Source organism: Streptomyces sp. NPDC041200 (genome assembly GCF_055591805.1).
Map to the genome: position 1 here is coordinate 167,565 of NZ_JBVIZF010000008.1, position 115,343 is coordinate 282,907.

At 69.8% G+C, this 115,343-nt stretch carries 97 protein-coding genes and 4 pseudogenes (1 of these 101 only partly in view); 50 read left to right on the forward strand and 51 right to left on the reverse strand.

Translation table 11 applies throughout. The features are described 5' to 3' along the window. The first annotated feature begins 148 nt into the window (after nucleotides 1-148). The gene (locus ACZ6CL_RS20490; protein WP_468937538.1) at nucleotides 149-718 is read left to right on the forward strand and encodes a TetR/AcrR family transcriptional regulator; all 570 of its coding nucleotides are present in this window, start codon (nucleotides 149-151) and stop codon (nucleotides 716-718) included. A 372-nt stretch (nucleotides 719-1,090) separates the two neighbouring features. Continuing rightward, nucleotides 1,091-1,906, forward strand: coding sequence for an oxidoreductase (locus ACZ6CL_RS20495; protein ID WP_468937651.1), 816 nt, complete (start codon nucleotides 1,091-1,093; stop codon nucleotides 1,904-1,906). A 384-nt stretch (nucleotides 1,907-2,290) separates the two neighbouring features. Here the strand turns inward: ACZ6CL_RS20495 and ACZ6CL_RS20500 are convergent, their stop codons facing one another. From ACZ6CL_RS20500 to ACZ6CL_RS20510, 3 genes are all read right to left on the reverse strand, one after another. Beyond that, nucleotides 2,291-2,998: a nitroreductase gene (locus ACZ6CL_RS20500; protein WP_468937539.1), complete on the reverse strand. Its 708-nt coding sequence runs from the start codon at nucleotides 2,996-2,998 to the stop codon at nucleotides 2,291-2,293. Between the two features lie 89 nt (nucleotides 2,999-3,087). Next, a complete protein-coding gene (locus ACZ6CL_RS20505) occupies nucleotides 3,088-3,822 on the reverse strand; it encodes an NADPH-dependent F420 reductase (protein WP_468937540.1) in 735 nt (244 codons plus the stop codon). 122 nt (nucleotides 3,823-3,944) lie between these two features. Then, a complete protein-coding gene (locus ACZ6CL_RS20510; protein WP_468937541.1) occupies nucleotides 3,945-4,541 on the reverse strand; it encodes a TetR/AcrR family transcriptional regulator in 597 nt (198 codons plus the stop codon). A 251-nt stretch (nucleotides 4,542-4,792) separates the two neighbouring features. Here ACZ6CL_RS20510 and ACZ6CL_RS20515 point away from each other — a divergent pair, with 251 nt between their 5' ends. From ACZ6CL_RS20515 to ACZ6CL_RS20530, 4 genes are all read left to right on the forward strand, one after another. Further along, entirely contained in the window at nucleotides 4,793-5,494 is a 702-nt protein-coding gene (locus tag ACZ6CL_RS20515) for an SDR family oxidoreductase (protein WP_468937542.1), read from the forward strand. A 121-nt stretch (nucleotides 5,495-5,615) separates the two neighbouring features. Further along, entirely contained in the window at nucleotides 5,616-5,876 is a 261-nt protein-coding gene (locus ACZ6CL_RS20520) for an alpha/beta fold hydrolase (protein ID WP_468937652.1), read from the forward strand. Next, nucleotides 5,776-6,015, forward strand: a complete 240-nt coding sequence (locus ACZ6CL_RS20525) for a hypothetical protein (RefSeq protein WP_468937543.1) — start codon at nucleotides 5,776-5,778, stop codon at nucleotides 6,013-6,015. Before ACZ6CL_RS20520 ends, ACZ6CL_RS20525 begins: the two co-directional genes overlap by 101 nt. Before the next feature lie 195 nt (nucleotides 6,016-6,210). Beyond that, complete coding sequence (locus ACZ6CL_RS20530; protein WP_468937544.1) at nucleotides 6,211-6,573, forward strand: hypothetical protein; 363 nt, start codon at nucleotides 6,211-6,213, stop codon at nucleotides 6,571-6,573. A gap of 263 nt (nucleotides 6,574-6,836) precedes the next feature. On the opposite strand, the gene ACZ6CL_RS20535 is transcribed toward ACZ6CL_RS20530, so the two are convergent. After that, complete coding sequence (locus ACZ6CL_RS20535; protein WP_468937545.1) at nucleotides 6,837-7,475, reverse strand: TetR/AcrR family transcriptional regulator; 639 nt, start codon at nucleotides 7,473-7,475, stop codon at nucleotides 6,837-6,839. Between the two features lie 125 nt (nucleotides 7,476-7,600). On the opposite strand from ACZ6CL_RS20535, the gene ACZ6CL_RS20540 reads away from it, so the two are divergent. The 3 genes from ACZ6CL_RS20540 (at nucleotide 7,601) to ACZ6CL_RS20550 (ending at nucleotide 12,139) form a co-directional block, all read left to right on the forward strand. Next, nucleotides 7,601-9,955, forward strand: coding sequence for an MMPL family transporter (locus ACZ6CL_RS20540; RefSeq protein WP_468937546.1), 2,355 nt, complete (start codon nucleotides 7,601-7,603; stop codon nucleotides 9,953-9,955). A gap of 273 nt (nucleotides 9,956-10,228) precedes the next feature. Continuing rightward, nucleotides 10,229-11,116: a helix-turn-helix transcriptional regulator gene (locus tag ACZ6CL_RS20545; protein WP_468937547.1), complete on the forward strand. Its 888-nt coding sequence runs from the start codon at nucleotides 10,229-10,231 to the stop codon at nucleotides 11,114-11,116. A gap of 222 nt (nucleotides 11,117-11,338) precedes the next feature. Beyond that, nucleotides 11,339-12,139 carry an inositol monophosphatase family protein gene (locus tag ACZ6CL_RS20550; RefSeq protein ID WP_468937548.1) on the forward strand — a complete coding sequence of 267 codons (801 nt, stop codon included), beginning with the start codon at nucleotides 11,339-11,341 and terminating at the stop codon, nucleotides 12,137-12,139. Between the two features lie 469 nt (nucleotides 12,140-12,608). On the opposite strand, the gene ACZ6CL_RS20555 is transcribed toward ACZ6CL_RS20550, so the two are convergent. Continuing rightward, nucleotides 12,609-12,902: a hypothetical protein gene (locus ACZ6CL_RS20555; RefSeq protein WP_468937549.1), complete on the reverse strand. Its 294-nt coding sequence runs from the start codon at nucleotides 12,900-12,902 to the stop codon at nucleotides 12,609-12,611. Nucleotides 12,903-12,990: 88 nt separating this feature from the next. Between ACZ6CL_RS20555 and ACZ6CL_RS20560 the strand changes: the two genes are divergently transcribed. From ACZ6CL_RS20560 to ACZ6CL_RS20570, 3 genes are all read left to right on the forward strand, one after another. Next, nucleotides 12,991-13,596 (forward strand): dihydrofolate reductase family protein, encoded by a 606-nt coding sequence (locus ACZ6CL_RS20560; protein WP_468937550.1) that lies wholly within the window; start codon nucleotides 12,991-12,993, stop codon nucleotides 13,594-13,596. A 110-nt stretch (nucleotides 13,597-13,706) separates the two neighbouring features. Further along, complete coding sequence (locus ACZ6CL_RS20565) at nucleotides 13,707-14,963, forward strand: ISAs1 family transposase (RefSeq protein WP_468937551.1); 1,257 nt, start codon at nucleotides 13,707-13,709, stop codon at nucleotides 14,961-14,963. Nucleotides 14,964-15,313: 350 nt separating this feature from the next. After that, nucleotides 15,314-16,114, forward strand: a complete 801-nt coding sequence (locus ACZ6CL_RS20570) for an IS5 family transposase (protein ID WP_468937552.1) — start codon at nucleotides 15,314-15,316, stop codon at nucleotides 16,112-16,114. Here ACZ6CL_RS20570 and ACZ6CL_RS20575 read toward each other — a convergent pair. Continuing rightward, nucleotides 16,041-16,400, reverse strand: coding sequence for a hypothetical protein (locus ACZ6CL_RS20575; protein WP_468937553.1), 360 nt, complete (start codon nucleotides 16,398-16,400; stop codon nucleotides 16,041-16,043). The two genes, ACZ6CL_RS20570 and ACZ6CL_RS20575, sit on opposite strands and share 74 nt — an antisense overlap. A 134-nt stretch (nucleotides 16,401-16,534) precedes the next feature. Next, complete coding sequence (locus ACZ6CL_RS20580) at nucleotides 16,535-16,759, reverse strand: hypothetical protein (RefSeq protein WP_468937554.1); 225 nt, start codon at nucleotides 16,757-16,759, stop codon at nucleotides 16,535-16,537. Nucleotides 16,760-16,853: 94 nt separating this feature from the next. Here ACZ6CL_RS20580 and ACZ6CL_RS20585 point away from each other — a divergent pair, with 94 nt between their 5' ends. The 3 genes from ACZ6CL_RS20585 (at nucleotide 16,854) to ACZ6CL_RS20595 (ending at nucleotide 18,447) form a co-directional block, all read left to right on the forward strand. Next, entirely contained in the window at nucleotides 16,854-17,306 is a 453-nt protein-coding gene (locus ACZ6CL_RS20585) for a hypothetical protein (protein WP_468937555.1), read from the forward strand. 270 nt (nucleotides 17,307-17,576) lie between these two features. Further along, a complete protein-coding gene (locus tag ACZ6CL_RS20590; RefSeq protein WP_468937556.1) occupies nucleotides 17,577-17,900 on the forward strand; it encodes a transposase in 324 nt (107 codons plus the stop codon). Beyond that, nucleotides 17,809-18,447, forward strand: a complete 639-nt coding sequence (locus ACZ6CL_RS20595; RefSeq protein WP_468937557.1) for an IS5 family transposase — start codon at nucleotides 17,809-17,811, stop codon at nucleotides 18,445-18,447. Before ACZ6CL_RS20590 ends, ACZ6CL_RS20595 begins: the two co-directional genes overlap by 92 nt. On the opposite strand, the gene ACZ6CL_RS20600 is transcribed toward ACZ6CL_RS20595, so the two are convergent. After that, complete coding sequence (locus ACZ6CL_RS20600; protein ID WP_468937558.1) at nucleotides 18,413-18,907, reverse strand: hypothetical protein; 495 nt, start codon at nucleotides 18,905-18,907, stop codon at nucleotides 18,413-18,415. The genes ACZ6CL_RS20595 and ACZ6CL_RS20600 overlap by 35 nt on opposite strands. A 155-nt stretch (nucleotides 18,908-19,062) precedes the next feature. Next, entirely contained in the window at nucleotides 19,063-20,349 is a 1,287-nt protein-coding gene (locus ACZ6CL_RS20605; RefSeq protein WP_468937559.1) for a PAS domain-containing protein, read from the reverse strand. Between the two features lie 354 nt (nucleotides 20,350-20,703). Here ACZ6CL_RS20605 and ACZ6CL_RS20610 point away from each other — a divergent pair, with 354 nt between their 5' ends. The 4 genes from ACZ6CL_RS20610 to ACZ6CL_RS20625 all read left to right on the forward strand — a co-directional run bounded on the left by ACZ6CL_RS20610 (nucleotide 20,704) and on the right by ACZ6CL_RS20625 (nucleotide 25,863). After that, entirely contained in the window at nucleotides 20,704-22,086 is a 1,383-nt protein-coding gene (locus ACZ6CL_RS20610; RefSeq protein ID WP_468937560.1) for an ATP-grasp domain-containing protein, read from the forward strand. Further along, nucleotides 22,086-24,092 carry a PEP/pyruvate-binding domain-containing protein gene (locus ACZ6CL_RS20615; RefSeq protein ID WP_468937561.1) on the forward strand — a complete coding sequence of 669 codons (2,007 nt, stop codon included), beginning with the start codon at nucleotides 22,086-22,088 and terminating at the stop codon, nucleotides 24,090-24,092. The genes ACZ6CL_RS20610 and ACZ6CL_RS20615 overlap by 1 nt, the downstream gene beginning before the upstream one ends. Further along, nucleotides 24,089-25,390, forward strand: a complete 1,302-nt coding sequence (locus ACZ6CL_RS20620; protein WP_468937562.1) for an MFS transporter — start codon at nucleotides 24,089-24,091, stop codon at nucleotides 25,388-25,390. Before ACZ6CL_RS20615 ends, ACZ6CL_RS20620 begins: the two co-directional genes overlap by 4 nt. A gap of 287 nt (nucleotides 25,391-25,677) precedes the next feature. Beyond that, nucleotides 25,678-25,863, forward strand: coding sequence for a DUF1330 domain-containing protein (locus tag ACZ6CL_RS20625; protein ID WP_468937563.1), 186 nt, complete (start codon nucleotides 25,678-25,680; stop codon nucleotides 25,861-25,863). Nucleotides 25,864-25,973: 110 nt separating this feature from the next. Here the strand turns inward: ACZ6CL_RS20625 and ACZ6CL_RS20630 are convergent, their stop codons facing one another. Further along, nucleotides 25,974-26,102, reverse strand: coding sequence for a hypothetical protein (locus ACZ6CL_RS20630; RefSeq protein ID WP_468937564.1), 129 nt, complete (start codon nucleotides 26,100-26,102; stop codon nucleotides 25,974-25,976). A 97-nt stretch (nucleotides 26,103-26,199) separates the two neighbouring features. Here ACZ6CL_RS20630 and ACZ6CL_RS20635 point away from each other — a divergent pair, with 97 nt between their 5' ends. Continuing rightward, a complete protein-coding gene (locus ACZ6CL_RS20635) occupies nucleotides 26,200-27,300 on the forward strand; it encodes a molybdopterin dinucleotide binding domain-containing protein (RefSeq protein ID WP_468937565.1) in 1,101 nt (366 codons plus the stop codon). Between the two features lie 180 nt (nucleotides 27,301-27,480). Next, nucleotides 27,481-27,746: pseudogene (locus tag ACZ6CL_RS20640) on the forward strand (PaaI family thioesterase); the annotation flags it as partial. 954 nt (nucleotides 27,747-28,700) lie between these two features. On the opposite strand, the pseudogene ACZ6CL_RS20645 reads toward ACZ6CL_RS20640, so the two are convergent. Beyond that, nucleotides 28,701-28,838: pseudogene (locus ACZ6CL_RS20645) on the reverse strand (IS630 family transposase); the annotation flags it as partial. A 439-nt stretch (nucleotides 28,839-29,277) separates the two neighbouring features. Between ACZ6CL_RS20645 and ACZ6CL_RS20650 the strand changes: the two are divergent. The 3 genes from ACZ6CL_RS20650 (at nucleotide 29,278) to ACZ6CL_RS20660 (ending at nucleotide 32,330) form a co-directional block, all read left to right on the forward strand. Further along, on the forward strand, nucleotides 29,278-29,706 hold the full coding sequence (locus ACZ6CL_RS20650; RefSeq protein WP_468937653.1) for an FAD-binding protein: 429 nt from the start codon (nucleotides 29,278-29,280) through the stop codon (nucleotides 29,704-29,706). After that, nucleotides 29,663-30,250: a BBE domain-containing protein gene (locus tag ACZ6CL_RS20655; protein WP_468937566.1), complete on the forward strand. Its 588-nt coding sequence runs from the start codon at nucleotides 29,663-29,665 to the stop codon at nucleotides 30,248-30,250. The genes ACZ6CL_RS20650 and ACZ6CL_RS20655 overlap by 44 nt, the downstream gene beginning before the upstream one ends. A 484-nt stretch (nucleotides 30,251-30,734) precedes the next feature. Beyond that, nucleotides 30,735-32,330: a class I adenylate-forming enzyme family protein gene (locus tag ACZ6CL_RS20660; protein WP_468937567.1), complete on the forward strand. Its 1,596-nt coding sequence runs from the start codon at nucleotides 30,735-30,737 to the stop codon at nucleotides 32,328-32,330. 106 nt (nucleotides 32,331-32,436) lie between these two features. Here the strand turns inward: ACZ6CL_RS20660 and ACZ6CL_RS20665 are convergent, their stop codons facing one another. Further along, the gene (locus ACZ6CL_RS20665; protein ID WP_468937568.1) at nucleotides 32,437-33,945 is read right to left on the reverse strand and encodes an AMP-binding protein; all 1,509 of its coding nucleotides are present in this window, start codon (nucleotides 33,943-33,945) and stop codon (nucleotides 32,437-32,439) included. Next, nucleotides 33,942-35,174, reverse strand: coding sequence for a 5-aminolevulinate synthase (gene hemA / locus ACZ6CL_RS20670; RefSeq protein ID WP_468937569.1), 1,233 nt, complete (start codon nucleotides 35,172-35,174; stop codon nucleotides 33,942-33,944). The genes ACZ6CL_RS20665 and hemA overlap by 4 nt, the downstream gene beginning before the upstream one ends. A 685-nt stretch (nucleotides 35,175-35,859) precedes the next feature. Here hemA and ACZ6CL_RS20675 point away from each other — a divergent pair. Then, complete coding sequence (locus ACZ6CL_RS20675; RefSeq protein ID WP_468937654.1) at nucleotides 35,860-36,570, forward strand: GNAT family N-acetyltransferase; 711 nt, start codon at nucleotides 35,860-35,862, stop codon at nucleotides 36,568-36,570. Here the strand turns inward: ACZ6CL_RS20675 and ACZ6CL_RS20680 are convergent. Next, a complete protein-coding gene (locus ACZ6CL_RS20680; protein WP_468937570.1) occupies nucleotides 36,524-37,153 on the reverse strand; it encodes an FAD-dependent oxidoreductase in 630 nt (209 codons plus the stop codon). The two genes, ACZ6CL_RS20675 and ACZ6CL_RS20680, sit on opposite strands and share 47 nt — an antisense overlap. On the opposite strand from ACZ6CL_RS20680, the gene ACZ6CL_RS20685 reads away from it, so the two are divergent. Continuing rightward, a complete protein-coding gene (locus ACZ6CL_RS20685) occupies nucleotides 37,114-37,398 on the forward strand; it encodes an SDR family oxidoreductase (protein WP_468937655.1) in 285 nt (94 codons plus the stop codon). The genes ACZ6CL_RS20680 and ACZ6CL_RS20685 overlap by 40 nt on opposite strands. Nucleotides 37,399-37,518: 120 nt before the next feature. On the opposite strand, the gene ACZ6CL_RS20690 is transcribed toward ACZ6CL_RS20685, so the two are convergent. From ACZ6CL_RS20690 to ACZ6CL_RS20705, 4 genes and pseudogenes are all read right to left on the reverse strand, one after another. Further along, complete coding sequence (locus tag ACZ6CL_RS20690; protein ID WP_468937571.1) at nucleotides 37,519-37,995, reverse strand: tautomerase family protein; 477 nt, start codon at nucleotides 37,993-37,995, stop codon at nucleotides 37,519-37,521. A 147-nt stretch (nucleotides 37,996-38,142) separates the two neighbouring features. Then, nucleotides 38,143-38,733: pseudogene (locus ACZ6CL_RS20695) on the reverse strand (formylglycine-generating enzyme family protein). Nucleotides 38,734-38,798: 65 nt separating this feature from the next. Next, the gene (locus ACZ6CL_RS20700; RefSeq protein WP_468937572.1) at nucleotides 38,799-38,999 is read right to left on the reverse strand and encodes a hypothetical protein; all 201 of its coding nucleotides are present in this window, start codon (nucleotides 38,997-38,999) and stop codon (nucleotides 38,799-38,801) included. A gap of 110 nt (nucleotides 39,000-39,109) precedes the next feature. Beyond that, nucleotides 39,110-39,499, reverse strand: a complete 390-nt coding sequence (locus ACZ6CL_RS20705; RefSeq protein WP_468937573.1) for a YidH family protein — start codon at nucleotides 39,497-39,499, stop codon at nucleotides 39,110-39,112. 711 nt (nucleotides 39,500-40,210) lie between these two features. On the opposite strand from ACZ6CL_RS20705, the gene ACZ6CL_RS20710 reads away from it, so the two are divergent. Both ACZ6CL_RS20710 and ACZ6CL_RS20715 read left to right on the forward strand, forming a co-directional pair. Then, the gene (locus ACZ6CL_RS20710) at nucleotides 40,211-40,660 is read left to right on the forward strand and encodes a cupin domain-containing protein (RefSeq protein ID WP_468937574.1); all 450 of its coding nucleotides are present in this window, start codon (nucleotides 40,211-40,213) and stop codon (nucleotides 40,658-40,660) included. Between the two features lie 174 nt (nucleotides 40,661-40,834). Further along, on the forward strand, nucleotides 40,835-41,500 hold the full coding sequence (locus tag ACZ6CL_RS20715) for a phosphatase PAP2 family protein (protein ID WP_468937575.1): 666 nt from the start codon (nucleotides 40,835-40,837) through the stop codon (nucleotides 41,498-41,500). A 7-nt stretch (nucleotides 41,501-41,507) separates the two neighbouring features. Here ACZ6CL_RS20715 and ACZ6CL_RS20720 read toward each other — a convergent pair whose 3' ends face one another. The 22 genes from ACZ6CL_RS20720 to ACZ6CL_RS20825 all read right to left on the reverse strand — a co-directional run bounded on the left by ACZ6CL_RS20720 (nucleotide 41,508) and on the right by ACZ6CL_RS20825 (nucleotide 71,113). Beyond that, nucleotides 41,508-42,833: a glutamate-1-semialdehyde 2,1-aminomutase gene (locus tag ACZ6CL_RS20720; protein ID WP_468937576.1), complete on the reverse strand. Its 1,326-nt coding sequence runs from the start codon at nucleotides 42,831-42,833 to the stop codon at nucleotides 41,508-41,510. Between the two features lie 7 nt (nucleotides 42,834-42,840). Then, entirely contained in the window at nucleotides 42,841-43,392 is a 552-nt protein-coding gene (locus ACZ6CL_RS20725) for a dTDP-4-dehydrorhamnose 3,5-epimerase family protein (protein ID WP_468937656.1), read from the reverse strand. 5 nt (nucleotides 43,393-43,397) lie between these two features. Continuing rightward, on the reverse strand, nucleotides 43,398-44,630 hold the full coding sequence (locus ACZ6CL_RS20730; protein ID WP_468937577.1) for a polysaccharide pyruvyl transferase family protein: 1,233 nt from the start codon (nucleotides 44,628-44,630) through the stop codon (nucleotides 43,398-43,400). After that, the gene (locus ACZ6CL_RS20735; protein WP_468937578.1) at nucleotides 44,627-45,574 is read right to left on the reverse strand and encodes a glycosyltransferase family 2 protein; all 948 of its coding nucleotides are present in this window, start codon (nucleotides 45,572-45,574) and stop codon (nucleotides 44,627-44,629) included. Before ACZ6CL_RS20735 ends, ACZ6CL_RS20730 begins: the two co-directional genes overlap by 4 nt. Beyond that, nucleotides 45,571-46,869 carry a hypothetical protein gene (locus tag ACZ6CL_RS20740; protein ID WP_468937657.1) on the reverse strand — a complete coding sequence of 433 codons (1,299 nt, stop codon included), beginning with the start codon at nucleotides 46,867-46,869 and terminating at the stop codon, nucleotides 45,571-45,573. The genes ACZ6CL_RS20735 and ACZ6CL_RS20740 overlap by 4 nt, the downstream gene beginning before the upstream one ends. Before the next feature lie 5 nt (nucleotides 46,870-46,874). Further along, complete coding sequence (locus ACZ6CL_RS20745; RefSeq protein WP_468937579.1) at nucleotides 46,875-48,197, reverse strand: DUF4910 domain-containing protein; 1,323 nt, start codon at nucleotides 48,195-48,197, stop codon at nucleotides 46,875-46,877. Next, a complete protein-coding gene (locus ACZ6CL_RS20750) occupies nucleotides 48,185-49,210 on the reverse strand; it encodes an NAD-dependent epimerase/dehydratase family protein (protein WP_468937580.1) in 1,026 nt (341 codons plus the stop codon). Before ACZ6CL_RS20750 ends, ACZ6CL_RS20745 begins: the two co-directional genes overlap by 13 nt. 3 nt (nucleotides 49,211-49,213) lie before the next feature. Continuing rightward, entirely contained in the window at nucleotides 49,214-49,861 is a 648-nt protein-coding gene (locus tag ACZ6CL_RS20755) for a PIG-L deacetylase family protein (protein ID WP_468937581.1), read from the reverse strand. Beyond that, the gene (locus ACZ6CL_RS20760; protein ID WP_468937582.1) at nucleotides 49,858-50,652 is read right to left on the reverse strand and encodes a glycosyltransferase family protein; all 795 of its coding nucleotides are present in this window, start codon (nucleotides 50,650-50,652) and stop codon (nucleotides 49,858-49,860) included. The genes ACZ6CL_RS20755 and ACZ6CL_RS20760 overlap by 4 nt, the downstream gene beginning before the upstream one ends. Further along, nucleotides 50,649-51,899: a class I SAM-dependent methyltransferase gene (locus ACZ6CL_RS20765; protein ID WP_468937583.1), complete on the reverse strand. Its 1,251-nt coding sequence runs from the start codon at nucleotides 51,897-51,899 to the stop codon at nucleotides 50,649-50,651. Before ACZ6CL_RS20765 ends, ACZ6CL_RS20760 begins: the two co-directional genes overlap by 4 nt. Then, nucleotides 51,896-53,107: a glycosyltransferase gene (locus ACZ6CL_RS20770; protein WP_468937584.1), complete on the reverse strand. Its 1,212-nt coding sequence runs from the start codon at nucleotides 53,105-53,107 to the stop codon at nucleotides 51,896-51,898. Before ACZ6CL_RS20770 ends, ACZ6CL_RS20765 begins: the two co-directional genes overlap by 4 nt. Nucleotides 53,108-53,115: 8 nt before the next feature. Beyond that, on the reverse strand, nucleotides 53,116-54,366 hold the full coding sequence (locus ACZ6CL_RS20775) for an O-antigen ligase domain-containing protein (protein WP_468937585.1): 1,251 nt from the start codon (nucleotides 54,364-54,366) through the stop codon (nucleotides 53,116-53,118). Nucleotide 54,367: 1 nt separating this feature from the next. Next, complete coding sequence (locus ACZ6CL_RS20780) at nucleotides 54,368-55,906, reverse strand: right-handed parallel beta-helix repeat-containing protein (RefSeq protein ID WP_468937586.1); 1,539 nt, start codon at nucleotides 55,904-55,906, stop codon at nucleotides 54,368-54,370. A gap of 13 nt (nucleotides 55,907-55,919) precedes the next feature. Next, nucleotides 55,920-57,863 carry an alginate lyase family protein gene (locus ACZ6CL_RS20785; RefSeq protein WP_468937587.1) on the reverse strand — a complete coding sequence of 648 codons (1,944 nt, stop codon included), beginning with the start codon at nucleotides 57,861-57,863 and terminating at the stop codon, nucleotides 55,920-55,922. After that, nucleotides 57,860-60,046: a bi-domain-containing oxidoreductase gene (locus tag ACZ6CL_RS20790; RefSeq protein ID WP_468937588.1), complete on the reverse strand. Its 2,187-nt coding sequence runs from the start codon at nucleotides 60,044-60,046 to the stop codon at nucleotides 57,860-57,862. The genes ACZ6CL_RS20785 and ACZ6CL_RS20790 overlap by 4 nt, the downstream gene beginning before the upstream one ends. 28 nt (nucleotides 60,047-60,074) lie before the next feature. Continuing rightward, nucleotides 60,075-62,009, reverse strand: coding sequence for an asparagine synthase (glutamine-hydrolyzing) (asnB, locus tag ACZ6CL_RS20795; RefSeq protein ID WP_468937589.1), 1,935 nt, complete (start codon nucleotides 62,007-62,009; stop codon nucleotides 60,075-60,077). Between the two features lie 4 nt (nucleotides 62,010-62,013). Further along, nucleotides 62,014-63,531 carry a Wzz/FepE/Etk N-terminal domain-containing protein gene (locus tag ACZ6CL_RS20800; protein ID WP_468937590.1) on the reverse strand — a complete coding sequence of 506 codons (1,518 nt, stop codon included), beginning with the start codon at nucleotides 63,529-63,531 and terminating at the stop codon, nucleotides 62,014-62,016. Further along, nucleotides 63,528-64,928: a Wzz/FepE/Etk N-terminal domain-containing protein gene (locus ACZ6CL_RS20805; RefSeq protein WP_468937591.1), complete on the reverse strand. Its 1,401-nt coding sequence runs from the start codon at nucleotides 64,926-64,928 to the stop codon at nucleotides 63,528-63,530. The genes ACZ6CL_RS20800 and ACZ6CL_RS20805 overlap by 4 nt, the downstream gene beginning before the upstream one ends. Beyond that, nucleotides 64,925-66,220: a glycosyltransferase family 4 protein gene (locus ACZ6CL_RS20810; RefSeq protein ID WP_468937592.1), complete on the reverse strand. Its 1,296-nt coding sequence runs from the start codon at nucleotides 66,218-66,220 to the stop codon at nucleotides 64,925-64,927. The genes ACZ6CL_RS20805 and ACZ6CL_RS20810 overlap by 4 nt, the downstream gene beginning before the upstream one ends. Further along, nucleotides 66,210-67,535 (reverse strand): nucleotide sugar dehydrogenase, encoded by a 1,326-nt coding sequence (locus ACZ6CL_RS20815; protein ID WP_468937593.1) that lies wholly within the window; start codon nucleotides 67,533-67,535, stop codon nucleotides 66,210-66,212. Before ACZ6CL_RS20815 ends, ACZ6CL_RS20810 begins: the two co-directional genes overlap by 11 nt. Before the next feature lie 70 nt (nucleotides 67,536-67,605). Continuing rightward, nucleotides 67,606-69,084 carry a sugar transferase gene (locus tag ACZ6CL_RS20820; RefSeq protein WP_468937594.1) on the reverse strand — a complete coding sequence of 493 codons (1,479 nt, stop codon included), beginning with the start codon at nucleotides 69,082-69,084 and terminating at the stop codon, nucleotides 67,606-67,608. A gap of 463 nt (nucleotides 69,085-69,547) precedes the next feature. Then, nucleotides 69,548-71,113 carry a purine-cytosine permease family protein gene (locus tag ACZ6CL_RS20825; protein WP_468937595.1) on the reverse strand — a complete coding sequence of 522 codons (1,566 nt, stop codon included), beginning with the start codon at nucleotides 71,111-71,113 and terminating at the stop codon, nucleotides 69,548-69,550. Between the two features lie 495 nt (nucleotides 71,114-71,608). On the opposite strand from ACZ6CL_RS20825, the gene ACZ6CL_RS20830 reads away from it, so the two are divergent. From ACZ6CL_RS20830 to ACZ6CL_RS20875, 10 genes are all read left to right on the forward strand, one after another. Beyond that, nucleotides 71,609-73,210, forward strand: coding sequence for a sensor histidine kinase (locus ACZ6CL_RS20830; protein ID WP_468937596.1), 1,602 nt, complete (start codon nucleotides 71,609-71,611; stop codon nucleotides 73,208-73,210). Nucleotides 73,211-73,213: 3 nt separating this feature from the next. Next, the gene (locus ACZ6CL_RS20835) at nucleotides 73,214-73,618 is read left to right on the forward strand and encodes a roadblock/LC7 domain-containing protein (protein ID WP_468937597.1); all 405 of its coding nucleotides are present in this window, start codon (nucleotides 73,214-73,216) and stop codon (nucleotides 73,616-73,618) included. Beyond that, on the forward strand, nucleotides 73,615-73,968 hold the full coding sequence (locus ACZ6CL_RS20840) for a DUF742 domain-containing protein (RefSeq protein ID WP_468937598.1): 354 nt from the start codon (nucleotides 73,615-73,617) through the stop codon (nucleotides 73,966-73,968). Before ACZ6CL_RS20835 ends, ACZ6CL_RS20840 begins: the two co-directional genes overlap by 4 nt. Further along, a complete protein-coding gene (locus ACZ6CL_RS20845; protein WP_468937599.1) occupies nucleotides 73,949-74,569 on the forward strand; it encodes a GTP-binding protein in 621 nt (206 codons plus the stop codon). Before ACZ6CL_RS20840 ends, ACZ6CL_RS20845 begins: the two co-directional genes overlap by 20 nt. Beyond that, the gene (locus ACZ6CL_RS20850; RefSeq protein ID WP_468937600.1) at nucleotides 74,566-76,002 is read left to right on the forward strand and encodes a cytochrome P450; all 1,437 of its coding nucleotides are present in this window, start codon (nucleotides 74,566-74,568) and stop codon (nucleotides 76,000-76,002) included. Before ACZ6CL_RS20845 ends, ACZ6CL_RS20850 begins: the two co-directional genes overlap by 4 nt. A 236-nt stretch (nucleotides 76,003-76,238) precedes the next feature. Beyond that, nucleotides 76,239-79,313, forward strand: coding sequence for a non-ribosomal peptide synthetase (locus tag ACZ6CL_RS20855; RefSeq protein ID WP_468937601.1), 3,075 nt, complete (start codon nucleotides 76,239-76,241; stop codon nucleotides 79,311-79,313). A gap of 224 nt (nucleotides 79,314-79,537) precedes the next feature. Next, entirely contained in the window at nucleotides 79,538-81,019 is a 1,482-nt protein-coding gene (locus ACZ6CL_RS20860; protein ID WP_468937602.1) for an NCS1 family nucleobase:cation symporter-1, read from the forward strand. A gap of 23 nt (nucleotides 81,020-81,042) precedes the next feature. Beyond that, on the forward strand, nucleotides 81,043-81,765 hold the full coding sequence (locus tag ACZ6CL_RS20865; protein WP_468937603.1) for an aspartate/glutamate racemase family protein: 723 nt from the start codon (nucleotides 81,043-81,045) through the stop codon (nucleotides 81,763-81,765). Between the two features lie 116 nt (nucleotides 81,766-81,881). Continuing rightward, nucleotides 81,882-82,931, forward strand: coding sequence for a hypothetical protein (locus tag ACZ6CL_RS20870; RefSeq protein WP_468937604.1), 1,050 nt, complete (start codon nucleotides 81,882-81,884; stop codon nucleotides 82,929-82,931). 2 nt (nucleotides 82,932-82,933) lie between these two features. Beyond that, a complete protein-coding gene (locus ACZ6CL_RS20875) occupies nucleotides 82,934-84,043 on the forward strand; it encodes a hypothetical protein (protein WP_468937605.1) in 1,110 nt (369 codons plus the stop codon). 45 nt (nucleotides 84,044-84,088) lie between these two features. On the opposite strand, the gene ACZ6CL_RS20880 is transcribed toward ACZ6CL_RS20875, so the two are convergent. The 5 genes from ACZ6CL_RS20880 to ACZ6CL_RS20900 form a co-directional block, all read right to left on the reverse strand. Beyond that, nucleotides 84,089-84,886 carry a MerR family transcriptional regulator gene (locus tag ACZ6CL_RS20880; RefSeq protein ID WP_468937606.1) on the reverse strand — a complete coding sequence of 266 codons (798 nt, stop codon included), beginning with the start codon at nucleotides 84,884-84,886 and terminating at the stop codon, nucleotides 84,089-84,091. 15 nt (nucleotides 84,887-84,901) lie between these two features. After that, nucleotides 84,902-85,663: an ABC transporter permease gene (locus ACZ6CL_RS20885; RefSeq protein ID WP_468937607.1), complete on the reverse strand. Its 762-nt coding sequence runs from the start codon at nucleotides 85,661-85,663 to the stop codon at nucleotides 84,902-84,904. Next, a complete protein-coding gene (locus tag ACZ6CL_RS20890; protein WP_468937608.1) occupies nucleotides 85,660-86,469 on the reverse strand; it encodes an ABC transporter ATP-binding protein in 810 nt (269 codons plus the stop codon). Before ACZ6CL_RS20890 ends, ACZ6CL_RS20885 begins: the two co-directional genes overlap by 4 nt. An 85-nt stretch (nucleotides 86,470-86,554) precedes the next feature. Continuing rightward, the gene (locus ACZ6CL_RS20895; RefSeq protein ID WP_468937660.1) at nucleotides 86,555-86,797 is read right to left on the reverse strand and encodes a hypothetical protein; all 243 of its coding nucleotides are present in this window, start codon (nucleotides 86,795-86,797) and stop codon (nucleotides 86,555-86,557) included. Between the two features lie 83 nt (nucleotides 86,798-86,880). Further along, nucleotides 86,881-87,744 carry a helix-turn-helix domain-containing protein gene (locus ACZ6CL_RS20900; RefSeq protein ID WP_468937609.1) on the reverse strand — a complete coding sequence of 288 codons (864 nt, stop codon included), beginning with the start codon at nucleotides 87,742-87,744 and terminating at the stop codon, nucleotides 86,881-86,883. Between the two features lie 88 nt (nucleotides 87,745-87,832). Between ACZ6CL_RS20900 and ACZ6CL_RS20905 the strand changes: the two genes are divergently transcribed. Next, on the forward strand, nucleotides 87,833-88,738 hold the full coding sequence (locus tag ACZ6CL_RS20905) for an alpha/beta hydrolase (RefSeq protein ID WP_468937610.1): 906 nt from the start codon (nucleotides 87,833-87,835) through the stop codon (nucleotides 88,736-88,738). 140 nt (nucleotides 88,739-88,878) lie between these two features. On the opposite strand, the gene ACZ6CL_RS20910 is transcribed toward ACZ6CL_RS20905, so the two are convergent. Continuing rightward, complete coding sequence (locus ACZ6CL_RS20910) at nucleotides 88,879-89,535, reverse strand: hypothetical protein (RefSeq protein WP_468937611.1); 657 nt, start codon at nucleotides 89,533-89,535, stop codon at nucleotides 88,879-88,881. 11 nt (nucleotides 89,536-89,546) lie between these two features. Beyond that, a complete protein-coding gene (locus ACZ6CL_RS20915) occupies nucleotides 89,547-93,638 on the reverse strand; it encodes a phage tail protein (RefSeq protein WP_468937612.1) in 4,092 nt (1,363 codons plus the stop codon). Between the two features lie 614 nt (nucleotides 93,639-94,252). On the opposite strand from ACZ6CL_RS20915, the gene ACZ6CL_RS20920 reads away from it, so the two are divergent. The 7 genes and pseudogenes from ACZ6CL_RS20920 to ACZ6CL_RS20950 all read left to right on the forward strand — a co-directional run bounded on the left by ACZ6CL_RS20920 (nucleotide 94,253) and on the right by ACZ6CL_RS20950 (nucleotide 104,004). Further along, nucleotides 94,253-96,040 (forward strand): stealth family protein, encoded by a 1,788-nt coding sequence (locus ACZ6CL_RS20920; RefSeq protein ID WP_468937613.1) that lies wholly within the window; start codon nucleotides 94,253-94,255, stop codon nucleotides 96,038-96,040. 81 nt (nucleotides 96,041-96,121) lie between these two features. Next, entirely contained in the window at nucleotides 96,122-97,222 is a 1,101-nt protein-coding gene (locus tag ACZ6CL_RS20925) for a LacI family DNA-binding transcriptional regulator (protein ID WP_468937614.1), read from the forward strand. A gap of 122 nt (nucleotides 97,223-97,344) precedes the next feature. Beyond that, a pseudogene (locus ACZ6CL_RS20930) lies at nucleotides 97,345-98,073 on the forward strand (FAD-dependent oxidoreductase); the annotation flags it as partial. A 231-nt stretch (nucleotides 98,074-98,304) separates the two neighbouring features. Beyond that, a complete protein-coding gene (locus ACZ6CL_RS20935) occupies nucleotides 98,305-101,328 on the forward strand; it encodes a 3-keto-alpha-glucoside-1,2-lyase-like domain-containing protein (RefSeq protein WP_468937615.1) in 3,024 nt (1,007 codons plus the stop codon). A gap of 141 nt (nucleotides 101,329-101,469) precedes the next feature. Next, the gene (locus tag ACZ6CL_RS20940) at nucleotides 101,470-101,739 is read left to right on the forward strand and encodes a polyprenyl synthetase (RefSeq protein WP_468937616.1); all 270 of its coding nucleotides are present in this window, start codon (nucleotides 101,470-101,472) and stop codon (nucleotides 101,737-101,739) included. Beyond that, nucleotides 101,729-102,793 carry a polyprenyl synthetase family protein gene (locus ACZ6CL_RS20945; RefSeq protein ID WP_468937617.1) on the forward strand — a complete coding sequence of 355 codons (1,065 nt, stop codon included), beginning with the start codon at nucleotides 101,729-101,731 and terminating at the stop codon, nucleotides 102,791-102,793. The genes ACZ6CL_RS20940 and ACZ6CL_RS20945 overlap by 11 nt, the downstream gene beginning before the upstream one ends. A gap of 50 nt (nucleotides 102,794-102,843) precedes the next feature. Then, the gene (locus ACZ6CL_RS20950; RefSeq protein ID WP_468937618.1) at nucleotides 102,844-104,004 is read left to right on the forward strand and encodes an oxygenase MpaB family protein; all 1,161 of its coding nucleotides are present in this window, start codon (nucleotides 102,844-102,846) and stop codon (nucleotides 104,002-104,004) included. A 15-nt stretch (nucleotides 104,005-104,019) separates the two neighbouring features. Here ACZ6CL_RS20950 and ACZ6CL_RS20955 read toward each other — a convergent pair whose 3' ends face one another. Beyond that, a complete protein-coding gene (locus ACZ6CL_RS20955; protein ID WP_468937619.1) occupies nucleotides 104,020-104,949 on the reverse strand; it encodes an anti-sigma factor RsbA family regulatory protein in 930 nt (309 codons plus the stop codon). A 233-nt stretch (nucleotides 104,950-105,182) separates the two neighbouring features. Between ACZ6CL_RS20955 and ACZ6CL_RS20960 the strand changes: the two genes are divergently transcribed. Further along, a complete protein-coding gene (locus tag ACZ6CL_RS20960; protein ID WP_468937620.1) occupies nucleotides 105,183-105,689 on the forward strand; it encodes a MarR family winged helix-turn-helix transcriptional regulator in 507 nt (168 codons plus the stop codon). A 123-nt stretch (nucleotides 105,690-105,812) separates the two neighbouring features. Here ACZ6CL_RS20960 and ACZ6CL_RS20965 read toward each other — a convergent pair whose 3' ends face one another. Then, on the reverse strand, nucleotides 105,813-106,994 hold the full coding sequence (locus tag ACZ6CL_RS20965; protein WP_468937621.1) for a PP2C family protein-serine/threonine phosphatase: 1,182 nt from the start codon (nucleotides 106,992-106,994) through the stop codon (nucleotides 105,813-105,815). A gap of 206 nt (nucleotides 106,995-107,200) precedes the next feature. Here ACZ6CL_RS20965 and ACZ6CL_RS20970 point away from each other — a divergent pair, with 206 nt between their 5' ends. Next, complete coding sequence (locus tag ACZ6CL_RS20970) at nucleotides 107,201-111,478, forward strand: HAMP domain-containing protein (protein WP_468937622.1); 4,278 nt, start codon at nucleotides 107,201-107,203, stop codon at nucleotides 111,476-111,478. Then, on the forward strand, nucleotides 111,475-113,796 hold the full coding sequence (locus ACZ6CL_RS20975; protein WP_468937623.1) for a SpoIIE family protein phosphatase: 2,322 nt from the start codon (nucleotides 111,475-111,477) through the stop codon (nucleotides 113,794-113,796). Before ACZ6CL_RS20970 ends, ACZ6CL_RS20975 begins: the two co-directional genes overlap by 4 nt. A 2-nt stretch (nucleotides 113,797-113,798) precedes the next feature. On the opposite strand, the gene ACZ6CL_RS20980 is transcribed toward ACZ6CL_RS20975, so the two are convergent. Then, nucleotides 113,799-114,362: a TetR/AcrR family transcriptional regulator gene (locus ACZ6CL_RS20980; protein WP_468937624.1), complete on the reverse strand. Its 564-nt coding sequence runs from the start codon at nucleotides 114,360-114,362 to the stop codon at nucleotides 113,799-113,801. A gap of 112 nt (nucleotides 114,363-114,474) precedes the next feature. On the opposite strand from ACZ6CL_RS20980, the gene ACZ6CL_RS20985 reads away from it, so the two are divergent. Then, nucleotides 114,475-115,296 (forward strand): NADP-dependent oxidoreductase, encoded by an 822-nt coding sequence (locus ACZ6CL_RS20985; RefSeq protein WP_468937625.1) that lies wholly within the window; start codon nucleotides 114,475-114,477, stop codon nucleotides 115,294-115,296. Nucleotides 115,297-115,302: 6 nt separating this feature from the next. Here the strand turns inward: ACZ6CL_RS20985 and ACZ6CL_RS20990 are convergent, their stop codons facing one another. Continuing rightward, nucleotides 115,303-115,343 carry the 3' portion of an AfsR/SARP family transcriptional regulator gene (locus ACZ6CL_RS20990; RefSeq protein WP_468937626.1) on the reverse strand. Its footprint extends 2,137 nt past the window's final position, so only the last 41 of its 2,178 coding nucleotides appear in the window; the start codon falls outside the window, past its right edge; the stop codon is at nucleotides 115,303-115,305.

Genomic DNA, 115,343 nt, shown 5'->3' on the forward strand with positions numbered 1-115,343 from the left:
ACGTCACGGCGGGGCTGGGTCCTCGTGTCGCGCGGGGCCCTGGCACAGTTCAGGTGTCCGATCGACTGTGCGCGGCGCCGGATATCGCCCGAGACACCCTGGAAACCGATCGGTTTTTATTTCGCTGAAATCGAGTTATCCTGCTCTTATGAGCACCGAGGTGAAGCCCAGTTCCCGAGAGCGGCTGCTGGAGGCGGCGGCCACGCTCACCTACCGAGACGGTGTCGGCATCGGTGTCGAGGCGCTGTGCAAGGCGGCGGGGGTTTCGAAGCGCTCGATGTACATGCTGTTCGACAGCAAGGAGGAGCTGCTGGCGGCGAGCCTGGAGGAGCGCGCTTCTGCCTTCGTGGCGAGGCTCCTGCCTGCGGCGGACGATGGCCGCTCACCCCGCGAGCGGATCCTGCGCGTCTTCGAGAACGTGGAATCGCAGGCGGGGGCTCCCGAGTTCCGGGGCTGTCGGTACCTGGCGGTGCAGATCGAGCTCAAGGATCGGAGCCACCCTGCGAGTCAGGTGGCGCACCGGATCAAGGGAAATCTCACGGCCTTTTTCCGGGCCGAGGCCGAACAGGGTGGCGCGAGCGATCCGGACCTGCTGGCCCGGCAGCTCAGCCTGGTCTTCGACGGCGCCAGTGCTCGCGCGGGGATCGGAGCCGACAACCTCACAGGGCTCATCGCGCCCACTGTGGTCACCCTGCTCGATGCTGCAGACGTGCGCTGAGGCAGCCACTCTTCGAGCGGCTCGGTGACTGATGTGCTCTACGAGTGCATGGCGGTCTCCGGCGCGGCGGCCAGAGCAGCTCGCACGGCGTCATTCCTCTCGGCGCTCGGGATGAACCCGAGGGGCGTAACGGTGAAGTCCCAGCTGCCCTGCGCCAGGAAGGTCGTGGTCTGGTTGGCATCCGCGCCCAGTGACACAGGCGCACGGTTTCACAGAGTCTGATCCAGTCAGCCCATAAGAGCTCGCTGATCTGGTCGGACATAGTCGGCAACGCGGTTCGTGATGAGTTCCCTCCTTGGGCTTGCACATGAAAACCGATCGGTTTACCGTGGCGGAAACCGATCGGTTTCTCAGTGGCTTCGGGAGTCCATGATGACGACAAATCGGCCGATCGCACTCGTGACGGGTGCGTCATCCGGTATCGGGAAGGCGGCCGCGCTCGCGCTGGTCGAAGCGGGTTTCGACGTGGTCGGCACAAGCCGCGACACCTCGCGCGTCGCCCCGGTCGACAAAGTGGCCTTCCTCGACCTCGACGTGGCCAGTGACACGTCGGTCAGTGCGACGGTCCAGCAGGTGGTCGACCGGTTCGGACGGATTGACGTCCTGGTCAACAACGCCGGTATCGGCTTGACGGGCGCGGCCGAGGAAAACTCCGTCGCGCAGGCCCAGGGTGTCTTCGACATCAACGTCTTCGGCGTCATGCGCATGGTGAAGGAGGTGCTGCCGCACATGCGAGCCCGGGGAGGCGGACGCATCATCAACCTTTCCTCCATCTTCGGGCTCATCCCGGCGCCGTACCTGGCTGCCTATGCCGCGTCCAAGCACGCGGTCGAGGGGTACTCCGAGTCCTTGGACCACGAGGTCCGGGAACACGGCGTGCGGGTCCTTCTCGTCGAGCCCGGCGGGACCAACACGGGGTTCGAGGCGAACAGCACGCAGCCCGACACGCCCCTGCACGTCTACGACAAGCAGCGTCGCGTCGCCGATCAGGTGATCGCCACAGCCGTCAGGGACGGCGACGACCCGGCCACCGTCGCCAAGGCGATCGTGGCGGCAGCGACAGATACCCATCCGAAGGTGCGGTACACCGCCGGCCCGATGGCCGGGCGAATCAGCACGCTGCGCCGCATCGTTCCCTCCCGGATCTTCTACAGCCAGATCCGCAAGTACAACCGGCTGGCCGGCTGACGCCCGCCCACGCCCAAGCACGCCCACGAGCAAAGAGGCACAGGGAGCGGCGCATCGCCGAGATCCGGATCGAGGCCGATGTTCCGACGGAGATGCGTGAGGGCAGGTGCTGCTGAGCCAGCTACCGTACGGCAAGCAGACCCCATGATGGCCGTCATGAGCGCGACCACGGCCCGAGAGGCCCGGCATCAGGTCTTCCACGAGGCCGCCCGACCATCCCGTATCGTCCTGCCGGTGGTTCCCCGGCCCGATAGGCGGGCAGCGAAGGACACAGCGGCTGGGCAGGGAAACCCGACTGGTTCAGCCGATCGCTGAAGCCGCACAGTTGACTGACACTACTCATGGGTGGAGTCCGGGACTGGGTCTCTCGTCGGTGGAGAACTGCTACGCGTCGAGAACGCCGGGGGTGTCGTGGAGGACGACGCTGCGCTCAAGCGGGACTCGTCCCATGCGGAAGCTGTTCGCCGGTGCGGCCTCGTTGGCGGTGCCGAAGGAGATGCCGAACAGGAGCTTGAGCTCCTCGGGGACACCCAGGAACTCGCGGATGGTGTCGGCGTAGAACCCGAGCATGGTCTGTGGAATGCCGTCGAAGCCCCGGGCCGTCAGTGAGAGCAGGAAGTTCTGCGCGTACATGCCGATATCACCCGCCGCCCGCACCCCGTCTCCGAACACCGGCACGAACAGAAGGGCGACATGGGGCGCGCCGAAGAAATTCAGGTTCTCCCGGGCCGCTGCCTTCCGGGCTGTTCGGTCCGAGCGCGGTATCCCCAGAGCCTGGTAAAGGGTCGCGGCATGGTTGTGCGCCCGGTCGAGGTAGGTGCCCTGGCCGAAGTCGGCGTAGTCGAAGGTGAAATCGTAGGAGAACCGCTCCTCCTCATCGGCGTGGAGCAGTTCCTTGCTCAGGGCGTCCCGCGCCGCGCCAGAGACGACATGCACCGTCCACGGCTGGGTGTTGCAGTTCGACGGGGCGGTTTGAGCGTCTTCCAGCACGCCGCGAATGTCCGACGGCGACAGCGGGGCGGGCAGGAACTTCCGAACGGAGCGCCGGGACCGCACGAGGTCGGTGAAGGGCGAAGCCGTGGTGGGCAGCAAAACGATTCCTCTCAAGTGGGCTCAGTTCGCGTGATCGCGGCTGTGCCTCATGGGGGTGGTGGTGGCAAGGGGTGGCAGTGCCGGGTGTGTCAGCGGTGGAGGGAGCGGTTGAGTTCGACGACCTCCTCCAGCGTGGGTGTGGAGGTGAGGGTGGTGAAGCGCTCCATCTGGCGGTCGCGGGTGCGCGGGGCCTCGGTCCGGCCGGCCGCCTCCAGGGCCGGCCCCAGGTCCTCAAGGCCCAGCTCGGTGCAGTAGGCGGGAGTCATCGGCTGCTGCCGCCAGGAGTCGGCCAGCACGCCCGCGTCGAACGGGTCGAAGCCGCTCTCGTCGACGAGGCGCATGCCCACGTGCCGTGCCTCGTCGGAGTCGGCGGCGACCGGGAGCGCGATGCGGCCCGGGGTGCCAGCCGGAACGCCCTTGGTCTGCAAGGTGCCTGCCAGGGCGGCGTTCCATGCCTTGACCACGGGGCGCCCCAGCTGCTCGGCGACCCACAGGCTCTCCACCTGGCCGGCCTCGACCGCGTTGACGGGGCCGCCCAGGTGAGGGAAGTAGTTGGAGGTGTCGATGACCACGGTCTCGCTGGGCACGGAGGCGAAGAGGCCCGCCACGTCCGGGATGCGGGCGAAGGGGACGGACAGGATGACCACGTCCTTGCTCTGGACGGCATCGGCCGCGGTCACCGCGTGCGCCCCGAATTCCAGCGCAGCGGCATCGATCGTCTCCGGCCCTCGGGAGTTCGCCACCTCGACGTCGTGTCCGCCCGCGCTGAACGTGCGCGTCAGGGCCGTCCCGATCGCTCCCGTACCGATAACGCCAATTCTCATGATTTGTCCCTCTTGAGGTCGCGCCACTCCTGGGTAAGGAGATGGCGAGGTGTGATGACTGTGCGGCGAGACACCGCCGTGAGGTGCCCCGGCAGCCCGCCGTGTGGTGAGTGGCTGGTGGCCTACTCCTCGTTGTCCCGCTCGCGGTATCCGCTTTCGATGAGTGCGCGCAGGCGGTCGAGCGATTCCTCGTCAGTGGCGCCGGTGCCCTTGATCCAGGCAACGGAGACGGCCGCCAGGAACAGGTCGTACCCCTGCACCGACGGGCGCGCGTGCCCCGTGAGCTGTGCGGCCCGCACGTACTCGTCGGTGGTGGCGATCAGGTAGTCGCAGGGCAGGGTGAGCGGGTTGTCCGGCTCCTGCTCCCTGGCCGCGGCCATGAGCGGTTCCGGCAGTCCACTGAAGGCACTGAAGTACTCCTCCATGGCCCGCAGCCACTGCCGCAGCGCCTCGGAAGCATCGCCGAGCTGCGCTATGTCCGCCCGGCGGGCCACCAGTTCCTCGGAGCGCGTCTGCAACACCGCTGCCAGCAGTGCCTCCCGGGTGGGGAAGTGCCGGTACAGCGTGCCCGGACCGACGCCCGCCTCCTTGGCCACCGCCTCCAGTGAGGCGCCAACCCCGGACCTCAGAAAATGGCGCTGCGCCGCTTCCAGGAGGGCCGCGCGGTTGCGCTGGACGTCCGCCCGGGGCCTGTGCCCCCGCTGCCCGTTGACGCTCATCCGTCTTCCTGCCTCACGTGATGTTGCGGTCCCGATAAAACGGAGGCTGCCTCCGTGCAGGGTCGAGCGTAAAACGGAGGCAGTGTCCGGTCAACTCGACCCCCACTTCACTGGCGCCCGGATCGCAGTCAGGTCCTGTCGATTGGCGTCGCGCGCGACGGTCGTCGCGATGCGGCTCGGCCGCCTTGCGTGATGAAACCGATCGGTTTACGGTGGAGGAAACCGGTTGGTTTCTCGCTTGGGAGGCAATCGTGACAGCAGTCGAAGGCGCCACCGTTCTCGTCACCGGAGGCGCCCGCGGCATCGGCAAGGAGCTGGTCGGGGAGCTGTACGCGCGCGGTGCCGGCAAGGTCTACGCCACGGCCCGTGACCCGCGCACGGTGAGGCATCCCCATGCCGTTCCGGTAGCGCTGGAGGTCACCGACCCGGCATCGGTGGCAGCGGCCGCCGAGCAGGCCCCGGATGTCACCATCCTGATCAACAACGCCGGCGCATCGGCCGGCGCTTCGTACCTCGACTCCGCGATGGAGGACGTGCGCCGGGACCTGGAGACCAACTTCTACGGGCCGCTGCTGGTCACCCGGGCCTTCGCGCCGATCATCGAGCGCAACGGAGGGGGCCACATCCTCAACGTCCACTCCGCCCTGTCCTGGCTGGCTGACGGCACGCCCTACAGCGCGTCCAAGGCCGCGCTGTGGTCGCAGACCAATTCTCTGCGCCTGGAGTTGCAGCCTCGCGGTATCGCGGTGACCGGGCTCCACGTGGCCTATGTGAACACGGACATGACGTCGGCCATCGACGCGCCCAAGGCCGACCCCCGCGACGTCGCCGTGGCCGCGCTCGACGGTATCGCGGCGGGGGCACACGAGGTGCTGGCCGACGACACCACTCGCTGGGTCAAGTTGCAGCTGGCCGCTGAACTGGAAGCCATGTACACGCAGTTGACCCAGTAGTACGCACCTACCGATTCAAAGGAAATTCTTGTGGAACGTCCGCTCACCCACCGCTTCGTCGACGTGAACGGGGTCAGGCTGCACATCGCCGAGCAGGGGGCAGGGACCGCTGGTCCTGCTGCTGCACGGCTGGCCGGAGAGCTGGTACTCCTGGCGTCACCAGTTCGGGGCGCTCGCGGCGGCCGGATACCGGGTCGTCGCCCCCGACCAGCGCGGCTACGCCCGTAGTGAGCAGCCGCCGGACGTCACGTCGTACACCGCTCGGCAGGGAGCCACGCCCGTTGGTCATACCCGACGGTCTGGGCCTCCTGGACACCATGCCGGAGTCGCCCGCTCTACCGGCCTGGCTGACGGAGGAGGACATCCAGGTTTACGCGGATGACTTCGCCGCGCACGGCGATCAGGCGTTCACCGGAGCCTTCAACTGGTACCGGAACATCGAACGCAACAACGAACTGCTTGCGCCTTTTTGGGGGGTGCGGCATCGACGTCCCCGCGCTGTACGTGGTGGGAGACCGTGACATGGTCACCGCATTGCGTGACCCGGAGGGAGACAGCCCGCTGAGCGATCTTTTGCGCGGTCCGGGCGGGTCTGGCAACCCGCTGAGCGCTCTCGCGCCACGACTGCACGGCCCCGTGGTGCTGCCGGGGTGCGGGCATTGGACGCAGCAGGAGCGTCCCGCCGAGGTCAACGCCGCGCTCCTCGACTTCCTCGCGTGGCGGAGGCGTGCGCGAAGATCCTGGCCGACCCGGCGCCGCACATCTCGAAGTCCTACGAGCTCAACGGTCCGGACCTGAAGGACATGCACGGGTTCGCGGAGGACTTCGGGGCTGTGCTGGGACGTCAAGTCACGTACGTTCCCGAAGAGGTCGAAACCTGGAACGAGAACTACGTGGACACTGCCCTTGCCGGGCTTCCGCACACCGCGGAGCACATGAAGACCCTGACCCGGCTGATCGGCGGCGGGGGGTACCGCGGCGTCACCGACCAGCTGGAAACCCTGCTCGGGCGTCGGCCGAAGACCGTGCGGTGGGCGCTGGAGAACCATCCGCGCGTCCAGAAGCTGGCGTCTGCCTGATCCGCGGTCCCTCACGCCGCCGGACGTGGCGCGGTCGCGGCCCTGAACGCCGAGCCCGATCGGCGGGAAGCCGGGTGGTCTTTTCCCCGATGCCGAACAGGCGCATCAGCTTCAGCGCATCGCCTGGCTCATCGGCGGTGTCCGGGCGGTCGCGCGGATCTCTGGGACCAGCGAGACCACGATCCGCAGGGGGTATTCGAGCTGAACTGCCGCAGGAAGTCCTGTATCGGCTCCAGGTGCCGCCGAGGGTCAGGGCGGACGGATTACGCGCGTGCGACGTTGCTGACCGCGGTACGCAGGTCGTCCTCCCCGGCAAGCAGCGGGGGGAGGGGGGTTGCGTTCGCGGGGTTGAGCGAGTCGAAGAGCAGGGCGATGAAGCGTGCGCGCAGAGAGGGCGCGGTGCCGGGGAGGGCGAGACCGGCCACCGCCATGACCAGGAAACGCGGAATGTCTTCCGCGGTGAGGTCGGAGCGGATCTCCCCCTGCTGCTGCGCGCGCAGCAACAAGGGGTGGAGGGAGTGGCTGAGGCGCTGGAGGGCCTCCACGGCCACGTCGGTGAAGTTGCTGGCGAAGCTGACCAGTCCCCGCTCCTCGGTGATCAGGTCGAGCAAGTGCGTGGCGATGTCCTGGAGGGACCGGCGCGGGTCGGGAGCATCGGCGGCGCGGTCGATGCGGGGCAGCAGGTCCGTCTCGAGGATGTCGTCGAGGACGGCCCGGACGATCGCCTCCCGATTGGGGAAGTGGCGGTAGAGGGTGGCGATGCCCACGCCGGCCTCGGCTGCGATCTGTTCCAGGGATGCCTCGCCGGTGGCGAGGACGGTCCGCCCGGCAGCGGTGATGCGCTCGACACTGGCGCGTGCGTCGACCCTGCGCCGGTGAGCGCGGTCCTTCGTGGTTGCCATCGACGGCTCCTCCCTGCTCTGCGGTGAAGGCTACCTTCCTCGTGTGATAGTACTCTATCGCTTTGATAGTGGACTATCGCTTCGTGTCTTGGCGTGGTCTCGACGCACGGAAGAGGGAGAGAGCTGTGTCCGTTCTGCTGTACCGGTTGGGAAGGTTCGCCTACGGCAAACCCTGGTACGTCATCGGGGGCTGGCTGGCCGTGGTGGCGGCCGTGGTGGGCCTCCTCCTGGCCAACCCGGTCAAGCTCAGCAACGAGGTCCGTATCGACGGCACCCCGTCCCAGAAGGTCATCGACGAACTGGCCAGGTCCCTGCCGGAGGCGTCCGGCGGGCAGGGCATGCTGGCCTTCAAAGCGCCGGACGGTGCCCAGATCGACGACGGGAAGGTCCAGGCCGCCCTGGTCGCGGCAGTGGATGCCGTCTACCGCCACGACCACGTGATCGACGCCCGGAAGGTCATGGCTCAGCAAGTCGCCCAGGGGGAGAACAGCCCTCTGATACGGGGCCAGGCGGCGGTGGCTCAGGCTGCCGGACAGCCGTCCTCCGGCAAGACGCCCGTCCCGTTACAGGTGGACGGCCGGCCGGTGCCGGGAGTCACTGTCTCCGCCGATGGCTCGACAGCACTGATGCAGTTCCAGTTCGATGAACAGACCTACGAGCTGCCCTCCGGGACGATCGACAGCACCATCAAGGCCGCCGAGCGGCAAGCCGCACATGGCCGCCTCGAAGTCCTGCCGTCCGCGTCCATGATGGAGATCCCCGAGATCATCGGCATCGGAGAGATCGTCGGTGTCGTCGTCGCGGCCATTGTCCTGCTGGTCACGCTGGGGTCGGTCGTGGCGGCGGGGCTACCCCTGGTCATCGCCCTGGTCGGGGTCACGGTGGGGGTGGGGGGAGCCTTCACTCTCTCCGCCGTCTTTGAAATCCACTCGCTCACCGCGGTCCTGGCTCTGATGCTGGGGCTGGCCGTCGGTATCGACTACGCCCTGTTCATCGTCAACCGGGAACGCCGGCTGATCCTGGAGGACGGCTTGGACGCGCACGAAGCGACCAGCCGTGCCGTCGGCACAGCCGGGAGCGCGGTCTTCTTCGCCGGCTGCACCGTCATCATCGCCTTGATGGGGCTCTTGGTCGTCAGGATCACCCTGCTCAGCACCATGGCCATCGTGGCGGCTGCCACGATCGCCCTGGCTGTCCTGCTCGCCCTGACCTTGCTGCCGGCGCTGCTGGGGCTGGTCCAGGAACGCGTCTGTCCCACCCGGAACCGGAACAGGGTGCGGCAACCGAAGGCTTCCGCCGACCACGCGCGGGCAAGTCGCTGGGGAGCACGCCTGATCCGCCACAAATACCCGGCCCTCGCGTCCGCGCTCCTGATCCCGGTGATCCTGGCCGTGCCTGCCGCCGACATGAAGATGGGCCTGCCCTCCGGGGCCAGCTACAACACCGACACCGCACAGCGGCAGAGCTACGAGGTGGTCAGCGACGTCTACGGGCCCGGCTACAACGGACCGCTCATGGTCGCCGTCACCTCTGCCGCCAAAGGGCAGTCCCTCACCCCGGCAACTCTCGCCGCGGTCACCTCCGCCATCGAGGGCATCAAGGGCTCGACCTCGGTGTCCCTGGCCGGAATGAACAGCACCGGCACCACGGCCATCCTCAGCCTCATCCCCGGCAGCGGCCCGAACGACGACGCCACCAAGGACCTCGTCACCGCCGTACGGGACAAGAGCGCACAGATCGGCGAAGCCCACGGCGCCACCGTCGGTATCACCGGCTTCACCGCCCTCGCGATCGATGTCTCCGACCGGCTCGCCGATGTCCTGCCCCTCTACGTGGCAACCGTGCTCGCACTCTCCCTGATCGTCCTGCTCCTGGTCTTCCGCTCCTTTATGATCCCGGTGATGGCCACCCTCGGCTTCCTGCTCTCCATCGGCGCCACCTTCGGCCTGACCACGGCTGTCTTCCAGTGGGGCTGGCTCCAGGACCTGATCGGACTCGACGCCAGGGCCCCTGTGGTGAGCCTGCTGCCCATCATCATCACCGGCGTCCTGTACGGACTCGCCATGGACTACCAGATGTTCCTGGTCACCTCCATGCGGGAAGCCCACGTCCACGGCGCCACTCCGCTCAACGCCACTGTCACGGGATTCGCACGTGCCAGCTCCGTCGTCGTCGCGGCGGCCACCATCATGGTCTCCGTCTTCGCCGGATTCATCTTCAACCCTGAGCCCATGATCAAACAGGCCGGCTTCGCGCTGGCCGCCGGCATCCTCATCGACGCCTTCGTCATCCGCATGACCCTCATCCCCGCCACCATGGCACTCGCGCAGGAGAAAGCCTGGTGGCTGCCCGCCCGGCTGGAGCGCCTGCTGCCCGACCTCGACGTCGAAGGCGACAAGCTCACGCAGAAGATCCCGCTGCCCCGCCCTGCGCCCCACAAGCCGCACGTCACCGCCCCCAAGGCCGAGACCCCCAGCTGACCTGCCAGCGGCGGGTTCGGGCAGTCCGGCGAAGGGCTATCCGGCCGGGCGGCCTCGCGGAAGATGCGCCACGGCAGTGTGATGGGTGCGGCGCTGACCTTCGCAGCGCTGCCTAGGAAAAATCTTTCCCATTGTCCGTTTCTACGGCAAGGCGGACTCTCGTGGTGTCGCTGCGCACAGCGGCATCGTTCGCCAGAGCAGACACGCAACCGTGAAGCGCAAGATCAACTTCGATAGCGCGTCTCTGCGCAGGCGTGACAATGAGAGGTGACCGTGACCGCGAAGAACCCGCACCTGGAGGAGTTGGGCCAGTTCTTGAAGGCCCGCCGTAGCGAACTCAGCCCGACCGCGCTCGGTCTGCCCTCAGGGGGCCCTGGAGCGCGTCGCGTGAGCGGCCTGCGGCGGGAAGAAGCCGCCGCGCACGCCGCGATCAGCCACGACTACAGCCGCATCGAGCAGGGACGCCTCGCACCCTCCCCACCGGTACTCGACGCCCTCGCACACACGCTGCGCCTCACACCGGTTCAGCGCACCTACGTCGAAGGGCTCGCCCGACAAGTCGATCGACGCACGTCACCCAGGCGTCGGCCGGCGCCGGCGCGGCCGCAGATCCAGCGCCTCCTGGACCAGCTGACGCTCACTCCTGCGTTCGTGGTGGGGAAGTACCTCGACTTCACCGCCTGGAACCCCCTCGCCGCGGCGTTCCTCATCGACATCGACAAGATGGCCCCGCACGAGCGCAACTACGTCCGCATGCTGTTCGCCGACCCGCGCATGAAGGACTTCTACGACGACTGGGAGGGCATGGCCCGTACCGGCGTCGCACTCCTCCGCATGCAGGCCGTCGACAACCCCGAGGACCCACGGCTCACGAACCTGGTCGGCGAACTCTCGGTCGGCTATCCCCTCTTCCGGCAATGGTGGGCAAGCCGCCATGTCGCGAGTCAGAACTTCGGTAGCAAGACCATCAATCACCCTGACCTTGGCGATCTCACCTTCGACTGGGACAGCTTCTGCTGGAGCGGAGACCCCGACCAGCACCTCACCATCTGGTCACCCGCCCCCGGTTCCCCGAGCGAGGAGAAGCTCCGGATCCTCGGCTCGTGGATCCAACAATCCGGCACCGCCGAAAACGTAACCGCAAGACGGAACGAGCCGTGACAAATGCCATCACTCTCTCGCGAAATGGTGTGTTGCCCGGTTGGGACCGCCCACGTTTTACTGGTGAAGAGGCAGTGTTCTCAGTGTTCTGGCCGTTGGCTGTTTACGTGATGATCGGGGGCGGCCATGCCGAACAGGGTCACGCCCCTAACGGACAACCTCTAGTGCTGTGACCGGGAAGGTTCGCCGGGGCGGTAGCGTCGCCTCGATAGTCTGCGCGGCGTGATCAACTCATACGCGAGCTCTGACGATGCCGCAGTCGCGATAGCCGGGGCCCGGGCTGGCGCGGACGTGGTCCGCGACATGTACGGCCAGCGGCTCAACCGCATCGACAAAGGTGCTGGGGACTTTGCCACCGCCGCCGATGTGGAGGCCGAGAAAACGATCCTCGGCCTCATCCGTGCCGCACGGCCTGATGACGCGGTGCTCGGCGAGGAAAGCGGCCGACAGGGCGCCGCCGACGCTGTGCGCCAATGGTTGGTGGATCCTCTGTGCGGCACGCTGAACTACGCCGTCGGCAGCATGCTGGTGGCCGTCAACGTGGCACTGCGCGATGGGGCGGCAGCGGTGGCCGACCCGTTCAGCGGCGAGGTTTTCTTCACCGACGGAAAGACCGCCTGGGTGCGGCATGACGGGGCCGACGACGCACTACTGACGCCCACCCCCGCCACCCGATTGGTGGACGTCAACCTGGATCCGCCGTTCCCGAGTGCGCCCGGATTCCGGACCGTGGATCTGCTGGCCCACCCTGAGTTCGTCACACGTTTCCGGCCGCGCGTCGTATCCACGACGCTGGCGCTGGCCTGGGTCGCTGCCGGCAAGCGCGCCGCGTATGTCACCGATGGCGGCGACCTCTCCAGGAGCGTGCATTTCGCGGCCGGCATCGCTTTGTGCCGGGCCGCTGGCTGTGTTGTCACCGGGATCGACGGTGCCCCGATCGGTGAGGCGGGTCGTGGGCTTGTGGTCGCCGCCGACGAGGAGACCCACGGGCTGCTGATGTCGATGATGCGCAGCCCAAGCTAATGCTGTGACGCATGCGGTGCGTGCGCGCGCCGCCTTGAGGTACTCTGCGTGATTTTCCTTGTACAGGGCCGCGTTGCGCTGTTCCATCCCCATGCGGGCCAGCAGTGCGTCGACGAGGCCCCGCTCGTAACGGCTCAGTTTGTCGCCGCCACCGGGAATGTTCTGGTAGGCCGATGGGAGCGCTGCTCCGGCTGCGGCAATCAGGTACAGCTGAGCGGCGGAGGGGTTCCGTCCATCGGGTGAGGGCGTTGCGGGCGGGGAGGTCGTTGAAGCCGAATGACGAGGAGATACCGGGGACCCCGAGCCTGTCGTGCGCGAACTGCAGCGGATCGGCGTACTTCTCTTCGGGGTTGTGCCAGTCGGCCCAGAACGTCATCAGGTCACCGGCCCAGCCACCGACGTCCCCTCCGCTGGCGGCCTTCTTGTTGCCCGGCTGGTCGGTCAGGAGGTGCGCGTTTGGCCGTGGCCATCATGTGCTCGGCGCCGAGTTGGTAGCCGGTGAAGGGGTCGGTAAACGATCCATCACGAGCTGGCTGCGCTTCTGGCCGCTGGCTCCGTACAAGCCGGCCAGGTCGTACAGCTGCTGGACGTAGGTGATGAAACTGTCCGCGGGTCCACCTGCGTCACCCACCGTGGAGACGCCGCGGTCGACTCCGGAGACGACGTCACGGTCGAGGTCGAACGAGTCGGAGCCGTTGGTGACCCCGGCCTCCGGCCCTCCGAAGCAGTGCCGCTCCGCCGACCTGATCGGCCGCAGCGTCATGGGTTTTCTCGTTACTCCACAGCGCGGCCGATGAGTTTGTGGCTCCCGGCCGGTCCAAGCTCGTGACACCCTAGGAAAGGACACCGCCATGTCGGAGCTTCTCGTCGACTTCATCACCTCCCTCGACGGCTACGCATCGGGAGAGGGATGGCCTGGGTTCTGGGGCCTCGAGGGCCCGGAGTACCTCGCATGGCTCGGCGAGCAGCCCGAGGCCACCTACCTGATGGGAGCGAACACCTACCGCCTGATGTCGGGCTTCGCCGCAGGCGAGGTCCCGAATGGCCAAGACGAGTTCAGGCCCGAGGAAGAGGCATCCGTCGACGAGCTCACGCAAGCGTCCAAGGTGGTGTTCTCCTCCTCACTCGAAAAGCCACTGACATGGGCCAACTCCACGCTCGTCCGCGACGACGCCGTCGAGGCGGTCCGCGCCATGAAGTCGAGTGGCTCAGGGCTCCTCAGCACGATCGGCAGCCTCAGCCTGTGCCGGTCCCTGCTACGAGCCGGACTCGTCGACCGCTTCCGGGTCGTGATGTTCCCGGTGATCACCGGGGCCACGGGCGAAGAACGCATCTACGACGGCTATCCGGACGTTGCCCTCGAGATGATCGAGCACCGCACCTTCGACGGCCGCATCCAGCTGGTCGAGTACAAGCCCCGCGTGCTCGAGCACCCGCCGCTCGGCGTCCCTGCGTGAGGTCGCCCCGTCCGCCGGTCTGGACGGCCGCCAGGCCGGCGCCGGCGGGCGCGGAGCAAGGCCTCATAGGGGGCGAACGGCCAACGTCAGGACGCCCGGGCCTGGTCAGCGTGGTGCTGATCTGCTCGTGCGCGGTGGTCTCCGGCGCGCGGACCATCGAGGAGATCGCCGAGTGGGGCCAGCGCGCCGCCGTCCGGCCTGCTGGCACGGATGATGGGGGTGCGCCGCCACCTGCCCGGCCGCTACCGTGCCCCTCTCACCCCGCCCCCACCCGGATCCTGGCCGCCGTCGAAGGCGACGCCCTGGACACGGCCGTGGGCGCCTACCTGGCCGAACACGACCGCGGCGACGTGCGGGCCGCGGCCGCGCCCGGGCGGGCGATCGCGGTGGATGGCAAGGCGCTGGCCGGCTCCGCGCACCTGGTCCATCGCCACCGGCACCTGCTGTCGGCCGTCAGCCATGCCCCTGCCACGATCACCCTCGCCCAGCGGGAGGTCGGTGCCAAGACGAACGAGACGGCCGCGTTCCGCCCGCTGCTTGAGTCGCTGGACCTGGCCGGGGCCGTGATCACCTTCGATGCGATGCACAGCGTCAAGGACCAGGTCCGCTGGCTGGTACAGGACAAGGACGCCCACTACCTCGCGGTCATCAAGGGCAACCAGCCGACCGCGTTCGCGCAGCTGACCAACCTGCCGTGGGACGAGGCGCCCGTTGCACACCGCCTCGCAGTCCGGACACGGCCGACGGGAATCCCGCTCGCCCAAGACGCTCACCCTCGCCGCGTCCACGGGCGGGCTGGCCTTCCCCTACGGCCGGCAGGCGCTGCGGGTGCACCGCCGCCAGGAGACCGGGCGCAAACAGTCACCTACCTGCGCTTCCGCGACACGGTGGAAAAGGACTTCGCCCGCACCCGCCGGGTCGAGGACTACGCCGACGCACGCGGCTACTCGGCCCGCCCCCTCTCCCGCGCCACCCTTGCCTCCGCCGGACTCGGTGCCAAGGAGTTCATCGACCGCCGCGTCGTCCTCGAAGCCAAGCGCCTCCTGGCTCACAGCGATCAGTCAGCCGCCCGAATCGCCGACCGCCTCGGCTTCTCCAGCGCCACTCACTTCAGCAAGTACTTCCACCAGCGCACCGGACAGACCCCGATTGCCTTCCGCGACACGGTCCGCGGGCACACCCCGAGGGGAGCGAACGACACCTGCGTACGGTCCTTGACCAGCGTGCCGAGCACTACAACGCGGGACGGGCCCACCGCGGCCTCGGCCTGCGAGCACCCGACGAGGACCCGACGAGGACCCGAACGTCATCCCCCTGCCCGCTGTCGCGGTCAGGCGCCGCCGGGTACTTGGCGGACTGCTCAATGAGTACTACCCGAGGCCACCCCGGCTGCCTCACCGTCTGCAGGAAACGCCCAGCTCAGCAGCCTGATCGGAATATTGAGAAGCCGTATCTCTATCGATCATGCGGACGGTTCTGATCGAACACGGTCCTTGGTCGGGTGATCTCGGCCGGGTGGATGCATGAGTACAGGGCCCCTTGGTAGCTCGGGTTTGCGACCACTCGAGTGCCAGGAGGCCCTGTTGTTCCAGTCTTGCGTGACGGTCCCCGTCTCGTCCAACTCCCGCGTGTCGCCGTGCGATTGCCTCGCGCGCAGGTTCGGGAACGCGGCCGACTGCCGATGTATCCGTCGGACATGACGGACGCGGAGTGGGCAGTGGTGCGGGACGCGATGCCGGTGCCGGCCTGGCTGGAGGGCCGCGGCGGGCAGCCGGAGGGCTACTGCCACCGCGTGATGCTGGATGCGATCCGGTATGTCACCGACAACGGCATCAAGTGGCGCTCTACGCCCGCCGACTTCCCTGCCTGGGACCGGGTGTATGCCTTCTTCCGCAGGTGGCGGGAGCACGGCCTGGTCAAGGAGTTCCACGACCGGCTGCGCGGCCGAGCCCGCGAGGCCGAGGGCCGGGATCAGGAGCCGACCGCGGCGGTAATCGATTCGCAGTCGGTCAAGGGCGCCGCCTCGGTGCCCGCCGCCACGCGCGGCTATGACGGCGGCAAGAAGATCAATGGCAGGCGCCGGCACGTCATCACGGACGGCCTGGGCCTGTTGCTGATAGTGCTGGTGTGTGGCGCCGACGTCACCGACCGCCAGGCCGCCCGCATCATGCTGCCCCGTCTGCGGGCACGGTTCCGCACGATCACGCTGGTGTGGGCCGACGGCGGCTACACCGGCCGCCTGGTCACCTGGGCGAAGGAGAAACTCCAGCTCACGCTGGAGATCATCAAACGCAGCGATGACATGAAGGGGTTCGTGGTGCTGCCGAGAAGGTGGGTGGTGGAGCGCACGCTGGGGTGGCTGATGCGCTCGCCCCTTCTGGTGCGGGACTTCGAGACACTGCCCGCAAGCAGCGAGGCGTTCATCTACTTCTCGCAGGCCATGCTCATGAGCCGTCGCCTCGCCCGCCCGGCTTCCCGGCGGCGGCAGGAACAGTCACGGTGGGCTGCCGCGGCGTGAACCGTCCGGACGGCGGCACGGTCAGCCAGCCCTGTTCGGCCAGGCGCCTCGCCTTGGACAGCACCCCCTCGATCTTCGCCGGCACCAACGCCAGCCCCAGCCCGGACGCGATCTCCTCCGCCGACACCCCCTCACCGCCTTTCGGGCCGGACGCCACGAGCTCCACGATCCGCCGGTAATCCGGCGCGAGCGACTCCACCGTCATCCCCTCCAACAGCTGGGCGTTGAGCAGTGCGGTGATCCGCAGGTGCGCGGTCGACGGGTCCGTTGCGGTGGCCGCGGCCACCAGGTCGGTAGTGAACGTGACCCCGGGGACGAGCCCGAGTGCCCGGAAGCAGTCGGCCGTGGCGTCCGGTAGCCGGCCTAGGGAAGCCCGTACCCCCCCCCGCGGTCCGCGTTGGCCGGGTACGTCAGGCGTTCCTAGTCCTCCAAGCGCCGCACCAGGGCGCTCAGCGGCTGATCGCGCATGGTGGGACCGTTGATGACTGCTCCGACGAGCCGTAGCGCGAGGGGGAGGCCGCCGACGAGTTCGACGATGCGCAGGGCGCTCTCCCGGTCCTCGAGGACCTCCTCGTCATCGACGAACCCCGTGAGGGTGGCCAGGGCCGCCTGTCGTCCTCGCCGGCGACAAGGTGGGTCAAGCAACTCGGCTGTGGCCGAGAGTCTCAGGCCACTTGGCGATTCGTCCACAGTCTTCGCCAACACACCGATAAGTCATGGTGGTGTGGAAGGATCGCCGTTGAGTGACTCGCTCACGCCTCCGTTGGGGGCGAAACAGAAACGAGAGGAACGCATGCGGGCGTTACGAAAAGCATCGATGGCGGCTGGAATGGCGGCGATAGTGACGATGAGTCTCGCCCCCCAGGCTCAAGCATCACAAAACAGTGGCTGGGTCTACACAAGAAGCCTGAGCGGAGCCATCTATTTCGACGCTGACCTCAACGGTCACCCCGGCCTAGAAAAGATCACCGTCTGCGACAACAGGACCGACGGCCGCGGAATCAGGGGCGAGGTGGTCGGTCAGAACGGCTCCGGCACTGTGCGAGACTTCCTGTCCGACCCCTCCAACGACGGGAACTGCGTATCCATGCAGGGCAACTACTTCCTGGAGGATACGACCGTCTATGTCTACGTCTACGAATACTGGGGCATGAATACTGACAACACAGGCGCAGGCATCGCCGTCGCATAGAAGCCGTCGCTCTATCGCTCTTGGTGAGCGTGAGTTCGAGGTCGTCGACTCGGTCGGGTGATCTTCTGGCTGGCTGAGCATGAAAGCGGGGCCTCCCGCACAGCTCGTGGGTGTCGAATCCGACCGAGCAGCAGGAGGCCCCTGGTGCCGCAGTCTTCCGTGCCAGCGTCGGTGTCGTCCAACTCGGCGTCCCTGACGTGTGATTGCCTCGCTCACCGGTTCGGGAACGCCAATGATCGGCCGTACAGGCGGCCGAGATGTCCGTCCGACATGAGTGACGCGGAGTGGGCGGTCGTGCGTGACGCGATGCCGGTCCCCGGCTGGTTGGAGGGCCGCGGCGGGCAGGCGGAGGGCTACTGCCGCCGGCAGATGGCCGACGCGGTGCGCTACCTGGTCTCGGGCGGCATCACCTGGCGGGCGATGCCCGCGGACTTCCCCGCGTGGGACCGCGTCTACGCCTTCTTCCGGCGCTGGCGGGACAAGGGCCTGGCCGCCGAGTTCCATGACCGGCCGCGCGACCGGGTCCGCGAAGCTCCGCGTCTACGCCTTCTTCCGGCGCTGGCGGGACAAGGGCCTGGCCGCCGAGTTCCATGACCGGCCGCGCGACCGGGTCCGCGAAGCTGCGGGCCGGGATCCGGAGCCGACTGCGAGCGTCATCGACGCGCAGTCGGTGAGGGGAGCCGCATCGGTGCCGGCTGCGACCAGGGGCTTCGACGGCGGAAAGAAGGTCAACGGCCGCAAGCGGCACATCGTGGTGGACACCCTCGGGCTGTTGCTGGTCGTGATGGTCACCGCGGCTTCGGCCACCGACCGGGACGCGGGACAGACACTGCTGGCCCGGCTGCGCGATCGGCACTGGCGCGTCACGCGGGTGTGGGCCGACGGCGGCTATACCGGGCGCCTGGTCGACTTCGCCCGTGGTGTCCTGCGCGTCGCGCTGACGGTGGTCAACCGCAGTGACGACACCAGCGGCTTCACCGTGCTGCCGAAGAGGTGGCTGGTGGAGCGCACGTTTGCCTGGCTGATGCACTCACGCCGTCTGGCCCGCGACTACGAGACACGCACCGACACCTCGGAGGCGATGATCCGGTGGTCGATGAGCATGGTCATGAGCCGCTGGATCGTGCGACGGGCACGCTGAACAGCCCCGGGCGTTCCTCTGTCAGCCAGCCCCGCGCGGCCAGGCGTTTCGCCTTCGACCGCACCCCTTCCACCTTCGCCGGGACCGGCTCCAGCCCGACTGCCGCCGCGAGTTGCCGACAGCCCATCGCCCCTTCGCGAGACCCGTTCCCACCGGCCAGGACGTCCATGATCTGCTGGTAATCCGGCGCCAGAACCGTCGGGGCAAGCCCTTCCTGCCAGTGCGGCACCACCGAACCGGGCACCGCGGCCGTGATCTTCACCGGCCGCCCGCCGGCCATCACGACTGGCGCTACCTCCTTGCCTCCGCGAGGCTCTGCCAGAACCTCGCCCACCGTCTCACGGGCGATCACGAACCGCTCCCATACGGCCCCCGCCTCTCGCAGCTCAGCCTGAAGGGCCTCCACTCGCTGCCGAGCGACGCGTTCGCGCTCCTCCAGCAACCCCATTACCGACGGCATCTCGGCACCTCCACCGAAGAGACGACACGACACCTCGTCCCTGCCGCCGAAACACCACCCCTATACCTGACCAGCAGAAACGCACCCGTCGTTCTCGGAAAGACAACAGCTTCTGACACCCTCAGCCCCCACTGAAGCTTCCTGTCCGCTTCCCGTCAGCAGGGACCGTCCGGGCGGCAGCCGACGGCCGAGCGCGGCGGCCACGCCTGCGGATCGAGGATGCCCAGTACATACGCCCGGCTGACCAGCGCCAGCCGGGTGGGTGCCGCCAGCAACTCCCGCAGCCGGCCGAGGTGGTAGTCCAGGGTCTGCCGGGAGAGCCGGAGCGAGGCGGCGATCTCGTTGTTGCCGTGCCCGGCGGACAGCAGGGTGAGGATGCGCAACTGCGCCGCGGTGAGTGGTGGCAGCGGCGGGTGCGGCAGGGTGTGGTGGGGCAGTACCGCCCAGACGCCGCGGGTCCGCTGTGAACCGCTGCCGACGGCGGTGAGCAGCACCCGGGCCCTCCACTCGTCGCCCCGGGCGTCGAGGAAGACCGCGGAGGTCTGGAACCGGCGCCGGCGCCGGTTCACCAGATCCCGCCAGGCGTGGCGCAGTCCGGCAAGCTCGTCTGCGGGGGCCAGATAGCGGTGGGCGGGGTGGCCGAGCAGATCGGGCACATGGACCCGGAGCAGTTCCGCGGCCGAGGCGCTGACCCGGCGTATCCGGCCGCCCGGCGAGAGCAGGGCGCAGGGCAGACCGCTGTGTTCGCTGAGCGCCTGGAGGTCCTCCTCGGCGGCGCGCCGCTGGCTCAGGGCGAGGGTGTAGTCGGTGATGTCGATGTAGATCCCGGCCACACAGGTCTGGCCACCCTCGGCCACCGGGAAGCGGTGGCCGACCGCGCGCCCGGGTGAGCCGTCGGGGCGGTGGTAGCCGATGGTGTGCCGCACCGGCTTGCCCGAGCTGAGCACCTGCCGGTCCAGGGTCTGGAATGTCGCCACGTCCTCGGGGGCGTCGACATCGGTGACGCTGCTGCCGATCACGACGTCGGGGGTGGTGCCGTACAGATGGGCGTAGGCGTGGTTGGCCCACAAGTAGCGGCCGTGGGCGTCGCGGATGAACGCCGCGGCGGGCGCGAAGTCGGCGAAGTCGGTGAACGCGGCGTAGCCGTGGCGTCCGAGCTCCAGGGCGCTGATGTCCACCGCGAGCCCGCTGACCCCGCCCCGGCCGTCACCGGCCAGTCGGCCGGGATAGGAGGTGACGTCGAACAGTCGCCCGCCGAACCGGACCTGGCGGCGGTCGATCTCCGACTCCCGACCCTTGGCGGCCGCCCCTTCCCGCGCGGCGCCGGTGGTGCCGCTGAGACTGTCGACGAAACGCTGTGCGGTGCCGGGGTCGTGGAAGGCGCCCCCGCCGCAGTTGACGATGCGCCGTCCCTCATCGGCTTCCCACCATGACACGGGCATGCGCTCGAGCAGCGTACTCAGGCCCATATCGGACACCAGTCGCCTTTCCGGTCCGGCCTCCGGGTACGGACCGCCGAAGGCATGACCAAGGATTGCCCAGGCCCCGCGCTCACATGCGGCGTAACCGGCCGGAACGCAAAAGGGGCCGAAAAGGGCTGAATCCCATGCCCGGCGACCTCGCTCACCGTGAACGCCTCGTGACACTCAGGCATTTGCCTGAGTGCCCACCCCCGATTCGGGGGGTACGCGTCATGCCCGACTGGTTCGCTTGACGGACCCGGATCGCGGCGGCTGTGCCAGCCCGCCGGTTTTCGCTGAGTCGCCGAGAAACTCTGAACCGAGGAGTCGTTATCTGTGAGTAAGGTGCTGTTTGTCTACGCCAAGGGCGGGCCGCCGCTGGAATACGCGCTGTCCCGGGTCGCCGCGAAGGCCGAAGTGCATCTGCTCGTACTCAGTCCCCTTCCGCCGTCCGCCCACGAGGTGGTCACCCGCCTGTGCACCTCGGTGGTCGCCCCCGTGGACACCGCGTCCCAGGACCTCGTCGCGCTCATCACGGCTCAGGCACAGGCCGTCGGCGCCGATGCGGTGTTCACCCCGTCGGAGTACGCCGTGGTGGCGGTGGCCGACGCCTGCGAGTGGCTGGGTCTCGCCGGGGCCGGTGCGCACTGCGTGCTGGCCCGGGACAAGCGGATGATGCGCCGCGCCTGGGACGCGCACGGGGTGTCCCAGCCACGGTTTCGCTCCGTGGCCACCGAGCGCGATCTGCACGAGGCCGCGGCCGAGATCCCGTACCCGATGCTGATGAAGGCGGCCTGGAGCGCCGGGTCCACCGCGCATCAGATCCTGCGCGGCCCAAAGGACATCGCGCCCGCCTGGGCCCGGGCCCGTGAGGTGATGGAGGAGTCCGCCCGCCAGGGCTACGCCGAACTCCATGTGGCCGGGGCGGACGCCGATTTCCTCGTCGAGGAGATCGTGACGGGCACGGCCGCCGACTGGTTCGAGGAGCCGGGCTGGGGCGACTACGTCAGCGTCGAGGGCGTCGTGGCCGAGGGCGTCTATCACCCGGTGTGCCTGAGCGGGCGGATGCCCACCGTCGAGCCGTTCACCGAGCGCGCCGGAATCACCCCCGCCCTGCTCTCCGAGGACGCCCAGCGCAAGGTGGTGGAGCTGGCGACGGCCGCCGCGGACGCGCTCGGCCTGCGCACCTGCGGCACCCACACCGAGATCAAGCTGGGCGCCGACGGACGGATGTGGGTCATCGAGACCGCCGCCCGGTTCGGTGGCGCGATGACCGTCCCCCAGATCGAGGAGGTCTTCGGGGTGGACGTCATCGGCATGCTCATCGACCGGCTGCTCGGCCGCGAGGTCGACTGGCCCGATCCGGGGCCCGGTTCGGTGCTGGGCGCCGCGGACGCCAAGGGCGCGGCCGGCTCGCTGGTGGTGCTGGCCGTGGACGGCTCCGGCGCGCCGTGGCCGGACCGGCGGCTGTGGGACTTCGACGCCGTCCAGCGCTCCGGACTGATCTCCACCGGGGCGCGCCTGACGAAGGTGGCCGAGCACTCGCTGCCGGACGGCACCCCGGTGCCGGTCTACGACTCGGCGGCGGGCGCGAACACCATGGCAGCGCTGTGTCTGCTGGTGGCCGACGATCCGGTCACGGTCATACGTGACTTCGAAAGGCTCAACGACGCCCTGCCCACCGCCCTGCCGCCCGTCCCGGCCACCGGGAGGCCGTGATGACCGGCATCAGCGCGTTTCCGGGCCCGGCCACCGCGCCCGGCACCGATGCCACCGTGGTCGGCGAGAACCTGTCGCTGCCGCTGTTCCGGTCGCTGTCCGGAGTGCTGGCCGGACACCCGTATCTGAAGGTGGTGGTCGATCGCACCGAGCACACCTGGCATCTGCTGGACACCGCCGTCCATCCCTTCCACGTCAATTATGTGGCCACCCGCATCCTCGGGATGGGCCTGGACGAACTCGACGCCGGGCTCGACGCGTTCAACGCATCGGTGTACACCGACCCCGGCCGCCGGTTCCTGCTCGGTGTGCTGTCGCTGCACGCCGACGAGGACGCTGAGGGCCGGGACCGGCCGTTCCTGGTGCTGGAGACCACCGAGGCCGACACCATGGACGGCCCCTTGCTCCAGGAGTTCTACGACTTCGTCCGGGAGCGGGTGGACGGGCGGCTGCCGTTGCTGCTGAAACCCGCCAACCACGGCCAGGAGGCGGCACTCGCCCCCGTGAGCGACGTGACGCTGCCGCGCATCCTCAGCCACGAGCTGTTCGTCAGCCGCCCCCGCACCCCGCTGAACACCGGGGAGGCCATCGGCCGGCTGCGCTGGTTCACCTCGCTCGAGGGGTACCGCGCGCACGCCGCGGACCTCGGCTGGTCGGATATCGTGGCCATGGACTGTCTGCCCGACGATGTGCCACGGGTGGCCGGATTCATCAACGCCGCCCCCATCACCCCGCTGTCCCACACCAATGTGCTGGCCTCCGGCTGGGGCATCCCGAACGCCATCGTGCGGGACATGGCCCGGCTGGTGAAGTCGGAGGAGCTGGACGGGGCGTGGGTGTGCTACCGGGTCCAGGACGACGAGGTGAGCCTGGTCCGGCTGCACGAGGTCCCGGAGCTGGACGAGCCCGCCTGGCACCAGCAGCGGATCCGGCTGGAGCCGCCGCTGCTGGAGGACATCCCCGTCCTGGAACTGCGCCGGCTGCGCCGCGAGGACCGCGACCGCTACGGCACCAAGGCCGCCAACCTCGGTGAACTCCACCATGTGCTGGACAGCCGCACCGCCGATCTCACCGCCTTCTACGGACGCGCCCGGCCGCCCCGGAAGGATCTGTACGGCCATCTCGCCTCCCGGCTGACCGCGTCCGCCGACCCCGGGGCGCTGCGCCAGGCGGCCTCGGAGTTCGTGGCGGCCACCGTCACCGCGCCCGACGGCGTGGCGCTGCCGTTCGCCCTCCAGCACCGCTTCCTGATCTCCTCGCCCGCTCTGCAACAGGGCATCGGCAAGCTGAAGATGGCGCTGGAGCTGGGAGTCACCGATGTGCTGGACCCGCTGTGCCTGAGCCTCCAGCAGCTGGTGCGCGGCACCCCGGTGCCGGAGGATGTGGCCGCGCGGATCACCGGCCCGTTCGCGGACCGGGTGTGCCGCAAGCGGCTGGTGGTGCGGTCCTCCTCCAACGCCGAGGACCTGCCCGGCTTTTCCGCCGCCGGAGTCTACGACTCCATCACCACGGTGCACGGCACGGACGAACTCCTTGACGCCGTCCGGCAAGTGTGGGCCTCGCTGGTGTCGCCGCGCAGTGTCCGGCTCCGTCACGAGGCGGGCATCTCCCTGGACGACACCTACATGGGCGTCATCGTGCAGGAGTACACCCCGGCCGAGCTCGGCGGGGTGCAGGTCACCTGCAACCCCACGCGGCGTGAGGACTTCCGCAACGTCTACATCAACTGCACGCCCGGTTCGCCCGAGAGCGTCGTGGACGGCACCACGCTGCCGTTGCAGTACCTCTACAACACCGTGGAGGGCGGGGGCCGCACTGTGGACCTCGGTTCGTCCGGTGAGGACCTGCCGTCCTCGGCCCGGGCGCGGCTGGCGGATCTCGCGCTCACCGGGCGGTTGCTCCAGTCGCACTTCGCGGACGATCCGGACGATCCGCTGGACATCGAGTGGCTGATGACCGAAGAGGGCGGGTTCAAGCTGGTCCAGCTCCGCCCGTACGCGCTGTGAAGGGCCGTGTGCCGTTCCTCCGCCGCTCCCCGGCGGAGGAACGGACCCCGCTCACCGCCGGGGCACGCCGGGTCATCGCCCTCAACAACGGCTTCCAGCTGCTGTTCAACCTGCTGTGGTGGATGCCGGTCTTCTACGCCTACCAGCGGCAGGCCGGGCTCTCGGACGCGCAGATCTTCGGCATCCAGTCCCTCTACTACATCGCCTTCTGCCTGTTCGAGATCCCGACCGGTCTGGTGGCCGACCGGATTGGCGCCCGCAACTGTCTGCGCGCGGGCGCCGTGGTGATGACCGCGGCGAACCTGGCCCCGGTCCTCTCCCCTGACTACACCGGCTTCCTGGCCCACTTCCTCGCCATCGCCGCGGGCCGCTCCCTCACCTCCGGGGCGGCCAGCGCCTACCTCTACGACGCGCTGCACACGGAGGGCGCGGGCGACCACTATCTGCGCGCCGAGGGCACCGCGCGGGCGCTCGGGCTGGCCGCGAAGGTGATGTGCTGGCCGCTGGTGGGACCGCTGATGGCGCTGTCCCGGCCCACCCCGTACCTCCTCAGCGCGGTCAGCGCGGCGGCGTCACTGGCCTGTGCCATGGCCCTGCCCCGGCTGGTGGGCGCGGAGTCGGGCGAACGCCGGTCGGGGGTGTGGCGGGAGGCCGGGCGGGCGCTGCGCCAGCTGCGCGGCTCCCCGTGGCTGGCCCTGGTGATGGTGCAGGGCGTGGCGGTCTTCACGCTCTCCCGGATCTGCCAGGTGAACCTGTTCCAGCCGATCCTGATCGACCAGGGCATCCCGGAGCTCTCGCACGGCGGTGTGCTGGCGGCGGTGACGGTGGCCGAGGCCGTGGGCGCGGCCCGGCCGCAGTGGCTGGGCCACAAGCTGCAACCGCTGACGACGGTGTCCGTCTTGAGCCTGGCGATGGCGGTGTCCCTGGCCGGGATCACCCTCGGCGGGCCGATGGCGGCGGTGGCGCTGCTCTGCCTGTTCTCGGCGGTCACCGGCTTCGCGTACCCGATCCAGCGCAAACTGGTGAACGACGCGGTGCCGCCGGGCGCTCCGCGCGCCACCCTGCTGTCGGTGGAGAGCATCATCGACCGCGCGGTGTGCGCCCTGGTGGCGGTGGCTGCGGGCGCGTACCTCTCGGTGGGCCGGATGGACGCGCTGCTGTGGCACAGCGCCGCCGTGACCGCTGCGGTGATCCTCGCGGTGCACCTGGCCGTGCTGATCGGACGGCCCCGTCGCCCCCGCCCGCCACGGGTCGCCCGCGAGGAGCGTCAGGAGACCGTCGGGCACGCACGAAGGTGATATCGGGCCCGTGAGGGCTTCACCCCAAGGGCGGCACCATCACCCGGGACGCCAATAAAGCATCCGTGGCGGCGATGGACCTGCCAGCGGCCGGGGATTTCCGGCGAGTTCGAGAGCCACCTATCGAGTGACGGCGCGGCGGCTGTACGGGCTGGTGTTCCTCGAAACATGGCACTCGGGCGGCTGCACATCACCGGGTCACCGCCCGCCCGACACGTGCCTGGTCAGTACAGCAGGCCAGGAACTTCACCGCTGACCTGGGCCTGCGCAACGAGTCCCCGCGCTTCTTGCTGCGCGACCGCGATGACAAGTACAGCGAGACGTTCGATGCCGTCTTCCAAGCTGAGTTTCCCTCGGTCGAGCAGGCGAAGGGCTGGTACGACTTGGCCGAGTACGTCCCGCTCAAGCGGCTGCGGCAGGAGAGCACCCGTACCAACGTCGTCCTCCTCGCGGGTCTTCCGGCGGCCGCCTGAGAGCGCTGCCGTCGGCGGCCGAGGGACGCACGTCGTACATCTGCTGCGGGGCCAGCGGGGCGACGGGAAGTAGTTTTCGTGCGGCTTGTGTGCGCAGAGGGAGTGCGATGTTAACCGCTGCACTTCGGGCTGCCGGTGCGCACCCGCGCGGGCAGCTGGCTCCAGTCCGGCAGCTTCTTGGCCGAGGTCATCGTGGGAATGATGGTGAGGTAGTTGTTGCCGTCGACGGGCTTCACCATGAGGCGCGACCGTCGTGATCCGCTCGGCCGGGCAGGCCAGGAAGCCGGGTCGGTCGCGATGTCGGTCCCGCCTGTCACCGAAGGGATGTCCGGCTCAATGGAGGTTTGGGGCCTGAAGGCGGGCAGCGCCGCCTTCAGGCCCGACCTCGTGCTGGCGCCACCGGTGTTCCGCCATCCCCCGCCGCAGGTGGACAGCAGAGGTGCCACCGCGGCGGTGCTGGCCACGGCCGCGCCCGTGGCCAGGAGGGTGGCCGACTCCGCCACCTTCGCCCAAGCCCTCGCCGCACTCGACCTGGTCGTCGTCATCGACATCGCCCTGACCGAGACCGGCCGCCAGGCCGGCTACCTGCTGCCCGCGGCCTCCCAGTTCGAGAAATGGGAAGCGGCCTTCTTCACCTTCGAGTTCCTCCACAACACCTTCCACCTCCGCGCCCCCGTCCTCGACCCTGCCCGGCACCCTTCCCGAACCCGAGATCTACGCCCGCCTCATCCGCGAACTGAACGCCGTTCCCAGCAGCAGGCTGACCTTGCTGCGCACCACCGCCCGCCTGGGCCACACCCCCTACAAACTCGCCTTCGCCGGCCTGGCCGCCATCGACAGGAACACCGTCGCCATGGCCCCGTACCTGCTGTACGAGACCCTCGGCCCACCCTCCCCGACGGTGCCGACTCGGCCGCTGTGCTGTGGGCGCTCGCGCAGGGCATTGCGAAGGACTACCCCGCCGCCATGCGCCGGGCCGGACACCGCAGCGCCGACGCCCTCTTCGACGCCATGCTGGGCGGCCGATCGGGCATCACGTTCACCGAGGACGAGTACGCCGACGCCTGGCGCTACGTGCCCCACCCCGGCCACCGCGTCCCGCTGCCCATCCCCGAACTCCTCAGTCTCCTCGGCGACCTGGACACCACCCCGGCCGTGCACACCACCGACGAATTCCCTATCATCCTGGCCGCCGGCCAGCGCCGGTCCTTCACCGCGAACACCATCTTCCGCGACAACACCTGGCGCAAGCGCGACCAGCAGGGCGCCCTGCGCATCAGCCCGTACGACGCCGAACAGCTCGGCCTGTCCGACGGCGCCCTCGCACAGATCACCACCGTTCGCGGCACCGCTCAGGCGGTCGTCGAGATCGACGACCGCCCTGCAACCCGGGCACGCGGCCCTGCCCAACGGCTTCGGCCTCGACCTGCCCACTGAGGACGGCGGCACCGAACGCGTCGGCGCAGCCCTGAACACTCTCACCGATCTGGCCTGGCGCGACCCCATCGCAGGCACCCCCTGGCACAAACACGTCCCCGCCCGCATCCAGCCCCTCCCCGCCTGACGAACGCCCCGGTCCGCTCACCGCGGCATCCGCACCACCTGAGAAGAACGCCCATGACCACCGCCGACCTCGCAGCCATGACCGGCCTGGAACTGATGCGCTGGGTGCGGACCGGACGCCCACCGACAATCCCTCCATCGGCGGCCTGCTCGGCATGCGCTTGGACGAGGTCGAGCACGGCCGCATCGTCATCTCCCTCGACGCCCGCCCCGACTTCGCCAACCCCCTCGGCGCCGTCCACGGCGGCATCGCCGCCACCCTCCTCGACTCCGCCATGGGCTGCGCCGTCCACACCACCCTCCCCGCCGGCGCCGGCTACCCGCCGAGGGCACCGTCACAATGCGGTAGTCGGCACTTTACGAGGGTGGCATGGTCCCTCGAAAAAGTGTGCCAAGCATGCCAGGTCATGACCAGCCCGCCCCCTGTATGCCGATCGTGACCTCAACTACGCAGCACAGGATGGGCCGTCACAAGGCCCAGGCACTCGCCCGAAAATCGGTGGAGGCGCGCTCCCGTGTGTCGTTACCGTGCTCTCGCCCACAGTCACCTTGTCAAGGACGTGCCGTTGTACACCAAGTGAGACCTCCCAAGCGCTGATCGTCGCGCGTCGCACATGTGCGCCGTGCTCCTTTTCGCTGCGGCCTTCTCACTGGAATCGGTGTAACTCTGTGTCCAAGAACCGGGCGGTCGTGCCCACCTGCCTGCTAATCGTGCTCCGCCGTTGCCACAGGTGCCCGTCCGGGCGCATCCGGGTGGACGGCACATTCCGCGTCAATGTGAACCACAAGCTGCGGATGAACGTGCGTTCCGCACAACCCGAGCTCCCGAACCTGCCGTACGACAACTGCCCCGGTCTGGTGGCCGAAGGGCTTCAGGCTCTGGTTGTACGGCGCCGCGGCGTGGGCGGCTCGGGTCGAATCGAGCGGCCGGCCTGGCAGTCGCCGTACGGTCCGCCGCCGCCCCGGGCACACCGGGGCCGGTGGGCGCCTGTGCCGGTGTTGGCCAGGTCTCGATCCGCTTTGCGACGTGGACTCCTGTGCGGCCGGTGCGACTGATCGTCGAAGGCTTCGGCTTTTCGTGAGCCGAGGTCGAGTGACCGGCTGGCGGTGCACGCGCCTGCCTCGCACGCCACCTTACGGCCGGGCGCTGCCGTGGCAGTGAGCCGCTCGTGCTAGGTCACGAGGTGCTGTGCTGCGCCGCAGGTCGGCTGTGCCCACGCTTTGGTGCCACGATGGTCGGCCACGCCCGCGTGGCACCGTCCTCTCAGCCTGACGCCCGTCCCCACAGCCCGCACCGCCTCCTTTGGGGGCAGACTCACTACTGCCCGCGGCGTGTGACCGCGCCGGGACCAGGCGCGCGCCTTCGGCGGACGCAGGAGCTGTCCCGCCTCGTCCGCGAAACACGGCCAGGCACCCGATGGGGCGGCCGACACGTATCGTCGTACCGGGATGGGGCATTCAGCGGTACGTCGGCATCCTTTTGAGTTGCGGGCTGGTGGGATGAACTCGTTTGCGGCTGTGCTGACCAACAGAGTCGGTTGACTTGGCGTGGAAAGCGATCGCTTCTCCGACGCGTCTCTTGTGAGGGCAGCTACCTTGATCAACAGGCGGAGCGTACTGCGGGCAGGCAGTGTGGGTGTTTTGGGGACGGAGATTTTGGGTTCGCAGTCGCTGCCCGCCGCTGCCGCGCCGCCCACCGAAGAGACGGAGCGGTTCAGCCAACGGGACTGGGAGTTGCTGGCTCAGGCGCTGTCGTCGCGTTCCACTCTCTACCGGCCGGGAGATTCCGGCTACCCGCCGCTGGCGCTTCCGTTCAACCATCGGTACGCCGGAGTCCGCCCTGCTGGCATCGTGGCGTGCGCCACCACCCGAGATGTCCAGGCGGCGGTCCGCTGGGCCCGCACGGTGGGGCTGCCCGCCGTGCCTCGTTCCGGGCTGGGCCACAACTACGCCGGGTACTCTGCCACCACTGGTCTGCTGCTCAACATGGCCCGGATGAAAAGCATCGTCTCCACCCCGCGGCCGGGTGCCGGCTCCCGGACCCGGACCTACGGGCGGATGAGGGTCGTTCACGGCGCGGGTACCGTCACCGTGGGAGCCGGGGTCACCAACGGCGACCTGCACCCACTGCTGGAGGACCGCGGTATTTTCGTGCCGACCGGCCGCTGCCCTACGGTCGGGGTGGCCGGACGCCAACGTCAATGCCATCGGCCAGTACTACGGCTCCCTCGAGGAGTTGCGCGAGACCCTGGCCCCGCTGCTCGCCATCGGCACGGCTGAGGAGCGCGCTCGCAACAACGCGTCCGTCCGCGAGGTCGCTCCGGGTGTGGCGAGCGTGCTGCTGAGCGCCACCACTCCGGTGCAACAGTTCGCCACCAAGTCGGCGGTTCTGACCTCACGGACGCTCCTGACCGATGACCAGATCGGTGCCGCCGCCGAACAACTGCTGGACTGGCCTGGCAGCGACAACGAGGACGGAGCCGGGTTCGCCATGTTCGCCCTCGGCAGCGAGATCAATCAAGTGCCGCCGGACGCCACGGCGTTCGTGCACCGAAATGCCGTGTTCATCCTCGCCGCCGAGACCTCCTGGGCGGATTATGATCCGCCCCGCGTCGCCGACGCGAACCTTCACTGGCTCCGTGAGTTCTACTGCGGGATTTTCGGTGACACGCCGCCCCCGCATGCGTATCAGAACTTCCCCGACCCGACCCTGAAGGACTGGCGGCGGGCCTACTACGGTGCGAACTACGACCGGCTGGTACGGGTGAATCGTAAGTACGACCCGACCAACTTCTTCAGCTATCGGCAAGGGGTCGGCACCTGACGTTCTCAAACAAACGTTGCCCTCGGCCACTGCCGCGTATTCCTGCTGGCTGAGCGGATCCTGTGTTCACTCGGCCGGGAGGGCGTGGTCCGCGTCTTGCCTCTGCACTGCCACACGCTCGCTGAGGTGGATGCGTTCCTCGCCGCCACCCAGGCCATCGTGGAGCGCGCGGCCGGATAGTCCGCGAACCGGCCTCCCCATATTTCGCCTGCGGAAGGCAGGCGTTGTCTTCCGGCGCCTTTCCGAACGCAGTCGCATCGTCGCGCAGCCTCAGGCCGGAAATAGAGTGTCGACCTCCGCTGGTTCGACCGTGCGGCCGTGAAAACCCGGTCCTGCCGTCTACGACGCGCGTGATCCGCGAGGCGCCCGGCCTGGGGTTACCCGAGTTTGTTTGTCCGCGCCCGTTCTCTAAGCTGGTGGTGATGACGATGACATACCCGAAGTCAGGCTTCAGCCACCGCAGGTGCGTGGAAGTGAGGCCTGTATGACGAGCAGCCAGACCTGGTGGAGCCGTATCGGCGGGTACGCGGCAGATATCCTGTCGGTGCTCGCCGATGAACCGGAACGGACCGTCGTGCGTTGGCGCGACCTCGAGGTAAGCGGCCGGGAATTCATTGATTCCGTTACCGGCACCTACCGCACCATGCGCGATCTCAATATCGGGCCGGGCAGTGTGGTGGGCGTTCTGGTGGAACCAAACAGTCCGGACATGCTTACCGCGCGATATGCGGCGCATCTGCTGGGGGCGGCCGCCTGCTATCTGCGCACCACGAACCCCGGCTCGAACGCCGCCGCCCTGTCCGCTGTCGATCAGCTCCAGATGCTGCAGGAAACGCACGCTGCGGTGATCTACGCAGACGACGAAAACCGCGATCGCGCAACGGAGTTGGCGCACAGCACCCAAAGCCGTATCACTGTTCTGGGGGCGGCGCCCAAGGGAGATGTGCCGGCTTCCGAGACCGTCACGCAGTGGGACCCACGGCGGCTGGCTGTCGTCAGTTACACAAGTGGCAGCACAGGGCGTCCCAAGGGAATCCGCATCTCGGGCAGGGCCTGGGAAGGCACGGTCCGTACAACGCTCGCGCCTGAAACAGAGCCGATGCACCTCCTCGTCACCACACCTCTGAGCCACACTGTCGGTCCCATGGCCGATGCCGCGCTGGCATCGCGCGGGACAGTCGTGCTCCGGGAAGAATTCTGTGCCGAGCGGTTCGTGGACGATGTCGCGAAACACGGGATAACCCGGTCATTCATGGCGACGGCACACCTCTACCGACTACACGATCACCTGGTGGATCTCGGTTCGCCGGAGCGCACCGCCGACCGCCTGGCGACGCTTCGCTGTCTGATCTACAGCGGTAGCTCCGCGGCACCCACCCGCATCGCCAGCGCCGTGCGCCTTTTCGGGCCCATCCTCTTGCAGGCGTACGGCACCTCAGAAGGCGGCCGCGTAACCGTGCTCGACCCCGGTGAACATTACGACCCCCGGCTGTCCGCGACAGTCGGACGGCCGTTTCCCGAAGTCGAGATCTCCCTGTACGACACTGAATCCGGCGAGCAGGCCGCCCCCGGCGAGACCGGGGAAGTGTGGATGCGGTCGCCGCACCTCATGGACGGCTACTGGAACGACGGCGAACTCACCGCACGAGTCCTCCAGGACGGCTGGTACGCGACCGGCGACATCGGCTACCGCGACGAACGGGGCTACCTACGCCTCCTCGGCCGAACAGCCGACGTGGTGAAGGTGAACGGCGTCAAGATCTACCTCGCCGTCGTGGAGCAGGAAATCCTTGCGATGAGCGGCGTCCGGCATGCGGCGGTGTACGGCTGGCGAGACGACGACTCCATCGAATCCCTGCACGCAGCGGTAACGTTCCAACCTGGCTCAACACTGACCGCGGACGACATCCGGGCGCACGTCAGCACATCACTGTCCCCGGTGCATGCTCCCCTGGAAATCCTCGTGCTGGACAAGCTCCCGATGAACCACTCAGGAAAAGCCGACAAGGTACTTCTCCGCAGCCAACACGGCCGTCGCGCAGCCGCCCAACACTCAACTGAACGGCCGTCAGCTCGCTGACGGAACCTTTCTGATCCCGAGAACACCAGAGTGCTGAACGGGGAACAGCGCGGTGATCACCGATCTCTCGCCCAGAGACCGATGGTCACCGCTCTGTTCTCGGTTGTCACTGCAATGCGGACACGAGCTCCCGCTTGAGGACCTTGCCGCTGGGGCCCAACGGGAGCGTGCGGGCGAATTCGACGTGGCGCGGGCACTTGTAGCGGGAGAACCGCTGCTTACCCCACTCCACGATCTCGTCGGCCAAGCCGGAGGTGGCGTCCTCCGGCCGGGTGGGTACGACGACGGCCCACACCTCCTCACCCAGCACCGGGTGCGGCACGCCGACGACGGCCACCTGCGCCACGGCCGGGTGCCCTGCGAGCACCTCCTCGATCTCCCGCGGGTAGACGTTGTAGCCCGCGCGCAGGATCAGCTCCTTCTTCCTGCCCACGACGGTGAGGTAGCCGTCGGGGTCCAGCGTGCCGAGATCACCCGTGTGGAACCACCCGTCGCTGATCACCTCGGCGGTGAGGTCCGGGCGGCCGAGATACCCCGCCATGACGGTCTCGCCGCGCACCACGATCTCGCCCACCTCGCCGACGGGCAACAGCTCGACGCTGTCGGCGTTCGGCTGCGCAATGCCCACGGTGACGCCGTCGTCGATCGGCACCCCAACCGTGCCCGGCTGGCACGGTACGCCGGGGTGGTTGTAGGTCAGACTGGTAGAGGTCTCGGTCATCCCGTAACCCTCGCACACCGGACACCCGAACACGCGTTGGATGTCGTGGAAGGTCTTGACCGGGAGCGCCGATCCACCGCTGTACACCCGGCTGAACCGTGGTACCGGCCCGCCGTCCGCCGCTGCGTCGAGCAGCTTGAGATACATCGTGGGCACACCCATGAACACCGTGCACCGGTGCTCGGCCGTCAGCGCAAGGGCTTCCTTTCCGGAGAACCTCGGCATCAAGACCATGGTGATGCCCGCGTGGAAGGCGGACAGCATGCCGCAGATCTGGCCGAAGCCGTGGGAGAGCGGCAGACCTCCGAGCAAGACGTCGTCGGCGCGGAACGCGTACGGCGTGACGACCATCGTCGTGACGTTGCGAAGGATGTTCAGGTGGGTGAGCATGACGCCCTTTGGCGCGCCCGTCGTGCCGGACGTGTAGAACACGACCGCGATGTCATCCCGTTGGCGCGCAACGAACTTGTCGACCGGCGTGGTGTGCGCCGCGCTCCCCTCCAGGTCGACGACGGTCAGCAAACTCGTACCGAGCGGCTCCGCCGCTTCCCTCGCTGTGCTGCGGAAGGAGTCCGCGCACACCAGGAAGCGGACGTCGGCGTCGGTCAGCACATGTGCGATCTCGGACACAGACGACGTGCCGTTCAACGGAACGGCGACCGCACCCGCCGCCAGCACGCCGAAGTACACGAGCGGGAACTGCTCGTTGTCGACCAACAACATGGCGACCGCGTCCCCCGGCCGCACCCCGTTGGCACGCAGCACGGCGGCGTAGCGGCGTGCCCGCTCCCACAACCACCCGTAGGTGAAGTGTTCGTCCTGGCAGATCAGGGCGGAGTGGTCTGGCCGCCGTGCCGCCGTGTCGGCGAGCAGGGCGGCGAGCGAACCAGTCACCGCTGCGCGTGCTGGGCTCGCACGGTCGAGATGCCCACTTCCTGCCACACATCCAGCAGCGCGTCGGCGAACTTCTCCACGTCCGCTGTCTGGTGCGCGGCGGACGGAGCGATCCGCAGCACCTCTTCCCCCGTCCTGACACTCGGCGCGTTGACTGGCTGCACGTAGATGCCGTGCCGTTCGATCAACAGCTTCGACGCCAGCTTGCACATCGCGTCGTCCCCGACGAACGCGGATACGATGTGTGAGTCCTGGGAGATGTAGGGGATGTTCGCCTGCGTCAGCAGGCGCTTCAGCAGGTCGGCGTTATGCGCCAGCCGTTCCCGCTCGACACCCGACCGCCGCAGATGGCGAATGGACGCCAGCGCCGCCGCGGTCGTCGCAGGCGGCATCGACGTGGTGAAGACGAAGCCGCGGGAGAGCATCCGGACCGCATCGATCATCGCGGCGGGTCCGGCGATGTAGCCGCCTACCGTGCCGACCCCCTTGGCGAGCGTGCCCATGATGACCGTGAACTCGTCGGCGATCCCCTCGCGTGCCGCGATCCCGGCGCCTTCCGGCCCGTATATGCCGACCGCGTGAACTTCGTCCAGGAACGTGCTCGCGCCGTACTTCTTCGCGACGTCGGCGAACTCGGCGAGCGGAGCGATGTCACCGTTCATGGAGTGCACCGACTCCAGCACGATGAGCTTGGGCTGCTCGGGATCGGCCGATTCCAGCAACTCCTCGAGGTGCGCTGCGTCGTTGTGGCGGAAGATGTGCTTCTGCGCCCCGCTCCGCCGCAACCCGTCGATGATTGACGCGTGGTTCAGCTCGTCCGAGAACACCGCTGTGCCCTTCGGGTAGCCCGCCAGTACGGTCAGCGCCCCGTCATTCGCCGCGAAGCCGGATGTGAACAGCAGAGCGGCTTCCTTGCCGTGGAAGTCGGCCAGCTCCTTCTCCAGTTCGACGTGGTACGGATTCGTGCCTCCGATGTTCCGCGAGCCACCGGATCCCACACCATGCGCGTCGATGGCGGTGTGTGCCGCCTCAAGGAGCACGGGGTGCTGGCCCATGCCGAGATAATCGTTGCTGCACCATACGCTGACCTCGGCCTCGTGGTCGCCGCGGTTCGCGATCGCGCTGGGGAAACGGCCGGCCTGCCGGCCGATCTCCACGAACTCCCGCTTGTACTCGAGGTGATCCGCGGAGTCCTTTGTGTCAATGTAGTAATTCAGGTGACGCGACATAATAAATTCCTTGCACGCTCCAGTGTCCATTCGGATATGACGGCGGTCCGCGGGGCGAGTCAGCTCTGCGGCAGTACCTTGTCGAGCTTTCCCGTGTCCTTGGGGGGAAGCTCGTCCAGCACGACGACGTGGTGGGGAAGATGCGCGGGCGACGGTGGCTAGCGGACCCGTATCCGAATGTCGTCGGTTGTCAAGATCGTACAGGACCACCAGGCTACTCGTCGTCGTGGCGTCACTTTTGTGCACTCTTCCCGCTATTGGGAAACCGGGCTGCACCGGTTTCATCTTTCCTCACCCATCATTCGGGCAGCAGAATAGGGGGATAACCCCAACGGACCCCAGACTGTGGACCCCTACCGACAGCTGTCGCGGCCCACTGCTGGAAGCGCGTCAGTTCACCGACGCGGTATCCACGGTGTGAATGCCGAGATTCGCCCCGGAGGGTGCTGCCTGCCATCGCCCCCTCGACGGCGACTTGCGCGCTGGTGCTGCCTGCACCGGCATGAGGGATGGGCGCACACCGAAGGCAACGCTCGATCGGTGCGCCTCGGCCAGGTCGAGACCGGGCGGGTCATTCCCGCCGAGCTGCCCACGTCACGTCGCCTTTCAGACGCATGTCTATGATCGCAATCCTTAACGATCCGTTGGAGATAGCCGGGGCGGCGTGAGCGAGAGGTACGGCACCATGGTGGACCGCGACGTCCTGGTTCTCGACGATCCGGTGGGTCAGTCGCTCGGCGGTCACCACGCGCACCTCGCCCGCCGGTCCGGCGGGGCTGCCACCTACCTGCCGGGAGTCGCGACCTTCTCCGCGGTGTCCGCCGATCCGGGCGGGGCGGAATGGGCCGACCTGGCCGGGCTGCTCGGTCCGGGCGAATTCGCCGACATGTTCAGCTGTCCGGCCACTCCGCCGCCGGGCTGGGAGCCGGTCTTCCGTCTCGAGGGCCGTCAGATGATCTGGCCCGGCGTGGGTCGGCCGGATCACTCCGACGCGGAGACAGGGACCGATACCGGTGTGGTCGAACTGGGCGCGGACAGTGTGGCCGAGATGCTCGACCTCGTTGCGCGGACCGAGCCGGGGCCGTTCTGGCCGCGCACCCATGAACTCGGCACCTACCTCGGTATCCGCGAAAACGGCACGTTGGTGGCGATGGCGGGAGAGCGGTTGCGGCCTCCGGGGTGGACCGAAATCAGCGCCGTCTGCACCGCTCCCGAGGCGCGCGGGCGCGGCCACGCGGCACGTCTGGTCAGTGCGCTCGTCGCGCGGATCGTGGCCCGCGACGAACGTCCCTTCCTCCACGTGGCCGAGACGAACACCGGCGCGATAGCCCTGTACGAGCGGCTCGGCTTCACCACCCGCAAGCAGGTGACTTTTCGAGGGTTCCGCACACCGTGACGGCTCGCGGCGTCGTGGACCGCCGGGCCGACGACGCGAGATCGAAATGATGGCCCATGGCGTGGGTCTCTAACGGCCTGGGGTGGCGAGGGTGATGCCGCGGCTGTTCGGGGCGCCGGGCGCCGCCAGTACGGCCTGTGCCGCTCGCTCTCCTGCCGCGAGGGCGCCTTCGATGTGCCCGGCGTGGTCGGCCGCCGTCTCGGCCGACGCCCAGTGCAGTCGGCCGTCCAGCGCCGAGCCGCTGGTAGAGGGGATGGCCGAAGAGCGAGTAGTCGGCCAGCTGCCGCACGGTGGACGGCGACGTCCACTGCTCGGTACTCCAGTTCCGCACGTGCAGGACGTCGGGGGTGGCCGCGGCCGGACCGAAGAGCCGCCCCAACTGTGTGGTGACGGCCTTGTCGAATCCCGCTCGGACCCTGCGCGCGTGCGCGAATCCGAAGAGTGCGGCGGGTTGGCCGTCGGGCCCAGCCATGTCGTGGATCTCTTGCAGCGGGCCGGTCCTGCTGAAGGCCGCACCGGCCAGCCCCTCCTCCCGCCAGAACGCTGCCGGGTACTGGGCGACGACCTTGGCGACGGCCCCCATCCAGACCGGGGTGGCCCCGGGCGACTCGCACCAGGTCGGCGGGCAGCGCGTCGCCGAAGTCGACGCGCTCCAGTGCCAGGGCCGGTGGGACGCCTCGACGGGTTCAACGCCTTCCACCCCTCGGCCGCACCGGCACCGCCGATGACATCGCGGCCACGGTGGCTTTCCTGCTGTCGGACCAGACCGACTGGGTCACCGGCGCGGTCTGGGACGTCGACGGCGGCGTCATGGCCGGCCGCAACTGACCGCCCTCGCGCCCACCCATGCACAGGCCTCGGGCGATGGCGCCCGGGGCCCGCTTGACCGCGCAAGCCGAGGGCGCGACGCAGGAGGAACCGGCGGAGACCGCCACGCACGGGATCGGGTTACGCGCCGAGTGCGGCGCGGATGGCCTTGACCTTTTCCTCGGTGAACACGCCGCTGTCGAGGAGCGAGAGGACGGACAGCACGCCGCCACTGGAGCCCCAGCTGCCCTCGTCGATGACACGGAAGTTGACCCACCAGGTCGGCGACGGCTTTGGCAGGCCACAGGCGTCGGCCATCGCCGCCAGGGCGCGCTCGATGACGGCGGTCCTGACCTCCTGTCGCCAGTCTCCGTCCATGACCGCCACGTCGATCACCATGACGTCGGCGTCCGGCCCGATGTCCGCGAGGAGCCGTCCGCCGATGGCCATCATGTCGGGCTCGCGCTCGACGAAATGCACCTGGAACCCAACCCGCGCGGGCGGAGCGAACTGCCCCACCTCGGGCACGAGGACCGCGTCCGTCAGCGTCTCGGCCAGCTGACGGCGCTGTTCCTGGGTCAGGCGCCCCGTCGGGGTGTTCACAGTGATGATCGTCATTACCTCGTCCTATGACAGTCGTTATAGGCGGCGTCAGGGTACACCCGTATATAACGACTGTCATATCGTCAGGGTGTGGGGCGGTCCGCCATCGACTCGTTCTGAAACGTCAGTTGCTCCGGCGATAGCCTCCGCCGTGCGCCGCCTTCAGGCCCCGGGTGGGGTGTTCCAAGCGACGCGGAAGCCGGTGTTCCCACTGGAGCTGTCGGGGCTGTTGCTGGTGCGGGCGGCTACTCGGTAGCGGTTGCAGTAGGAGTCGTGGCACAGGTACGAGCTGCCGCGCAGGACCCGCGTGGCGTCATGGCGCGGCCCGGCTGGGTTGGCACAGGAGCCCTCTGTCCGGGAGGGGGTGGCCCACCGCCCTGCCAGATGTTGCAGCGGTGTTCGCCGCCGGGGGTGAGTTCATCGCCCCAGGCGAAGCGTTTGCCCTTACGACCAGCCGAACTGTTCGGCCTCGGTGCGGTACCCGGTCGCTTCGACGAAGGCGGCGAAGCGCTCGTTGGTCACGCAGTGGGCGTCGATGGCGAAAGGGGCCACGCTGACCTCGCGTACCGGCCCCTCGCCGTCGCCGGGATTGACGTCGGCGTCCTCGCTGCCCATGAGGAAGGTTCCGCCGGGGAGTCGTATGGCGGAGGCGTGGGCGCTATCACCGTTCCCTTCGGGCGGCGACGCGGAGACAGAGGTGGAGACGGCGGCAGGGCCGCCGGGGCGGCCGGGCGGGCAGCAGTGCGGGGACATGTGCGGCAATCTCCGTTCGGTGAGGGTGGATGGCGAGGTTGTGCCGAGCGCATGGGCGGCCGATGTCAGTGGGTGAGCAGCGCCGCCTGCGCGGTGAGCAGGAGGCCGGCGGCCGTGGCGCAGAACGCCACGGCCCGCAGCCGGTGCCGGCCGACGCCGGATGACCTGGTGGTCAGGGCCGCCGTCGCCGTGAGGCAGGCGCCCGCCGTGGTGACCAGCGGGGCATCGTGTGTCAGCCCGAAGCGCAGCGTCAGCGCCGCGGCCACCAGTGCTCAGAGCGCCGTGCGGCGACGGGCGAGTGCGGTCCGCTCCGCTTGAAGGCCGGGGTCGCGCGGGACTGCGGAGGGCGGGGGTGTTCCGGAGGGGTGCCAGGTGGTCACCGTACTCTCCAGACCAGCAGCAGCACGGCGATGCCCGCCAGGGACGTCCCCCAGGCCAGTGCGGTCAGCAGCCGGGTCATCGGGAGCGGGTGGTTGTGCCGCATCGCGCGCTGGACCCGCAGCCAGCGTCCGTAGGACGAGGCGCACAGCGCTGTCCCGGTCACGGCCAGCAGGGCCCCGAGCGCCGCGCCTGCTTCGCTGTGCCCGAGTGGCTGGACGAACTGCGCGACGGCGACGGCGCCGGCCAGCAGGGCCAGACCGGTTCTGATCCATGCGAGGAACGTGCGCTCGTTGGCCAAGGAGAAGCGGTAGTCCGGCTCCTCGCCCTCCTCGTACCAGGGTATGGCGGCGCCGCTTCGCGGTTCGCGCGGTCCGCTGCGTCTCATGCTCGTTTCCTCCCTGTGTCCGCGCTCCGGCCAGGCAGGAGGGTCTGCGCACACCGAGGGAGCGCACCGGGAGAGGGGGCGATGGGGCGCCTGGCCCCGGGCGTGGCGCCTGGTGCGCCGCTCTTTCCGGCCTGTCCGAACCAGGTCACCGAACTCGTCTATATCGCCGCCTTCGCCCTGGAACCCGGCACCTCGATGATGGAATGGATGGGCGGCGACTTCCCGCCCACGTGGAGCCACTCTCCCGACGGGCTCGCCGTGAAGGCGGGAGACGCGGAGGAGTCCATCTTCAGCGGGGTCGACCCGGCTCTGCCGCCCGCCGTCCAGGAGCAGTGGGCTGCGCGTGCCGCCCGCAGTCTGCGCGTCCCCTCAGGACACTCACCGCACCTGTCCCACCCCGAGGAGGTGCGACCGTCCTCGCGGAAGCTGTCGCACGGGCTTCATCGACAGGTGGCCGACCAGCCGGTTGTCCGGCGCCGGCGGTCTCGCCCGCCTGCGGCGCGGCGTGAGCGAGGCGGAGTTCCGCACCCGGCTGCGGCGGCCAGTACCTGCTGCTGGAATTCCTGGACTTCGAGGGTGAGCCTGCTACCGGTGCTGGGGTGGCTCGCGGGCTGGGGAGGGAGGGGGGGAGCCGCAGCGGCGGTTGGCACATCCACGCTCGGTGGGGGAGCGCATGGTGATATGGGTTCACTCAGCGGAAGGGAAGCTCACGTGATCGAGAAGATGCCCGAGACGGCCCGCCTGCTCCAGATGAGTGCACACCCCGAAGGAGGTTGGTACAAGGAAACCTGGCGCAGTGCCACTGAGGTGCAGCCGGAGGGCTACCCGGGGCGGAGGTCCATCTGCTCAGCCATCTACTTTCTCTTGCCTCCGGACGATGAATCCCGCTGGCACACCGTACGTTCGCCGGAACTGTGGTTGTGGCACCGTGGTGGCCCCTTGCTGCTCTTGCTGGGCGGTTCCGGGGAGAAGCCAAAAGAGGACCCGGTAGAAGTCATGCTCGGCCCCGACCTCGCGAGCGGACAACGGCCGCAGGCTCTCGTGCCGGCTGGCCACTGGCAGGCTGCTCGACCGGCTGGTGATGAAGAGGTGCTGGTGAGTTGTGTGGTCGCGCCCGGATTTTCTTTTGACGACTTCCAACTACTGCCAGGCGACTACTGACCTTCACAAGGGGCGCCTTGCCGCGACCGGTTGTTGGTTAGGATGACGCGTGAGGCTGGTCCTGATGCCCTTGGCCAGGGCGATGGGTGGCCGCGGGGCGGCTTGAGGGTGGGTCGAACACGACGGGGGGCTCGCGTTGGTCACTACCGCAGGTCGACCGGACGCGGTGGGCGTGTGACCGGCCAACCGCCGCCCGCGGTGCCCCCCTCGCCGCGCGGGTGGCTCGGGCTGATCGCGGCCTTCGCCGCGCTGGTGGTCGTCGTGCTCGGGGTCATGTACGCAGGCCACAGCCAGCCCGGCACGGTGGACGGGTGGATCCAGCCGGTGGTGGACGGTGTGGGGCCGCCGTGGCGGCACGTCGCTCTGGGCACGGACTTCCTGGGGGAGCCCGTCGGAGCGGCGACGCTGGTCGTGGCCGCCGTGACGGGCTGCCTGCTGCTTCGGTGTCCTCGTGCGGCGGTGCTCGTCGTTGCCGGTACCGGCATGACCGTGGGGACAGCGACACTGCTCAAGCACCTGGTGGGACGCACCATCCACGGTGACGGCAACCTGTCCTACCCGAGCGGGCACACCGCCTTCCTCACCGCGTTCGTCCTCGTGGTGGCGCTGCTCGCGGCCGGTCGGCTCGGCCTCGGCAGGACGGCCACCACGTCAATCGTGCTCGCCGCGGCGCTGGTTGCCGGTGCCGCGATGGGCTGGGCGCAGGTCGCCCTGGGCGCGCACTACCCGACCGACGTCCTCGGCGGCTGGTGCACCGCGCTGACGGTGATACCGCCGACCGCGTGGCTGGTCGACCGGCTGGCCGACCGGATGGCCGACGCCGGTCGGCGGGAGCGCTGACACTACGTCACGCCAAGCGGCGGAATACGGGCTTCACCGGTCGCCCGGCCATCCAGGGCGTGGGGTCACCGGCGTCCAGTGCCTTCCGGTACACCGCACACGCCTGGGCCACCACATCGACGGTGTGATCGATGTCGGTGTCGCTGAGCGCGCTGCTCACCACGAACGACGGTGCCAGTACCCCGCCCGCGAGGAGTCGGCGCAGGAACAGGGTGCGGTACCGCTGCGACGGCTGCCGGTTCTCGTCGAGGGTGGCGAAGACCAGGTTGCTGGCCCGGCCCCGGACGACGACGTGGTCGCCGACGCCCATGCTGGCCGCGACGTCGCGGACACCGGCGGCCAGCCGCTCGCCGAGGGCGTGCAGCCGCGCGGTGACGCCCTCTTCGACGTAGGTGGTCTGCACGGCCATCGCGGCGGCCAGCGAGTGCGTTTCCGCACCGTGCGTGGTGGACAGCAGGAACACCCGGTCGCCGGAGTGACGCAGCCCGCCCCGCTCCATCAGTTCGCGGCGCCCGGCCAGCGCGGAGACGGCGAATCCGTTGCCCAGCGCCTTGCCGAAGGTGGAGAGGTCGGGGACGACGCCGTACAGGCCCTGGGCGCCCGCCTCGGACCAGCGCAGGCCGGTGATCATCTCATCGAAGATCAGTACGCAGCCATACCGGTCGGCCAGCTCGCGCAGCCCGGCGAGGTACCCGGGCGGGGGTTCCGTGTGGCCGGCGGGTTCGAGGATCAGACAGGCGATCTCGTCCTCGTACCGGGTCAGCAGCTCCTCCGTGGCGGCCAGGTCCCCGTAAGGGAACGCCACGGTCAGCTCGGTGGTCGCCGCCGGAATTCCGGCGGACATCGGCGTGGTGCCGATGAACCAGTCGTCGACGGAGAAGAACGGATGGTCCCCGCAGATGGCCACCCGCGGCCGCCCGGTGACGGCACGGGCGAGGCGCACCGCGGCGGTGGTGACGTCGGAGCCGTTCTTCGCGAACTTCACCATCTCGGCCGTCGGTACGGTGGCCAGGAAGCGTTCCGCGGCCTCGACCTCCACGATGGACGGCCTGACGAAGTTGCTGCCGCGGTCCAGTTCCCGTCGCACCGCCTCGGTCACGCGGGGGTGGGCGTGGCCGAGGCTGACCGACCGCAGGCCGGAGCCGTACTCGACGTAGCGGTTGCCGTCGACGTCCCACACGTGGGCGCCCCGGCCGTGGCTGATCACGGGGGCCAGGTTCTCGGGGTACTGGTCGTCGCCCTTGGCGTACGTGTGCGCGCCTCCGGGGATCATGGCGTGCAGCCGCTCGTTCGCCAGCCGTGACCGGGGCAGGAGGAACTCTTCGGTGTCCACGCCGGCGTCAGCTCTCCTTCTGCTTCAGGACCTCGGCGAGGCTCGCCGCCTCCCGGTCCCGCTGGGACATCGATGTGGGCGGCAGCGGCCAGGGGATGGCCAGCTCCGGGTCGTCGAAGGCGATCGTCACGTCCTCGGCCGGATCGTGCGGGCGGTCGATCCGGTACGAGATGTCGGCGGTCTCGGTCAGCGCCTGGAAGCCGTGCGCGCACCCCGCCGGGATGTACAGGGTCACCTGCGTCTCGCCGGACAGGTCGAAGAAGGCCACGTTGCGGTAGGTCGGCGCGTCGGGCCGCAGGTCCACGACGACGTCGAAGATCCTCCCGTACGAGCACCGCACCAGCTTGGCCTCGCCCGCGCCGGAGCGCAGGTGCAGGCCGCGCAGCACGCCCCGGACCGAGCGGGACAGGCTGTCCTGGACGAAGGCGTCCGGGTCGAGGCCCACCGAGCGGACCACGTCGGCGTCGAAGGTGCGGCAGAAGAAGCCGCGTTCGTCGGCGTACGGCGTCGGCTCGAACAGGAACGCCCCGGCGATCTCCGGGACGTCTGTCGCTTTCATTCCGGTCATGGAGCCTCCCGCAAGGCGTGGGTGTGGTCGGTCGTCGGGAACAGGGCCGCGGTCAAGGCGGCGAACTGGTCCTCAAGTTGCCGGGCGGCGGCCAGGTTCCGCTCGGCGAGGGTCCGCCGCAGCTCCGCCGAGCGCTGCTCCAGCGCCCGGAACTGCTCGAGGAGCCGGTCGGCGTCGACCTCGCGAGCCGGGTGGCAGTACGCGGCAAGGCCCATCCGGTCCATGAGCGCGTCGCTCTTCGCCGCATAGCTGAGTGCGAGCGCCGGTGTCCCGGCCTTCAGCGCGCAGACCAGGTTGTGGTACCGGGTCGCCACCACGAAGTCGGCGGCCGCCGTCTCCTTCATCAGGTCGGCGAGCGAGGTCGCGTCCGCAGCGGTGACCAGCGGTGAGTCCACCGCGTCGAGGATCGCGGCGACCACCGGCGCGTCGCATGCGTCGCCGGTGAGCAGCCGGACCGGTCTGCCGTCCTCGACCAGCGCGCGGACGAACCGGGTTGTCCCGTCGAGGTAGCGCCGGTGGATCTCCTCGGCCCGGGCGCGGTCGTCGTTGCCGCCGTGGAAGTCCATGACGCCGACGCAGACCGGACCCGGCGGCCCCGAGGGCGTGCTCGTCGGTGGTGTCGGCAGGGCGAACGCGAGGTCCGGGTAGACCTCGTCGCGCGCGGTGTCCACGCCCATCGCCCGCATCGCGTCGCGGGACTGGGTGTCCCGGTACGACCGGTACGAGGCGAGCCGCGCCGACCAGCGCACCAGGGCCCGGGTCGGCTGGTTGCCGATGGCGGCGGCGCCCACGCTGACCAGCGCGACCCGGGTGCCGGACAGTCGGCCGCTCGCGCAGAGCAGGAACAGCGAGTACGGGAAGCCCCACGGCCGCAGCGGCAGCGTGGCCTCCAGGACGCCCATGCCCGGCACGATCACCACGTCGTGCCGCCGCACCCAGGCGGCGGTGCGGGCGGCGTCGAGGAGTTTGCCCAGGCCCTTGGCCGCGATCGCGCCCGCACGCGACGCGGTCCGGTACTCCCCGCGGTTCCAGTGCAGCCGCGTCGCGGGGATCCCGTACCGGGCCGTGACGACCTCGGGTCCGCCGCACAGCGCGTCCACGACCGCCTCCGGGTGCTCGGCGCGGAGGTAGCCGAGCACGGCTTCGAGCGACCCGTCGTTGCCGAGGTTGCCGGAGCCGAGCAGGCCGAACACTCCGACGCGCACCGGAGTTTCGTATCCGGACGTCATGTCTGCCGTCCCTCTCGGCCTGCGACGAGGGCGTCGACGGAGACGGTGAGCTTGGCCGGGTCGATCGGGGCGCGGTCCTCGACCCGTTCACCGGCGCCCGGCCGGGCCCGGCTGGTCATCCAGGCGGCCAGGTGGCGGTAGCACGCGCGCCGGTCGGCCGAGGACAACGGAGCACGCCGGATCGCCGCGACGAAACCCCAGACGTACTCGGCGAGCAGCCGCGGCGTCGGGTGCAGCAGGCCTGCCCGGCGCGGGTCGAGGTTGACGCACCGGGAGCGCTTCGACGGGTTCGCCCGCTCGGCGCGGGTGGGGTGGTCGCGGCGGAAGTACAGCAGCTCGGGTACCTGGTGGAAGGGCCCGTGCAGGCCGATCTCGGCGACGAACGCGCGGTCCGCGTGGTGGTAGCTGTCGTGCGGCTTCACCCGGCGCAGCACGTCGGCCCGCATCACCCCGTAGAAGTCGTCGCCGCCGGGTTCGAACAGCATGCTGCGGAAGCGCTCGGGCGCGTGCGGCGAGCCGGTGGCGAGCCCGTACTCGTACGGCACCTTCACCTTGCCGTCACCGTCGATGACCGCCTGGTCGGCGTGCGCGAGGATCACCTCCGGCCGCTCGTCCAGCGCCTCCACGCAAGCCCGCAGCAGGTCCCGGGCGTACAGGTCGTCGTGCGAGGCCCACTTGAACAGTTCGCCGCGGCACTGGGTGAACACATAGTTGTGGTTCGGCGCGGCGCCGATGTTCCGGGGCAGCCGGATGTACCGGATGCGCGAGTCCCGCGCGGCGTAGTCGCGGCAGATGTCCTGGGTTCCGTCGGCCGAGGCGTTGTCGGAGATGACCAGCTCGAAGTCCTCGTAGGTCTGGCCGAGCAGGGCGTCGAGCGATTCGGCGAGGTACTCCTCGCCGTTGTACACGGGCAGGCCGATGCTCAGCCGGGGGCGGGCGGTCATGGCGTCCTCACTTCGGGGATGGGGTTCTGGTGGCGCTCGCGCAGGGCGGAACACAGCTGCAGCCACCACACGGCCGAACCGCAGACGGTCGCGGCGGCGACGCCCCAGGCCGAGCCGACCGTGCCGGCCGCGGCGGCGCCGCCGAGCCCGCCGATGACGTAGCAGGCCGAGGCGATCAGTTGGCTGCGCAGGCTGCGCCGGGCCGCGCCGAGCGCGCGCAGTCCGGCCGCCGCGCCGGTGCCGAGCCCGGCGCCCGCGACGCCGAGCGTGACCGGCACGATGAGCTGCGAGGCGGAGTTCCAGACGCCGCCGAGCACGAACTCGCCGAGCTGGTCCGGCACCAGCAGCAGCGCCCCGCCCCAGAACAGCGCGGCGGCGGCCTGCCCGCCGCCCAGCAGAAGGCAGAACGCGCCCAGGCGGTGCGGGGCCCGCCGCAGCACCCGTGCCGCCTCCGCGACGGTGACCAGGGACAGGCCCATCAGCACCGCCATGAACGGGCCGAGCAGGAGTTCGGCGCCCCGGATCACCCCCACCGCGCCGACCCCGGCGATCGCGCCGAGCCCGTACGCCCGCAGCTGGCTCGCGCCGCTGTTGGTGACGTTCTCGGCCAGGTACCGGTAGCCGAGGTCGCGGTGCTCGCGAAGCCACTCGCGCGCTCCGGCCGTCCGGGGCCGGATGCCGGACTGGAAACAGCCGTACGCCGCGGCGACGGCGGCGGACGCGCCCCAGGCGAGCACGAAGGCTTCCACGCTGTCCACGCGGGCCGCCACCACCATGGCCGGGACGAGCGCGGCGCCCCACACGAGGTCGTTGACGAACGCCTTCCGCCCGGTCCCGGCGGCGAAGAACGCGAAGCGCCACGCGTCCTGCAGCAGCAGACCCGGCAGTACGACGCCGAGGCAGGCGAACGCGGACCCCAAGCGGCCGCCCAGGGCGAGCCCGGTTACCAGGGACACCGCGCCGAGGGCGGCACCGACGCCGAGCGCGGTACCCGACGACCGGGCCACCGCCGCGCGCCAGGACGCGGTCGGCACGCCGCTGAAGCGCACCACGAGCGGGTCGGTGGCCAGGCCGCGGGAGACGTTGAGCACCACGCCGTAGGTCACCCAGGCGAGGCTGAACACGCCGAACGCGGTCACCCCCAGCGAGCGGGCCACATAGATGCCCACCGCGAAGTTGGACATGCTGGAGGCCGCCTGGTCGGCCAGTCCCCAGGACAGCCGGCCGGCGAGGGCCCGCTTGGCGGATCCGGCCGGTGGCGCCGTTGTCCGCGGATTCTCCTCCTCGGTGGTCATCGGCGTCATGCCTTGATCAGCCCGGCGCCGTGCAGAGCGCCGGCCGCGACGGCGACGGTGTCGAACGGCAGCCCGGACCGCTCGGCGACGTCCAGCAGACTGTGCTCGCCGTCGGAGAGGCTGAGCACCCAGAGCATGGCCATCTGGGCCTGCTTGGTGTCGCTGCGGCCGCCGAGCGCGTCGTACAAACCGCGTCGGCCCAGCTGTGGTTCGCCGTACGGGCTGAGGTTGACGTACCGCCGGTTTCGGTCGAGGACGGCGAACGCCTCACGGCACACGGAGAGGGTGTCCGCCATCGCCTCCGGGGAGACGAAGTCCGGGTTGTCCGCCGAGGTGTGGTATTCGGGGTAACCGGCGTACGGGGTCCGGCTGAGCGAGCCCACGCCGAGGTTGAACCCGGGCGAGCAGAACTGCCGCTCGTCGTAGCCGTACGGAGTGAACTCGGTGACGTGGTGCGGGCGTTCGGACGCGTCCAGCACATGCCGCATCACCCGGTCGATCTCCGCGTCACCGCGCCTGCTCTGCTTGTACGTCAGCTGGCCCCGGTCTCCGGCGCAGGCCAGCACCAAGCCGTGCTTGACCCTTCCCCCAGCTCTCGGCTCCGCTCGAGCGGGGGATGCCCCATTGACGCGCTCCGCGTTGCGGGCCAGCCAGGTGATCGCCCCGATGGTGCCGGGCGCGAAGATGAACCGGTAGGTGTAGTACGGCGTCTGTTCCGCCAGCGCCCGGGCCAGGAACGTCGCCACCGCGATGCCGGCCAGGTTGTCGTTGGCCAGCGACGGGTGGCAGACGTGGCAGGAGACGATCACCTCGTCGGGGACCTGGCCGGGGACCACGTGCTCGGCGTAGGTGAGGTGACCGTCGGCGAGGGTGGAGTCGACGCACACCTCGTACTCGCCGTCCGGCAGCGCGTCCAGGGTCTCCTGGGCCAGGCAGAACCCCCACTCCGGCTTGTAGTAGCTGGTGCGGTACGGCACCCACGTCGGGTGGTCCGGCAGGGTGTGCAGGTGTGCGCGCAGCTCGGCCAGCGGCATGGTGGCCGACACGGGCACGCTGTAGCCGAGCACGTGCAGGCTGGACGCGGCGAAGTCGACGACCCGGTTGCCCGCGCTGTCGGCGATGTACGCGTCCCGGATGTTCCACTCCTGCGGCACCGTCCAGTCGAGTACCTGCGTCCCGGTCGGTACCTCGTGCACCTCCAGCGGGACGTACTCGCCGACGATCTCCAGGGTGGCGCGCACACCGTCGCCGGTGATGCTCCGGCACAGCGGGTACAGCCGCTCCACCAGCGCGTGCATCGCTTCGCCGACCTCGGTCACCGGCGCCACCGGAGGGTGTCGTCGACGGCACCGGCGTCGGACGCGGCGCGCAGTACGGCGAGCCTGGTGAAGCGCTGCTCGAAGTCCTCCCGGGTGAGCCCGAACATCCGGTAGGCGTCGGCGAGTTCGAGCGCGCCCCGCTTGACCGTCCACTCGCAGTCGAAGCCGGGTACCGCCGCGCGGAACCGGGAGAAGTCCACCCGGTACGACCGCGGGTCCGCCCCGTTCTCCCCGGTGATCACCACCTTCGCGCCGGACACCGCCTCGGCGACCTGCTCGGCGATCTCGGCGACCGTGACGTTGTTGGTCTCGCTGCCGATGTTGAACGCCCGGTCGTGCACCGCTTCGCGCGGTGCGGTCAGCGCGGCCGTGAAGGCCCGCGCGATGTCGGCCGCGTGCACCAGCGGGCGCCAGGGGGTGCCGTCGGAGAGCACGAGGACCTCGCCGGACAGGAGCGCGTGGCCCACCAGGTTGTTCAGCACGATGTCGGCGCGCAGCCGGGGCGAGTAGCCGAACGCGGTGGCGTTGCGCATGTACACCGGGCTGAAGTCGCCGTCGGCCAGCGCGTGCAGGTCGTCCTCCACCCGCACCTTGGACTCCGCGTACGGCGTCACCGGGCGCAGCGGGGCGTCCTCGGCCACGAGGTCGTCGCCGCCCGAGGCGCCGTAGACCGAGCAGGTGGACGCGTACAGGAAGCGCCGCACTCCGGCGTCGCGGGCCAGTCGGGCCAGGCGTACGGACGCGTGGTGGTTGATGTCGTAGGTGAGCTGCGGCGCCAGCGATCCCAGCGGGTCGTTGGAGAGCGCGGCCAGGTGGATCACGGCGTCGATACCGGTCAGGTGGTCGGCCGTGACGTCCCGCAGGTCCACCCGCGGTCCCGGCGGGTCCGCGGGCCGCGGGCCGAGGACGCAGTCGGCGAACAGGCCGGAGTCCAGGCCGACGACTTCGTGTCCGGCGGCCGTGAGCACCGGGGCCATCACGGTGCCCAGGTAGCCCTGGTGTCCGGTGAGCAGTACGCGCAAGGTTCAATCCCCCAAGGTGAGCGTGAGTTTGGTGACGGCGAACGCCTCGGCGTAGCGCGCGTGGCATTCGATGCCGCGGATCCGGGCGAGGCCGAGGAAGGCCTCGCGGTCGTACCAGGGCCGGTGCCGCTGCGAGGGGTAGTGCTCCTGCAGCAGCCGCACCTTCTGTTCGGCGATCTCCGGCGCCAGCGGCTGGTACGCCGCGAGGCGGCCGAGATCGCCGTCCCACTTGACGATCTCGTAGCCGAGGACCAGGTGGTCGCGGAACGCGGTGGGGATCAGCCGTGCCAGGCCGCGGTGATCCTGGTGCGCGTCGTCGGTACGCGGGGCCAGGATCAGATCCGGCTCGGTCCGTCCGCGCAGTTCCTCGACCGCGGCCTTGGCCTCGTCCCAGTGCACGGGCATCCGGCCGTCCGGCAGCTTGAGCACGGTCAGCCGCAGGTCGGCGCCCGGGCAGAAGGCGGTGAGCGCGGCCTGTTCCTCCGCCTCGCGCTCGCTGCCGCCGCCGGAGAGCACCAGCGCGTCGACCCGGATACCGGGCCGCGCGAGGCACATCGTCAGCAGCGTGCCACCGGCGCCGATGGCGATGTCGTCACAGTGGGCGCCCACCGCGACGATCCGGTTCAGGGGCCCGGCGCCGAGCCGGATCACGCGCTCACCCCGGCGTTGTCCCGTTCCCACACGGCCCACGGGCGGTCGCCCCGCGCGTACGCGTCGTCGAGCGCGGCCCGCTCCTTCACGGTGTCGGTCGGCTTCCAGAAGCCGCGGTGCTGGTGCGCCATGAGCCTTCCGCGCTTGGCCAGCTGGGTGCACCCATCGGCGACCAGGTCCCCGTTCTCCGGTATGTGGTCGAACACTTCCTGGCGGAGTACGAAGTAGCCGCCGTTCTCCCACAGCGGCAGGTCGCTCACGGCGGTGATGCCACCCACCAGACCGTCCTCGCCCAGGTCCACGCAGTGGAACGAGGACTGCGGCGGCACCACCATCATCGACGCACCGGCGTCGCGCCGGGCGAACCGGTCGATCATCTCGTCCAGCGGGGCGTCGGTGAGCACGTCGGCGTAGTTGGCGAGGAACATCTCGTCGCCGTCCAAGTGGTGCCGCACCCGGCGCAGCCGCTCCCCGATCGGTGACTCGATGCCGGTCTGCGCGAACGTGATGGTCCAGTCGGCTATGTCGGTGGACAGCAGCTCGGTCCGCCCGCCGCGCAGCACGAAGTCGTTGGACGTCGTCTCCTCGTAGGTGAGGAAGAAGTTCTTGATGTGGTGCGCCCCGTAGCCGAGGCACAGGATGAACTCCCGGTGCCCGAAGTGCGCGTAATAGCGCATGACGTGCCAGATCAGCGGCCGCGGGCCGACCATCGCCATCGGCTTGGGCACGTCGTCCGCGGCACCGCTGCGCATCCGCATCCCGTAGCCGCCGCAGAACAGAACGACCTTCATGCTGTGACCTTTCGAGACGCGACCTCGACAACGCTCAGTTCCGGGATGGGGAAGACCAGTCGGCCGCCCCAGCCGTGGACGAAGGACAACTGCTCGACCAGTTCGGCCCGCAGGTTCCACGGGAGGACGAGGACGTAGTCCGGTTTGTCGGCGGCTATCTGCTCGGGCGGCAGGATCGGAATGCGGGTGCCCGGGGTGAACCTGCCGTGCTTGTAGGGATTGCGGTCGACGGTGTACGGGAGCAGATCGGGCCGGATGCCGCAGTGGTTGAGCAGGGTGTTGCCCTTGCCCGGGGCGCCGTAGCCGACGACCGTCTCACCGCGCTCGGCCGCCTCGATGAGGAACCGCAGCAGATCCCGCCGCACCTTGGCCACCCGGGCGGAGAACTCGGTGTACCCGGACAGCTCTTGCAGCCCGGCGGCCTTCTCCCGGGCCAGCACGTCGGCCACCTGGCGGCTGGGCTCGCCGGCCGCTTCGGCGGGCCGGGCCCACAGCCGGATGGAGCCGCCGTGCGTGGGCAGCGTTTCGACGTCCACGAGGGCGAGTCCGCCGCTGGCGAGGGCCCGGATCGCGGACGCGACCGTGTAGTACTGGAAGTGCTCGTGGTAGACCGTGTCGTACTGGTTCTCCTCGATCAGGGTCAGCAGGTGCTGCACCTCGATGGAGACCCAGCCGTCGTCGGCGACCAGGGCGCGCAGCCCCTGGGTGAACCCGACCACGTCGGGGATGTGCGCGTACACGTTGTTGGCCACGACCAGGTCCGCCGGGCCGTGCTCGGCGCGGACCGCCGAGCCGGTCTCCGGGGACAGGAACTCCGTGAGCGTGGGCACCCCCGCGTCCCGCGCCGCGGCGCCGACGTTCACCGACGGCTCGATGCCGAGGCACCGGATCCCCCGGTCCACCACGTGCTTCAGCAGGTACCCGTCGTTGCTCGCCACCTCGACCACGAAGGCGTCGGGGCCGAGAGCGAGGCGCTGTACGGCGTCGGCCACAAACGTGCGCGCGTGCTCCACCCAGGAGGTCGAGTACGAGGAGAAGTACGCGTACTCCTTGAACGTCTCCTCCGGCGTGATCAGCGGCGGGATCTGCGCCAGCCAGCAGTCGGTGCAGACCCGCAGGTGCAGCGGGTACGCGGGCTCCGGCTGATCCAGTTGGTCCGCGGCGAGAAAGCTCTCGCACGGTGGCGTCGCACCGAGATCGACGACGCTCGCCAGCGTCGCCGAGCCGCAGAGCCGGCATCGTGTCATTTACTGCCCCCCATTGATTCCGACCGACCCGCGATCGCGGTGCGGTATTCGTCCTCCAGGCGCTCCAGACCGACGGCCGGGCTGAAGCACTGCTCGTAGCGGCGCCGGGCCGCCTGCCCCATCTCCTGGTTGCGGGCCGGGTCGGACGCGATCCGGCGCAGACAGGACGTGAGTGAGGCGGGGTCGCCCGGCCGGTGCAGCAGCCCGGTCGCCCCGTCCTCGACGAGTTCGACGAAGGCGCCGTGACCGGCGGCGACAGCCGGGACCCCCGCCGCCATCGCCTCCGCGACCACCAGACCGAACGTCTCCAGGGCCATCGAGGGAGCCACCACGGCGACCGACCGCGCGACGGCCTCCCGGCACTGAGCCGCGTCGTACAGGCCGACGTAGCGGACATCGTCCCGGCCCGCCGCCCAGGCGGTCACCTCTCGCTCCAGTGGCCCCGCGCCCGCGAGTACGAGCGGCACGCCCACACCGCCGTCCGCGGCGATCTCGTCCCACGCGGCCATGAGCAGCCGCACACCTTTGGCCTCCGCGAGGCGGCCGAGGAAGAGCACATGCTCGCCCGCGCCCGCTCGGCAGGCGCCCGGATCCGGCACGAAGTTGTGCTTCACCGCGAGCCGCCCGGCGGGCATGCCGGACCGCACCAGGACGTCGCGCTGCGCCGCGGAGATGCAGAAGAACCGCTCCACGCCGGACCACCACCGCCGCCGGTTGACCGTCAGGCTCACCGCGAGCGGCACCGTCGCCAGACGGGAGTCGCGGTAGCAGCCGTGCCGGACGGCGGGCAGCGACGCCGCCGACCCGACGCACTCGGTGCACGACCGGCCGTCCCGGTGCAGCGTGCCGGGCGGGCAGACCTGGGTGTAGTTGTGCAACGTGGCGACGACGGGAACGCCGACGTCGGCGCAGGCGGCGAGGACCGAGGGCGACAGCAGCGGGAAGACGTTGTGGACATGCACCACGTCCGGCCGCTCGGAGCGCAGCCGGGCGGCCAGCTCCGTGCGGACCGCCGGATTCCACGGCACGAGGAGCGGCACCGCCACCTTGCCGAGGAGGGACCGGTCGGCGATGTCGTCGCTGCGCCGCTCGAACAACTCGACCCGGTGGCCGGCCGCGCGCAGCAGCCCGACTTCCTGGTCGACAACCCTGTTCTCCCCGCTCGGCTGCGCCGAGGAGTAGCGGTTGTGCACTACGAGAACGCGCATGCTCAAGGTCACCTCCTGGCCCATCGCGGGACACGTCGTTGAGGAACCGCGGTCGTCGTACGGGGCGTCGCCGATGCGAGGGGCGCCGCCGGTGATAGGGGCGTCGCCGTGGCGGGTGCCGCGAGCAGCGAGGCGGCCAGGGCCAGATGCAGCAGATACGGCGAGGCGTCACCAAGACCGGCCTCGGTGTACGACGAGATCGCGACGTAGCTGATCAGGAAGATGGCGCAGGCCCTCGGTAGCGACGGTGGTCGCAGCAGCGCGACGCCGCCGAGGACGAGGATGATGGCCGCGACGAGGGTGACGCCCATCAGCCCCTGCTCGTTGTAGACGGCCAGCCAGCTGTTGTCGATCGGCAGCCCGCCGAACGACTTGTCGCCCAGGCCCACGCCGAACACCTGCTCCGCGGTCGTCCGGGGCGCTGCCAGCAGGGCGTCCCAGACCTTGGCCCGACCGGTGAGGTTGGAGAAGTTCTCCTTGCTCTGACCGCGCAGGAACCACGCCTGCAGCGCGGAGGCGAACACCACCGCGGCCACCGTGGCGACCAGCACCGCCCAGGCGAAGAACCGGCGGGCGGCGGCGCTGGTCAGGACGAGCGAACCGATCGCCAGCACCAGCCCGATGAGCAGACCGACCGTGGCCGTCCGGGTATGGGTCAGCGCGAGCAGGACGAGTGACGGCACGATGACCATGGCCGCGCTGCCCCCTGTGGTCCGGCGGCCCAGTACGAGCAGCACTGTGAGCCCGATGATCACTGCGGCGTACTGTCCGATCTGCGGCGGGGTGAGCGGCCACAACGCGCCGACCAACCGCCCGCCGTAGTACTCCGGCATGGCCGTGCCCGGTGAGATGACCAGCCCGGCAGCCGCCGTCCCGAGCGCCGCGAAGTACATCCGGATGTGGTACCGGACGAACGTCAGGCTGCCGTCCCACCAGCGGCTGAGCAGCCACAGCGTGCCGACGAAGAGAGCCAGCCGGGAGCAGCGGAACAGCGCGCCGAACCCGACCTCCAGGTTGGCGCTGGAGATCACGCTCGGTACCAGCAGCAGGGTGAGCAGGAGCACGAAGGCGCTCGGCCGGATGCGCAGCCGGAGATTGACCGCGAGTGCCAGCGCGAACGCGGCGCCCAGCGCGCCCATGGTGACCATCTGGATGAGGGAGCGGGGCAGCGGGACGATGGTCTTCGCCCCGGCTGAGCCGAGCGTGTTGAGGGCCAGCAGCCCCCAGACGATCCCGACGGTCTTCGGAGTCCCGGCCATCTCAACCACCGGCCCGTGCGGCGAAGCTGCTGCCCGCGTCCTGCCGGTACGGAGTGCTCTGCCACTGCCCGGAGTCGAGCTGCTGGTCCGTGTTCTCCGCGACGAAGCTCCACGGTCCGCGGTAGACGTTGTCGTGCCAGCGGTTGTGCTGCTTGAGGGTGATCGCCTCGGCCACCCGCTTGCCCTTGTAGGGCGACCACTTCGGATAGGTGCCGTAGTTGGAGAGGACCGCCGTCCGGCCGCACTCCTCCTCGCACTTGACGACGGACGGGTCCAGCAGGAAACGGTTGTCGTGCGTGTCCACCCGCTGGGTCTTCCACCGGCAGTCGTCGTAGAGCGGTGCGGCGGCGATCGCCGTCTTCGCACAGCGCTTGGCGTCCTTCACCAGCAACGTGCAGTAACCGGTCGAGGTGTTGGCCGGACTGTTGCAGAACCGGTCGGCGTTCTCCCACAGGGTGATCCCGTTCCAGTTGTTCTCCAGCACGTTCCGGTAGATCTCGATCTTGTCCGTGCGGGCCCGGACCCGTGGTTCGCCGCCGGACTCGGACACGTAGATGGTCGCGTACGGGAAGGTGTCGCCGCGGTCGGCGTACTTGCGGCCCTCGACCCAGTTGTTCCGCCGGATCGTGTTGTCCCGGATGACCGCGTTGTAGCTGGTCTCGTACATGAGCGCGGCACCGTCGTTGGCCTCGAGCAGGTTGCCCTCGATGCGGAAGTCGTTGTTGTTGTTGTCCGCCCACAACCCGGCCCCGCGGTTGTCGTGCACCCAATTCCCGCGTATCTCGGCGCCGTTGACGGCCCAGAACTTGATGCCTCCGGTGCAGCCGCAGCCCGGCTTCCGACGCTCCCAGTCGTCGGTGTTGTTGCCCACGATCTCGTTGCCCTCGACCACCAGGCCGCGGATGGAGTCGCCGGTCTTGTACGCGTTCATTCCGTACTGTCCGTTGCCGCGCAGGCAGCTGGCGCGGACGTGCTGCCGGGCACCGGCCATCAGCCCGGCGCCGGAGTTGTACTGGATCGTGGCGTGCTCGATGACCCATCCGTCGGCCATGTCGTGGTTGACCACGCCCTCGTCGGGCGGTGCGACGAAATGCCGCACGGTCAGGTACCGGATGGTGACGCCGGGGGCGGTGCCGCTGAACGCGTAGTTGTTGGTCTTCCCGCCGTCGAGCACCGCGCCGGGCGCGCCGAGGTAGCGGTTCCCCTTCTTGGCGAAGACCTGGGCGTAGCGCTCCGCCTTGAGCCGGTGCTCGCCCGGCCGAAGCCAGAACGTGGTGCCCGGGGGGCTGCTCTTGGTCTTCTCGGCCAGGTCACCGACCACCTTGGGGTCGACCGTCACCGCGCCCGCCGGCGCCTTCGTCGGCCCGGCCGCGGGCTTGGCGCACACCCGGGCCACGGACGTGGCGGGCGCCCCGGACGTGGAGGGCGCGGCGGTCGGCTTCGCCCCGGCGTCCGGTGTGCTGGTGCAGCCGGTCCCCGCCATCACGACCAGCGCCAGCGGTGCCGCTGGCAACGCCCAGCGCCGCCACTTCATCCCCACGTGTCCTCCCCCCCTAACCGCGGAACCTGAGCACGGTGGTGAACCCCTGCGTGCCGTCGGCGAATCCGGTGCCGACCAGCGTGGTGGCGGGTTCCTTGCGCCCGAAGCCGGGGGAGTACCAGCCCAGCGGGGAGCCGGTCTCACCGCGGTGCGCCCGCCAGCTCAGCTGTCCGGGCAGGTCGAGCACCGCGGAGCGGTCCTCGCCGTCCCGGGTCCAGGCCAGCTCTGCCCGGTTGCCCGCCAGGTCCGCGGCGATCGCCGGGCCGAGGTGGAACGCCAGCTGCACGGCCCGGTGCGGGCCGCGCACCTCGTCGACCACCCGCACCTCCCGGCTCGCGGCCGTCAGTTCCACCCGGCGCCGGTGCACGGAGGGCTGGTAACCGTCGTGCTCGGCACACCAGCGGGACACCCCCTCGTCGGAGGTGTCCACGGCCAGGACACGGCTGCGGGCGTGCCGCGTCCACAGGAACGGGCCGCCGGAGACGGACTGGTCGCCGCCGTCCAGACGCAGGGTGTTGTGCCCGAGGGTCGACCGGAAGTACTGCCGCCACTCGGGCTGCCCGTGGTAGCAGTACGTCCCCGGGTCGGCGAGCACATCGACCCCGTCGTGCCGGACCTCCACGGACAGCGCGTCGGCGTGGGCGTGCGCGGCGATGGAAAGGAAGCCGTGCGGACCCCCGTCGCAGCGGCACCAGATGCCCTCCGGACCGCGCAGGATGGTGAGCCCCGCGTCGGCGAAATGGGCCGGTCGGCTTGCCGGACGGGTCACGGACAGTTCAGTGGGTTCGATGAGCGCGGCGAGCAGCGGGGTGCGCACATCGGTGCCCCTCACCTCCGGCCACCAGGCGAGCCGGCCGAACACGGCGCCCCCCGTGGCGAGGAGCGAGGCCCAGCGGTCGGTGTCCGCGCCGTCGACCACCAGTCCGTGTCCGTCGTCCGCGTCCCCCTGGCGCGGCGGCCGTAACCGGCTGTCCACGACGGCCGCGAGCGCGTCGGTCATCCGCAGCAGGACCAGCCTGACGGACGCGGGGACCGGCACGGCGGCGGCATCCGCCTCGGCCACCGCGGCCAGGCCGAGTTCGAGGACGAGCCCGTGGTACTCGGTGGCCAGCTCGCGGTTGAGGCCGGAGGGAAAGGTGTTGGCGCGCAGATGCCGCTCCAGCGACCTCAGCGCGTCGGCGCGCCAGCGCGCCGAGGAGGGGAACCACCCGAACGCGCAGGCCGCGGCGAACTGCCCGGCGGCCTCGGCGATGACGTGGTTGTTCGCCGACGACCCCCGGCTGGGGAAGGCGGCCAGCCAGCGCTGGTGGTGCCAGATCTGGTGCAGCGCCACCGGGTTGTCCTCGAACAGCCCGGCCGCCCCCTGCCAGCCGTCGAGCAGCCGCCGGATCCACACCCAGGAAAGCAGCCGGATGCCCAGCTCGATGCCGCTGATCCAGTGCACGCCGCGCAGCGGTGGGTTGGCCGCCCACCACGACCGCAGGTGCTCGGCGACCCGCTCGGCGTACCGCTCGTTCCCGGTGACCGCGTACGCGGCGGCGAGCACGGTGAGGTACTGGTGCCGGGACAGTTCCCAGATCTGCTTGATGTCCCCGACCGCGTCCTCGTTCCGGTACGGCACGTCGAAGGCATAGCCCCCCGGAGTCCGGCGCCCGGTCTTCGGGTCGCGCCACCAGTCCGGGTCGGCCAGGTCGTCGCGGACCACCCCGAAATACTCGGCGTGCCCGTACATCAGCCGGTCCGCCTCGGCGATGAGGCGTTTCGTGGCGTCCGGAGGCAGCGCGGCGATCGTCCCGGCGGGCAGGGCCGCGGTGAACCGGGCGCCGGTCACCCGCGGACAGTCGGGCCGCGCCGACCGCCACCGCCGCCTGCGCACCGCGTCACCCACCCGGCCGCCGACCTCCCGCGGCTCCATCCGGGAAAGGCGCCGCAGGTACCACCCCGCGCTCATGGTCATCGCGTCCTCGCCAGCGTCACGGGCGCGCCGCCGGTCAGTCCGGTCCGGACAGCGAGGGTGGCCGACGTGGTGGCGACCAACGACTCCAGCGGCACCGGCATCGGCCCGCCGGACCGCACGGCCTTGACGAACGCGGCCAGTTCGGCGGACTGGCCCTTGTCCCGGGCCTTGGGCAGCCGCGAACTGACCCACCGCTTGGGGCCGTAGACCGAGGCACGGACGAAGTCGTCGAGCCGCAGCACCTTGCCGTCCGCGACGAGGTCCAGCGTCTCCTTGGGGAAGCCGGGCGCGCCGGTGGTGACGTAACTGATGGTGGCGGTTGACCCGTCCGGGTAGTGCAGCACGACCTGCAGGTCCTCGGCACCGGACGTGGCGACCGCGTACACCGAGACCGGGTCGGCCTCCAGCAGCCAGCTCGCCGTGTCGATGAAGTGTCCGCCCTCCCCGGCGAAGCGCGAGCCCTCGGTGCCCTGCTGGAGGTACCAGCTGCCGTGCTGCAGCCGGCCCGCGTTGATCAGATAGCGGAGGCTCGCCGGGCCGGTCCGGGTGCCGAACCGCTTCCTGGCCTCCTGCAACAGCGGCGCGAACCGACGGTTGAAGCCCACCTGCAGCCGGTCGTTGCCGGACTCCTCCACCGCCGCGAGCACACCGGTCAGCTCGTCCTCGGTGAGGGCCAGGGGCTTTTCCACGAACACCGCCTTGCCCGCTCGCAGTGCTCGCTGGGTCAGCTCGGCGTGCGAGCTGTGCCGGGTGACCACGAACACCGCGTCGATGGACTTGTCGCCGAGCACGGCGTCGAGGTCGGTGGTGGCCTCGGCGAAGCCGAACTTCCGCTGCGCGTTGGCCGCGGACAGCGCCGTCGTGGTGACGACGGTCGACAACACGACACCGTCGCGGTGTGACAGGTGCGGCAGCAGCATCGACGTCGCGTAGTTCCCCGCGCCGACGAACGCGAGCCTCACCGGCGAGTTGGCGGACCGGACCGGGGCGGGCGCCCCGCCGCCGCGCCGCACCGCGGGCACGGCCACCGCCGGGGCCTCCGCTTCTCCGCCTCCCGCGTGTCCGGGGTACCGGAACAGCACGGCCACGGCCTTCAGGTCGCCGTCCTTCAGGCGCTGGTACGTCTCGACGGCGTCGTCGAAGTCGGCGATGTGGGAGACCAGGGGCTCCACGTCGACGCTGCCGCGGGCGAGGAGATCGAGGAAGCACGCCAGGTTGCGGCGCTCGGTCCACCGCACGTAGCCGATCGGGTAGTCCCGCCCTTCGAGTTCGTACTCCGGGTCGTAGCGCCCGGGGCCGTAGCTGCGGGAGAACCGGACGTCCAGCTCCTTCTCGTAGTACGCGTTCCACGGCAGGTCCAGGCGGCACTTGCCGATGTCGACGACCCGTCCGCGGTCCCGGCAGAGCCGGGCGGCCAGCTCGACGGGCTGATTGCTGCCGCCCCCGGCGGCCAGGTACACCTGATCCACGCCGTGACCGCCGGTGAGTTCGGCGACGGCGGCTTCCACGGCGGCGGACGCGGGATCGCCGCAGGCCGCGGCGCCCAGACGCCCGGCCAGCTCGCAGCGCACCGGGTCGGGGTCGGCGCCGACGACGCGGACTCCCGAGGCGACGAGGAGCTGCACGACCAGCTGCCCGATCAGGCCGAGGCCGATGACCAGGGCCACTTCACCGAGCTGTGGCTCGCCTTGGCGGACGCCCTGCAACGCGATCGACCCGACGGTGCCGAAGGCCGCGTGCTGCGGCGCGAGGCCGTCCGGTACCGGGGTGTAGAGGTTCTTCGGCACCCAGTTCAGCTCGGCGTGCAACGCGTGCTCGTTGCCGGCGCAGGCCACGAGGTCCCCGGCCTTCACATCGTCGATCCCGGCGCCGACCTGCTCGACCACCCCGCACAGCGAGTAGCCCAGTGGCGTGTAGGAGTCCAGCTTGCCCATCACCTTGCGGTAGGTGGCGGGCACCCCGTTGGTGGCCACGCTCTGCATGACCTTGGCGACCTGGTCGGGACGGGAGCGGGCCTTGCCCAGCATCGACATGCCGGCCTCGGACACCTTCATCAGCTCGGTGCCGGTGGATATCAGCGAGTAGGCGGTGCGGACCAGCACACCGCCCGGCTTGCATCCCGGCACCGGTACGTCGAGCACCGCCAGCTCGCCGCTCTTGTAGTTCTGCACAACCTGTTTCACCCAAGTCCCCTTGTTTCTAGGTCGTCTTCTACGCAGCCGAGCGAGCGCTTTGGCCGGACCCGGAGGTCGCGTCGCGGTACCAGTACTCGAGGGTCAGCACGTGCCACAGATGCTTGGAGAAGTCCCGCTGCCCGGCGGCGTCCTCGGCGACCATGCGCGCCAGCGCGTCACGGCGCAGCAGCCCGGAGCTGACGAGCACACCGTCGTGCACCACCTCGCGCACCAGCGGTGCCAGATCCCGGCTCATCCAGGCCCGCAGCGGGGCGCTGAACAGGCCCTTGGGCCGGTAGACGATCTCCCGGGGCAGGATCGAGGTGGCCGCCTCCTTGAGCACGGCCTTGCCCTGCCGTCCGACGATCTTGCGTTCACCGGGCACGGTGAACGCCGCTTTGACCACGTCGACGTCCACGTACGGCACCCGCACCTCGGTCGACGCGGCCATGCTGGAGCGGTCCGTGTACGTGAGGTTCAGGCCCGGCAGGAACATCCGGGCGTCGCCCAGGCACATGCGGTTGACGAAGTCGTCGAGGTCGTTGTCCTGGTAGATGTCCGCGTGCTCGGTCAGCACGTCGTCGACCGTCCCGGCCAGGTCCGGATCGACCAGGGCGAGCAGCTCGTCCTGGTCGTACATGGTGTAGCTGCGCCGGAACGCGGTCTCCTCCGGCAGCTCGGCGAAGGAGAGGAACCGCTTCGCGAAGCGCACCGACCGGTACCCCCGGCGGGCCGTCGCGACCGGCAGCCGGTTCACGGCGCTGGACACTCCGCGCCGCAGCGGCCGCGGGACGCGCTGGTAGCGCAGCGCGAGCAGGTTGGCCAGGTGCTTGCGGTAGCCGGCGAACAGCTCGTCGGCACCCATTCCCGAGAGCATCACCTTGACCCCGGCCTCCCGGGCGGCCGAGCAGATCAGGTACGTGTTGATCGCTGCGGGGTCGCCGATCGGCTCGTCCAGGTGGTAGGTCATCCGTGGCAGCAGGTCGAGCACATTCGGAGCGATCTCGATCTCGTGCAGGTCGACGCCGAACCGCTCGGCCACCTGCCGGGCGTAGCGCAGGTCGTCCGGCATCGCCTCGAACTTGGCGTCCTCGGGGCGGAATCCGATCGTGTAAGCGGAGATCCCGGGTTGGTGGCGGGCCGCGAGCGCGGTCAGGTAGCTGGAGTCGAGGCCGCCGGAGAGGAAGGTCGCCACGGGGACGTCGGAGAGCAGATGGCGCCGGGTCGACTCCTCGACGATGGCGGCCAGGTCCGGCCGTTCGCCGCTCCGGGCCCGCTCCCGGCCCTCGGCGGCGACGTCCTTCAGATTCCAGTACCGGCCGCGCTCCACCCGGCCGTCGGGGCGGCACCTGAGCCAGCTCCCCGGCGGCAGCTTCTCCGCTTCGCGGAACGCGCAGCGCGAGTCCGGCACCCAGTAGTACAGCAGCGAGGCCACCAGCGCCGCGTGGTCCACCTCCAGCGACCCACCGGTGGCGGCGGCGAGCGCCTTCAGCTCGGAGGCGAACACCAGGCCCGCGCCGCGCCGGAGCAGGAACAGCGGTTTGATGCCCAACTGGTCGCGGGCGAGCACCAGGTCACCGGTCCGCTCGTCGAAGATCCCGAACGCGAACATGCCGCGCAGCCGGGGCAGGCAGTCCGTGTCCCAGCGCCGCCAGGCCTCGAGCACCACCTCGGTGTCGGAGGTGCCGCGGAAGCGCACCCCGGCGGCTGCCAGCTCGGCACGCAGCTCGGGCGCGTTGTACAGCTCGCCGTTGTACGTCAGGGCGAGGCCGTCCGAGACCATCGGCTGGGCGCCGGTCTCGGACAGGTCGATGATGGCCAGTCGGCGGTGCCCGAGGTGCACTTCGCCGTCACCGGCGGGGTGGCTGTACCGTCCCGCCCCGTCCGGTCCGCGGTGGGCGAGGGTATCGGTGAGCCGGTCGGTCACGACCCTCCCGTCCGGCCATCGGTACGTGCCTGCGATGCCACACATGTCGTTACCGCGCCTCCTGGTCGATGTCCGGGACTCGTGCCCAGGACCGCTCCGTTCGCGACCGGCCGCTCACGTTCTCCCGGGCCAGCCGCTCGTTGTGGCCGCGCAGCGCGATGTGCAGCCCGTCCCACAGAGTGCCGTCGGTCCGGTCCCGCGGGTCGGGGTCGATCACCACCACACCGATCACCGGAATGAGCAGGTCCGCGAGCTGCCGCGCCACGGTGTGCAGCCAGGCGGCGCTGCCGTGACCGGCCCGCACGACGAGCACGGTCTGCGTGCCGAGGTACTGGAGGTCGGTCCACGCCGTGCCGGGCGCGACCGAGCCGACGCCGAGCCGGCGCTCCTGATGCGGCACGGCCGCGGCACGCTCTGCGCTGACCACGGTGGGGTCTCCCGGCTTCGGGCTGCGCTTTGCGAGCTGCGGGCCGGGCAGGCCGTCGATGATGACCACCGGCCCCTCCGCCGCCAGTGCCCTGGCGACGTCGAGGGCGATCACGCTCGTGCTGTGCGCACAGCCCAGTTCCAGCAGCGACAGCGGTTCCGCGGAGCCGCGCACGGTGCGGGTCAGGCTCGTGGTGAGCCGCTCGCGTGTCACCCGGGTTCGTCGGCGCTGCCACAGCTTGCCCGACCGGTGGGGCAGCTCCGCGATGACCGAGGCGCCCAGGTTCGCCGCGATGTCACGGCGCAGCACGGGGCGGTCCGCCACCACCGTGCGGACCGCGGCCAGGGCGAGCCCGAGGACGAGCCCGAGGACGAGTCCGATCGCCGCGTTGGTGGCGGCGGCCTTGGGCAGGGAGTGCCGCACCGCGCGCGGGGCGTCCACGATCTGCGTGCCAGCGATGACCTTGGGCGTGCCGGTGCGCGCCTCCGCGGCACGCTGGTTGAAATCGGCGATCCGCGAGTTCAGCTCGGCCCGGCGGGCGAAGAGCGTCTCGATGCTCGCCGACTCCTTCGGGTCGCTCTCCGTCTCCGGCGACCGGTCTCCGATCGCCTTGTTGACGTCGGCGAGTTCGTCCCCCATGCGGTCACGCTGGTCGAGCAGGGCCTTGGCCTCGGCGGCCGCGGTTTCCCGCATCCGCCGCACATGGTCCGCGACGAACGCGTCGGCCAGCGCCTTGGCGCGGGCCACCGCGTCCTCGTCGCTGGCACCCGTCACATCGATCTGCAACAGGTTGTTGGTCAAGCCGGTGCCCCGGTAGTCCCGCAGGAAGGCCTCCGGGTCTTCCGAGGACTTGAGGGACCGCAGGGCCTTCTCGGCGATCCGTGTGGTCCCCAGCACCGCGGCGTCGGTGCGGATCAGCGTCCCCATGTCGTTCGGCTGGTCCTCCGCATGCGCGACCAGCACTTTGGTCACCGCGCTCGGCGGCGGGGGCAGCAGGACCGCCATCGCCACACCGGCCAGAAGTCCCAGGAGCGCCAGGGAGCACCAGAGGCGACGGCGTCTGCGCACCGCCACCACCAGCGCCTGCAGGTCGAAGAGCGGAGTGGCCGCCGACGACTCCGACGTCGTGCTCGTCGTCACACTGAACCTCCCGTCACGCCACTGCGAACCGCGAGCGCGGCGGTGGCGTGGTCCGCAGGATGGTCGGCAGACCGGTCCGGGCGGGCCCGGACCGGGCTGGCGACGACGACGCCGACGACCTCGTGCCTGCCGTCCGCACACGCCTCGGTGATGCCGGTGACCTCCTCCGCGGTCCAGTTGCCCGCGCTGAGGACGACCAGGGCACCGGACTCCGGGCCGCGGTCCGGCACCGTCGGCCGGTCCACCGAAACCTCCACCACCCGCAGCATGGTGTATCCCCTGCTCGAAGAGCTTGGGGAAAGGTCGTTCTCGGCCTCGGTGACGAGCTGTCCGGCGGCCCGGCGGGCGATCTCGTCGCCGTCCGGTACGACCACCAGCAGTCGCCGGGGGGCCGGCAGCTGTTCCCGGAGGCGGGTGCACACCCGCCGGTAGCGGATCCGTCTGCTGGCCTCGTCGCCGGACCTCTGCGGGGCCGGTATGTCCCACCGGGTGTCGATGCCGAGGAGCCGCCGGATCCTGCCCCGCGGGCCAGGGGCTTCCGGCCGGTGCGCGCGCCCTTCATCAGGTACGTCGACCGTGCCGAGGAGCGCCGAGCCCAGCGCCGCGGCGATCTCCGGTTCGGTGCGCAGCCGGCGATTCATCCTTGCGGCGGTGAGATGGCCGATGACCGCGACCAGGAAGAACAGCAGCGCCCCGCCGACGATGAGCTGCGTCCTCGTCGGCGGCGCCTCGCTGGTCGGCCGGGCCGCCGGTCCCATGACGACCATGCTGGCCTTGTTGTTCGCGGGGTCGGCCTGGTCCAGCTTCGTCATGGCCTCTTCCAGCGAGGTGCGCAGCTTCTCGAGCGCGGTGCGGGCCTGCACGCTCTCCACGGTCCGCGCCGGATCGGCCGCGTTGGCCAGGTCGGTGATGCGGCGGTTGGTCTCATCGACCTTCTTCCGCAGCGCCTCGGGAGCCGTGGCGGCTTCGGAGTCGGTGCCGCCGCCCGTGACCCGTGCGGCGAACGTGACGAATTGCTGGGCCACTTGGTCGGCGAGCCGCTGCGCGCGCTGTGGGGTGTCGGCCGTTCCCGAGATCTTGATGATGTTCCCGTCGGCCGCCTTGGCGCTCACCCGACCCCGCAGGTCGCTGCCGCTGACGCCGCTCCAGCCCAGCTCGGCGGCCGCGCGGTCGGCCACCGGCGAACTGGTCGTGATGGCCACCTGGGTCAGCAGCTCGCGCTCTTCCCACTGCCCGGGCAGCAGGACCGAAGCCGACGCCGTGTACCTGGGCGGAAGCAGCACCACCGAGGCGCCGTAGCCGACGAGCGCGCCCACCACGGTGAGGACGGCGAGCAGCCGCCAGCGGCGGCGGAGAATCCGCCCGATGGTGGCCAGGCGGATCGTGTCATCGTTCAACGCCGCGGCCTCTTCCCTGTACGGACCGTCTTGCCCGCCGCCACCGGAGCGCGGTCACCGCAGGCGGCGGCGTAGGCGGCGAGCAGCGACGCTTGCGAGTTCCGCCAGGAAAGCTGCCCGCTGATCCGCTCCTGGCCGATCCGGCCCATCTCGGCCCGCTTCTCCGGATGGTCGAGGAGCAGCGCGATGAGCCCCGCGAACGCGGCCTCGTCGTTGGCGGGCGCGTAGACGGCGGCGTCACCGGCGGAGACGCGCGCCTCCCGGAGGTCGAACGAGACGATCGGGCGGCCCATCGCCATGTACTCCAGGACCTTGTTCATGGTCGACACGTCGTTGAGCGGATTGCGCGGGTCGGGGGAGAGGCACACGTCCGCGGTGGACAGGTGGCGCACCAGGTCGGCGTCCGGGATGCGTCCGGTGAACCGCACCTGTTCGGAGAGCCCGAGCTGCCGGGACAGCTCCACCATCGCGTCGAAGGCGTCGCCGCCGCCGACGAACACCGCGTGCCAGTCGGTCCGTCCGATCTCGTCGCGCAGCTTCGCGAGGGCCCGCAAGGCGTAGTCGACGCCGTCCTGAGGACCCATGACGCCGAGATAACACAGCAGATGAGGCTTGCCGCGCTTCAACTCCGGATCGGGCGGCACCGGTTGGAACCGGTCGGTCTGGGGCGCGCTGCGCACCACGAAAACGTCCTCCGGCCGCCGGCCGCCGCGCCGCAGCGCGACATCCCGGTAGCTCTCGTTCGTGGCGAGCACGATGTCCGCCGCCCGGTAGGTCCGCCGCTCCAGCGCGCACACGGCGCGGTAGAGCAGGTCTTCGCCGCGGTCGAACCGGGAGAGGTACAGCTCGGGCACCAGGTCGTGCTGGTCGAAGACGAACCGCGCGCCGCGCCGCTTCAGCCACAGGGCCGGCAGGAACAGCAGGTCGGGCGGGTTGCAGGCGTGGACCACGTCGACCGGGCCGACCTTGCGGGCCAGCCGGACCGTGTGCCACAGCGCCGATCCGTACTCCCGCAGGTACCCGGCCGGTCCTCCGGTGGCCGCGCGCAACGGGTAGCGGTGGATCCGCACCCCGTCGATCTCCGCCTCGGGCTCGGTGTCCCGCTTTTCCCCCCGGGGACAGATGACGTGCACCTCCCAGCCCGCGTCGCGCAGCGTCGTGCACTCCTGCCACACCCGCCGGTCGAACGGAACCGAGAGGTTCTCCACCAGGATCAGCGCGCGCCGGCCCGACCCGTTGCCGCTGGCTGAGTCACCAGACGACGTGTCACCCAACGATGTGTCACCAAGCAAGGCCCACGTACCCCGGTTCGGCCCGGCGCGCCTCGGCGTCGGGAAGGCGGATGAGGTCGACAAGTACGGGGCCGTCGCCCTGGGGGAGTGCCGACAGCACGGCCGGGTCCCCGGTCCCGACCAGGCACACCTCGGCGTGTTCGAGCACCTCGCCGACGGAGTCCGCGAGCAGTTGCGCGAGGTGCGGCAGCCGGTTCTCGATGTACTCGCGGTTCGCGCCGATCAGCCGGGAGAGGTTCACGTTGGCGTCGTAGATCCGCAGGTCGTAACCCTTGCCGAAGAGCCTCTCCGCCAGCTCGACGAGCGGGCTCTCGCGGAGGTCGTCGGTGCCGGGTTTGAAGGACAGCCCGAACATGCCGATCCGGCGCTTGCCGGTGCGCTCGACCAGGTCCACCGCGCGTTGCAGATGCTCGGAGTTGGAGGGCAGCACGTGGGCGAGAATGGGCACCGACACGTCGGCCCGCTGCGCCGCGTAGACCAGGCTGCGCAGGTCCTTGGGCAGGCAGGAGCCACCGAAGGCGAAGCCGGGCCGCAAGTAGGCGGGACTGATGTTCAGTTTGCGGTCGGCCAGGAACACGTCCATCACCTGGTGCGAGTCCACCCCGAGCGCCTGGCACACCGCGCCCAGCTCGTTCGCGAAGCCGATCTTGAGGCCGTGGAACGCGTTGTCCGCGTATTTGATCGCCTCGGCCGTCGGGACCGGCACCCGGAACACCTCGCCGGGCAAGGCGTCGTACAGCGCCATCACCGCGTCGCCGCTCGCCGGGTCGAGTTCACCGATGACGGTCTTGGGCGGGTCGAAGAAGTCCCGCACGCTCGTGCCCTCGCGCAGGAACTCCGGGTTGACCGCGACCCCGAACCCCACCCCGGCCGTGCCGCCGACGTTCTTCTCCAGGATCGGCACCAGCAGGTTCAGGCAGGTGCCGGGGAGCATGGTGCTGCGGAAGACGACGGTGTGCCGGCCCCCCTGCTTGGCCCCCTCGGCCAGTGCGGCGCCGATCTGCTCGGTGACCCGCTCCAAAAACGTGGTGCACAGGCTGCCGTTGGGCTCCGACGGCGTGCCCACGCAGACCAGCGACACTTCGCTGTTCATGATCGCCTCGTGCACGTCGCCGGTGGCGCGCAGCGCCCCGGTCCGCACGACCTCGGCGATCAGTTCGCCGATCCGCTCCTCGACCACCGGGGCCTTGCCGTCGTTGACCAGGTCGACCTTCACCTGGTTCACGTCCACCCCGATGACCTCGTGCCCCATGCTGGCCAGGCACGCGGCCGATACGCAGCCCACGTAGCCGAGCCCGAAAACGCTGACTCTCATGCCCCGTCTCTCCCCCCAGGCAGGCCCTCACGGCCTGCGGTCCGCGCGCCGGTCGGACGACCTCCGCGCATCAGTAGGCCCCCTGCCCGTGGAGCACCGCCCGCAGCGTCTTCCACAAGATCACTGTGTCCAGGGCGAGCGACCAGTCCTCCACGTACCGCAGGTCGAGGCGGACCGCCTCTTCCCACGGCAGGTCGCTGCGTCCGCTGATCTGCCACAGGCCGGTGAGCCCGGGTTTGACCAGTAACCGCCGCCGGATGTCCGGGCCGTACGCGGCGGACTCCTCCGGTAACGGAGGCCGCGGTCCGACGAGCGACATCGATCCGGTGAGCACGTTGAAGAGCTGCGGCAGCTCGTCGAGCGAGTACCGGCGCAGCACTGCTCCCACCCGGGTCACCCGCGGATCCCGGCGGAGCTTGAACAGCAGGCCCGCGCCCTCGTCGCGGTCGGCCAGCTCCGCACGGGCCCCGTGGGCCCCGGCGACCATGGTGCGGAACTTGAGAATGGTGAACTCGCGGCCGTCCTTGCCCACTCTGCGCTGACGGTAGAACGCCCCGCCCCGGCTGTCCACCAGCACGAGCAGCCCGACGAGCACCATCAGCGGCGCGAACAGCACGAGCAGGACCGCCGCGCCCACCCGGTCGACGACCCCTTTGACCGCCCGGCGGCCCCCGGTGAAGGCCGGCATGCTGACCCGCAGCAGCGGGATCCCGAGCACCGCGTCGACGTGCAGCCGCGGGCCGGCCACCTCCATCAGCACGGGGGCCACGACCATCTCGGCATCGCTGCCTTCGAGGTTCCAGGCCAGCCGCTGCAGCCGGTCCGGTGACCAGTGCGGATCCGGTGTGACCGCGACGACACGGTAGCCGTCGTGGCGGACGTGCTTGGCGACGTCCGCCAATCGGCCGACGACCCGCACTCCGTCCAGTCGGTCACCGTCGAGCCCGCGGCCGTCCGTCGTGCACACCGCCTCCACCCGCCAGCCGAGGTGCGGGAACTTGCGGGTCCGGTTGATCAGGTCGCGCACGGTGGCCGGGCTCCCGGCAGCGAGCACCGGTCGCAGGCACCGTCCTTCTTTCCGCTGTTTGTGCAGCCCGAGGCGCAGCAGATACCGCGCGGTCATGGTGACGAGCGCGATCGCGGGGATCGCGACGAAGATCCAGAGCTTGATGTTGCGCGAGGTCAGGGCGATCCCGCCGAGCGCCAGGACGACGGTCGCCGCGAACAGTGAGCGTCCGAGCCGACGGAACTCCTCGGCGCCCTGGCCGAGCACGGCCGGAGCCCATGAGCGGCTCACCGCAAGCGCTCCCAGCACCAGCAGCTCGGTGCCGAACGCGAGAATTCCCCACTTCTCGTGCCAGTTGGCCGCGTCCCGGGCCCCGAAAAAGTTGCCGATCGCCGCCACCACGAAGGCGGTGGCCACGGTATCGCTGGTGATCACGGTACGGCGGTACCGCTGCTCCCAGTCGGTCGCGGGCTGGCTGATGGCCCCGTTCACCGCACGCCTGCGCGCCGATAGAAACGGGCTGGCTGATTCCCCCTGCTGCACAGACCCCCCAGTCCGTCAGTGGGCTCGACGTGTTTGCTCCACACGGTTCCTCCCCCCGGGAGGCCCCCGCCCCCCGCACGCGTTTCTCCCCCCGGGAGGCCCCCGCCTCCCGCGCCGCGCTGTTCCCTCCGCCGGGACGCCCCCGCCCCCCGGCGAATGACATTCCCGTTATTGCAGCGCTACGTGGACACCCACCCGGACGGGAGCGGACTCGTATGTCCTGCCAGCCCCTCAAGGCGCGCGAAAACCCGTCCCCCCTACGTCCGGCGTCGTAGCGCCGGACTTATAGATCATTATTTGTCGCTCGTGTCCAACATGTGAAGCACGGTCAATCTAGAACATGGGGGCCGGTCTGAAGAAGAGTTGTGTGCAATTTGTGCTCAAGCTTTGAAGATGGACCCACTGAGAGCGGTGCGGTGACGGTCAGCCCGGCCCGGGGCCGGACCGGGCGAGGCCACGGGGGTCAGGATTCCGGCATCTGCCCGGGAGTGGTAGCGGTCGCGGTGGCGGAGCGGCCGTCGGGGCTGCCCGGGGAGTCGGTGATGGGCGGTGTGTCGGCGGCGGAGGCCCGTACGAGGCGGGGGCCGTCCGGCCCGTACACCGCGCGCGGTTCGGGAAACGCGGTCAGCAGGCCGAGGTAGCTCACGGCCGCGAGGGCGAGGCCGACCGGCAGGGAGATGTCAGCCCCGTTCGCGAGGTCGCCCAGCGGGCCGACGAACTGACCCGGCAGGTTCACGAAGAGCAGCGCCACGACGGCGGACACCAGCCAGGCGGACATCCCGCGCCAGTTCCAGCCGTGGGTGAACCAGTAACGGCCGCCGCGCTGACGGCGGTTGAAGACCTGCAGGGCCTCCGCGTCGTACCAGCCACGGCGGGTGAGGTAGCCGAGCACCATCACGATCATCCAGGGCGCGGTGCAGGTGACGATCAGCGTCGCGAAGGTGGAGATGGACTGGGTGAGGTTCAGGGCGAACCGGCCGAGGAAGACGAACACGATCGACAGCGCCCCGATGAGGAAGGTCGCCCGGACCCGGCTGAAGCGCGGAAAGACGCTGGAGAAGTCGAGGCCGGTGCCGTAGAGCGCCGTGGTGCCGGTGGACAGGCCGCCGATCAGCGCGATCAGGCACACCGGCAGGAAGTACCAGCCGGGCGAGATCGCCAGCAGCCCGCCGACGTAGTTGGGGGCGGCCGGGTCGGCGTACGTGGCGGCCTTCGTGGCGATGACCGAGGCGGTGGCCAGGCCGAAGACGAACGGCAGCAGGGTGGCGAGCTGGGCGAGGAACGCGGCGCCCATCACCCGGCGGCGCGGTGTCGCGGCCGGGATGTAGCGGGACCAGTCACCGAGGAAGGCGCCGAAGGAGACCGGGTTGGACAGCACGATCAGCGCGGCGCCGATGAACGACGGCCAGAACAGCGGGTCGGCGGTCGAGGCGAAGGTGCCCGCGTAGCCGGGGTCGAAATCGCCGCCGAAGGCGATGGCGCCCAGCACGAAGAGCGCCGACGCGGCCGTCACGGCGACCTTGTTGACCAGCAGCATGAAGCGGAAGCCGTAGACGCAGACGATGAGGACGAGGACCGCGAACACCGCGTAGGCGGCGCCGTACGACACCTCCGACTCCGGTACGCCGACGAGCCGGTGGGCCCCGCCGATGAGCGCGTCACCCGAGGACCACACCGAGATCGAGAAGAACGCGATCGCGGTGAGCAGCGAGAGGAACGAGCCGACGATCCGGCCGTGCACCCCCAGGTGTGCCGAGGAGGAGACCGCGTTGTTCGTACCGTTCGCCGGGCCGAACAGCGCCATGGGGGCGAGCAGCAGCGCCCCGGCGACCAGGCCGAGGACGGTCGCCGCGAGGCCTTGCGGGAAGGACAGCCCCAACAGGATGGGGAAGGAGCCGAGTACGCACGTCGCGAAGGTGTTGGCGCCGCCGAAAGCCAGTCGGAAGAGGTCGATGGGGCGGGCTGACCGGTCCTCGTCCGGTATGCGTTCGACGCCATGGGTCTCGATCTCGGTGATCGACGTGGTCACGGTCTTCACCCTCCGGTACGGCTGTGGCGAATCGTCTGGTGGTCAGGGACGGGGTCACAGTCTGCGTTCCGCCCCTGACCAGCGGCAACCGTCGGTGACGCGGGGAAGGGGGCCGGGGCATGGGTGGTGCCGTCGACGGCTCCTCGCATTCATTCGGTCACTGCGTGTTCGCCGGTTCGGACAATTGATGGCGAATGCTTCGCTCGCTAAGCGGACACTTGGCCCATCGGACCGCTATTCGTCACACAGTGCAGGAGACCCGCTACGGATGGCTTACCGTGTAATGCCGTAGCGCCATCTGCCCAGGTCAGCGGCTATGCGTGACGGGAAATCACGTCTGGTTATAGTGTTAATAGTTGAAGGCATAGGGGCGCGAACTCATTGTGTGAACTTGGTGAAGCAATAACCCCGGTGTGTGCAGATTGAGTTCGCGCGGTTGTTGCCTGTGCCGCGTATCCCGTTGATTCTGGATTTTCTCGATGATTGAGGATGCTGATGGTTCGTACTGCGTCGTCACCCGGAGGCCCCTCGGCCGGCCTTGCCGCGGCGTGGTCGGCCCCCGCTGCCCTGATGGCCGTGGCCACGGCAGTCATCGCGACGATCGCGCCGGCGGGAGGCAGGGCACCGGCCATCTGGTGCGGAGTCGTCGCCACGGTGGTAGTCGCCCTCGTCTCGGCTGAGGCGGCCCGCCGCGGCCGGGGCGTCGCCGCACTGCAGTCCGAGTACGCCGCGCGGGAAGCGGCCCTGCTCCAGGACGTGCGGCGGCAGGAGGCCGCGACGATCCGGCTGGCCGAGCAGCATCTGCCGGCGGCTGTCGCCCGGATCCAGGAAGGCGAGTTCGCCGAGGACGTCCTGCTGTCCGTCTCCGATCAGGACGAGGGACTCAGCCCGCAGTCCCAGGCGGCGCACCAGGCACTGCTGCGGTCCGTCGTCGAGGCCGTGCGGGCGGAGGAGAGCATGCGTGACTCGGCGCAGCGCGGTGTGGTGAACATCGCGCGCCGGGTCCAGGCCATCGTGCACCAACAGGCGACGGACCTGCGGGGGATGGAGGACCGGCACGGCCAGGAACCGGCGTTCTTCGCCGACCTGCTCCGGCTCGACCACGGCACCGCCCTGATCGGCCGGCTGGCCGACAGCATCGCCGTACTCGGCGGGGCACGGCCGGGCCGCCAGTGGAGCAAGGCGGTGCCCCTCTACAGCGTGCTGCGTGGCGCCATGTCCCGGATCCTCGACTACCAGCGGGTGGAACTGCACACCGTCGCCGAGGTCGCCGTTGTCGGTACCGCCGTCGAGCCGCTCATCCACGCGCTGGCGGAACTGCTGGACAACGCCATCCGGTACTCGCCGCCCAAGACCCGCGTCCATCTGACGGCGGTGGAGGTGCACATGGGCATCGCCATCGAGGTCGAGGACGGCGGCGTCGGACTCAGCGAGGAGGCGCGGGCGCGGGCCGAGGGGATGCTCAAGGAGGCACGGGCCGGTATCGACCTGAACGACCTGGGGGAGTCGCCGAGGTTGGGACTCGCCGTGGTCGGCCGCCTCGCACAGGCCTACGACTTCAAGGTCGCGCTCCCGCCGTCCGCCTACGGAGGCGTGCGCGCGGTGCTGACCGTGCCGAAGACGCTGCTCACCACCGCACCCGCGACGGGGCGGGCGCACGGTATCGGGGCCTCGTCCGGGCCCCGGTCGGCGGACCGGCCGGCCGCCGCGCAGGGCGCGCCCTCCCGGGCGGCAACCGACGTCCTCACACCGCGTTCCGCCTCCCCGGACGCCTACCGGAACGCCGGTGCGCCAGCGGACACGCACGAGGCCATGGACACGGACCGGCCAGCCCCGGTACGCGCGGACGACCGTACCGGGGAGGAGACACCGGCCGAGGCCGAACGGACGGCCAGCGGGCTGCCCCAGCGGCGCCGCCGCCGTCCGGCGACCGGCCCCGCGACGCGGACCACGCCCCTGCCGGGACCGGCGGAGACGGCGCACGAGGAACCCGCGCCGGGCGTCTGGATGGCCGAGTTCCAGAGCGGTCTCTCAGCCGACAAGCCCAGGGCAGCGCCTTCCCGGGCCCACAGCGACACGTCAGACAAGGGTGAGTAACCGATGCAGCAGCGCGCGGACATGGACTGGATGCTCAGGGATCTCGCCGAGAGCGTCCCCCAGACTCGCCACATCGTGGTCCTGTCGTCAGACGGCCTGTGCATGGCCCGGTACGACACGGACATGGACACCGCGGACCGCCTCGCCGCGGTCGGTTCGGGCCTGCAGAGCCTGTCGGTGGCCGTCGCCGCCGAATTCCCGCACAGCGACGGGCGGATGCGGATGGTCGTCATCGAGGTCAGCGGCGGCTTCATGTATCTGATGGCCGCGGGCGCCGGTGCTCATCTGGCGGTGCTCGCCGACGAGGGGGTGGACGCCGGACTGGTCGGTCAGTGCATGCGTGACCTCGTCGCCCGGATCGGCGCGCATCTCACCAGCCCGCCGCGGAGTGAGGGGCAGATGCGGTGAGCACATCCGACCGGGGCTGGGACGACGGCGGTCCGGAGCGGCTCTACGTCATCACGGGGGGCCGGGCGGAATCAACGGAGCAGGCCGACCTGGACCTGGTCACCCTGATCGTGTCCCGGGAGGAGCCGAAGGCCGGTCTCCAGCCGGAGCTGGCCGCCATCCTGCGGGTGTGCCGGTCTCCGGTGTCCGTCGCGGAAATCTCCGCTCATCTGACCCTGCCCGCCAGTGTGATCAGCGTGCTCCTCGCCGATCTGCTGGCCGACGGACGGGTAGAGGCCCGCACGCCCGCCTCGTCACGTCCCGACATCGCACTGATAGAGGCGGTTATCGATGGTCTCCAGAAGCTCTGACACGGTCACGGAGCCCCGGAGCGAGGACCGGCTGCCGTCTTCGGCCTCCTCCGCAGTCAAGATCGTTATCGTGGGCGGGTTCGGCGTCGGAAAGACCACCTTCGTCCGCTCGGTGAGCGAGATCAGGCCGCTGACCACCGAGGAGACGATGACGCAGGCCGGCGCCGGGGTCGACGACATCGCCGGAGTGGAGCGCAAGAGCGCGACCACCGTGGCGATGGACTTCGGCCGGATCACGCTCAACGACGAGCTGGTGCTGTATCTCTTCGGCACACCAGGCCAGCAGCGCTTCTGGTTCCTGTGGAACGGCCTGTTCGAGGGGGCGCTCGGAGCCATTGTGCTCGTCGACACCCGGCGTCTGGAGGTCAGCTTCGATGTGATCGGGCGGCTGGAAGAGACCGAGGTGCCCTTCGTGATCGCCGTCAATTCCTTCCCCGACGCGACCTCCTATCGCACAGAGGAGGTGCGCGGCGCGCTCGACCTTCCGGAGAGCGTGCCGATCGTGGTGTGCGACGCGCGCGAGCGACCGTCGAGCCGGGACGTGCTGATTTCCCTGATGCGCTATCTGCGAACCTCTGCGACGACCTCGGAGTCCACGTGACCGCCAACACCCCCGAGCACACGACCGACCGCCCGGCGACTCCGCCGCCCGGCTGCCCGGCCCACGGCATGACTCCGGACGCACCGCACCGCCTGTACGGCCACGATGCCCAGGCCGACCCGATGGGTGTGTACGAGAAGCTGCGGGCCGCGCACGGTCCCGTCGCCCCCGTACTCGTCCACGGCGACCTGCCTGCCTGGCTGGTCCTCGGCCATCGCGAGAACCTCGAAGTCCTGCGCACCCCCACGGTCTTCTCCCGCGACTCACGGTATTGGCGGGACATGGCCGAGGGGCGGGTGAGCGCCGACCATCCGCTGGCGCCCATCACGGCCTGGCAGCCGCTGTGCGTCTTCGTCGACGGCGAGGAGCACCAGCGGCTGCGCGGCGCGGTCACCGACAGCCTGGGCCGCTTCGAGGCGCGCGGTATCCGGCGCCATGTCACGCGCTTCACCCATCAGCTCGTCGACGGGTTCGAGCGCAGCGGACGGGCCGACCTGGTGAGCCAGTTCGCCGCCCAGCTTCCGCTGCGGATCATGACACAGCTCTTCGGCATGCCGGACGCGTACGGACCGGCCCTGGTCGCCGCCGTCCAGGACGCGCTCACCGGTACGGACACCGCGGCGGCGAGCAACGGCTACATCACCCGGACCCTGCAGCAACTGGTCGAGCGCAAGCGCACCAGCCCCGGTCACGACTTCCCCTCCAAGCTGATCGAGCACCCCTCCGGCCTCAGCGACGACGAGATCCGCGAACATCTGCGGCTCATCCTCACCGCCGCCAACGAGACCACCGTCAACCTGATCGCGAACGCCCTGCGGATGCTGCTCACCGACGACCGCTTCCGCGCGAACCTGGCGGGCGGGCACATGACGCTGCCGGACGCGATGGAGCAGGTGATGTGGGACGAGCCACCGATGATGACCCTCCTGGGGCGGTGGGCCACCAGCGACACCGTGCTGGCCGAACAGCGCATCGCGGCAGGGGACATGCTCCTGCTCGGTCTCGGCGCGGCGAACGTCGACCCGGCGATCCGCCCCGATCTGCATGCCTCCGTGCACGGAAACCGCTCCCATCTCGCCTTCAGCGGCGGTCCGCACGAATGCCCCGGCCAGCACATGGGCCGGGCGATCGCCGACACGGCCATCGACACCCTCCTCGCCCGCCTGCCCGATCTGCGGCTGTCCGTCCCGAAGGACGAACTGCAGTGGACCTCCTCGCTGATGTACCGCCATCTCACGAAGCTGCCGGTCGAGTTCACTCCCAGCCACCAGGCGCCGCGGGCGCCAGGTCTGACACGGCCGACAGCGCTGCGTACCGAACTCCCCACGGCGCAGCCCGAGACCAAACCCGCCTTCCCGACCGCCCCCTCGGCTCCCGCCGACCGGTCCTGGCTGGCCTGGTGGCGCGGTGTGAAGCGGCGGCTGAAGGGCTGAGGTGCGGGTCGGGCCATCGCCCGTCACGCGCGATACGGGAGGGAGGTCGAGTTCCTTGACGGGCCAACAGCACCCGGAGCACGCCTCCCACCGATTCAGGGCACGCGGCGCCGGTTCGAGCGACGGGTTATGCCCGGCGTCTGCCGTCTTCCTCTGACGGCCGGCCCCTACCGGCAGCCCGCCCCCTCGTGCCCTGACGCATCCACATGCCTCAGGACGGTTTTTGTGGAGCAATCATGCATACGAGCAAGCACACCGGTGAGAGCGGAAAGAGCCCCGGTTCCGTCACCCCGCGGAGTGCCTCGCTTCCCGGTCTGCTGGCCTGGCAGACGGTGCGCGGACCCGACGCTCCGGCGGTACAGGACGGCGGCAGAACATACTCGTATCAGGAGCTTGACGACTGGTCACGGTCGATATCCCACGCTCTTCTGAGCCGCGCCATACGCCCCGGGGACGCCGTCGCGGTCCTCGGCACGCGCTCCTGGGAGGCGACGGTCGCCATCGTCGGCATCCTGCGTGCTGGAGCGGTGTGCGTTCCGGTGGACGCGCAGTACCCGTCGGCCCGTGCCGCGGAGATGCTCACCGATGCCGGTGCACGACTGGCCATCGCACTTCCCGGCCACGAGCCGGTGGCGGCGGCCGGCGCCGAGCCGGTGGACTGGGAAGACTTCGACGCACTGGCGCGGACGCGGCCCACCGTGGATCGCGACCCGCAGGTCCCGACCCTCACGGAACGTTCGGCGGAGAACTGCGCGTACGTACTCTTCACCTCCGGCACCACCGGACGCCCCAAGCCGGTGGCCTTCCCGCACCGCGCCGTGACCCGGTTGGCGGAGGACGGCGCTCCCTGGTGCCCCGGCTCCGGAAAGCGCGTCCTGCAGACCTTCGGCCTCTCCTTCGACGGCTCCCTCTTCGAGATGTGGGCCACCCTGCTGGGCGGCGGCTGCCTCGTCGTGGCGAGCAGGGACGTACTCCTGGACACGGAGGCGCTGGGCTCGCTGCTCCACGCCGAGCGCATCACACATGCCTTCATGACCACCAGCCTGTTCCACCACTCGGTGCGGACCAGGGCCGGGATCTTCGGCGCCCTGGACATGGTGCTGGTCGGCGGCGAGGCCATGGACCCGGGGCTGGTGGCGGCGGTCTGCGCGACGGGACGGCCGCGGCATCTGATCAACGGGTACGGCCCCACCGAAGGCGGCATCATGGTGAGCGCCTACGACATCGGCCACGTGGCGCCCGATGCCTCCTCGGTCCCGATCGGATGGCAGGTGGCCGCCAGCAGATGCCATCTTCTGCGGGCCGACGGCAGCCCGGCGGGCCCCGGCGAGGAGGGCGAGATCTGCATCGGCGGGGCGGGGCTGGCCCTGGGCTACCTCAACCGGCCCGAGGAGACCGCCCGTGCCTTCGTCACGCTGCGTACCAGCACCGGCGAGAGCGAACGTGTCTACCGCAGCGGTGACCTGGCCCGCAGGGGCGGCGACGGGCTGCTGGAGTTCCGTGGCCGGGTGGACCGGCAGGTCAAGGTCCGTGGCTTCCGCGTCGAACTCGGCGCCGTGGAGGCCCTGTTGCGTACGCACCCCGGCGTGGCCGACGCCGCGGTGCTCGTCCGGGGGAACGACGGCATCGGCAAGGGGCTCAGCGCGTTCGTCACGTCCGCGGACGCCACCCGGCCGGTGGGACCCGCGGAACTCCGCGCCCACCTGGCGAGCCGGCTGCCCGCGCACGCGATACCCGCCCCCATCCACCCGCTGGAACGTATGCCGCTCACCGGGAACGGCAAGACCGACTACGCGGTGCTGCGCGCCCTGGCCGCCGCCCCGTCCGCGCACCGCGCGGAGCAGGCGCCCGCCGACCTGCCGGGCGAGGCCGTCGCGGAGGTCTGGGCGGAGGTGCTCGGCACACCGGTGTCCGACAGCACTGACTTCTTCGCCGAGGGCGGCAACTCCCTCCTCGCGGCCCAGGCCGTCACCCGCACCATCGCCGCCCTGGGTTTGGCCGCCGAGCACTTCGCGCCGCTGCTGCGGCGCCTGCTGACGGCGCCGGACCTGGCCGCGTACCGCGCGGCGGCCGGCGCCCTGCCGTCCGGGCCGGACGACCGGACACAACCCGACTACGAAGCCGAGGCCCGCATCGAGCTGAACGTCGGCACCGGCCCGGCCGCTGCCCCGCAGCCCACCCGGGCCCGTCACATTCTGCTCACCGGAGCCACCGGATTCGTCGGTGCGTTCCTGCTCGAACGGCTGCTCCGGGATACCGACGCGACCCTCCACTGCCCGGTGCGCGCCGCCGACGGCCCACAGGCGATGCGGCGGATCCACGCCACGATGCGGCGGTTCGGTCTCCGCCTCGGCGAACCCGGGCGGGTCCGTCCGCTGCCGGCCGAAATCGGCCGCCCCGGGCTGGGGATGGCCCCCGGTGTCCTCGACGGCCTGGCGGACGAGGCCGACCTGATCGTGCACAACGCCGCCCAGGTCAACTTCCTCTATCCCTACCAGCAGTTGAGGGAGGCGAACGTGGACGCCGTCCGTTCCCTCCTCGACCTGGCAGCAGGGCGACGGATCCCCGTCCACTACGTCTCGACCACCGCGGTGCTCTCCGGAAGCGGCGCCGGGGGTGTCCGGTATGTCGACGAGAGCACCCCGCTCAGCCATCCCGAGCTGATCAGCATGGGATACCCCGAAACCAAGTGGGTGGCCGAGCGCATGCTCGGCCACGCGGCGGAGGCGGGCCTGCCGGTCACCATCCACCGGCCCTACGAAATCACCGGCCACAGCCGCACCGGCGCCTGGAACACCTCCAGCGCCATCTGCGCGGTCTTCGACGCCATCACACGCATGGGGTCGGCCCCCGCGGTCCCGCTGCCCCTCGACCTCGTGCCCGTCGACACCGTCACCGACGCGATCGTCGGCATCGCCACCCGGCTCCCGCATCTCGGGGGAGTGGTCCACCTGACCAACCCCCGGCCGGCGCGCCTCAGCGACATGGTCGACCGCATGCGCGCCGCCGGATACGCCATCGAGGACGTCAGCTACGAGGAGTGGACCGCCGCTCTCGTCTGTCATGTGCGCCGCAATCCCGAGGCCCCCATCGCGCCGTTCGTGCCCCTCTTCGTCACACCGGCGAACGAGGCCGGCCACAGCGTCAAGGAGCTGTACTTCGACACCGTCTTCCCCGAAGTCGCGCGCACCCGCACCGACCAGGTCTGGCCGGCTTGGCGGGACTCGTGCCCGCCCGTCGACGACACACTGCTCGACGGCTACCTCTCCTCCCTCCGGCGCGGCGGCCTCCTCCGTCGGCGGCGGCGATGAGGACGGCGCGGGCAGCTTCGCGGTCCGTCCGCCATCGAGCACCACGGTCTCTCCGGTCAGAAAGTCAGCAGCTGCGGCGAGCCGCGACGCGTGCCATGAAGTTCCTGGTGCGGAACCCTTGACGGGGCAGGTGGCGAAAACTACGTTTCGCTGCACGGAAGATCCCTTCCGTCTTATGGAAACCTCCAGGCGTACGCCACCTACTTTCCCCTCTGGAGCGCCGTATGACTGCTGTAGATGGCCGATCGTGCGTGGGAGCCGAGGGCGCTGTCAGCTCCGGTCTGTACACGTACGATCTCGCCCCGACGAAGAAGGAAGGGCGCCGCTGGGGCGCCTACAACGTCTTCACGCTCTGGGCCAACGACGTGCACAGCCTGGGAAACTACGCGTTCGCCATCGGCCTCTTCGCGCTCGGGCTCAATGTGTGGGGCATTCTGGCGGCCTTCGCGCTCGCCTCCGTCCTGCTCTTTCTCCTGCTGACACTGTCCGGCTTCATGGGGCACAAGACGGGCGTCCCCTTTCCCGTCATGGGCCGTATGGCGTTCGGTATCAAGGGAGCGAAGATACCGGCCATCGTCCGCGGCGCCGTCGCCATCGCCTGGTTCGGCATTCAGACCTACCTCGCCTCCTCGGTCCTGAGCGCCCTTCTCATCGCGATGTTTCCCGGCCTTCGCACCATGGACACGAACTCCCTGCTCGGCCAGTCGACGCTCGACTGGATCACCTTCCTGGCCTTGTGGACCCTCCAGGTCCTCATCGTGAGCTACGGGATGCAGATGATCCGGCGGTACATGGCCTTCGCGGCGCCCACGACCCTGATCACCATGTGTGCCCTCGCCATCTGGATGTTCGTGCGCGCGGACGGTTCGATCTCGCTGTCCATCGACGAGCCGCTCATCGGCGCCGAGATGTGGCTGCAGATCCTGCAGGGCGCCGCGCTCTGGGTGGTGATCTACGGAACGTTCGTGCTCAACTTCTGCGACTTCACCCGGTCCGCGAAGAGCCGTAGCTCCATCGTCCGCGGAAACGTGATCGGTATCCCGGTGAACATGCTCTTCTTCGCTGTCATCGTCGTGGTTCTCAGCGGGGCGCAGTTCAAGCTCGACGGGCATGTCATCACCAGTCCCACGGACATCGTCCAGACGATCCCGAACGAGTTGCTGCTGGCCGCGGCCTCACTCGCCCTCATCACCCTGACGATCGCGGTGAACCTGCTGGCCAACTTCGTGGCGCCGATCTACGCGCTGATCGACCTCTTCCCCCGTCGGCTGAACTTCCGCCGGGCGGGCCTGGTGAGCGCGGCCATCGGTCTGGTGATCCTGCCGTGGAACCTCTACAACAGCCCGGTCGTGGTGAACTACTTCCTCGGCGGACTCGGCGCCCTGCTCGGACCACTGTTCGGCGTGATCATGGCGGACTACTGGCTGCTGCGGAAGTCCCGAGTGAACGTGCCCGACCTCTACTCCGACGACGCACAGGGCGAGTACCACTACCGCCGCGGCTACAACCCCCGGGCCGTCTGGGCCTTCGCCCCCAGCGCCGCGATCGCCGTCACCATGGCCCTGGCACCCGTGTTCCACGCCGTGGCCGGATTCTCCTGGTTCATCGGCGCCGTCATCGCCGCGGCGCTGTACGCGGCCATCGCGGACCGCACGGTGCGGTACCGGGACGTGGACGGCGAGGCCATCGCCGTCGCCGCCGAATGAACGACTCAGCGGAAGGCCGAACGATGCGCATCCTCGTTGTGAACGTCAACACCACGCCGTCCATCACCGACTCGATCGGCGAGCAGGCGGCCAGTGTGGCATCGCCTGGAACCGAGATCATTCCGCTGACGCCCGCCTTCGGGGCGGAGTCGGTCGAGGGCAATTACGAGAGCTACCTCGCCGCCGTCGCCGTGATGGAAACCGTCCGCGCCTACCCGGAGCCGTTCGACGCCGTGATCCAGGCCGGATACGGCGAACACGGCCGGGAAGGGCTGCAGGAACTGCTCGACGTTCCGGTGGTCGACATCACCGAGGCGGCCGCGAGCACCGCCCAGTTCCTGGGCCGCAGCTACTCCGTCGTCACGAGCCTCGACCGCACGGTCCCGCTGATCGAGGAGCGCCTCCACTCCGCTGGTCTGAGCGCCCGGTGCGCCTCCGTACGCGCCAGCGGGCTCGCCGTACTGGATCTGGAACGGGACGAGACCGCGGCCGTCAACGCCATCGCCGAGCAGGCCGCCCGTGCGGTGGAGGAAGACCGGGCGGAGGTGATCTGCCTGGGCTGCGGCGGCATGTCCGGCCTCACCGAACGCGTCGTCGACCGGACCGGGGTCCCCGTCGTCGACGGGGTGACGGCGGCTGTGACGATCGCCGAGTCCCTCGTCCGCCTCGGCCTGTCCACCTCCAAGGTGCGCACCTACGCACCACCTCGGCCCAAGAAGATCGTCAATTGGCCCCCGCCCGCGTGACAGACGGCGGTGATGACGCCGCGCGGTTGACGCCCCACCGTGATCGGCCGGATGCGGTCTGTTCATGGGGGCGTGAGCGCCCATAGGCTGTGCGACCTTCGCGCTCTGGGGGGCTCATGAACGGTCTCCGTGCGGTCGTTGTCTGCCTTGTGATCGCGTGTGCCACGTTGGTGTCGCCTGCCCGGGCTGTGACGCCGAGCTGGTCGGCGCTGCCGGTGCCGACGGCGGCCACGCCGGTGACCGTGTCCGATCTCGCCGCCCGCGGGACGGACGAGGCGTGGGCGACCGGGTACGAGCACGCCGCCGATGGACTGCGGCCGATGTTGTACCGGTGGGACGGCACGGCGTGGAACCGGGACACGACCTTCCCCGGCGCCGGTGAGCCGGGCTGGCTCGGCACGGTGCGGTTTGTCGGCACGGAGGTGTGGATCTTCCACAACCGCGCGGGGGCGGGGGAGATCCTGCGCCGGACGGCGGGAGGGTGGAGCGCCGTCCCGCTGCCGCAGACCCTGTGGACCTACCAGGGCTTCACCGCGGTACCGGGTGCCGCGTGGGTCGTCGGTGAGGACGACACCGGGCTGAAGGTGTTGCACTACGACGGTTCGCGCTGGACCACACAGCCCACCCCGGACGGTGTGCTGTTCCTGATGGGGATCACCGCGCGTACCGCCACCGACGTCTGGGCCTGGGCGGACACCAGCACCGGGACCACCGTCCTGCGCCGGGACGGCACAGCGTGGCGGGACGCGAAGGTTCCGTTGCCGCCGAACAGCAACGTACACACGATCCTGCCCGAAGCGTCCGGCCGGGTCACGATCGGCGGCAGCCAGTACACCGGCGGCGTGGCCCGCACCTACCTGATGACCTGGAACGGGCACGTGTGGCGCACCACCTACCCACCGCTGGGCGACACCTCCACCGAAGCCATGGTGCGCGGCCCGGACGGCGCGCTGTGGCTGCCGGTGCGCGGTGACCGCGCGTTCCAGTCGAAGTACGCGCGGGTGGACGGCTTCCGTACCACCTTCTCCTACGGTCCGGAGCGGACGAACGCCATCGACGTCACACCGCGTGCCCTGACGAAGGCCGGGTTCTCACTGCTGTCCTTCGGGACCGCCGAGATCTACGGCTCGAAACCGAACCTGATGAGCGAGCGGCTGGGAGGCTGACCATGGCACGCCGACTTCTCGTCGCGGCTCTCGCCGTCGCCATGACCCTCGTGACCCTCATGAGTTCGGCGGCGGCGGGCACCCTGTCCTGGCAGCACGTTCCGGTCCCGGCACAGGTACGCCCCCAGGCCGGGCTGAACGAGGCCGTGGCGTTCGGGCCGGACCGGGCGTGGGCGGTGGGTGCCGACGCCGTCGGTCGCGTGGCGCCGGGCTTCCCGCTGGTACTGCGCTGGGACGGAACCGAGTGGCAGCGCCAGGGTCTGCCCGGAATCGGCTGGCAGGGCGAGCTGCTGTCCGTCGCCGCGACCTCACCGACCGCCATCTGGGCGGTCGGCCGCGACGCGGCGGGCGGCGCCCACCTGCTCCGCTCCGACGGCAGCGCCTGGGCCGAGAGCCGGCCGCCGAGCGGTGTCGCGCTGACCAAAGTCGTCGCGGGCGGCGGTGAGACCTGGCTGATCGGTTCGCGGGACGGCACGCAGGCATTGCTGCGCTGGGACGGGAGCGGCTGGCGGGACGTGCCGGTGCCACCGGGACTCGTGTACGGCCTGCACATCCTGGCGGCCGACGACGTCTGGGCGGCGGGCGCCACCGAAGCGGGTGCGGCCGTCTCGCACTGGAACGGGCAGGCGTGGCAGCAGACGGTCGTGCACGGGTTCCCGAGGGCGGCCGTGGGCAGTGTGCTGGCGGTCTCGCCGACGGAGGTGTGGGCGGGCGGCACGTCCGGGTTCATCGGCGGCCCGGCGGGCAAGCCGATCCCGCCCCTGCTGGTCCGCTGGGACGGGCAGGAGTGGAGCCGGGTAGCCATGCCCACCGACTTCGGCGGGATCACCTCACTCGCGCCCACCACGTCCGGCGAGCTGGGCTGGGTCTCGGTGGCCAACTCGCAGAAGTGGGGCCCGCCGGGCAGCTCTCCGCCGCTTGTCCCCGGGCCGGATTTCCTTAAGCGGAACGGGCAGTCGTTCACCGAGTACAGCGAACCGGCGGTGGCCGGGGAGGGCGACTCCTCGGTGCTGCGGCTGGCGCCGGTGCCGGGCACGGCGACGGTGTGGTCGGTCGGCCGCGCCGGCGGTCCCGAGGCCACCTTCGCCCCGCGCGTCCTGCGGTTCGGCTGAGATGACGAACGGGGCTCCGTCCGAAGTGTCCCTCTGACCGGTTCCTCACGGCGGCAGCTCAGGGTTGAGCCTGTCGGCGGGCACTCGCTCGATGCGGGTCCAGCCCCTCCAGCCGCGCTCCTCCAGGATCGCCAGCACCCGCTCGGCGCCCGGTGAGGACTCGGCCATGGCGGAGTCCATCAGGTCGACGAACTGGTCGTCGAAGCCGTCGGCGCCCACCTCGCCCACCTCGCCCGCCTCCACGGCGCGGATCCTCAGGCGCTCCAGGATGTCGGCGATCTCGACGATCCGCGGATCGTCGGCCGGCCAGTCGAGCGGCCCGGTGAGCAAGCTGTAGAGCCTCACCATGTCGGGGTCGTCCAGCTGCTCGTGCTTCTGGGCGATCACGGCGTCGATCAGGTGCGGCACCTGGGCGGCGACCATGATCCAGGCATCCCGCTCCATCCCGAGGTACCGCTCCCCGACGCCGAGACCGCGCAGCCGGTCGAGGTAGTCCACGACGCTCTGCGGGAGCGCCAGGTGGTCTCCGGCGGCGAGCCGGGCGAGCCGTCCGCGGATGCCCCGCAACCGCCGGATCTCGGCGCGCAGATCCTTGTCGATCTCCTGGACGCCATCGGTGAACTCCTCCGGTCCGGCCTCGAGGAGTTCCTGCACCCTGGCCAGCGGCACACCGGCATCCGCAAGGGTGCGGATCCTGATCAGCCGCACGACCGCGGCAGTGTCGTAGACCCGGTAACCGGATCGGTCGCGCTCGGGCTCCGGCAGCAGCCCGATCCGGTGGTAGTGGCGTACCGCCCGCACCGTCACTCCGGCGTGCGCCGCAAGCTGGCTGATGGTGAGCATGGGTCTCAGACTGCCTCAGGCGATCTTCCGGCGGTAGGCGGCCATCGCGAAGACGTACGCCACGACGAGGATGCCGACGCACCAGGCGAGGGCGGTCCAGATGTCGTCGCCGACCGGCCGCTGGGCGAACAGGGCGCGGAGCGTGTTGACGATCGACGTCACCGGCTGATGCTCGGCGAACCAGCGCACCGGTCCTGGCATGGTCTCCGTGGGCACGAACGCCGAGCTGATGAACGGCAGGAAGATGAGCGGATAGGCGAACGCGCCCGCGCCCTCGACCGACGCCGCGGAGAGCCCGGGGATCACGGCGATCCAGGTCAGCGCCAGGGTGAACAGGAGCAGGATGCCGACGACCGCGAGCCATGCCGACGCTCCGGCCCCCGAGCGGAAGCCCATGAGCAGAGCGACGCCCACGACGATCACGAGCGAGATCAGGTTGGCGACCAGAGAGGTAAGGACATGTGCCCACAGCACACCTGACCTGGCGATCGGCATGGACTGGAATCGCTCGAAGATCCCGCTCTTCATGTCGGTGAACAGCCGGTACGCGGTGTAGGAGATGCCCGACGCGATGGTGATGAGCAGGATGCCGGGCAGCATGTAGTTCACGTACGAGGCCGACCCCGTGTCGATCGCGCCGCCGAACACGTAGACGAACATCAGCATCATGGCGACCGGCGTGATGACGGTCGTGATGATGGTGTCCACGCTTCGTGTGACATGGCGCAGCGTCCGCGCCGTGAGAACAGCGGTGTCGCCGAAGAAGCACGCGGTCATCCTCGTCCCCTTGTTGTTCGCGCGGGTGACGCGCTCGTGCCGTCGCCACCGACCATCGCGAGGAAGATCTCCTCCAGGGTCGGCTGTTTCTCGACGTACTCGACGGTGGCGGGCGGGAAGAGCTGCTTGAGCTCGGCGAGGGTGCCGTTCACGATGATCCGGCCCTGGTGGAGGATCGCGATCCGGTCGGCCAGCTGCTCGGCCTCGTCCAGGTACTGCGTGGTGAGCAGCACCGTCGTTCCGTCGTCGGCCAGCTCCTTGACCGCATGCCACACCTCGATGCGCGCCTCGGGGTCGAGTCCGGCCGTCGGCTCGTCCAGGAAGATCACCGGCGAATTCCCGATGAGGCTCATCGCGATGTCCAGCCGGCGGCGCATCCCACCGGAATACCTCGACACTCGGCGCGCGCCCGCCTCGGTCAGCGAGAAACGCCTCAGCAGCTCATCCGCTATCGCGCCCGGGTCCTGGAGGTGGCGCAGCCTGGCGACGAGTACGAGGTTCTCCCGACCGCTGAGGATCTCGTCGACGGCCGCGAACTGGCCGGTGAGGCTGATGGACTCCCGCACGTTCGCCGGTCGCGTGGCGACGTCGAAGCCGCCCACGCTCGCCGTGCCCGCGTCGGCCGCAAGGAGCGTGGCGAGGATCCTCACGGTCGTGGTCTTGCCCGACCCGTTGGAGCCGAGCAGGGCGAAGATGGTGCCCCGCGCCACGTCGAAGTCCACACCGCGCAGCACGTCGAGCTTCCCGTACGACTTCTCAAGACCCCGCACGCGAATCGCCGGACCGGCGATCGATTGGGCCGTCATGGTCATCTGCCTCCTTCGCGGAGCTGTTCCACGCGGCTGCGAGGAAGCCCTGCCGGAAGGATGGAGGGTTGACCCAGCGTCAAGGTCAAGCCCGTCCGACCGCGGCATCCAGCTGCCGGTCCGTTCCGGCGATCCCGGGGGCCGACTCACCGGCCCGCGGCCTGGAAGCCACGCAGGCGGTCAGGTCCCCGGCCTCGATGGCGGCGTCGGTGCCGGTGCCCATCGCCACGAGGTCGGCCTGGGCGAGCGCGGCGGCGCCGTTGACTCCGTCGCCGGCCATCGCCACCGAACGGCCCTCGGTCTGCAGCCGCTCGGCGCCTATGGCCACCTCGTCGCCCTGCGCTCCTGCACGTCCACCTCAACGGCGAGCCCGGCGCTCGCACTGACCGTCGCACCCTGCGTGCTCCGCTGTCAGCGGCAGGGCTCGCCGAGGGAACCGGGCAGCCCGAGTGCGCAGGCGGCGGTGAAGGAAGCGAGGAGGCGCAGTCCGTCGCGGGAGGGAGTGCCGGGTGCGGCGGTCAGCGCGATGAGCTGCTGGTCCGGGTCGGCGGCGTCGGTCAGGGTGGACCAGTCGAGGGCTAGCTCGCCGACAACCGGGTGGTGGAAGGACTTGGTGCCTGCGGTGCGCGCGGCCACATGATGGTCGCCCCACCACCTCCGGAAATCTGGGTCCCGCACCGACAATTCCCCCACCAGCGCTGTCAGGCGGGGATTCCCGGGATCTCGGGCGGCTTCCATCCGCAGCTGCGCCACGCAGGCCCGTGCCACGTAACTCCAGTCGGAATACAGTGCCCGTACCGCCGGGTCGAGGAATGCCAGGCGTATGAAGTTGCGCTCCTTCTCCGGAAGGAGAGCGAAGTCGGTGAACAACGCGGCGGCCAGCGGGTTCCATGCCAGGATGTCGGTGCACCGGCCCAGGACGAGCGCCGGGGTGTTCGTGAGATCGTCGAGGAGGAGCTGCAGTTGCGGCTTCACCCGCTGGGCGGGTTGCCGACGCGGCCGGTCGGCCTCCTTGCCCGAGAGTTCGAAGAGGTAGACGCGCTCATCCTCGCTGAGTCGCAGTGCGCTCGCCAGGGCGTCCAGCACCGGTTCGGCGGCCCGTCGGCGTCCCTGTTCCAGGCGGGTGTAGTAGTCGGGGCTGATCGACGCCAGCAGGGCGACCTCCTCCCGCCGCAGCCCCGGAACCCGCCGCCGCCCTCCGCCGGGGAGCCCGACCGCCACGGGGCTCAGCTCCCTCCGCCGGGCCTTGAGGAAGTCGCCCAGTTCGCTGCTCATGCGATCAAGTCTTGCACTGCGGGACGGCCGATGGGGGGCCAGATCTGTCCCCTTATCCCCGCGCGCGATGCCTGCGAGGGTCGGGGACATGAAGACAGACGTCACCTTCCTCAGCAGCGACTTGGCGCTCGCCGGGATCCTCTTCCTGCCGGACGCGCCCTCCACTGACCGGCTCCCGGCCGTCGTCGTCTCCCACCCGGGCGGCGGCGTGAAGGAGCAGACCGCGAGCATCTACGCCGAGCGCCTGGCCCACGAGGGCTTCGCCACGCTGGTCTTCGACGCCGCCTACCAAGGCGAGAGCGAGGGCGAGCCGCGCGGCCTGGAAAACCCCTTCCAGCGCGCCGAGGACATCAAGTCCGCCGTGAGCTTCCTGACCACCCGCGACGAGATCGACCCGGACCGGATCGGCGCCCTGGGTATCTGCGCCTCCGGCGGCTACGTCCCCTACGCCGCCCAGACCGACTTGCGCGTCAAGGCCGTCGCCACTATCAGCGCGGGCGATGTAGGCACGGTGATGCGCGACGGCCTCGGCCGCACCCAGCCCCCGGAGGCCAGGCGCGCGATGCTTGAACTCGCCGCAGCCGCACGCACCGCGGAGGCTCACGGCGAGCCCGTCCATCGGCAGGAATGGATCAGCGAGGCCGTGGACGCCGAGACCTACGAGTACTACCGCACGTCACGCGGCTACCATCCCCGCGCCGTCCAGCCCTGGCCTGTCCGCAGCCTCGACCAGCTCATCCAGTACGACTCGTACGCCCTGATCCACCTGATCTCACCCCGGCCGCTTCTGATGATCATCGGATCCGACGCGAACACGGCGTACATCAGCCGTGAGGCCATCGAAAAGGCAGCCGAGCCCAAAGAACTCTTCGTCATCGACGGCGGCACTCACATTTCCCTCTATGACAAGGACGAGCACGTCACTCCGGCCGTCGCCAAACTCACCACGTTTTTCGCCACCCACCTGGCAGCCGTGCCATGCCCGACCGCGTGATGTGGCCGGGGGGCCGGACCCATGAGGCCAGGATGAGTCATGTGGCGCGGCGACGGCCTCTTCCCTCGCGACGACCCGCCTTCTCCGTACCGGGCGGCAACGCACGCAGCGGTACGACGAGTTGATGGGAAACCGCGTGATCACTCATCTCCTTTCTCGAAATATTGATAAGCCGCCGAAGGGTCTCCCTTCAGAAGGCTGTGCACGTCCTCCGGAGAAATGGCCGGGTGTGCGTACTGGGGTGAGTCCGTCAGCCCGAGACCGGGGCGGCACAGTCGATATCCGCGAGGGCTGTTGTAACAAGAAATTGGGATGCCTGAAGAGTGAAGATGAAGCGTCAAGCTCCATTCCAGTTCTGCTGAGACAGTGACGCGGCATCCATTCTTCCGCAGATCCGAGACGGTTCTCCGATAGGAATGTTCGGACAGAGGGTTTCCTGTGATGTCGATTTGCATCAGCGTGGAAACGTCCAACAAGGGGCTCAGGTCGGAGATGAAATTCCGGGGAAGGGAAAGGTCTAGTAGTGGCAGGGACTCGATGCCGGAAAGATCCCTCAAGCCACTGTCCTCGAAAGTCAGTGAACGAAGACCCGTGATCGTGGAGAACTGGCGAACGGTGATGGGATCGCACCCCACGATGATAAGCAGTTCCAGGGATGAAAAGTCGCTCAGATCGGTTACTTCCCTGGCGTTTCGAATGTTGAGACTGGTGATGGAGTCGCGCTCTTCCTGGGTCAGCGGGGTACCGTGACCCACGGCGCGATTAATTGCCTGCGCTACCGCCGGATCGATGCTCAAGAACGCCTCCATTACATTACTTCCGAGACACTTTCTTTGGCTTTCAGGAAGTCCAGCAGTACTCGCTTGTAGGACGCCTGCTGAAAGGCGATGAGGTCGTCGACGGTAAGAGGTTTCTCTCGCTGCTTCTCTGCGGTGAACTCTGCGCCGACGTGTATGGATTTGTAAATTGCTCTGATGGGGAGGTTGCGTTGAGTCTTGGACAGATTGGCCGCGTCATCCCCCTTCCACATCAACTTGCCGGATTCGAGATGTCCTTGCAACTCGTCAAGGTACTGGAGCGGTGTGCCGTCCGGGTTTTTTCGTATGAACTCATTAAAATAGTCGCGTAACGGTTTGTGCCATTTTTGGTCCCTTCCGTTGTAGATGGGGTTTCCGTCGTAGTCGGCGAATGCGCCCACATGTGCGTCCATGTCATGGCTGCGAACCTCCGACATGTTTTCTGTGATGCGCAATTCCCAGATGACATCCGTGGTGAAGGAGCGGAGCTTGTCTTGCAGCACAATCCAGGCGACGGATACCTTCATGCTGCTGTTCTTTTGTTCAATTGCCGTTTCGACTATCTTGATCATCTGGTTGGTGGGGATCCATTCGTGAAGCCCGCCCTCCCCTCGGAACTCTGCCTTGAGCCACTTCCTGTGCGGGTTCTCTCCAGCGCCCTTCTCGTTCCACAAATCCGTCAGTCTCTGCATCGTCAACCCGCCTGAGCTGCCAACCTTTGCCATGTCCTTCAGGAATTCTATGACCCGTCCGCCTGCTGCGGCCTTCAGTGCGGGGTCGAGTTCCCGCTCCTGGACTGGCAGTGACGAAAATCTTCCGAACTGATCGTTGGTCTGGAACGTTAGCTTGCTGAGCTTTTCGCTGAGTTCCTTGGACTTGTTTACCGACGGTTCTGCGTTTCCCTTGAGTTTTTCTATTGCGCCGCGGCCTACGCTTTCATAGAAAGCCTCTCGTGTGGAATGTTTAGGTTTTGGATTGATTTCATGAAGGGCGTATTTCCGGAAGCTCTGAGATTTTGCACCCTCGGTCCGATTTTTGGGGCGGTTCCTCGCGTCAACGAAGTAGCCCTTGAGATTGTCGCGCGTAGTGGGTGTGCCAAGTTCTTTGATGGCGTCATCCGCGAACCCGGCGACGACTGTCTTGTTCTTCCATGCCCCGGTGGGGCCTAGCTGGTCGTCCCACCATCTGTTCAGTACGTTTTCCGATAGCGTCTTGCCGTAGGGGGGGAGGTGGACGGGGATATTCTTTACGTAGTCGGCCTTGTCTTCCTTCTCCTTGGGCTTCTCCTCGGGCTTCTCGTTGCCCGGGACTTGAGCCTCGGTTGCCTGCGTCGTATCCGGGTTGATCCGTCCGTACACCGCCCAGTGCTTGCCTTTGGCGATGAGGTGAAGAACGTTCAAGCCGTAGCGAACCCGGATCAGCGTGAGGATAGGCGCAAGGATCTTCCCCGCCACTGGGCGCCCTCGGTACCTGTTGACCGCTGCCACCGCTGCCGCCATGGCGGAAGATAGCCTCTTGCGTTGCCCGGCCGGGCTGTCGTCGCCGCCCCGCAGCTTCGTTTTGACTCGGGTCAGCAGGGGTTTACGCGGCTTCTTCGGTCCGGTTTTCTTCGTGCCGAACTTGGCCTTGAGCTTGGCCCAGAGTTTTTTGACCAGGCCGGTGATCTTGTCGATGACCCAGTCGATGGCGCGGTTTACGGGCCGGGCGAGTTGCTGGAAGATCTGGCGGACCTTGCCTGCGATGCCGCCGATGCCGAGGATTGACGCGAGGACGCCGATGAGGATGGGGATGGAGCGGGCGAGGGCTCCTTCGACCATGGCGGGTACGCCGCCGGTGCCGCCGCGGGCGATGGCGATGACGGCGTCGAGGACGGCGTTGACGAAGTCGATGATCTGGCGTGCCTGGGTGACGATGAACCGGACGATGTCGATGATCATCTTGCAGGCGCGGATGAATGCCGACGCGGGGTTCAGGAGGGAGAGGATCCAGGTGATGCCCGCGATGATGATGGTGGGGGTCAGGTATTTGATCAACCGGTCGATCAGGTCCCGCTTCAGGTCCCCCACGCGGTTCTTGAGGTCGTCCCACGCACCGGCCACCCCCTGACGTTTGACCGCGGCGACCAGCGGCACCGCGGTCTCAGCGGCGGTCACGGCCCGTTCGGGCACCTTGCGTACGAGGCGGGAGCGGATGTTCTGCCAGCTGATACCGAGCAGCGAGGCGATCATCAGCAGGATCCCGCGGACATCGAACTTGGCCGGGATCTGCAGGCCCGCGGAGGAGCCGGTCCCCAGCAGCCAGGACAGCACGCCCTGCTGCATATGCCTGCCGATGTTCTTCATGAACAGCTTCAGCCCGCCGCCCACTGCGGTGACCAGTTTGCCGAGGAACCCGATCGGGTCGGTCAGGATCATCCCAATCGCCTGTACCGCCTTGCGCAACACGCCCATCAGCAGGGTCTTCAGCTCGTTGATGGCCTTGATCGCGTCACCGATCGCGTCCTTGGCCTTGGAGACCCATCCCTTGTTCTTCTCCTTCTCCGCGGCGATCTCCTGATCGATCTCCTTGACCGCGTCGGTGTACCTGGTGGCGAGGGTGTCGACGAGTTCGGTGCCCTTGTCGTTGACGGTGTCGCGCAGTTCGTCGAACTTGTCCGCGAACTCCCCGGCGGCCTGCCGACCGATGGCCTGGAGGTCTTTGGGCAGCTTGTCCACCGCCGCCTTGAGTTCCTTGCGGCCGACGGCGATACGGTCTTTGGCCCGGCGCAGTTCACGCTCCACGGTGCCGGCGATGTCAGTGATCACCTGCCGCATCGCGACCAGGTAGTTGGCCTTCGCCCGCTCGTAGATGCGGTTGGCCTCCTCGGGCAGGTCCGCGAACAGGTCCTTGACCCAGCGGGCTTTGCCCGCCCAGCCGGAGTAGCGCCGGTCCTTGTACTCGTTCATCCCATCGGTGTGTTCACGGGTGAACCTCTCGCGGGCGTGCTTTTCGCCGCGGGTGAACTCGGTGTCGACCGTCGTGTCCAGATCGGACAGGATCTTCTCGACGTCGCTCTTGGTCGTGTCGAATACTTTCTGCAGCAGAGCGGTGACCGTCGCCCGCTTGTCCTCGTCTCCGGTCTTCGCCCGGGTTTTGCCCGCCGCCACGTGTTGCCCCACCGCAATGCGCGTACCGGCCATGGCCGTCATGGCGGCCGGCCCGGCAGCGGCCGCGTTGTCCTTGACGGACTTGATTTCCTGGGCCTCGGCGCCGCGCAACGCGCGCGGGGCCGAGGCCGAGTGCTTGTCCATCGTCTTCTTGCTGGCGAGTGCGGCCTTGAACGTCGGCTCGTTGGACCGGGCCAACTGCCGTTCGGTGACCTTTGCCTGGGCCATGTCCCGGTTGACCTGTTCGGGCCCGGCGGACATGTCGGTGGCCGAGGCCGGCAGTTTGTCGGGCACCGCCTGGTTCGCGTTCGGCCCGGCGGGTTGGCCCGGCGGGCGGTCCGGTTCCATCGCCACCACGGTCTTGGCGTCGGGGGCGGGCTGGGGCGGTTGCGCGGTGGTGTCCGCGATTTCCTGCGCTGATGTCTGTTTGCCTTCGACGACCTTGCTCTGGACCTCCTGCTTGACCTCCTCCGCCTTGCCCGAATCACCGAACTTGTCAGCCTCGTCAAGGTTCTTGGGAGCACGGTCGGCGATGGCCTTCTCCACCGCCGCGACGAAGGCCTCTTTGCTGAACTCCTTGGGCTGAGCCGCGTCCATGTTCTCGGCATGGGCCGCCTTGCCCCGAGCCAGTTGATCATCCGCGGGCGGCACCGCCGCCGCCTGCGCCGCCTCCGCCTCACTCCGGGCGGGCGGATGAGTGGTGCCCACCACCCGCTTCTTGGCAGCCACATCCTTCTTCAACGCCTGAAACTTCGGATCAGCCCCGGGCGACCTGCGCCCACCAGCGGCCTCCGCCTTGCCCTTGCTCTCCTTGGGCTGCCGCTCAGCCGTCTGCTCCGCCCGTCCCTGCTCCCGCGCTTCCGGGCCAGCGGCTGGCGATGTCTTCGCCTTGACCACCCCCGGCCGCCCACCGACCTGGGGGGCCTCGGCCACTTTGGGCTTTCCCGCGCCGGTCACCACTGGTCCACGAGGGGCAGTGGCGGCGCTCCTGGCGACCGCCGCGTTCCCCACCGTGTCGTGCCCGGCCGGACCCCGCGTCGCGAGGAGTCCTGGTCCTGGCAGACCCGGCGACAGGCCGCTCAACGTCGCGGCCGTCGCCGCGTTCCCCACTGAAGGCGCTGTCATCCCCGCATCGGACGTTCCCGGAGGGGAGGCCAGCTCGCTGCCGCGCCAGGTGTTCGCCTCAACCGGCCGCCGTGTGTCCGTCACCGGTGACGCCAGCGCCAGAGCAGGGGCAGAGGACGGTGGCCTGGGGACTTTCGCGGACGGATGCATCCGATGCGTCCTCTGATCGGCAGGCGGGGAAAGACGCGCTCCGGGCAGGCGATATGCCTACTGTCGGACTGGAACACGTTGCCATTCAGTGCGTCAGAGCTCCGCGACCACAGCGTCACTCCGGCGTCACCGCCGTCCGCCGCGTCTGGGTCCTGGCGCACATTGCGGTGGTATCGGTCAAGTCAGGTCATAGCGGTGATGTGTATTTGGCGAAGTCTTAGCAAAAGATCCATAGTTCTTTCCCTCATGGTCGCAAGTCGTTCATCATTTCGCGGCCACCACAGAGAGGGATGCACATGCCGTCACGTATCGAGGCACTGCGGGAACGAATGCTTCCCGCGCGATTACGTGAAGAGCGCGCCGAGCAGCGCAGGGTGGCCGAAGCCGAAGCGGCGGCCGAAGCGGAGCGGCGAAGGCGCCGGGAGCGCATCGAGGCGCTTCGCCGGGATCTTCTCGAGTCGGACCGCGAGCTGCGGCCGGTGACCGTCGAGGGGCGGACGTACTACGGCCGGCGGGTGAGCCACTTCCGCGCCGACGAGGCATCGGCCCGCAATCTCGCCCTGATCGGCGATGCCCTCGAACGCGCCGCCATCCCGTACTTCCTGGTCCCCGGCCGCTCCCGGATCCGCCACGTCATCGGCATGCGCCTCGCCGACCGCAAGCGCCTGCTGGAGACGCTGCGCGAGATCTACGGTTCCACCGCGCTGTACGCCATGAAACCGGGCAGTGACCCGATGCCGGCCGATGCCGTCCTGTACGCGGACGGAGCGCTGCCCACCTCGCTCAAACGCCAGGACACCCTGCGCTTCGGCGAGATCCTGCTCGGCCCCGCGGACCAGATACTCGCGGACCTCTCCTACGGCTGCGACGTGGAATTCTGGCGCGAGGGCCAGCAGTTGCTGGACGACGGTGAGCGGGGTGCCGAACGGATCGCCGCGCTGCGCAGCCAGACACCCCCGGCCGTGCTCGCCGCCGACGCCCTGGTCGCACCCCGGCTCAATGCCGTCTCCGAGGCCCTGCCCGCGGAGACGCGCATCCCGGATTCCCACACGATCGAGGGTCGTGCCTACCCGACGTACACGGATCTCTTCCAGCCCCGTATCGACACCGTCGACTTCCCCATCGACGTCGTGTACACCTGGGTCGACGGCGCGGACCCCGAGTTCGGAGCCAGGCGCGCCGCACACCGGGGCGAGGGGAGCGAGGCGTCGGGCATCCATCCCCGCGAGACCGGGGCCTCCCGCTACACCAGCCACGACGAGCTGAAGTACTCCCTGCGCTCCCTGGAGATGTACGCCCCGTTCATACGGAACATCCACATCGTCACCGACGGCCAGACCCCCGCCTGGCTGAACACCGACGCTTCCGGCATCCAGATCGTGGATCACAAGGACGTCTTCTCCGAGCCCGACGTCCTGCCGGTGTTCAACTCCCACGCCATCGAGACGCAGCTCCACCACATACCCGGTCTGTCGGAGCACTACCTCTACCTCAACGACGACTTCTTCCTCGGCCGCCCTGTGAACGCGGGGCACTTCTTCCACGGCAACGGCATCGCCAAGCTCCCCTTCTCGCCCTTCCAGCTCGGCCTGGGCGCACCGCACCCCGATGACCCCGCGCCGAACTCGGCGGGCAAGAACGTGCGTGGGCTGCTGCGGGAAACCCACGACCGGTTCACCGTCAACAAGTTCATGCACACCCCGCAGCCCCAGCGGCGCGTGGTGATGGAGGAGCTGGAGAAACGCTTCGCCGAGGACATCGCCCGCACCAGCCGCTCACGCTTCCGCTCGGTCACCGACATCGCCATGACCACATCGCTGCACCACCACTACGCCTACCTCACCGGCCGGGCCGTGCCCGCCAAGTACAAGATGCGCTACATCGATGTGGCCGGACCGAACACCGCCGACGCTCTCGCCGAACTCGCCCGCTCCCGCGGTTACGACTTCTTCTGCCTGAACGATGTCAACACCCCCGAGCACGAACAGGAGCGCATCGCCGCCGCGCTCCACACCTTCCTGGAGAACTACTTCCCCTTCCCCAGCCGCTACGAGCGGCCTCAAGGTCCCGGTACGCACTCTTGACGTGAGCTTCGCCGGGCCCAGAGTGCCTGTTAATGCGCATTACTAATGCGCATTAACAGGGGCCGTCCCAAGGGGGGTGCCGTGGAGCAGCCACCCAAGCGAGCCAGGTCAGGACAGGCCCCTGCGGCCCCCGGACGGACCTCGCGGCCGCGGCAGGCCGAGGTGGCGCGGCTGGCCGGGGTTTCGCAGGCCACGGTCTCGCTCGTGCTCGGCGGCAAGAAGCAGGGCTCCGCGATCTCGCCGGAGACGCGGCAGAGGGTGCTCGACGCGGCGCTCAGCCTCGGCTACGTGCCCGACCCGGCGGCCCGCAGGCTCGCCGCCGCACGCAACGACCTGCTCGGCGTCTTCAGCTTCACCGCGACCTTCCCCACGGACGTGCAGCACTCGTACTACCACTTCCTGGTCGGCGTGGAGCGGGAGGCCGCCGCCCGCGGGTACGACCTCGTGCTCTTCACCGGCTCCAGCTCCGGCGGCGCGGGGGCCGCCGGGCCGGACGCCCTGAGCCGGGTCCGGCTCGCCGACGGCTGCCTCTTCCTGGGGCGGCACGTGCCCACCGAGGAGCTGCGACGCCTGGTCGGAGACGGTTTTCCCGTCGTACACGTGGGCCGCAGGGACGAGTTGGAGGGCCTGGCCTGGGTCGGTGCCGACTACGTGAGCGCCAGCCACGAGGTCGTCGTCCAACTCGCCGCGCTCGGTCACCGGCGCATCGTGCTGGTCCGCGAGGACGACGACGCGCCCGCGTCCACCGACCGCGAGCACGGCTTCCTCAAGGGCTTGGACGAAGCCGGACTGCCCGGCGGCCCCGACGCGGTCTTCCGCACCGCCGACCCCGCCCGCACGCTCTCCTCCGAGCGGCTGCGGGAGTGGCTCGACGACGGGGTGACCGCCCTGGTCGCCGAGGAGACCGACACCGGCGGCCCGTGGCGGGCGCTGCGTACCGCCGTCGTCGAGGCCGGGCTCGACTGCCCCGGCGACCTGAGCCTCGCCCTGCTCGGCAGTCCGCCCGCCGATCTCGCGGCCGAACCGGTCCCCACCGGATTCGACATCCCCCGCCCCCAGCTCGGCGCCGCCGCCGTCCGGCTGCTCGCCGCCCTGGTCGCGGGGGAGGAGGTGGACGAACCGCTCGTGGTCTGCCCCTTCCGGTCCGGCGCCACGGCGGGCCCCCCGCCCCACCGCGGCTGACCTTCCGTACGACCGCACCCGACGTCCCGTAGGACCGCGCCCGACGTCCCGTAGGACCGCAGCACGCCGTACGACCGCATCACGCCCGCCCCAACGCGGCGCGACGCGCCCCAAGGAGAACCGTGACCAGCCAACCCGACATCCTCGTCGTCGGCGGCGGACTCGGCGGTGTCGCCGCCGCCCTCGCCGCCTGCCGCGCCGGCCGTACGGTCGTCCTCACCGAGGAGACCGACTGGATCGGGGGCCAGCTCACCTCCCAGGCCGTCCCGCCGGACGAGCACCCCCGGGTCGAGCAGTTCGGCGTCACCGCCTCCTACCGCGCGCTGCACGAGGCCATCCGCGGCTACTACCGCGCCTGGTACCCGCTGCGCGCCGAGGCCGCCGCCCTGCCAGGCCTCAACCCCGGTGCCGGACGCGTCAGCAAGCTGTGCGCCGAACCCCGCGTCGCGCTGGCCGTGCTGGAGGGCCTGCTCGCCCCGCACCGCTCCGCCGGCCGGCTGACCCTGCGCACCGAGCACCGCCCGTTGGCCGCCGGGACCGAGGGCGACACCGTACGGTCCGTCACCCTGGAGGATTTACGCGGCGGTGGCCTGCGCACCGTCACCGCCCGCTACGTCCTCGACGCCACCGAGACGGGCGAACTGCTGGAGCTGGCCGGGGCCGAGCACGCGTCAGGCGCCGAGTCGCGCGCGGAGTTCGGCGAACCGCACGCCCCCGAGCGGGCCGACCCGCTCAACCAGCAGGGCATCACGTTCTGCTTCGCGCTCTCCCACCACGAGGGCGAGGACCACACGATAGACAAGCCCGCCGACTACGACTTCTGGCGCGGCTACACCCCGGAGTTCTGGCCCGCGCGGGAACCCGCCGGGAGCAGGCAGGGAGCAGGGGGGAACGAGGACTTTCGACGGGTTGAGGACAAAGTATGGACGGTTCAGGGCGCCGTTCGTACGCTGGGCGTCGCTTTCGTACGGACGTCTGCGTGCCTCACGGCGTAATACCGCCGCACCCCCCGTACGTGGACGAACACTCCGCGACCGCGGTCCACCGCCGGCCGCGCCGCCTCGCGCCCAGCAGGAGGAAGAGTGACGTCACGCAAGCCCCCGAGCCTCCGCGGCCATCGCCGCGGGCCACGAAGAGTCACCGGCCTGCTCTTCGCCGCCCTGATGGCCGCCGGTCTCGCGACACCGGCGGCCGGGGCGGACGAGAGGCCCTCAGCAGACCTGCCGCCCCAGGAACCCGGCGTCACCCTCCGCGTCTTCGATGTCCAGTCCCCGCTGAGCAAGCTCTGCGACCTCAAACCGGCCCAGACGCCCAACGTCGACAAGCTGATCCCCACCGCCGACTGGTCCTCCACGGAGGGCTTCGGCTTCACCGACAACTTCATGTCGCAGGTCATCGGCAACCTCAACGTCCCCGCCGATGGCACCTACGCCTTCCGCCTGATCAGCGACGACGGCTCCCGGCTGCTCATCGGTGGCAAGCGGGTCATCGACCACGACGGACTGCACGGCGCCGAACCCAAGGACGGCGAGATCGCCCTCACCCCCGGCTACCACCCCCTGCGGATCGACCACTTCGACCGCGGCGGCGAGCAGCAGGTCACCCTCCAGTGGAAGCCGCCGGGCGCCGCCGACTTCACCCTCGTCCCGAACTCCGTGCTCAGCACCGACGCCGACGTCGTCCGGGTCACCGCTCCCGGCCGCAAGGAGTGCGAGGGAAACTACGACACCCCGGGCGACGGCCTCCCGCTGACCTCGGTCAACCCCGGCTACACCCTCGCCGACCTCCGCCCCGAGGGCTTCGAGCCGCAGGTCTCCGCGATGGACTGGCTGCCGGACGGCCGCCTCGCCGTGGCCACGTGGGGCGGCAGTGCCAAGGCCCAGGGAGAGGTGTACATCCTCGACCACGTCACGGGGGACACCGGCCCCAAGGAAGTCACGTACAAGAAGGTCGCCGAGGGTCTGAAGGAGCCGATGGGGATCAAGTACGTCGACGGAAAGCTGTACGTCTCGGAGAAGCACCAGCTCACCGAGTTGTCCGACATCAAGGGCAGCAACGCCCCGGATGAGATCCGCAAGGTCGCCGACTGGCCGTACGGAGGAAACTTCCACGAGTTCGCCTTCGGACTGCTCTACGAGCGCGGAAACTTCTACCTCAACCTGTCCGTCGCCATCAACCAGGGCGGTGCGACGACCGATCCGCAGCCCGCTCAGAACCGCGGCACCACCATCAAGGTGAACAGGAAGACCGGAAAGGTCACCTACCTGGCGGGCGGCCTCCGCACACCGAACGGCATCGGGCGGGGCCCGAAGGGCGAGCTGTTCGTCACCGACAACCAGGGTGGCTGGCTGCCCGCCTCCAAGCTCGTCCACATCAAGAAGGACCGGTTCTTCAACCACCGCACCAACCCGGACGGCCCGTTCGACTACCGCACGGTCACCAAGCCGGTGCTCTGGCTGCCGCAGAACGAGATAGCCAACTCGCCCAGCACACCGATGCTGATGAAGAAGGGGCCCTTCGCCGGACAGATGCTCTTCGGCGACGTCACCTACGGCGGACTCCAGCGGGCCGGTCTGGAGAAGGTGGACGGCGAGTACCAGGGCGCGGTGTTCCGGCACACCCAGGGCCTGGAAGCCGGTATCAGCCGTATCAGCACCGGACCGGACGGCGCCATCTACACGGGTGGCCTCGGCGCCGACGGAAACTGGGGCCAGGACGGAAAACTCCGCTTCGGCCTGCAGAAACTCACGCCGAACGGCCAGACCGCATTCGACATCAAGACCATGCGCGCCACCCGCGACGGCTTCGAACTCACCTACACCAAGCCCCTGTCGGAGGAGACCGCCGCCAAGCTGACGAGCGGCGCCTACTCCGTCGAGCAGTGGCGCTACGTCCCGACCCCGGCGTACGGCGGCCCCAAGGTCGACGAGGAGACCCTCCCCGTCACGGCCGCCAGGCTGTCGGGCGACCGGCGCGGAGTCCGGCTCACCATCCCCGGCCTGAAGACCGACCGGGTGGTGCACGTGCGATCGCCGCGCCCGTTCTCCTCGGCCCAGGGGGAGCAGCTCTGGTCCACCGAAGCCTGGTACACGCTCAACGCCCGCCCGGGTCCCGAGCAGCCCGTCACCTCGTACGACGCCGAGTCGGCACAGCTGTCCGGCGGGGCGGACATCGACACCGAGCACGCCGGTTACACCGGCGGTGGCTTCGTCGACGGTTTCGGAACCCCGGGCGCCACCGCCACCTTCGAGGTCGACGCACCCGCGAAGGGCAGCTACGACGTGGCACTGCGCTACGCCAACGGCCCCAACCCCTTCACCGGCACCAAGACGATCGGCGTCAGCGTGGGCGGCGGGCAGGCACGGCAGACCAGCCTCCCCTTCACCGGTGCCTGGAACCGCTGGTCCACCACGACCGAGCGCCTCACCCTGCGCAAGGGCCGCAACACCATCACGTACACCTACCGGCCCGAGGACACCGGCCACGTCAACCTCGACATGATCGAGGTACGGAAACCCGGCAGCCGCGTCGACCTGTTCTCCGGCGGCAGCGCCTCCACCGCCTGGCAGCAGACCGACGGCCGCGGCGTGCAATGGCCGCACACCGCCGAGGACTCCATCGAGGTGTGCTGCGGCGACATCCGCACCAAACAGGCCTTCCGCGATTTCCGGCTGCACGCCGAATTCCGGGTGCCGAAGCTCCCGGACGACGTCACCGGGCAGGACCGGGGGAACAGCGGCGTCTACCTCCAGGAGCGGTACGAGATCCAGATCCTGGACTCCTTCGGCGTGGCGGAACTCGCCCAGGACGAGGCCGCGTCCATCTACGACAAGAAGGCCGCCGACCTGAACGCCGCCACCGCGCCGGAAACCTGGCAGACGTACGACATCGTCTTCCGCGCGGCCCGTTTCGACACCGAGGGCCGGAAGACCGACGACGCCAGGATCACCGTGGTGTGGAACGGAAGAAAGGTCCACGACAACGTGGCGGTGGACGGCCCCACCGGCGGCGGCGCCCCCGAAACGGCCGCGGCGGGCGCGATCCGCCTCCAGGACCACGGCAACAAGGTCCGCTTCAGGAACCTCTGGATCGAACCACTGGACTGACGGCCAGCCCGACGGCCAGCACAGGCTGGCGATGGGGTCACTCGATCGTGATTTCCTCCCCCGTTCGTGTCCGCGCTGACGCGATGCTCTGCGAGGCGGTGGATGACCGCCGCCCGGACGCGCAACGGTGGGGGAGATCGCATGAGCCAAGAGGCGGGACGATACGGGGGCCGGGCGCTGGTGCTGGCCGCGGGCCTGGCCGATCTGGCGGTGAGCACGCTGGGTTCGGCCCTGGGGACGGTGCGAGGGCTGCTGCGCCGCTCGGACACCGGGGAGCTGGCGGCCGAAGCCGAGCATGACCTGATGGCGCGGGGGCGCCTGGTGCTGGACCGGTACGCGGCCGCGCCCCCGGCCCACTTGGAGGTCCTCGCCCGCCACGCGCGGGCCCGGAGGGCCACCGATGACGTATGACCCGTGGGAACCGGGCGCGTACAAGGCACGCGTCGATGAGGTGCTGCGCCGGTTCGTCGCCCAGCAGGCCGACGAGTTCGCGGCGATCGACCCGAGCCTGAGCGCGGTGGCCGAGGCGCTGGAGGCGGCGGTCGCGGGCGGCAAGCGGCTGCGGGCGGCGTTCTGCTACTGGGGATGGCGTGCGGTGGGCCAGCCGGACAGCGACGCGCTGGTGCGGGCGGCCGCCTCCATGGAGCTGGTGCACGCGGCCGCGATCGTCCATGACGACCTCATCGACGACAGCGCGGTGCGGCACGGGCGGCCCACGGTCCACATCGCGCTTCGCGACGCCGTGGGGCGCCGCCCGGGCGACGACGCCGCCGCGCGGTCGCTGGCGATGCTGGTCGGGGATCTGCTGATGGCGCTGGCCGGGCAGCTGTTCGCCACCAGCGGTCTGCCCGCCGCGTACACCGTCCGGGCCCGCCCGTTGTGGACGGTGATGGCCCGTGAGCTGATCGCGGGCGAGTGCCTGGAGATCCTGCGCACCGGAGCCGGTCCGGACGGCGCCGACACCGAGGCGTCGCTGAAGGTGATCCGCTACAAGGCCGCCAAGTACACCGTCGAGCATCCCCTGCTGATCGGTGGTGCCCTGGCCGGTGCGGGCGCGCGGCTGCGCGAGGGCTACTCCGCGTACGGGCTGCCGCTGGGCGAGGCGTTCCAGCTCCGGGACGACCTGCTCGGCCTGTTCGGGGACCCGGAGCGCACCGGCAAGGTCAACGCCGACGATGTGCGCGGCCAGCGGCCCACGGCGCTGCTGGCGGAGACGTGGCGCCTCGCCGACCACGGCGAACGGGAACGCTTGCGTGCCCTGTTGGGCCGGAGCGACCTGGACGGGGACGACCTGGACTCCGTGCGCGAGGTGATGCGCCGGCTGAGGGCGCCCGACCGCGTCGAGGACATGATCAGGGCGCGTGTCGAGGACGCGCTCGACGCCCTCCACGGGCTGGACGTACCGGCACACGCCACCGCCGCCCTGACCGCGCTGGCGCATGCGGCGGCCGTCCGCCTGTCGTGAAGACGGTGCTGGACGATCCCGGACGATTCCGCAAGACAAGGAGCCCTGCCATGACCTACACCGAGGCATCGATGGACGCCCTGCGGCAGGCCGGTGACGAACTCGCCGACGCCACCGTCGCCGCACTCTTCGAACGGGGCGAGGTGGGCGAGTTCAACACGCTGATGCGCTACGTCTCCACCGCTGGTGCTCCCCTCCCGGACGGGCTGCCCGACGTGGCGCGCGAGTACCTGGAGGCCACCCGCACCCCGCCGGCCTGGGTGGACTGGTCGGAGATGGAGAAGGCCCGGCTGTTCTTCATCGACAACAACGTCCACATCGCCACCGCGCTGTCCTTCGCCTCCATGCCCGCCTGCTATCTCGTCCCGCCCGTCGCGAAGCTGCTGTCGACGACCCACGGGCTGAAGTACCCCTCCAAGCGGATGGCGGAGACCGGGCAGTTCACCGTCTACCTCATGCGGCCCGACGCCTTCGAGGCGGGCAGCCGCTTCATTCCCGCGGCCCAGAAGGTCCGCCTCCTCCACGCCTCCATCCGCCACCACCTCACAAGAGAGAATCGCTGGGACACCGACGCCGACGGGACACCGATCTGTCAGGAGGACATGATCGGTGGGCAGATGTTCTTCTCGTTGCTCGTCCTGGACAGCCTGCACCGGCTCGGCATCCACATGTCGCAGGAGGGCGCGGAAGCCTACTACTACGCGTGGCGCGTCGTCGGCGCCATGCTCGGCGTCGCCGAGGACACCGTCCCCAAGTCCCTTGACGAGGCCCGCCAGTTCCTCGACCTGTACATGGTCCGGCACATGGGGCCGTCCGACGCGGGTACGACGCTGACCCGGCAGCTGATCGACCTGTACGAGGAGGTGGTGCCCGGCACCTTCTTCGACCCGATCGTCTCCGCCCTCATCCGCTACCTCATCGGCGACACCTGCGCCGACTGGCTCCAGGTGCCGCGCACGCCGTGGGACACCGTCACCAAGGCCGTGCCCCATCTGCTCGGCGTGCTGGAGAGCATCGAGGACCGCTCACCGCTCGGCGCCTGGGCCCTGGACCGCCTCGGCCACCTCACCGCCGTCTTCGAGCTGTCCTCCCTCACCCGGGGACGCGTCATGCACTACGCGATCCCCGAACAGCTCAAGAAGGACTACGGCGTCTCCAGCGCGGTACCCCGCGCCCGCCGGTGGGCCCCTCCGGCCGCCACCGTCTCGTGATGGCCGAGCCGGAATCTACCGGCTGAGGTGGAACCGGATGGCGGTGCCGTCCGGGCCGGTGTGCACCCGGACCAGATCGGTGATCTTGTGCACCATCAGCAGGCCCCGGCCGCCGAGCTGACCGGGCGAGGCCGGGCGCCGCCCGGCGAGGGGGTCGTTGAGGCTGCCGCCGTCCTCGACCTGGCACAGCACCTGCCCGGCCCGCGCCCAGACCCGTACCGTGCCGTGGCCGTCGCCGTGCACCACGCTGTTGGTGGTCAACTCGGAGACCGCCAGGGCCAGATCGCCCAGGCGCTGCCCGGTGAGGCCGAACCGCTCACCGGCCGCGACCGCGAAATCGCGGGCGACGGGCAGACGGTCCGCGTCGAAGGGGAAGGCGGCGATCCCGGCGGGCGTGGGCAGCGGCTCGTTGTGCGCCGCGATGGCCTGCTGGGGGGCGTAGCCGTGGCTCCGCCGTTCCCGGCCGTTCTCGATGATCACCGGATGGGTCAGCCGGGCGTCGCCGAGCGCGTCGGCGTCCAGCCCGCCCGTGTCGTACGGACACAGGATGGTGACCGCGCGGCCGAGGAAGGCCAGGTTGATCAGCGCCTCGTGCTGGACGCACGCGCCGTACTCGGCCGCGGTGCGTCCCGCCCAGATGGGTTCGCCGATGATCCGCACCCGGCCGCCGGGATGCCGGTCGGCGAAGTCCCGCAGCACGGCGGGGATGATCCGCCCGGGGTTGCGCCCGGCCTCGGCCATGTCGAGGAACCGCACGCGCTCGCCGTCCCGCCCCAGCGCCGTCCGCAGGAGCCGGAGGTTGGCGCCGGGCACCGCCACCGCGACCGGCTCGGCGGCGCGCAGCCCGTCGAGCACGAAGGGCAGGGTGCCCGCCAGATAGTCCTCGTCGTCCCGGTAGAAGAGGGCCGGGTGCACGAAGGGGTCAGCGACGGCTTCGGCGCTCACCACAGCCTCACCCCGATCGCGGAAGGACACGGCCCGGATCCGGCCCCGGACGACTCCGGACGAACCGCCCAGGGAGCGGCCGGAGGTGCGCACCACCCTACCCAAGCGGTGCCCGGCGCGGCCGTACGCAGGTCCGAGGGGGGCGGGCGCCGGGCCGGGGATAAGGTGGCGGCGGGAGCAAGGCGCAGGGTCGGCACCAAGGCGCCGAAGACGCTGATTCGGAGTGCACTGTTATGGGCGTGAATCCGGCACCCTCTCACCGTCGGTCCCGCGACGCCTCTCAGATGGCGTGCGAGGTGATCGAACTGCTGGAGGTGCTGTGGGAGCGGGGGCGGGACGCCGTCTCCTCGTCCCCGGTGTCGGCGTCACAGCTACGGGTGCTGTACAGCCTGGACCGTGAGGAGGGCATCAACCTCCGCACGCTGGGGGAGCTGCTGGGCTCGGCGCCCTCCTCCGTCAGCCGCCTGTGCGACCGGTTGCAGGCCCTCGGATTCGTGGAGCGCGCGCCCAGCCCGGTCAGCCGCCGGGAGCTGGAACTGCGGCTGACCAGTCAGGGCAGGGCGTACCTGCTCGAACTGCGGGCCCGCCGGGAGGAGGCTCTGCTGGCTGCCATCGCCGCGATGACCCCGACCGCCCGCAAGGCGCTGCTGGAGGGGCTGACCGGGTTTCAGGAGGCCGTGGACAAGACGGCGTCGGGCCATCAGCGGGAGGCCGCGGACGGAACGGTCCGGTTCGCCTGAGCCCGCCGCCCGGTGCGCCACGGTCCGCCCCCTGTCTGTTTTCCGTCCGGCTTCAATCGCTGTCCGTGAGCGCCGGGAGGGCCCGGGTGATGCCCCTAGATTGTTGTCGTTCGGGCACAGTTGTCAAATGGCAACGGTCTCCTTCCGCCCGTACCAGTCGAGGCAGACCACCAGGGCGTCGTCGTCGAGCGGGCCCTCGGAGCGGAAGCCGGACAGCTGGCGCAGGATCGCCTGGGGCACCTGGGTCGGCGGCAGCAGCCGGGTGTCGCCCAGGGCGCGGGTCAGCGCCCGCTCCCCGTAGCTCTCGCCGGACGAGGACAGTGCCTCGTACACCCCGTCGCTCCCGAACAGCAGGCGATCGCCGGGGCGCGCGGTGAAGTGTTCGGCTATATAGACGGTGTCCTCGAACATCCCGAGCGGCAGTTGGGCGTCGAACCGCACGGACTCCACCGCGCGCTCCCGCTGGCGCCACATCCGTGGCGACCCGGCGTCCACGACCTCCACGTCCCCGGTCGCGAGGTCGAACCGCAGCAGCAGCGCCGACACGGAGCACTCCCCCCGGTAGTGGGCGTAGACGGCCTGGTCGGCCAGGCTGGCCTGATCGCAGAGGCCGAGGCCCGCGCGCCGCGCGTTGCGCAGGGCGTTGACGGCGAGGTTGGTCAGCAGTGACGCCTCTATGCCCTCGCCCATGCCGTTGGTGATGGTGAGGGTCAGGTGGCCGGCGGAGGCCGACCAGTCGAAGTTGTCGCCGAAGATGGCGTACGCGGGCTCCAGATGTGCCCCGAGCGAGAACTCCGGACGCGAACAGGAGTGGCCGGGCAGCAACTGCCACTGCATCTCGGCGGCCAGGGTCAGCCGGGTGGCGCGCCGGGCCAGGAGGTAGAGGTCCGTGTCGCGCTCGGCCAGGAGGATCTCACGGCCGAGGGCCGCGCAGACCGCCTGGAGGTGATGTATCTGGGTCCGGCCCTCGTGTTCGGCGGGCAGCCGTACGGACAGCACTCCCATCCGGTCGCCGCGGATGGTCATCGGAAGGTGCGCGGTCACCGCGCCCTGCTGGGGGTGCCGGGTGACGCACGGCTCCTGTGACCCGAAGGCGCGGCCCTGGGGGCTGCCCTGGATGGGCACCGGGTCCGCGCCGCGGGTCTCCGGCTCTACGGTCTGGAGCGACCGCATGCCGTAGTCCGCCATGCGCAGCTCGACCTGTTCGGCACCGTACTGCTCCGCCAGGGCGGCCCTGACGACATCGAGCAGAGCGTGGGGTGCGGCTGCGTGCAGCGCCTGTTCGACCGTAGAAATCTTGTCCACATCGTCCTGCTTCTCGAATGCGCCGGGACCGCGGCGAAGTGCGTGATCACCGCGAGCGCATTCTATGCACCACGAGGACAATAGTTGCCGGATGGCAAATGTGGCAGTATGGCGCCTCGGAGCGTCTGATCACTCACGGGCCGAAGGCTCACCGGTCCCTGAGGGGTGCCTGGTGGGCGGGACCGCTACTCGAGGGGCGGAGAACCATGGTGGCGAGTTCTGGCACGGGGCAGCGCACGGCGGCGCGCGCGCCGGGGGGCCGTGGCGTCGGGACGGTCGCGGAGCCGGAGTTACGGCAGTTGCTGGCCGGCCTCACGGCGGTCAGGGACGGCGACTTCGGCACCCATCTGCCGACCGACCGGGATGGCCTCCTGGGGGAGATCGCCACGGTCTTCAACGGCATGGTCGACCAACTGTCGCTGTTCACCTCCGAGGTGACCCGGGTCGCCCGGGAAGTGGGCACCGAGGGCCGTCTCGGCGGCCAGGCCGCGGTGCCCGGGGTGGACGGCACCTGGAAGGACCTCACGGATTCCGTCAACGCCATGGCGGGCAACCTGACCACTCAGGTGCGTGACATCGCCCAGGTCGCCACGGCGGTGGCCAAGGGCGACCTCTCCCAGAAGATCACGGTCGTGGCCCGGGGCGAGATCCACGAGCTGAAGAACACCATCAACACGATGGTGGACGAACTGTCCTCGTTCGCCGCCGAGGTGACGCGCGTGGCCCGCGAGGTCGGCACCGAGGGCATCCTGGGCGGCCAGGCCCAGGTGCCGGGCGTCGGCGGCACCTGGCGCGACCTGACCGACTCCGTCAACTCCATGGCGGGCAACCTCACCGCCCAGGTGCGGTCGATCGCGCGCGTGGCCACGGCGGTGGCGCAGGGCGATCTCACGCGCAAGATCGACGTGGACGCGCGGGGCGAGATCCTGGAGCTGAAGACCACCATCAACACGATGGTGGACCAGCTGTCCTCGTTCGCCGCCGAGGTCACCCGCGTGGCCCGGGATGTCGGCACCGAGGGCCGCCTCGGCGGGCAGGCCGATGTCCAGGGCGTCTCGGGCACCTGGAAGGACCTCACCGAGTCGGTCAACGTGATGGGCGACAACCTCACCGCCCAGGTGCGGTCCATCGCCGAGGTCACCACCGCGGTGGCGCAGGGCGACCTGTCGCAGAAGATCCGGGTGGACGCGCGGGGCGAGATCCTGGAGCTGAAGGAGACCATCAACACGATGGTCGATCAGCTGTCCGCCTTCGCCGACGAGGTGACCCGGGTGGCCCGCGAGGTCGGCACCGAGGGCAACCTCGGCGGGCAGGCCACCGTCCGGGGCGTCTCGGGCACCTGGAAGGACCTGACCGACAACGTCAACGTCATGGCGTCCAACCTCACCAGCCAGGTGCGGTCCATCGCCCAGGTGGCGACGGCGGTGGCCCGCGGCGATCTCTCGCAGAAGATCACCGTCGAGGCCAAGGGGGAGGTGGCCGCGCTCGCCGGGGTCATCAACACCATGGTGACCACCCTGTCGGCGTTCGCGGACGAGGTGACGCGGGTGGCCCGTGAGGTCGGCACCGAGGGTATCCTCGGCGGCCAGGCGCAGGTACCCCACGTGGCGGGCACCTGGAAGGACCTCACCGACAACGTCAACTCCATGGCGAACAACCTCACCAACCAGGTCCGCAACATCGCCCAGGTCACCACGGCGGTGGCGCAGGGCGATCTCACGCGCAAGATCGACGTGGACGCGCGGGGCGAGATCCTGGAGCTGAAGACCACCATCAACACGATGGTGGACCAGCTGTCCTCCTTCGCCGCCGAAGTCACCCGCGTGGCCCGCGAGGTGGGCAGCGAAGGACGGCTCGGCGGCCAGGCCGAGGTCGAGGGCGTCTCCGGCACCTGGAAGCGGCTGACCGAGAACGTCAACGAGCTGGCCGGAAACCTGACCCGCCAGGTCCGGGCCATCGCCGAGGTCACCAGCGCCGTGGCCGAGGGCGATCTGACGCGCTCCATCACGGTGGACGCCTCCGGCGAGGTCGCCGAACTCAAGGACAACATCAACGCCATGGTGGAGTCCCTGCGCGAGACCACCCGGACCAACCAGGAGCAGGACTGGCTCAAGACCAACCTCGCCCTCATCTCCGGGCTGATGCAGGGCCAGCGCGATCTGACGGTCGTCGCCGAACTGGTCATGGACCGGCTGACCCCGCTGGTGGGAGCCCAGTACGGTGGCTTCTACCTCGCCCACGACGCCCCGGAGGGGGTGGAACTGCGGCTGCTCGGCTCGTACGGACTGCCCGTCGCGGACTCCGGGGACCGGCCGGTGCGGTTCCGGCTCGGCGAGTCGCTCGTCGGGCAGGCGGCCCGCAGCCGCCGCACCATCGCCATCGAGCAGCTTCCGCCCGGCTACGTCACGGTCTCCTCGGGCCTCGGCGCGGCCGAGGCGTCCAGCCTCCTCGTCCTGCCCATCGTGGCCGAGGAGCAGATCCTCGGCGTCATCGAGGTGGCCTCGGTCAGCCGCTTCACCCAGGTCCACCGGGACTTCCTCGACCAGCTGATGGAGACCATCGGGGTCAACGTCAACACCATCGTGGCCAACGCCAGAACGGATGAGCTGCTGGAGGAGTCCCAGCGGCTGACCGCCGAACTCCGGGCGCGTTCACAGGAGTTGCAGGTACGCCAGGACGAACTGCAGAACTCCAACGCCGAGCTGGAGGACAAGGCGGCCCTGCTGGCCGCGCAGAACCGCGACATCGAGACCAAGACCCGGGAGATCGAGCAGGCCCGCCAGGAGCTGGAGGAACGGGCCCGGCAACTGACGCTCGCCTCCAAGTACAAGTCGGAGTTCCTGGCCAATATGAGCCATGAGCTGCGCACTCCCCTCAACAGCCTGCTGATCCTCGCCCAGCTCCTGGCGCAGAACCCGGCCCGGAACCTCACCCCCAAACAGGTGGAGTACGCGGGCGTCATCCACTCGGCGGGCTCCGATCTGCTGCAGCTGATCGACGACATCCTGGATCTGTCCAAGGTCGAGGCCGGGAAGATGGACGTCGAACCCGAGCGGGTGCCGCTGCGGCGGCTGCTCGACTACGTGGAGGCCACCTTCCGGCCGATGACGGCCCAGAAGGGTCTCGACTTCCGCATCAGCGTCTCGCCCGCCGTCCCCGCAGAACTCGTCACGGACGACTCCCGGATGCGACAGGTGCTGCGCAATCTGCTCTCCAACGCGGTCAAGTTCACCGAGACCGGCTCCGTGGAGCTGCGCATCGCGCCCGCCGCGGAATCCGATCTGCCCCGGGAGGTCCGCGGCCAGGGGCCCGCCCTCGCGTTCCGGGTGGTGGACACCGGGATAGGCATCGCCGAGCAGCAACTCGAAGCCATCTTCGCCGCGTTCCAGCAGGCGGACGGCACCACGAGCCGCAGGTACGGCGGTACCGGGCTCGGCCTCTCGATCAGCCGGGAGATCGCCCATCTGCTGGGCGGGGCGGTACGCGCCGCCAGCACACCCGGCGAGGGCAGCACCTTCACCTTCTACCTGCCCGTCGGCAGGTTGTCCCTCCCCGGCGGCCCGACGCCGCGGGGCGAGGGCGGCCCGGAGCGCTCCCCGGCGTCGCACGTTCCGGAGCAGCGCCGGGTGCTCGTCGTCGAGGAGCGGCCGCACGGGCTGCTGTCGCTCCTGGTCGAGAGCGCCGTGGTCGAACTCGCGGCCGGCGGACCGGCCACCGACGCGGTGCGGGTGCGGACCGTGGCCGATCCGCGGGAGGCCGTCGCGGCGCTCGCCGACGAGCCGTGTCACTGCGTCGTCCTCGGCCTCGACATGCCCGACGCGGCCGCCCTGCGCTTCCTCGACGAGCTGGACCGCGTACCGGCCGCCCGGCAGGTGCCGGTCCTGGCCCACCACACCCGGCGGCTGGACCCCCGGTCGAACCAGCGGCTGACGGACCGCTTCCAGGGCGAGCGGCGGGAGCTGCTGCCGAGCCTGGACGAGCTGCGCGAGCGCGTCGTCCTGCATCTGACGGCCGACCGGCCGGCCGACGTCCCGCCCCTGGTGCCGGCCGTCCGCTCCGTACCGGCCGTGCCTGTGGCCGTCCCCGCGCCCGCGGGGGCGGACGGCGACCTCGCCGGGCGGGCGGTGCTGATCGTGGACGACGACGCCCGTAACGTCTACGCGCTCACCGGCATCCTGGAGCTGTACGGCATGCGTGTCCTGCACGCCGAAAACGGGCGCATGGGGCTGGAGATGCTGTCCCGCCACTCGATGGTCGAGCTGCTCCTGATGGACATCATGATGCCCGAGATGGACGGCTATGCCGCCACCGCGGCCATCAGGGCCATGCCCGAGTACGCCGATCTGCCGATCATCGCGGTGACCGCCAAGGCCATGGCGGGCGACCGGGAACAGACGCTGGCCGCCGGGGCCAACGACTACATCACCAAGCCGCTGGACGCCGATGAGCTGGTGGCCTGCGTGCGCCGCTGGCTGAACCGGTGAGCGGGCGTGACCGGCGTCTGGCCGCGCTGGCGGCCACGGTCGAGCGGCTGCGCGGCGAACTCACCGCGGCACAGGAGGCCGCGGACGCGCGAACCCTGATCGGTATCGCCACCGGCATCCTGGTCGAACGCGGCCACGGTGGCCCGACGCAGGCCGCCCGCCATCTGGAGGAGCTGGCCGAGGCCGCCGGGCTGCCCCTTCTGGAGCTGGCCGCCGACGTGGTCGACGGAGCCGCCGGGGACACGGTCGCCCGGGCCCTGTCCGGTGTGCCACAGGAGTCCGGCGGCGGACACCACAGCCCGCCGGACGTCCTCCGGGTGCGGGCGGCCGAGGCCAGTTCCCTCACCGGCGACCCCCAGACCGTGGTGGACACGCTGATCGAGCAGGTGCTCGCCCCCCTCGGAGTGAGCGCGGTGGCGCTGTGGGCCGTGGTGTCCGGCGGCGCGCTGGCCCTCGCCGGACACGCGGGCTTTCCGCGCGGCGAGGCCGAGCGGTGGCGGTTCGTCCCGCCGGACCTCCAGGTGCCCGCCCAGCGCGCCGTGGCCGAACGGCGGGTGCGGTGGTACGCGGCGATGCCCGCCGACACGGCGGCCATCGGACGCCACGGCGGCGACGGCGCCCGTGCCGTACTCCCGGCCGAGCTGGGCGGCCGGATCCTCGGTGCGCTGGAGGTGTGCTGGCCCCATCCACGGCCCCCGCTGTCCGCCCCGGTCAGCCGCCAGCTGAACGCACTGGCCGAGCTGTGCGCCCACGCCCTGCCCGGTACGGGAGAGACGGCGGCCGGGACCACCGCGGACCCGGCGCTCCCGGCCGATCCCGCGAGGGATCTCGCCGATGGGCTGCTCGACCCGGTGCTGATCCTGCGCCCGGTGCTCGATGACCAGGACCAGGTGACCGACTTCGCCATCGCCTACGTCAACGAGCGCTTCGCCGACCCGGCGGGGCGGGCACGCGCCATGATCACGGGAATGCGGCTGCTGGCGGCATACCCCCTGATGGCCTGCGACGGCGGTCTGTACGAGCACGTGCTGCGGGTCCACGCGACGGGCGAGCCGTTCCGCGCGGAACGGCTCGCGCTGCGGGTCCTGGTCGACGATGTCTCCCTGACCGGGCTCATCACCGTGGGCATCGGCCGCTGCGGGGACGCGGTGCTGCTGAGCTGGCGGCTGGAGGACGAGGCGGCACGGATGTCCGCCCTGCTCGAACACGTCCAGCGGCTCGGCCGGATCGGCGGCTTCCAGGAGGACGCGGTCAGCGGCGAGATCCTGTGGAACAGACATCTGTTCTCGCTCTTCGGCCTCCCGCCCACCGCGCCCCCCGTGCCGGTGGAGCGGCTGCACAGCCACGCGCATCCCGATGACTCCGTGGCCATCGGCCGCTTCCTGCGCACCCTGCTGCACCACCGGCACTCCGCCTCGACCGCGTTCCGGCTCCAGCCGGCCGACGGAATCGTCCGCCACATCCGCGTCGTCGCGGAGCCGGTGACCGATCCGGCCGGGAACCTGCTCGCGGTGCGCGGGGCCTACCAGGACTTCTCCAGCCAGCACTGGACGGAGGTGGCGCTCTCGGCCATGCGCGACCGGCTGGCCGACACCGAGCAGCACGCCGCGGAACGCAACCGGCTGGCCCTCCAGTTGCAGCGGGCCATCATGCCCTCGTCCCACGCCCCGGTCGCTATCGCGGGACTGCGTGTGGCGGTGCGCTACCGCCCGGCCGAGGAGGGGCATCTGGTGGGCGGCGACTGGTACGACGCCGTCGTCCTGCCCCAGAAGAAGGTGCTGCTGGTGGTCGGCGATGTGGCCGGACACGGCATCGAGGCGGCGACGGGCATGGTGGTCCTGCGCAACGCGCTGCGCGGTCTCGCCGCGACGGGAGCGGGACCGGCGCGACTGCTGGGCTGGCTGAACACGGTGACCCACCACCTCACCGACCATGTCACGGCCACCGTGGTCTGCGGCATCTACGATCCGGAGAACCGCGTGCTGGAGTGGGCGCGGGCAGGCCATCCGCCACCGGTCCTGATCCACGAGAGCAGCGCCGCCGCGCTGCCGCTGCCCGCCGGCATCCTGCTGGGCGCGGTCGCCGAGGCGCAGTACGAGGAGAGACGGCTCGCCCTGGTGCCCGGCGACCGGCTGCTGATGTACACCGACGGGCTGATCGAACGCCGGGACCGGTCCGTGGAGAAGTCGCTCGAACAGCTCCTGGCCACCGTCGGCGCCGCCACTCGGGAGCTCGGTGAGCACCTCGACGTCCTGCTGACGCACGCGCGCTCCGACACCGACGACGACACCTGCCTCATCGGTATCGATGTGGGCTGAGGTCAGCTGGCAGCAGTCGCCGGATGCTCCAGGACCGCGCTCACCACGACGTCGAAGAGGTGATCGGCGCGTGGTGTGAGCGAGGGCTGATCGCCGAGCCAGGCGAGCATGGCCACCAGCGCGAACACATCGGCGCCATCGATATCGCGCCGCGCCACGCCCGCGTCCTGGGCCCGGGTGAGGAGCCGCGCACCGGCCGCGCGCAGGGTGACACACGAAGCGTGGAGTGCGGATTCGGGGTCCTCGATGGCGGCTGCCATCAGCACGGTCACGCCCCGGTACTCCGTCGTCCACGCGACGCAGTCGCGTAGCCACGACACGAGAGCGTCTTCGGGCGAGCTGGACGTTTCGAGCCTGCCCGCCTTCGCCGTCAGTTCGTCGAAGCTCGTGCGGAGCAGGGCATCGAGCAACGCCTCGCGCGTGGGGAAGTGCCGCAGCAGCGTCGCGAGCCCGACATCGGCCCTGCGCGCGATGTCGCGCAGTGACACGTCGGCGCCCTGCTCGGTGATGGCGGTGCCCGCTACTGCGAGCAGGTGGTCGCGGTTCTTCCTGGCATCGGCCCGCATACGTCCCTCTTGACTATCCGGATCAGTGGTCCATGTATTCGGATCAGTGATCCGTTTATATGGATCGCAGATCCGAATCAGCGTATCCCGCAGCACGAGCAGGAGAAGAACGATGCCGACCCAGACGATGAGGGCGATCCGGCTGCACGAGCACGGCGGCCCCGAGGTGCTGCGTGACGACGAGGCGCCGGTGCCCGAGCCCGGGCCGGGCGAGGTGCTCGTCCGCGTACACGCGGTCGGCGTGAACCCTCCGGACTGGTACCTGCGCGACGGGCTGACCACCATGCCCGGCGAGACGGAATCGACGGTCAGCCTGCCGGTGATTCCGGGGACGGACGTGTCGGGCGTCGTCGAGGCCGTCGCCACCGATGTGGACGGCTTCTCGGTCGGCGATGAAGTCTTCGGCCTTCTGCGTTTCCCCAGCTTCGACGGCCGCGCATACGCCGACTACGTGGCCGCGCCCGCGTCGGACCTCGCGCACAAGCCGATCGGCATCGACCACGTGCACGCCGCCGGTGTGCCCATGGCCGGGCTGACGGCGTGGCAGTTCCTGAGTGACCTCGGCGCCGACCAGTTCATCGACTACACCAAGAGCCGTCCCGAGGAACTCGCGCACGACGTCGACCTCGTCCTCGACACCGTCGGTGGCCCCGGCAGCTCGCGCTTCCTGCGCACGCTCCGGCGTGGCGGCGCGCTGTTTCCGGTGTTCCCCGGGGACTTCGACGACGAGGAGACCACGAAGCTGGGCGTCACCGTCTCGACCGCCCAGGTCCGCTCGAACGGCGCGCAACTCGCCGAACTGGGCCGCCTGCTCGACGCGGGCACGCTGCGCGTCGCGATCGACAGCACGTTTCCGCTCGCGGATGCCCGGGCGGCGCACGAGCGGGCCGCCCGGGGGCATATTCAGGGCAAGATCGTGCTCACGGTCGCCTAGGGGACGTCAGGGGTGGGGGACCGGGGCGTAGACGCGTCGGAAGTGGC

Bases quoted from the DNA above. Each gene is read 5' to 3' on its own strand.
- ACZ6CL_RS20510 (WP_468937541.1), bottom strand. From the start codon at position 4,541: ATGAGCGTCAACGGGCAGCGGGGGCACAGGCCCCGGGCGGACGTCCAG.
- ACZ6CL_RS20505 (WP_468937540.1), bottom strand. From the start codon at position 3,822: ATGAGAATTGGCGTTATCGGTACGGGAGCGATCGGGACGGCCCTGACG.
- ACZ6CL_RS20940 (WP_468937616.1), top strand. From the start codon at position 101,470: ATGAGCCAAGAGGCGGGACGATACGGGGGCCGGGCGCTGGTGCTGGCC.
- ACZ6CL_RS20900 (WP_468937609.1), bottom strand. From the start codon at position 87,744: ATGAGCAGCGAACTGGGCGACTTCCTCAAGGCCCGGCGGAGGGAGCTG.
- ACZ6CL_RS20855 (WP_468937601.1), top strand. From the start codon at position 76,239: ATGCATACGAGCAAGCACACCGGTGAGAGCGGAAAGAGCCCCGGTTCC.
- ACZ6CL_RS20735 (WP_468937578.1), bottom strand. From the start codon at position 45,574: ATGACCGCCCGCCCCCGGCTGAGCATCGGCCTGCCCGTGTACAACGGC.
- ACZ6CL_RS20950 (WP_468937618.1), top strand. From the start codon at position 102,844: ATGACCTACACCGAGGCATCGATGGACGCCCTGCGGCAGGCCGGTGAC.
- ACZ6CL_RS20980 (WP_468937624.1), bottom strand. From the start codon at position 114,362: ATGCGGGCCGATGCCAGGAAGAACCGCGACCACCTGCTCGCAGTAGCG.
- ACZ6CL_RS20920 (WP_468937613.1), top strand. From the start codon at position 94,253: ATGCCGTCACGTATCGAGGCACTGCGGGAACGAATGCTTCCCGCGCGA.
- ACZ6CL_RS20730 (WP_468937577.1), bottom strand. From the start codon at position 44,630: ATGACGTCCGGATACGAAACTCCGGTGCGCGTCGGAGTGTTCGGCCTG.
- ACZ6CL_RS20890 (WP_468937608.1), bottom strand. From the start codon at position 86,469: ATGACGGCCCAATCGATCGCCGGTCCGGCGATTCGCGTGCGGGGTCTT.
- hemA (WP_468937569.1), bottom strand. From the start codon at position 35,174: ATGTCGCGTCACCTGAATTACTACATTGACACAAAGGACTCCGCGGAT.
- ACZ6CL_RS20535 (WP_468937545.1), bottom strand. From the start codon at position 7,475: ATGGCAACCACGAAGGACCGCGCTCACCGGCGCAGGGTCGACGCACGC.
- ACZ6CL_RS20495 (WP_468937651.1), top strand. From the start codon at position 1,091: ATGACGACAAATCGGCCGATCGCACTCGTGACGGGTGCGTCATCCGGT.
- ACZ6CL_RS20705 (WP_468937573.1), bottom strand. From the start codon at position 39,499: ATGAGACGCAGCGGACCGCGCGAACCGCGAAGCGGCGCCGCCATACCC.
- ACZ6CL_RS20630 (WP_468937564.1), bottom strand. From the start codon at position 26,102: ATGGTGAAGCCCGTCGACGGCAACAACTACCTCACCATCATTCCCACG.
- ACZ6CL_RS20555 (WP_468937549.1), bottom strand. From the start codon at position 12,902: ATGACGCTGCGGCCGATCAGGTCGGCGGAGCGGCACTGCTTCGGAGGG.
- ACZ6CL_RS20960 (WP_468937620.1), top strand. From the start codon at position 105,183: ATGGGCGTGAATCCGGCACCCTCTCACCGTCGGTCCCGCGACGCCTCT.
- ACZ6CL_RS20690 (WP_468937571.1), bottom strand. From the start codon at position 37,995: ATGACGATCATCACTGTGAACACCCCGACGGGGCGCCTGACCCAGGAA.
- ACZ6CL_RS20490 (WP_468937538.1), top strand. From the start codon at position 149: ATGAGCACCGAGGTGAAGCCCAGTTCCCGAGAGCGGCTGCTGGAGGCG.
- ACZ6CL_RS20815 (WP_468937593.1), bottom strand. From the start codon at position 67,535: ATGAGAGTCAGCGTTTTCGGGCTCGGCTACGTGGGCTGCGTATCGGCC.
- ACZ6CL_RS20885 (WP_468937607.1), bottom strand. From the start codon at position 85,663: ATGACCGCGTGCTTCTTCGGCGACACCGCTGTTCTCACGGCGCGGACG.
- ACZ6CL_RS20770 (WP_468937584.1), bottom strand. From the start codon at position 53,107: ATGCGCGTTCTCGTAGTGCACAACCGCTACTCCTCGGCGCAGCCGAGC.
- ACZ6CL_RS20560 (WP_468937550.1), top strand. From the start codon at position 12,991: ATGTCGGAGCTTCTCGTCGACTTCATCACCTCCCTCGACGGCTACGCA.
- ACZ6CL_RS20600 (WP_468937558.1), bottom strand. From the start codon at position 18,907: ATGCCGTCGGTAATGGGGTTGCTGGAGGAGCGCGAACGCGTCGCTCGG.
- ACZ6CL_RS20830 (WP_468937596.1), top strand. From the start codon at position 71,609: ATGGTTCGTACTGCGTCGTCACCCGGAGGCCCCTCGGCCGGCCTTGCC.
- ACZ6CL_RS20615 (WP_468937561.1), top strand. From the start codon at position 22,086: ATGACCGGCATCAGCGCGTTTCCGGGCCCGGCCACCGCGCCCGGCACC.
- ACZ6CL_RS20785 (WP_468937587.1), bottom strand. From the start codon at position 57,863: ATGACCATGAGCGCGGGGTGGTACCTGCGGCGCCTTTCCCGGATGGAG.
- ACZ6CL_RS20635 (WP_468937565.1), top strand. From the start codon at position 26,200: ATGGAGGTTTGGGGCCTGAAGGCGGGCAGCGCCGCCTTCAGGCCCGAC.
- ACZ6CL_RS20680 (WP_468937570.1), bottom strand. From the start codon at position 37,153: ATGGGGGCCGTCGCCAAGGTCGTCGCCCAGTACCCGGCAGCGTTCTGG.
- ACZ6CL_RS20725 (WP_468937656.1), bottom strand. From the start codon at position 43,392: ATGAAAGCGACAGACGTCCCGGAGATCGCCGGGGCGTTCCTGTTCGAG.
- ACZ6CL_RS20595 (WP_468937557.1), top strand. From the start codon at position 17,809: ATGACCGGCCGCGCGACCGGGTCCGCGAAGCTCCGCGTCTACGCCTTC.
- ACZ6CL_RS20985 (WP_468937625.1), top strand. From the start codon at position 114,475: ATGCCGACCCAGACGATGAGGGCGATCCGGCTGCACGAGCACGGCGGC.
- ACZ6CL_RS20740 (WP_468937657.1), bottom strand. From the start codon at position 46,869: ATGACCACCGAGGAGGAGAATCCGCGGACAACGGCGCCACCGGCCGGA.
- ACZ6CL_RS20760 (WP_468937582.1), bottom strand. From the start codon at position 50,652: ATGAAGGTCGTTCTGTTCTGCGGCGGCTACGGGATGCGGATGCGCAGC.
- ACZ6CL_RS20835 (WP_468937597.1), top strand. From the start codon at position 73,214: ATGCAGCAGCGCGCGGACATGGACTGGATGCTCAGGGATCTCGCCGAG.
- ACZ6CL_RS20775 (WP_468937585.1), bottom strand. From the start codon at position 54,366: ATGGCCGGGACTCCGAAGACCGTCGGGATCGTCTGGGGGCTGCTGGCC.
- ACZ6CL_RS20660 (WP_468937567.1), top strand. From the start codon at position 30,735: ATGACGAGCAGCCAGACCTGGTGGAGCCGTATCGGCGGGTACGCGGCA.
- ACZ6CL_RS20945 (WP_468937617.1), top strand. From the start codon at position 101,729: ATGACGTATGACCCGTGGGAACCGGGCGCGTACAAGGCACGCGTCGAT.
- ACZ6CL_RS20875 (WP_468937605.1), top strand. From the start codon at position 82,934: ATGGCACGCCGACTTCTCGTCGCGGCTCTCGCCGTCGCCATGACCCTC.
- ACZ6CL_RS20905 (WP_468937610.1), top strand. From the start codon at position 87,833: ATGAAGACAGACGTCACCTTCCTCAGCAGCGACTTGGCGCTCGCCGGG.
- asnB (WP_468937589.1), bottom strand. From the start codon at position 62,009: ATGTGTGGCATCGCAGGCACGTACCGATGGCCGGACGGGAGGGTCGTG.
- ACZ6CL_RS20845 (WP_468937599.1), top strand. From the start codon at position 73,949: ATGGTCTCCAGAAGCTCTGACACGGTCACGGAGCCCCGGAGCGAGGAC.
- ACZ6CL_RS20880 (WP_468937606.1), bottom strand. From the start codon at position 84,886: ATGCTCACCATCAGCCAGCTTGCGGCGCACGCCGGAGTGACGGTGCGG.
- ACZ6CL_RS20970 (WP_468937622.1), top strand. From the start codon at position 107,201: ATGGTGGCGAGTTCTGGCACGGGGCAGCGCACGGCGGCGCGCGCGCCG.
- ACZ6CL_RS20860 (WP_468937602.1), top strand. From the start codon at position 79,538: ATGACTGCTGTAGATGGCCGATCGTGCGTGGGAGCCGAGGGCGCTGTC.
- ACZ6CL_RS20765 (WP_468937583.1), bottom strand. From the start codon at position 51,899: ATGACACGATGCCGGCTCTGCGGCTCGGCGACGCTGGCGAGCGTCGTC.
- ACZ6CL_RS20865 (WP_468937603.1), top strand. From the start codon at position 81,043: ATGCGCATCCTCGTTGTGAACGTCAACACCACGCCGTCCATCACCGAC.
- ACZ6CL_RS20675 (WP_468937654.1), top strand. From the start codon at position 35,860: ATGGTGGACCGCGACGTCCTGGTTCTCGACGATCCGGTGGGTCAGTCG.
- ACZ6CL_RS20870 (WP_468937604.1), top strand. From the start codon at position 81,882: ATGAACGGTCTCCGTGCGGTCGTTGTCTGCCTTGTGATCGCGTGTGCC.
- ACZ6CL_RS20605 (WP_468937559.1), bottom strand. From the start codon at position 20,349: ATGCCCGTGTCATGGTGGGAAGCCGATGAGGGACGGCGCATCGTCAAC.
- ACZ6CL_RS20590 (WP_468937556.1), top strand. From the start codon at position 17,577: ATGAGTGACGCGGAGTGGGCGGTCGTGCGTGACGCGATGCCGGTCCCC.